This is a genomic window from Kitasatospora sp. NPDC056184 (assembly GCF_042268405.1).
GTDB lineage: Bacteria > Actinomycetota > Actinomycetes > Streptomycetales > Streptomycetaceae > Kitasatospora.
Genome location: NZ_JBHJUI010000015.1, coordinates 70080 through 183814, shown reverse-complemented (window position 1 = coordinate 183814; position 113735 = coordinate 70080). Strand labels below are relative to the sequence as shown.

The 113735-nt window shown below is 74.1% G+C and carries 97 protein-coding genes, 4 tRNA genes and 1 pseudogene (2 of these 102 cut by a window edge); 48 read left to right on the top strand and 54 right to left on the bottom strand.

The window, feature by feature from the left end; all coding sequences use genetic code 11:
- The 5 genes from ACFC0B_RS27615 to ACFC0B_RS27595 form a co-directional block, all read right to left on the bottom strand.
- Positions 1-330, bottom strand: partial view of an aldehyde dehydrogenase family protein gene (locus ACFC0B_RS27615; protein WP_376091269.1) — the 5' end (the start) only. Its footprint begins 1188 nt before the window's first position; only the first 330 of its 1518 coding nucleotides appear in the window; it begins with the start codon at positions 328-330; its stop codon lies off the left edge, out of view.
- A 122-nt stretch (positions 331-452) separates the two neighbouring features.
- Positions 453-1670, bottom strand: a complete 1218-nt coding sequence (locus ACFC0B_RS27610; protein ID WP_376091266.1) for a cytochrome P450 — start codon at positions 1668-1670, stop codon at positions 453-455.
- Positions 1670-3097 carry a hypothetical protein gene (locus ACFC0B_RS27605; RefSeq protein ID WP_376091263.1) on the bottom strand — a complete coding sequence of 476 codons (1428 nt, stop codon included), beginning with the start codon at positions 3095-3097 and terminating at the stop codon, positions 1670-1672. Before ACFC0B_RS27605 ends, ACFC0B_RS27610 begins: the two co-directional genes overlap by 1 nt.
- Complete coding sequence (locus ACFC0B_RS27600) at positions 3094-3447, bottom strand: hypothetical protein (RefSeq protein WP_376091260.1); 354 nt, start codon at positions 3445-3447, stop codon at positions 3094-3096. Before ACFC0B_RS27600 ends, ACFC0B_RS27605 begins: the two co-directional genes overlap by 4 nt.
- A 95-nt stretch (positions 3448-3542) precedes the next feature.
- Positions 3543-4883, bottom strand: a complete 1341-nt coding sequence (locus tag ACFC0B_RS27595) for an alkaline phosphatase family protein (RefSeq protein ID WP_376091257.1) — start codon at positions 4881-4883, stop codon at positions 3543-3545.
- 691 nt (positions 4884-5574) lie between these two features.
- On the opposite strand from ACFC0B_RS27595, the gene ACFC0B_RS27590 reads away from it, so the two are divergent.
- From ACFC0B_RS27590 to ACFC0B_RS27565, 6 genes are all read left to right on the top strand, one after another.
- Positions 5575-7215, top strand: coding sequence for a carbamoyltransferase (locus ACFC0B_RS27590; RefSeq protein ID WP_376091254.1), 1641 nt, complete (start codon positions 5575-5577; stop codon positions 7213-7215).
- A 106-nt stretch (positions 7216-7321) separates the two neighbouring features.
- Positions 7322-9115: an FAD-dependent monooxygenase gene (locus ACFC0B_RS27585; protein WP_376091251.1), complete on the top strand. Its 1794-nt coding sequence runs from the start codon at positions 7322-7324 to the stop codon at positions 9113-9115.
- Entirely contained in the window at positions 9112-9675 is a 564-nt protein-coding gene (gene cysC, locus ACFC0B_RS27580; protein ID WP_376091248.1) for an adenylyl-sulfate kinase, read from the top strand. The genes ACFC0B_RS27585 and cysC overlap by 4 nt, the downstream gene beginning before the upstream one ends.
- 71 nt (positions 9676-9746) lie before the next feature.
- On the top strand, positions 9747-10634 hold the full coding sequence (cysD, locus tag ACFC0B_RS27575) for a sulfate adenylyltransferase subunit CysD (RefSeq protein ID WP_376091302.1): 888 nt from the start codon (positions 9747-9749) through the stop codon (positions 10632-10634).
- Positions 10634-11947 (top strand): sulfate adenylyltransferase subunit 1, encoded by a 1314-nt coding sequence (locus ACFC0B_RS27570; protein WP_376091245.1) that lies wholly within the window; start codon positions 10634-10636, stop codon positions 11945-11947. Before cysD ends, ACFC0B_RS27570 begins: the two co-directional genes overlap by 1 nt.
- A gap of 103 nt (positions 11948-12050) precedes the next feature.
- Positions 12051-13076, top strand: a complete 1026-nt coding sequence (locus ACFC0B_RS27565; RefSeq protein ID WP_376091242.1) for a methyltransferase — start codon at positions 12051-12053, stop codon at positions 13074-13076.
- 260 nt (positions 13077-13336) lie between these two features.
- Here ACFC0B_RS27565 and ACFC0B_RS27560 read toward each other — a convergent pair.
- Positions 13337-13408 (bottom strand) — tRNA-Val (locus tag ACFC0B_RS27560).
- A 220-nt stretch (positions 13409-13628) separates the two neighbouring features.
- Between ACFC0B_RS27560 and ACFC0B_RS27555 the strand changes: the two genes are divergently transcribed.
- Both ACFC0B_RS27555 and ACFC0B_RS27550 read left to right on the top strand, forming a co-directional pair.
- Entirely contained in the window at positions 13629-14951 is a 1323-nt protein-coding gene (locus ACFC0B_RS27555) for a hypothetical protein (protein ID WP_376091239.1), read from the top strand.
- Positions 14952-15061: 110 nt separating this feature from the next.
- On the top strand, positions 15062-15289 hold the full coding sequence (locus ACFC0B_RS27550; RefSeq protein ID WP_376091236.1) for a zinc ribbon domain-containing protein: 228 nt from the start codon (positions 15062-15064) through the stop codon (positions 15287-15289).
- An 83-nt stretch (positions 15290-15372) separates the two neighbouring features.
- Here ACFC0B_RS27550 and ACFC0B_RS27545 read toward each other — a convergent pair whose 3' ends face one another.
- Genes ACFC0B_RS27545 through ACFC0B_RS27535 form a run of 3 tightly spaced genes read right to left on the bottom strand, consistent with a single transcriptional unit; the run spans position 15373 to position 20051 of the window.
- Positions 15373-16272, bottom strand: a complete 900-nt coding sequence (locus ACFC0B_RS27545) for an HAD family hydrolase (RefSeq protein ID WP_376091233.1) — start codon at positions 16270-16272, stop codon at positions 15373-15375.
- Complete coding sequence (locus ACFC0B_RS27540) at positions 16272-18779, bottom strand: phosphoribosyltransferase (protein WP_376091230.1); 2508 nt, start codon at positions 18777-18779, stop codon at positions 16272-16274. Before ACFC0B_RS27540 ends, ACFC0B_RS27545 begins: the two co-directional genes overlap by 1 nt.
- Positions 18780-18839: 60 nt before the next feature.
- On the bottom strand, positions 18840-20051 hold the full coding sequence (locus tag ACFC0B_RS27535; RefSeq protein WP_376091227.1) for an HpcH/HpaI aldolase/citrate lyase family protein: 1212 nt from the start codon (positions 20049-20051) through the stop codon (positions 18840-18842).
- Positions 20052-20373: 322 nt separating this feature from the next.
- On the opposite strand from ACFC0B_RS27535, the gene ACFC0B_RS27530 reads away from it, so the two are divergent.
- A complete protein-coding gene (locus tag ACFC0B_RS27530) occupies positions 20374-21447 on the top strand; it encodes a TerD family protein (protein WP_376091224.1) in 1074 nt (357 codons plus the stop codon).
- Between the two features lie 81 nt (positions 21448-21528).
- Here the strand turns inward: ACFC0B_RS27530 and ACFC0B_RS27525 are convergent, their stop codons facing one another.
- A complete protein-coding gene (locus ACFC0B_RS27525) occupies positions 21529-22257 on the bottom strand; it encodes a Tellurium resistance (RefSeq protein WP_376091221.1) in 729 nt (242 codons plus the stop codon).
- A gap of 345 nt (positions 22258-22602) precedes the next feature.
- Between ACFC0B_RS27525 and ACFC0B_RS27520 the strand changes: the two genes are divergently transcribed.
- Positions 22603-23724, top strand: coding sequence for a DUF2637 domain-containing protein (locus tag ACFC0B_RS27520; RefSeq protein WP_376091218.1), 1122 nt, complete (start codon positions 22603-22605; stop codon positions 23722-23724).
- Positions 23725-23843: 119 nt separating this feature from the next.
- Here ACFC0B_RS27520 and ACFC0B_RS27515 read toward each other — a convergent pair whose 3' ends face one another.
- The 5 genes from ACFC0B_RS27515 to ACFC0B_RS27495 all read right to left on the bottom strand — a co-directional run bounded on the left by ACFC0B_RS27515 (position 23844) and on the right by ACFC0B_RS27495 (position 27679).
- On the bottom strand, positions 23844-24950 hold the full coding sequence (locus ACFC0B_RS27515) for a DUF475 domain-containing protein (RefSeq protein WP_376091215.1): 1107 nt from the start codon (positions 24948-24950) through the stop codon (positions 23844-23846).
- A gap of 54 nt (positions 24951-25004) precedes the next feature.
- A complete protein-coding gene (locus tag ACFC0B_RS27510; protein ID WP_376091212.1) occupies positions 25005-25580 on the bottom strand; it encodes a TerD family protein in 576 nt (191 codons plus the stop codon).
- 217 nt (positions 25581-25797) lie between these two features.
- Positions 25798-26373: a TerD family protein gene (locus ACFC0B_RS27505; RefSeq protein WP_376091209.1), complete on the bottom strand. Its 576-nt coding sequence runs from the start codon at positions 26371-26373 to the stop codon at positions 25798-25800.
- 171 nt (positions 26374-26544) lie between these two features.
- The gene (locus ACFC0B_RS27500) at positions 26545-27003 is read right to left on the bottom strand and encodes a peroxiredoxin (RefSeq protein WP_376091206.1); all 459 of its coding nucleotides are present in this window, start codon (positions 27001-27003) and stop codon (positions 26545-26547) included.
- A 238-nt stretch (positions 27004-27241) separates the two neighbouring features.
- The gene (locus ACFC0B_RS27495; protein WP_344343487.1) at positions 27242-27679 is read right to left on the bottom strand and encodes a DUF3052 domain-containing protein; all 438 of its coding nucleotides are present in this window, start codon (positions 27677-27679) and stop codon (positions 27242-27244) included.
- Positions 27680-28195: 516 nt separating this feature from the next.
- Between ACFC0B_RS27495 and aceE the strand changes: the two genes are divergently transcribed.
- Positions 28196-30946: a pyruvate dehydrogenase (acetyl-transferring), homodimeric type gene (gene aceE, locus ACFC0B_RS27490; RefSeq protein WP_376091202.1), complete on the top strand. Its 2751-nt coding sequence runs from the start codon at positions 28196-28198 to the stop codon at positions 30944-30946.
- A 301-nt stretch (positions 30947-31247) separates the two neighbouring features.
- Positions 31248-31874, top strand: a complete 627-nt coding sequence (locus tag ACFC0B_RS27485) for a hypothetical protein (RefSeq protein ID WP_376091199.1) — start codon at positions 31248-31250, stop codon at positions 31872-31874.
- A gap of 102 nt (positions 31875-31976) precedes the next feature.
- Here ACFC0B_RS27485 and ACFC0B_RS27480 read toward each other — a convergent pair whose 3' ends face one another.
- Positions 31977-33581, bottom strand: a complete 1605-nt coding sequence (locus ACFC0B_RS27480; protein ID WP_376091196.1) for an MFS transporter — start codon at positions 33579-33581, stop codon at positions 31977-31979.
- Positions 33582-33795: 214 nt separating this feature from the next.
- Here ACFC0B_RS27480 and ACFC0B_RS27475 point away from each other — a divergent pair, with 214 nt between their 5' ends.
- The 8 genes from ACFC0B_RS27475 (at position 33796) to ACFC0B_RS27440 (ending at position 45273) form a co-directional block, all read left to right on the top strand.
- Positions 33796-34461 (top strand): TetR family transcriptional regulator, encoded by a 666-nt coding sequence (locus ACFC0B_RS27475; RefSeq protein ID WP_376091193.1) that lies wholly within the window; start codon positions 33796-33798, stop codon positions 34459-34461.
- A gap of 78 nt (positions 34462-34539) precedes the next feature.
- On the top strand, positions 34540-35904 hold the full coding sequence (locus ACFC0B_RS27470; protein ID WP_376091190.1) for a sensor histidine kinase: 1365 nt from the start codon (positions 34540-34542) through the stop codon (positions 35902-35904).
- Between the two features lie 22 nt (positions 35905-35926).
- Positions 35927-36601, top strand: a complete 675-nt coding sequence (locus tag ACFC0B_RS27465; protein WP_376091187.1) for a response regulator — start codon at positions 35927-35929, stop codon at positions 36599-36601.
- Between the two features lie 158 nt (positions 36602-36759).
- Positions 36760-37896, top strand: a complete 1137-nt coding sequence (locus ACFC0B_RS27460; protein WP_376091184.1) for an alpha/beta hydrolase — start codon at positions 36760-36762, stop codon at positions 37894-37896.
- A gap of 75 nt (positions 37897-37971) precedes the next feature.
- The gene (locus ACFC0B_RS27455) at positions 37972-39210 is read left to right on the top strand and encodes an acyltransferase (RefSeq protein WP_376091181.1); all 1239 of its coding nucleotides are present in this window, start codon (positions 37972-37974) and stop codon (positions 39208-39210) included.
- 278 nt (positions 39211-39488) lie between these two features.
- Entirely contained in the window at positions 39489-41420 is a 1932-nt protein-coding gene (locus ACFC0B_RS27450; RefSeq protein WP_376091178.1) for a galactose oxidase-like domain-containing protein, read from the top strand.
- Between the two features lie 28 nt (positions 41421-41448).
- Positions 41449-43818, top strand: a complete 2370-nt coding sequence (locus ACFC0B_RS27445; RefSeq protein ID WP_376091175.1) for a Dyp-type peroxidase — start codon at positions 41449-41451, stop codon at positions 43816-43818.
- Positions 43819-44061: 243 nt separating this feature from the next.
- A complete protein-coding gene (locus ACFC0B_RS27440; protein ID WP_376091172.1) occupies positions 44062-45273 on the top strand; it encodes an alpha/beta hydrolase in 1212 nt (403 codons plus the stop codon).
- Between the two features lie 10 nt (positions 45274-45283).
- Here ACFC0B_RS27440 and ACFC0B_RS27435 read toward each other — a convergent pair whose 3' ends face one another.
- Positions 45284-46261, bottom strand: coding sequence for a helix-turn-helix transcriptional regulator (locus ACFC0B_RS27435; protein ID WP_376091169.1), 978 nt, complete (start codon positions 46259-46261; stop codon positions 45284-45286).
- 101 nt (positions 46262-46362) lie between these two features.
- Between ACFC0B_RS27435 and ACFC0B_RS27430 the strand changes: the two genes are divergently transcribed.
- Positions 46363-46941 carry a TIGR03086 family metal-binding protein gene (locus tag ACFC0B_RS27430; RefSeq protein ID WP_376091166.1) on the top strand — a complete coding sequence of 193 codons (579 nt, stop codon included), beginning with the start codon at positions 46363-46365 and terminating at the stop codon, positions 46939-46941.
- Positions 46942-46945: 4 nt separating this feature from the next.
- Here the strand turns inward: ACFC0B_RS27430 and ACFC0B_RS27425 are convergent, their stop codons facing one another.
- A complete protein-coding gene (locus tag ACFC0B_RS27425; RefSeq protein ID WP_376091163.1) occupies positions 46946-47407 on the bottom strand; it encodes a MerR family transcriptional regulator in 462 nt (153 codons plus the stop codon).
- A 121-nt stretch (positions 47408-47528) separates the two neighbouring features.
- Between ACFC0B_RS27425 and ACFC0B_RS27420 the strand changes: the two genes are divergently transcribed.
- Positions 47529-48356 (top strand): serine hydrolase domain-containing protein, encoded by an 828-nt coding sequence (locus ACFC0B_RS27420; protein WP_376091160.1) that lies wholly within the window; start codon positions 47529-47531, stop codon positions 48354-48356.
- A 20-nt stretch (positions 48357-48376) separates the two neighbouring features.
- Here the strand turns inward: ACFC0B_RS27420 and ACFC0B_RS27415 are convergent, their stop codons facing one another.
- Entirely contained in the window at positions 48377-49153 is a 777-nt protein-coding gene (locus tag ACFC0B_RS27415; protein WP_376091157.1) for a pirin family protein, read from the bottom strand.
- A gap of 218 nt (positions 49154-49371) precedes the next feature.
- On the opposite strand from ACFC0B_RS27415, the gene ACFC0B_RS27410 reads away from it, so the two are divergent.
- From ACFC0B_RS27410 to fabF, 5 genes are all read left to right on the top strand, one after another.
- On the top strand, positions 49372-50568 hold the full coding sequence (locus ACFC0B_RS27410; protein ID WP_376091299.1) for a PucR family transcriptional regulator: 1197 nt from the start codon (positions 49372-49374) through the stop codon (positions 50566-50568).
- A gap of 90 nt (positions 50569-50658) precedes the next feature.
- Positions 50659-51609 carry an ACP S-malonyltransferase gene (locus tag ACFC0B_RS27405; RefSeq protein WP_376091154.1) on the top strand — a complete coding sequence of 317 codons (951 nt, stop codon included), beginning with the start codon at positions 50659-50661 and terminating at the stop codon, positions 51607-51609.
- Complete coding sequence (locus tag ACFC0B_RS27400) at positions 51606-52640, top strand: beta-ketoacyl-ACP synthase III (RefSeq protein WP_376091151.1); 1035 nt, start codon at positions 51606-51608, stop codon at positions 52638-52640. Before ACFC0B_RS27405 ends, ACFC0B_RS27400 begins: the two co-directional genes overlap by 4 nt.
- 79 nt (positions 52641-52719) lie before the next feature.
- Complete coding sequence (locus ACFC0B_RS27395; RefSeq protein ID WP_344325330.1) at positions 52720-52962, top strand: acyl carrier protein; 243 nt, start codon at positions 52720-52722, stop codon at positions 52960-52962.
- Between the two features lie 144 nt (positions 52963-53106).
- Positions 53107-54372 (top strand): beta-ketoacyl-ACP synthase II, encoded by a 1266-nt coding sequence (fabF, locus tag ACFC0B_RS27390; RefSeq protein ID WP_376091146.1) that lies wholly within the window; start codon positions 53107-53109, stop codon positions 54370-54372.
- Positions 54373-54447: 75 nt separating this feature from the next.
- Here fabF and ACFC0B_RS27385 read toward each other — a convergent pair whose 3' ends face one another.
- Positions 54448-54942 carry a DUF3145 domain-containing protein gene (locus ACFC0B_RS27385; RefSeq protein WP_376091143.1) on the bottom strand — a complete coding sequence of 165 codons (495 nt, stop codon included), beginning with the start codon at positions 54940-54942 and terminating at the stop codon, positions 54448-54450.
- Positions 54943-55297: 355 nt separating this feature from the next.
- The gene (locus ACFC0B_RS27380) at positions 55298-56335 is read right to left on the bottom strand and encodes an NADP-dependent oxidoreductase (protein WP_376091140.1); all 1038 of its coding nucleotides are present in this window, start codon (positions 56333-56335) and stop codon (positions 55298-55300) included.
- 89 nt (positions 56336-56424) lie between these two features.
- On the opposite strand from ACFC0B_RS27380, the gene ACFC0B_RS27375 reads away from it, so the two are divergent.
- Both ACFC0B_RS27375 and ACFC0B_RS27370 read left to right on the top strand, forming a co-directional pair.
- A complete protein-coding gene (locus tag ACFC0B_RS27375) occupies positions 56425-56889 on the top strand; it encodes a MarR family winged helix-turn-helix transcriptional regulator (RefSeq protein WP_376091137.1) in 465 nt (154 codons plus the stop codon).
- 149 nt (positions 56890-57038) lie between these two features.
- Positions 57039-58577, top strand: coding sequence for an LCP family protein (locus ACFC0B_RS27370; protein WP_376091134.1), 1539 nt, complete (start codon positions 57039-57041; stop codon positions 58575-58577).
- 23 nt (positions 58578-58600) lie between these two features.
- Here the strand turns inward: ACFC0B_RS27370 and ACFC0B_RS27365 are convergent, their stop codons facing one another.
- Positions 58601-59536, bottom strand: a complete 936-nt coding sequence (locus tag ACFC0B_RS27365; RefSeq protein ID WP_376091131.1) for a 1-aminocyclopropane-1-carboxylate deaminase/D-cysteine desulfhydrase — start codon at positions 59534-59536, stop codon at positions 58601-58603.
- A 378-nt stretch (positions 59537-59914) separates the two neighbouring features.
- Here ACFC0B_RS27365 and ACFC0B_RS27360 point away from each other — a divergent pair, with 378 nt between their 5' ends.
- Positions 59915-61867: a hypothetical protein gene (locus ACFC0B_RS27360; protein WP_376091128.1), complete on the top strand. Its 1953-nt coding sequence runs from the start codon at positions 59915-59917 to the stop codon at positions 61865-61867.
- 256 nt (positions 61868-62123) lie between these two features.
- On the opposite strand, the gene ACFC0B_RS27355 is transcribed toward ACFC0B_RS27360, so the two are convergent.
- Positions 62124-62197, bottom strand: a tRNA-Ile gene (locus ACFC0B_RS27355).
- A 190-nt stretch (positions 62198-62387) separates the two neighbouring features.
- Here ACFC0B_RS27355 and ACFC0B_RS27350 point away from each other — a divergent pair.
- Positions 62388-63179 carry a trypsin-like serine peptidase gene (locus ACFC0B_RS27350; RefSeq protein WP_376091125.1) on the top strand — a complete coding sequence of 264 codons (792 nt, stop codon included), beginning with the start codon at positions 62388-62390 and terminating at the stop codon, positions 63177-63179.
- Between the two features lie 112 nt (positions 63180-63291).
- Here ACFC0B_RS27350 and ACFC0B_RS27345 read toward each other — a convergent pair.
- Together ACFC0B_RS27345 and ACFC0B_RS27340 are read right to left on the bottom strand one after the other, a co-directional pair.
- Positions 63292-63364: transfer RNA gene (locus ACFC0B_RS27345), tRNA-Asn, on the bottom strand.
- A gap of 59 nt (positions 63365-63423) precedes the next feature.
- Positions 63424-63496, bottom strand: a tRNA-Asn gene (locus ACFC0B_RS27340).
- Between the two features lie 247 nt (positions 63497-63743).
- Between ACFC0B_RS27340 and ACFC0B_RS27335 the strand changes: the two genes are divergently transcribed.
- The 4 genes from ACFC0B_RS27335 to ACFC0B_RS27320 all read left to right on the top strand — a co-directional run bounded on the left by ACFC0B_RS27335 (position 63744) and on the right by ACFC0B_RS27320 (position 68788).
- Complete coding sequence (locus tag ACFC0B_RS27335; protein WP_376091122.1) at positions 63744-64037, top strand: hypothetical protein; 294 nt, start codon at positions 63744-63746, stop codon at positions 64035-64037.
- Between the two features lie 167 nt (positions 64038-64204).
- On the top strand, positions 64205-65638 hold the full coding sequence (locus ACFC0B_RS27330) for an FGGY family carbohydrate kinase (protein ID WP_376091119.1): 1434 nt from the start codon (positions 64205-64207) through the stop codon (positions 65636-65638).
- A gap of 164 nt (positions 65639-65802) precedes the next feature.
- Positions 65803-67209, top strand: coding sequence for a glutamate decarboxylase (locus ACFC0B_RS27325; RefSeq protein ID WP_376091116.1), 1407 nt, complete (start codon positions 65803-65805; stop codon positions 67207-67209).
- Positions 67210-67651: 442 nt separating this feature from the next.
- Positions 67652-68788 carry a DUF2690 domain-containing protein gene (locus ACFC0B_RS27320; RefSeq protein ID WP_376091113.1) on the top strand — a complete coding sequence of 379 codons (1137 nt, stop codon included), beginning with the start codon at positions 67652-67654 and terminating at the stop codon, positions 68786-68788.
- Here the strand turns inward: ACFC0B_RS27320 and ACFC0B_RS27315 are convergent.
- From ACFC0B_RS27315 to ACFC0B_RS27295, 5 genes are all read right to left on the bottom strand, one after another.
- Positions 68785-69948 carry a sigma-70 family RNA polymerase sigma factor gene (locus ACFC0B_RS27315; protein ID WP_376091110.1) on the bottom strand — a complete coding sequence of 388 codons (1164 nt, stop codon included), beginning with the start codon at positions 69946-69948 and terminating at the stop codon, positions 68785-68787. The two genes, ACFC0B_RS27320 and ACFC0B_RS27315, sit on opposite strands and share 4 nt — an antisense overlap.
- A 119-nt stretch (positions 69949-70067) precedes the next feature.
- A complete protein-coding gene (gene dnaG / locus ACFC0B_RS27310) occupies positions 70068-71975 on the bottom strand; it encodes a DNA primase (RefSeq protein WP_376091107.1) in 1908 nt (635 codons plus the stop codon).
- A 77-nt stretch (positions 71976-72052) separates the two neighbouring features.
- Positions 72053-73369, bottom strand: a complete 1317-nt coding sequence (locus ACFC0B_RS27305; protein ID WP_376091104.1) for a deoxyguanosinetriphosphate triphosphohydrolase — start codon at positions 73367-73369, stop codon at positions 72053-72055.
- A 130-nt stretch (positions 73370-73499) separates the two neighbouring features.
- Complete coding sequence (locus tag ACFC0B_RS27300; RefSeq protein ID WP_376091101.1) at positions 73500-74507, bottom strand: SGNH/GDSL hydrolase family protein; 1008 nt, start codon at positions 74505-74507, stop codon at positions 73500-73502.
- Between the two features lie 156 nt (positions 74508-74663).
- Positions 74664-75608, bottom strand: coding sequence for a PAC2 family protein (locus ACFC0B_RS27295; protein WP_376091098.1), 945 nt, complete (start codon positions 75606-75608; stop codon positions 74664-74666).
- Between the two features lie 702 nt (positions 75609-76310).
- Here ACFC0B_RS27295 and ACFC0B_RS27290 point away from each other — a divergent pair.
- Entirely contained in the window at positions 76311-77036 is a 726-nt protein-coding gene (locus tag ACFC0B_RS27290) for a GNAT family N-acetyltransferase (protein ID WP_376091095.1), read from the top strand.
- 3 nt (positions 77037-77039) lie between these two features.
- On the opposite strand, the pseudogene ACFC0B_RS27285 reads toward ACFC0B_RS27290, so the two are convergent.
- Positions 77040-78152: pseudogene (locus ACFC0B_RS27285) on the bottom strand (ADP-ribosylglycohydrolase family protein); the annotation flags it as partial.
- Positions 78153-78560: 408 nt separating this feature from the next.
- On the opposite strand from ACFC0B_RS27285, the gene ACFC0B_RS27280 reads away from it, so the two are divergent.
- The gene (locus ACFC0B_RS27280) at positions 78561-79562 is read left to right on the top strand and encodes a hypothetical protein (RefSeq protein ID WP_376091092.1); all 1002 of its coding nucleotides are present in this window, start codon (positions 78561-78563) and stop codon (positions 79560-79562) included.
- A 237-nt stretch (positions 79563-79799) separates the two neighbouring features.
- Here ACFC0B_RS27280 and ACFC0B_RS27275 read toward each other — a convergent pair whose 3' ends face one another.
- The 7 genes from ACFC0B_RS27275 to ACFC0B_RS27245 form a co-directional block, all read right to left on the bottom strand.
- The gene (locus tag ACFC0B_RS27275) at positions 79800-80726 is read right to left on the bottom strand and encodes a hypothetical protein (RefSeq protein ID WP_376091089.1); all 927 of its coding nucleotides are present in this window, start codon (positions 80724-80726) and stop codon (positions 79800-79802) included.
- Positions 80727-80880: 154 nt separating this feature from the next.
- Positions 80881-81423, bottom strand: coding sequence for a ribonuclease domain-containing protein (locus ACFC0B_RS27270; RefSeq protein ID WP_376091086.1), 543 nt, complete (start codon positions 81421-81423; stop codon positions 80881-80883).
- 294 nt (positions 81424-81717) lie between these two features.
- Positions 81718-84426 carry a pyruvate, phosphate dikinase gene (gene ppdK / locus ACFC0B_RS27265; RefSeq protein ID WP_376091083.1) on the bottom strand — a complete coding sequence of 903 codons (2709 nt, stop codon included), beginning with the start codon at positions 84424-84426 and terminating at the stop codon, positions 81718-81720.
- Between the two features lie 564 nt (positions 84427-84990).
- Complete coding sequence (dusB, locus tag ACFC0B_RS27260) at positions 84991-86235, bottom strand: tRNA dihydrouridine synthase DusB (RefSeq protein ID WP_376091080.1); 1245 nt, start codon at positions 86233-86235, stop codon at positions 84991-84993.
- Positions 86236-86379: 144 nt separating this feature from the next.
- A complete protein-coding gene (locus tag ACFC0B_RS27255) occupies positions 86380-87288 on the bottom strand; it encodes a hypothetical protein (protein WP_376091077.1) in 909 nt (302 codons plus the stop codon).
- A complete protein-coding gene (locus tag ACFC0B_RS27250; RefSeq protein ID WP_376091074.1) occupies positions 87285-87929 on the bottom strand; it encodes a response regulator in 645 nt (214 codons plus the stop codon). Before ACFC0B_RS27250 ends, ACFC0B_RS27255 begins: the two co-directional genes overlap by 4 nt.
- Positions 87917-89146 carry a histidine kinase gene (locus ACFC0B_RS27245; RefSeq protein ID WP_376091071.1) on the bottom strand — a complete coding sequence of 410 codons (1230 nt, stop codon included), beginning with the start codon at positions 89144-89146 and terminating at the stop codon, positions 87917-87919. Before ACFC0B_RS27245 ends, ACFC0B_RS27250 begins: the two co-directional genes overlap by 13 nt.
- Positions 89147-89280: 134 nt before the next feature.
- Between ACFC0B_RS27245 and ACFC0B_RS27240 the strand changes: the two genes are divergently transcribed.
- Positions 89281-89928, top strand: a complete 648-nt coding sequence (locus tag ACFC0B_RS27240; RefSeq protein WP_376091068.1) for a hypothetical protein — start codon at positions 89281-89283, stop codon at positions 89926-89928.
- A 380-nt stretch (positions 89929-90308) separates the two neighbouring features.
- On the opposite strand, the gene ACFC0B_RS27235 is transcribed toward ACFC0B_RS27240, so the two are convergent.
- Positions 90309-91277 (bottom strand): helix-turn-helix transcriptional regulator, encoded by a 969-nt coding sequence (locus ACFC0B_RS27235; protein WP_376091065.1) that lies wholly within the window; start codon positions 91275-91277, stop codon positions 90309-90311.
- Positions 91278-91377: 100 nt separating this feature from the next.
- On the opposite strand from ACFC0B_RS27235, the gene ACFC0B_RS27230 reads away from it, so the two are divergent.
- Entirely contained in the window at positions 91378-92850 is a 1473-nt protein-coding gene (locus ACFC0B_RS27230) for an MFS transporter (RefSeq protein WP_376091062.1), read from the top strand.
- 62 nt (positions 92851-92912) lie between these two features.
- On the opposite strand, the gene ACFC0B_RS27225 is transcribed toward ACFC0B_RS27230, so the two are convergent.
- From ACFC0B_RS27225 to ACFC0B_RS27210, 4 genes are all read right to left on the bottom strand, one after another.
- Positions 92913-93179 carry a hypothetical protein gene (locus ACFC0B_RS27225; RefSeq protein WP_376091059.1) on the bottom strand — a complete coding sequence of 89 codons (267 nt, stop codon included), beginning with the start codon at positions 93177-93179 and terminating at the stop codon, positions 92913-92915.
- Positions 93179-93718 (bottom strand): RNA polymerase sigma factor, encoded by a 540-nt coding sequence (locus ACFC0B_RS27220; RefSeq protein WP_376091057.1) that lies wholly within the window; start codon positions 93716-93718, stop codon positions 93179-93181. Before ACFC0B_RS27220 ends, ACFC0B_RS27225 begins: the two co-directional genes overlap by 1 nt.
- 502 nt (positions 93719-94220) lie before the next feature.
- Entirely contained in the window at positions 94221-94607 is a 387-nt protein-coding gene (locus ACFC0B_RS27215) for a VOC family protein (protein ID WP_376091296.1), read from the bottom strand.
- A 162-nt stretch (positions 94608-94769) separates the two neighbouring features.
- Positions 94770-97094: a hypothetical protein gene (locus ACFC0B_RS27210; RefSeq protein WP_376091054.1), complete on the bottom strand. Its 2325-nt coding sequence runs from the start codon at positions 97092-97094 to the stop codon at positions 94770-94772.
- A gap of 197 nt (positions 97095-97291) precedes the next feature.
- Between ACFC0B_RS27210 and ACFC0B_RS27205 the strand changes: the two genes are divergently transcribed.
- The 3 genes from ACFC0B_RS27205 to ACFC0B_RS27195 all read left to right on the top strand — a co-directional run bounded on the left by ACFC0B_RS27205 (position 97292) and on the right by ACFC0B_RS27195 (position 99419).
- Positions 97292-97906: an NADAR family protein gene (locus ACFC0B_RS27205; RefSeq protein WP_376091051.1), complete on the top strand. Its 615-nt coding sequence runs from the start codon at positions 97292-97294 to the stop codon at positions 97904-97906.
- Positions 97903-98082, top strand: a complete 180-nt coding sequence (locus tag ACFC0B_RS27200) for a hypothetical protein (RefSeq protein WP_376091048.1) — start codon at positions 97903-97905, stop codon at positions 98080-98082. The genes ACFC0B_RS27205 and ACFC0B_RS27200 overlap by 4 nt, the downstream gene beginning before the upstream one ends.
- 68 nt (positions 98083-98150) lie before the next feature.
- Positions 98151-99419, top strand: a complete 1269-nt coding sequence (locus ACFC0B_RS27195) for a hypothetical protein (protein ID WP_376091045.1) — start codon at positions 98151-98153, stop codon at positions 99417-99419.
- Positions 99420-99495: 76 nt separating this feature from the next.
- On the opposite strand, the gene ACFC0B_RS27190 is transcribed toward ACFC0B_RS27195, so the two are convergent.
- Positions 99496-100878: a glycine--tRNA ligase gene (locus ACFC0B_RS27190; protein WP_376091042.1), complete on the bottom strand. Its 1383-nt coding sequence runs from the start codon at positions 100876-100878 to the stop codon at positions 99496-99498.
- Positions 100879-101069: 191 nt separating this feature from the next.
- On the opposite strand from ACFC0B_RS27190, the gene ACFC0B_RS27185 reads away from it, so the two are divergent.
- The 4 genes from ACFC0B_RS27185 to ACFC0B_RS27170 are packed head-to-tail and all read left to right on the top strand — an operon-like array spanning position 101070 to position 104233.
- A complete protein-coding gene (locus ACFC0B_RS27185; RefSeq protein ID WP_376091039.1) occupies positions 101070-102053 on the top strand; it encodes a metal ABC transporter substrate-binding protein in 984 nt (327 codons plus the stop codon).
- A 13-nt stretch (positions 102054-102066) separates the two neighbouring features.
- The gene (locus ACFC0B_RS27180) at positions 102067-102846 is read left to right on the top strand and encodes a metal ABC transporter ATP-binding protein (protein WP_376091036.1); all 780 of its coding nucleotides are present in this window, start codon (positions 102067-102069) and stop codon (positions 102844-102846) included.
- Entirely contained in the window at positions 102843-103787 is a 945-nt protein-coding gene (locus ACFC0B_RS27175) for a metal ABC transporter permease (RefSeq protein WP_376091033.1), read from the top strand. Before ACFC0B_RS27180 ends, ACFC0B_RS27175 begins: the two co-directional genes overlap by 4 nt.
- A 35-nt stretch (positions 103788-103822) precedes the next feature.
- Positions 103823-104233 carry a Fur family transcriptional regulator gene (locus ACFC0B_RS27170; protein ID WP_376091030.1) on the top strand — a complete coding sequence of 137 codons (411 nt, stop codon included), beginning with the start codon at positions 103823-103825 and terminating at the stop codon, positions 104231-104233.
- Between the two features lie 82 nt (positions 104234-104315).
- On the opposite strand, the gene ACFC0B_RS27165 is transcribed toward ACFC0B_RS27170, so the two are convergent.
- From ACFC0B_RS27165 to leuA, 4 genes are all read right to left on the bottom strand, one after another.
- Positions 104316-105161, bottom strand: coding sequence for an isoprenyl transferase (locus ACFC0B_RS27165; protein WP_376091027.1), 846 nt, complete (start codon positions 105159-105161; stop codon positions 104316-104318).
- Between the two features lie 4 nt (positions 105162-105165).
- Complete coding sequence (gene recO / locus ACFC0B_RS27160; protein WP_376091024.1) at positions 105166-105912, bottom strand: DNA repair protein RecO; 747 nt, start codon at positions 105910-105912, stop codon at positions 105166-105168.
- Between the two features lie 193 nt (positions 105913-106105).
- On the bottom strand, positions 106106-106759 hold the full coding sequence (locus ACFC0B_RS27155; protein WP_376091293.1) for a TerB family tellurite resistance protein: 654 nt from the start codon (positions 106757-106759) through the stop codon (positions 106106-106108).
- 280 nt (positions 106760-107039) lie between these two features.
- A complete protein-coding gene (leuA, locus tag ACFC0B_RS27150; RefSeq protein WP_376091021.1) occupies positions 107040-108836 on the bottom strand; it encodes a 2-isopropylmalate synthase in 1797 nt (598 codons plus the stop codon).
- A gap of 359 nt (positions 108837-109195) precedes the next feature.
- Between leuA and ACFC0B_RS27145 the strand changes: the two genes are divergently transcribed.
- Together ACFC0B_RS27145 and ACFC0B_RS27140 are read left to right on the top strand one after the other, a co-directional pair.
- A complete protein-coding gene (locus ACFC0B_RS27145; protein WP_376091018.1) occupies positions 109196-110224 on the top strand; it encodes a M4 family metallopeptidase in 1029 nt (342 codons plus the stop codon).
- A gap of 67 nt (positions 110225-110291) precedes the next feature.
- Positions 110292-110558 (top strand): protealysin inhibitor emfourin, encoded by a 267-nt coding sequence (locus tag ACFC0B_RS27140; protein ID WP_344337572.1) that lies wholly within the window; start codon positions 110292-110294, stop codon positions 110556-110558.
- 4 nt (positions 110559-110562) lie between these two features.
- Here ACFC0B_RS27140 and ACFC0B_RS27135 read toward each other — a convergent pair whose 3' ends face one another.
- The 6 genes from ACFC0B_RS27135 to ACFC0B_RS27110 form a co-directional block, all read right to left on the bottom strand.
- Positions 110563-111276, bottom strand: coding sequence for an alpha/beta fold hydrolase (locus ACFC0B_RS27135; protein ID WP_376091015.1), 714 nt, complete (start codon positions 111274-111276; stop codon positions 110563-110565).
- 22 nt (positions 111277-111298) lie between these two features.
- The gene (era, locus tag ACFC0B_RS27130; RefSeq protein ID WP_376091012.1) at positions 111299-112228 is read right to left on the bottom strand and encodes a GTPase Era; all 930 of its coding nucleotides are present in this window, start codon (positions 112226-112228) and stop codon (positions 111299-111301) included.
- 55 nt (positions 112229-112283) lie between these two features.
- Positions 112284-112445 (bottom strand): hypothetical protein, encoded by a 162-nt coding sequence (locus ACFC0B_RS27125; RefSeq protein WP_376091009.1) that lies wholly within the window; start codon positions 112443-112445, stop codon positions 112284-112286.
- A 124-nt stretch (positions 112446-112569) separates the two neighbouring features.
- Positions 112570-112935 (bottom strand): cytidine deaminase, encoded by a 366-nt coding sequence (locus tag ACFC0B_RS27120; protein ID WP_376091006.1) that lies wholly within the window; start codon positions 112933-112935, stop codon positions 112570-112572.
- A gap of 30 nt (positions 112936-112965) precedes the next feature.
- A complete protein-coding gene (locus ACFC0B_RS27115) occupies positions 112966-113511 on the bottom strand; it encodes a DUF4383 domain-containing protein (RefSeq protein WP_376091003.1) in 546 nt (181 codons plus the stop codon).
- Between the two features lie 30 nt (positions 113512-113541).
- Positions 113542-113735: the 3' portion of a hypothetical protein gene (locus ACFC0B_RS27110; RefSeq protein ID WP_376091000.1), read on the bottom strand. 43 nt of this gene lie beyond the right edge of the window; 194 of the gene's 237 nt are visible here — the last part of the coding sequence; its start codon lies off the right edge, out of view; the stop codon is at positions 113542-113544.

Genomic DNA, 113735 nt, shown 5'->3' with positions numbered 1-113735 from the left:
GGCCGCGCCCGGCAGGTCCCCGCCGAGCGCCTTGCGCAGCGTGGTGCCGTTGTCCCGGACCTCCAGCTCGGCGAGCCGCTCCGCCTCGGCGGTCAGCCGGTCGGCCATCCGGTGCAGCACGGCGGCCCGCTCGGCGGGCGCGATGCGCGGCCACGGCCCGCGGTCGAAGGCCCGGCGGGCGGCCGCCACGGCCTCGGTGACGTCCTCGGCGCCGCAGCGCGGGATGTCGGCCAGGTGCCGCCGGGTGGCCGGTTCGAAGGACCGGAAGGTCGCCCCGTCCAGGGCCGGCGCGGACCGGCCGTCCACGTACCGCGGGTAGTGCTCGCCCATCGCCGTCCTCCCGGTCTCCGTGGGCCGTTCTCGGTCGCGCTTGCCGGTACGTCACCGGCCGTTCCCGGTCGCGCCTGCCGGGACGTCGCCGGGCGGGCGGGGCGCGCGGCCCGCCCGCCCGGTCAGGCCCCGGCGCCCAGCCGGACCGGCAGGGCCGCGACGCCCAGCGGCAGCAGGTCGGCGGTGTGCCGCACCTCCCCGGCCGGCACGGCCAGCGTCACGTCCGGGTGGTGGGCGAGCAGCCGGCCGAGCCCGGTGGTCAGTTGGACGACCGCGAGGTCCAGGGCCGGGCAGTGGTGCGGGCCCGCGCCGAAGCCCGGGTTCGGCACCGGGTCGCGGTCGAGGTCCAGGATGTCCGGCCGGTCGACGGTCCGCGGGTCGCGGCAGGCCGCCGAGACCAGCGGCAGCACCGCCGCGCCGGCCGGCACCAGGACCCCGGACAGCTCGACGTCCCTCGTCGCGAGCCGCAGCAGCCCGTCGTTGCTCGACGGGTAGTACCGCAGCAGCTCGGCGACCGCGCGCGGGACCAGCTCGGGCTCGGCCGCCAGCCGCTCCCGGTGCTTGGGCTCGGCCAGCACCGCGAAGAGGTGCCGGGCCAGCAGGTCGCGGACCCCGATGAAGCCGGAGATCACCAGGCCGTGCAGCAGGGTGGTGCGCTGCTCGTCCGTCAGGTGCTGCCCGCCCGAGGCGGGTTCGTCCAGCCCGAGCAGGACGGTGGCGACGTCGTCGGCGGGCCGCTCCCGGCGGGCGGCGAGCAGTTCGGCGAAGGCCTCCCCCAGCCGCGCCCGGCAGGCCTCGGTGCGCTCGTCCTCGGCGCCGCCGGCCAGCAGCAGGGCCTCGATGTCGCCGGTGATCCGCGGCCACGACGCGCCGTCGAAGCCGAGGAGTTCGCAGATCACCCGGCCGGCGAAGGGAGCCGTGTAGTCGGCCACCAGGTCGACCGGCCCGGTGGCGCCGGCCAGGCCGGCGAGCAGCTCGTCGGCGATCGCGGTGATCCGCGGGCTCCACCGGGCCACCCGCTCGGGGGCGAAGCCCGCCGCGATCGGCGCGCGCAGCGCGGTGTGCCGGGGCGGGTCGAGGTCGACGATGCCGGCGCCCTGGCCGCGGCCGAAGCCGCGGCCGGGGAGCACGGCCGCCTGGTAGCGGCTGAACGCCGGGTCGGTCAGCACGGTCCGCACGTCGGCGTCCCGGGTGACCAGCCAGATGTGCTCGCCGTCGGCGAGCCGCACCCGGGAGACCGGGTCCTCGACCAGCAGCCGGGCGTACTGCGGCGGGACGGTGCCGCCGGGCCCGGCCGGGTACGGGAAGGCCTCGCCGGCCGGCACCTCGGCGGCGCTCATCAGCCGGTCGCCTTCGGGTAGCGGACGGTCCGGAACACCGTCGGCACGACCGCCTCCCAGCGGAAGTCCTGGGCGAGCAGCTGGTTGTCCAGCTGGTGCTCCACCACGATGGTGCCGGCCCCGTAGTCCTCGGCGATCTGCTCGACGTCCTCGGCGGTGACCAGTGCGCGCGGGTCGCCGAGCCGCGCGGCGACGCCCCGCGCGGGGGCCAGGAGCTCCAGCGCGAAGCCCCGGGCGATGTGCTGGCGGTGGGTGTGCGCGGCGGCGATCAGGAACTCCGGCCCGTGCTCGAACAGGAAGTGGCACAGCGCGCGGGCCTCCAGGAAGCGCCGCGGCCGCTCGGTGAACGTCCGGTTGGAGACCAGCACCGGACCGCCCGCCCCGGTGCGGGTCCCGTAGGCGACCAGACCGCGGTCGACGTACGGCACCGGCTCGACGTGGTGGGTGAGCAGGGTGTCGGTCTCGAACCGCTCGGTGGCCTCCACCCCCGCCCAGGCCCGGACCCTGCGGGCCAGCTCGTAGCCCAGGTGCCAGGCGTTGTCGAGCCGGTCCGGCGCCTGGAAGGTGGCCCGGATGTCCGCGCTCAGCTCGCGCAGCTCGGTGATCGCGGGGTGGGCCTGGCCGCCCTGGCCTGCGACCTCGCGGGCCCGTTCGACCCACCGCAGCCGGTCGGCCAGCCGCTGCGGGGCGACCCCGTTGAGGAAGTCCGTGGCCATCGGCTCGGGCAGTTCCCGGACGGTCCGGACGATGTCCGCCGCGTACGGCCCCGCCTCGGTGTACGGGTCGAGCCCGAGCCGCGCGGCGGCCCGGCAGAACGCCGCCTCCGCCGGGTCGGTGGCGGCGAGTTCGGCCCACTCCCGCTGCAGCGGGGTGCCGGTGATGCCCCAGTCGGCGAGCCGGGCGACGACCGCCTCGACGACGCCGCGCAGCGCCGCGGTGAGGGCGGCGGCGCCGACCACCGTGTTGCCGCGGGCGGTGTGCCGCGGGCCGGGGCGCCGGGCCGGGACGTTGTCCGGCATCCAGACGATCCGGGTCTGCCGGCCCTCGGGCACGATCATCGCGTCCGGCCAGCGGAAGCCGCCGCCGGCCGCCCGCAGGGTGTGCCGGCGCGAGCGGACCCACCAGGATCCGCGCTGGTCGCCGACGCCGTTGCGGTAGGCGAAGCGCAGCTGGGAGATCTGGGTGCCGGGCCGGGCGTCGGCCTGCAGCGACCACCAGTGGAAGGCGATCCACTCGGCGAGCGGGTAGAGCGAGCCGGTGGTGTACGGGCGGACGGTGCCGGCGACCGGGTCCTCGACGGTGGTCAGGGGGGTCTCCGAGCCGACGGTGATCTCCAGATCGGCCCAGGTGGCGGTGAGTTCGTCGGCCGGGACGGTCGAGGGCTCGTGCCACTTCCAGGTGAACGCGACGTCGGGGAGCGTGCTCATCCGAGGCCCTCCGGCCACTCGCTGGGGTGCAGGGGGTAGCCGGTGTACTGACCGGTCAGCCGGCCGGTGAGCCGGAACTCGTGGACGTCGTCGCCGTCCCGGTGCCACACGTAGGCGGGGAAGCCGCTGTCCCAGGGGCCGCCGACCGGGCCGTCGGCGAGGGCCTCGCGCAGCAGCTCGACCGGGGCGCGGTCCCCGGCGCCGGTCCAGTGCAGGACGTCCGGCGAGGGCGGGTCCCACGGGGTGAACGAGGCTTTCGGGGCGAGCACCGTGCGGTCGGCGCTGCCGGGCGGCTCGGACACCGTACGGCGCTGCGGGCGCCCGCGCTCGGGCGCGCGAATGTCGGACATGGCTGGGACCTCCGCTGCGGTTCGTGGGCAGGAAGCGGGAGTTGGGGGCCGTGCGGGCGTGCGGGGGTTTCGGGGCGTGCGGGGCGTGCGGCGGATCAGTCGGCGGTGCCGAGCGGCCGGCCGGGCCAGCCCTCGGGAACCGGCAGGCCGTGCAGCCGGGCCAGGGTGGCCGGGACGTCGACCGGGGCGGCCGGCCGGTCGTCGGTGTGCCGGGACGCGAAGCCGGGGCCGAGCCCGGCCCAGAACGACTCCCGGCGGTGCCAGCCGCTCTGCCAGGTGCGGTGGACGTGCGCGGCCCACTGGGGGTCGCCCAGCGGCAGGTAGCGCCAGTCGGCGGGTTCCATGACCAGGTCGGGCGCGCCGGCCGTCGCGGCGCCCGGGTAGACCTCCTCGCGGTCCAGCACGCCGGTGAGGAACGGCCGCCCGGTCCGCGGGTTGACGGTCTCCAGCAGCGCGGCCCGCACCTCGTCGCGGACCCGCCGGTAGTCGTGCTCGGCGATCCGTCCGGCCTTGTAGCGGTCCCGCAGGTTGATGTTGATGCCGTGGGTGCCCTGGACCGCCTCGAAGGCGGTGGTGTTCGCCCAGTCGACCCGGCCGTCGGACGTCTTCGCGAGCAGCCCCGCGCGCTCCAGGTCGTCGTTGACCGAGCAGTAGTTCCGCAGCGGCCCGAAGCCGATCTCGGAGAACGCCAGCACGTCGGTCCGGTCGTCCGCCGCCGCCAGGGCGTCCTGGATGACCTGGTCGCAGGTGCGGTACGCGGCGAACACCGCGCTCTCCTGCTCGCGGTCGGCGCCGTGCTCCAGCTCCTGCCAGTAGATGTGCGAAGTCCGGTCGATACTGGTGAGGTTGACGATCACCACGTCGTGCTCGGGCAGCAGCGCGAGGGCGGCCCGGCCGCGCTGGCGGTCGGCCTCCAGCAGCCGGGGCAGCAGTTCGTCGCGGGGCTGGCCCGTCCAGAAGATCGAGACGTCGTGCACCGGCCGGATCCCCTGCTTGGCGAGCCGGCGCTGGAGGTCGCGCGGATGGCTGGCGTGCAGGGTGGCGTACATCGGGTAGCCGATCACCGAGCCGTCCATCGGCTCGATCGGGTGGGTGCCGAAGAGCCCGATCGAGGCGAAGCGCAGCCCGGCGAAGGTCTCGTGCTGCCAGAGCAGCGGGTGCCTGCGGTCGCCGGAGCCCAGCACCTGGGGCGAGTACTCCGGGTCGTGGCAGGTCCAGTAGGAGAAGTAGCCGTGGTCGGCGGCCCGCTGGCCGGTGAGCACGCTCACCAGGCCGGGCGGTTCGTAGGGCGTGCCCTCCGCGACCAGTTGGCCGTGAGCGCCCTCGGACCGCAGCCGGGCGTACCCGGGCAGCAGTCCCTGCTCGCACCAGCGGTCGAGCAGGGCGGGGGCGGCTCCCTCGGTGATGATGACGATGGTTCGGTTCCGCTCAGTCACCCATTACTCCCTCGGCCGGCCGTACAGGGGATCGGGTTGCCGGATGGTGGACACCGGCGGGTATTCGAGCTCGGGTCGCACGGGCGCCGCGGACGGGCGCGCACCGGGAACGGGGGTGAGCGCGGGCGTCGGGGCACGACGGTGGACGGGCCGCCCGGGCCGGACGCGGGCAACCGCCACCGGGCCGACGGCCTGCGCATCACGGTAACGGTTCCACCAGTTGTCGTGTCCTGCTCGGAATGACGTTGGCCGAAAAGCCGCTCGCCGCAAGGCCGTTCGAGCCCGGCGGCGTATCCGGAACGCCTCTTCCCGTTCCGCTTGGGCTTCGTGTCCGCGCCGCTCCCGCTCCGTGCCCGAAGATCCCTTGTGTCCGTTGGCCCCGCCGGGGACGCACCGTCGGGCGAGGCCATTCAAGCCAACTCCGGCCACGGACCGGCACCCCTTCTTGACAGTCCGTGACGCGACTTGACTAGAGTGCCGCTGTCGCCCCGGTTCTCGGGTGCCCTGCTCCGCCGACACCAGGGACGGCTTCCGGCCGTCCCTCCGGTGCGCGTTCCTCCAGCCCTTCTCCGGTGTGCATTCCCCCAAGCCCCCTCCGGTGTGCGCTTCCTCCTCCGCCCGGCCGCCCGCGGCCCGGGGCGGTGAGCCCTGTCGGCGCCGACCGGTGTTCTCGCGAAGGAAAGGACCTGCTATGACGGTGTTGGGCCTCGGCGGTTCCGGGCACGACTGGTCGTCGTGCGCCACCGACGGCAGCCGCCTCGTCGCCGTCGACGAGGAGCGCCTGGTGCGCAGCAAGTACGGGCTGGGCACCGACCTGCTGGCGGGCGCCAGCCGGCAGGCCGTCCTGGCGCAGCTCGGCAGCAGCGCCGCCGAGGTCGAGCACGTCGTCGCCTGCGAACTGGTGCCCCGCCCCTTCTACCACTCCTTCCGCAACCGGGTGCAGGTGATCAACCACCACCTGGCACACGCCTACAGCGCGTTCGCGGCCTCCGGGATGAGCCGCGCCGCCGTCCTCGTCTGCGACAACTCCGGCAGCCTGGTGGCCGGCGACCGGACCGGCCCCGACGCCCGCGAGGCGGAGACGATCAGCTCCTTCGTCGCCGACCGGGACGGCATCCGGCTGCTGGACCGGGTCAGCGGCGCGCACGTGGTGGACGCCGCCTCCGAGAGCGCCTACTACCAGCCCGGCGAGACCGACAACTCGCTGGGCCACTTCTACCGCGCCGCCAGCATCGCGATCGGACTGGCCTACACCGGGCCCAAGACCCGCTTCCCGGTCAGCGAGGACGGCAAGACCATGGGCCTGGCCCCGTACGGCGACGAGCGGTTCGTCGACGAGCTGGCCGAGCTGGTCGACCTGCGGCCCGGGGGCGGGATCGGCATCTCCGCGAGCAAGGTCTCGCACGTCCTCGAACGCCTCGCCCGGGACGCCGACTTCGACACCCGGGCGGCGATCGCCCGGGCCGCCCAGGAGGTGCTGGAGCGCGCCCTGGTGCACTGCGCCCGCGCCCTGCACGCGCGCACCGGGCTGACCGACCTGTGCGTCGCCGGCGGCGTCGGCCTGAACAGCGTCGCCAACGGCCGGATCCTCCAGGAGACCGGCTTCGAGCGGATCTTCGTGGTGCCCGCCGCCGGCGACAACGGCATCAGCCTCGGCTGCGCCTACTACGGGCTGCACCAGCTGGAGGGCGTGCCGTTGGACGAGCTGCCGCCGTTCACCGACGCCTACCTCGGCCCGGAGTACCCGCAGCAGCGCGTCGACGCGGCGGTGGCCGCCTCCGGCCTGCCCGCCCGGCGGCCCGACGACCTGCCCGGTGAGGTCGCCGCGCTGCTCGCCGAGGGGCGGCTGATCGGCTGGTGGGACGGCCGCAGCGAGTTCGGCCCGCGGGCACTGGGCCACCGCAGCATCTTCGCCGCGCCGTACCCGGCCTCGGTGCGCGACCACCTCAACGAGCAGGTCAAGTTCCGCGAGTGGTTCCGCCCGTACGCGCCGATCGTCCGCGCCGAGCGCAGCGACGACTTCTTCGACCTCGGGCAGCCCTCGCCGTACATGCTGATCGTCACCCGGGTGACCCGGCCGGACGTCATCCCGGCCGCCTCCCACGTGGACGGCACGGCCCGGCACCAGACCCTGTTCGAGCACCAGAACCCCACCGTGCACGCGCTGCTGGGCGAGTTCGAGCGGCTCACCGGCTGCCCGGTGCTGCTCAACACCTCCTTCAACACGGCCGGGGAGCCCATCGTCGAGACCCCGGAGGAGGCGGTCGTGGCCTTCGCCTCGATGAACCTCGACCACCTCGTCGTCGGCGGGCACCTGCTCAGCAAGCCCTGAGCGGAGCGGGGGCGCGGCGGCACCGGACGGACCGACGGACGCACGACGGACGCACGACGGGCGGAGGACGCGTGGCGAAGCCGGAGAAGCGGGAGAACCAGGGCTCATGACGGTACTGGTGGTCGGAGGAGGGCCGACGGGCCTGGCGGCGGCGCTGTTCCTGGCCCGCGCCGGCATCACCGTCCGGCTGCTGGAGCGCCGGAGCACCACCTCGCCGCTGCCCCGCGCGACCCATGTCACCCGGCGGACCATGGAGCTGCTGCGCGAGGCCGGTCTGGAGGCGGAGGTCGCGGCGGTCGGCTTCGAGGTGGTGCCCGGCGACGACCCGCGGGTCCACGCCGAGCCGGACAAGGTCCTGCCGCGGACCGTGGTCGGCGTCAGCTCGCTCGCCCGGCTGGACGCCGCCGAGGTCCTGGAGACCGGCGAGGAGGAGCTCGCCGTCCCCGGCCCGTGCCCGCCGTTCTGGTGCGGCCAGGACCGGATGGAGCCGCTGCTGCGCGAGGCCGCCGTCCGGGCCGGGGCGGACGTCCGGTTCGGCCACGAGCTGGTCGGGCTGGACGCCCGGGCGGACGGCGTGCTCGTCCGGGTGCGCCGGCCGGACGGGCGCGAGGACCGGTTCGCCGCCGCCTACCTGGTCGCCGCGGACGGCGCGCACGGCTGGATCCCGGAGCACGTCGGCATCGTCCGCACCGGCCTGGGCACGGTGTCCCGGCGCACCAGCATCCTGTTCCGGGCCGACCTGGCCGGGCTGATCGGCGACCGCCGCTTCTTCATGAGCATGATCGAGAACCCCGGATTCTCCGGCGCCATCATGCAGCTCAACGACCCGAACGGCTGGGCGGCGGCCGTCGAGACCTCGGCCGTGCGGACCGGTCCGGAACCGCAGGGCCCGGACGCCCCGCCGGACCCCGACCGCTGCCTGGAACTGCTCCGCGCCGCGATCGGCGTGCCCGGCCTCCCGCTCGACCTGTCCGCCACCTTCCACTGGCAGGCCCGGCACCGGATGGCCGACCGCTACCGCAGCGGCCGGGTGCTGCTCGTCGGGGACGCCGCCCACCTGCACCCGCCGGCCGGCGGCTACGGCTCCAACATGGGCATCCAGGACGCGCACAACCTGGCCTGGAAGCTCGCCGCCGTCCTGCGCGGCTGGGCTGACCCCGCCCTGCTCGACAGCTACGACGCCGAGCGGCGCCCGGTCGGCGTGGCCACCGCGGAGCAGACCCTGCTGCTCGACGGCGTGCCCGCCGAACGCCTCGGCGGCACGGCCGTCGCCGACCCGCGCACCATCATCATGGGCTACCGCTACCGCTACCGCCCGGACGCCGCCGACTCCGACGGCTCCTCCGACGGCTCCTCCGACGATTTCGACGATTTCGACGACTTCGACGACGCCGGCGCCTCCGCAGACGCCCCGGCCTCCCCGGCCTCCCCGTTCGCCGCGCTCCCCGCCGGGTTCGCCCTCACCGGCGCCCCCGGCAGCCGCCTGCCGCACGTCCCGGTCCGGCTGCGCCGCGGCGGCCGCCCGGTCACCGCCTCCACCCTCGACCTCTGCGCGCCCGGCCCGACCGGCCCCGGGCTCACCCTGCTCACCACCGACGAACGCTGGCGCGCCACCGCCGCCGAGGTCGCCCGCGAGCTCGCCGTCCCGCTGCGCGCGCACGTCCTGCCGGCCGACGGGGACCGCCCCGGCACGCCGTCCTTCGCCCGGTCCTGCGGCACCGGACGGGCCGGCGCCCTGCTGGTCCGCCCGGACGGCTTCGTCGCCTGGCGCTGCGCGACGCACACCGCCCCGTCCGACGAGCGGCGCCGCCGCCGGCTGACCGCGGCCGTCCGCGGCCTGCTGGCCCTGCCCGCGGACCTTGCCGGCACCCACCCCCTCAGGCTCCGGAGTGGCCGATGACCCCCCACCGCCCGTACTGCACCTGCTGGCCCGGCGCGACCGTCTGGCTCACCGGGCTGCCGAGCGCCGGAAAGTCGACCATCGCCACCGAGACGGCCCGCCGCCTCGAACCCGACTTCCGGCGGGTCGAGATCCTCGACGGCGACCACAGCCGCGCCCTGCTCACCGCCGGCCTCGGCTTCAGCCGGGAGGACCGCTTCGTCAACGTCCAGCGGATCGGACTGGTCGCCGAGGTGCTCGCGCGCAACGGCGTCCTGGTGCTCGCCCCGGTGATCGCCCCGTACGCGGACGCCCGCGAGGCCGTCCGCAAGCGCCACGAGCAGTCCGCCACCACCTATCTGGAGGTGCACGTCGCCACCCCGGTCGAGGAGTGCGCCCGGCGGGACGTCAAGGGCCTGTACGCCCGGCAGGCGACCGGCGGCCTGACCGGGCTCACCGGCGTCGACGACCCGTACGAGCCGCCCACCCGGCCCGACCTCGTCCTGCCCGCCCACCGGCAGAGCCTCGACGAGTCGGTCGACGCGCTGCTGCGCCTGCTCGCCGATCGGGGGCTCGCGTGAACCGCCCGCCCGCAACGCCCGGCCCGCCCACGACACCCGGCCCGTTCGGCCCGCCCGGACCGCCGCCCGACCTGCCGCACCTGGCCGAACTCGAGTCCGAGGCCGTGCACATCGTCCGCGAGGCGGTCGGCGAGTCGGAGCGCCCGGTGCTGCTGTTCTCCGGCGGCAAGGACTCCGCGGTGGCGCTCCACCTGGCCCGCAAGGCCTTCGCGCCCGCCCCGCTGCCCTTCCCGCTGCTGCACGTCGACACCGGCCACAACTTCCCCGAGGTGCTCGCCTACCGCGACCGCACGGTCGCCGCCCACGGCCTGCGGCTGCACGTCGCCTCGGTCCAGGAGGCCATCGACCGGGGCGAATTGGCCGAGCGCCCGGACGGCAGCCGCAACCCGCTGCAGACCCACGCGCTGCGCCGCGCCCTCGAACGGCACCGCTTCGACGCGGTGTTCGGCGGCGCCCGCCGCGACGAGGAGAAGGCCCGCGCCAAGGAACGGGTGTTCAGCCTGCGCGACGAGTTCGGCGGCTGGGACCCGCGGCGCCAGCGCCCCGAGCTCTGGCAGCTCTACAACGGCCGGCACGGCCCCGGCGAGCACGTCCGGGTCTTCCCGCTCTCCAACTGGACCGAACTGGACGTCTGGCAGTACGTCGAGCGCGAGCGGATCGACCTGCCCGACATCTACTTCGCCCACCGGCGCGAGGTCTTCCACCGCGACGGCATGTGGCTGACCGCCGGCGACTGGGGCGGCCCCCGGCCCGACGAGCGCCCCGAGAAGCGCCAGGTCCGCTACCGCACGGTCGGCGACATGGCGTGCACCGGCGCCGTCGAGTCGGGCGCCACCACGGTGGCCGCGGTGATCGCCGAGATCAGCGCCTCCCGGCTCACCGAACGCGGCGCCACCCGCGCCGACGACCGGCTCTCCGAGGCCGCCATGGAGGACCGCAAGCGGGAGGGGTACTTCTGATGGCCACCGCACCGGACACCCCCGCCACCGCCCCGGACGCCCCCGCCGCCTCGCTGCTGCGATTCGCCACCGCGGGCTCCGTCGACGACGGCAAGTCCACCCTCGCCGGGCGCCTGCTGCACGACTCCAAGTCGGTGCTCGCCGACCAGCTGGCCGCCGTCGAGCACGCCTCGCGCGCCCGCGGCCTCGCCGAACCGGACCTCGCCCTGCTCACCGACGGGCTGCGCGCCGAACGCGAACAGGGCATCACCATCGACGTCGCCTACCGCTACTTCGCCACCCCCAGGCGGCGGTTCGTCCTCGCCGACACCCCCGGACACGTCCAGTACACGCGCAACATGGTGACCGGCGCCTCGACCGCCGAGCTCATGGTGATCCTCACCGACGTCCGGCACGGCGTCGTCGAACAGACCCGGCGGCACGCCGCCGTCGCCGCCCTGCTGCGGGTGCCCCGTCTCCTGCTCGCCGTCAACAAGATGGACCTGGTCGACTGCGCGGAACCGGCGTTCGCGGCCGTCGCCGACCGGTTCGCCGCCCTCGCGCACTCCCTGGGCATCGGCTCGGTCACCGCGATCCCGATCTCGGCCCGCGACGGCGACAACGTCGTCACCCCCTCCCGGCGGATGGCCTGGTACGGCGGGCCGACCCTGCTGGAGCACCTGGAGACCGTCCCCGCCGCCGGCGAGCCCGAGGACGCCCCGGCCCGCTTCCCGGTCCAGTACGTGATCCGCCACGGCGGGCGCGGCTACGCCGGTCGGATCTCGGCCGGAACCCTGCGCGTCGGCGACCGGGTCGTCGTCCTGCCGTCCGGCCTGACCAGCACCGTCACCGCCATCGACGCGCTCGGCACCCCGGTGGCGGCCGCCCGCGCCCCGCAGTCCGTCACCGTCCGGCTGGCCGACGACCTCGACGTGGCCCGGGGCGACCTCCTCGCCCCCGTCGACTCCGCGCCCCGCCCGGTCCGCACCGTCGAGGCCACCGCCTGCCACCTGCACGACCGCCCGCTGCGCACCGGCGACCGGGTCCTCGTCAAACACGGCACCCGGACCGTCCCGGCGCTGGTCACCGCGATCCCGGCCCGCCTCGACCCGGACGGCCTGCGCCCGCTCCCGGCGCACGACCGGCTCGACGCCAACGACCTCGGCCGCCTCACGCTGCGCGCCGCCGAACCGCTCCCGGTCGACCCGTACGCCCGATCGCGCCGGAACGGCTCGTTCCTGCTCATCGACCCGGCCGACGGCAGTACGCTCACGGCCGGCATGGCGGGCCCGCCGCCGACGGCCGCACGGGGGGCCGACGCGCAGGAACCGTAGACCCGTTCGCCCCGACGGCCCGCCACCCCCGGACGCCCGTCCGGCCGCACCGCCCGTCTGGGCCCCCTCCCCGCCACCCCCGGCGCAACCCCCGGAGACCCACATGCCCCAGCAGCCCGAGCCCCTCGACCCCCACAAGGACATGGTTGCCCTGCTCCAGGGAGCGTGGCGGGCCCGCGCCGTCCATGTCGCCGCCGAACTCGGCATACCCGACCTGCTGGTCCCCGGCCCGCGCGGCGTCGCCGAACTCGCCGAACTCACCGGCACCCACGCCCCCACCCTGGGCCGCCTGCTGCGCGCCCTCGCCACCTTCGGCGTCTTCCACCGCCTGCCGGACGGGCAGACCTACGAGCAGAGCCCGCTCTCCGCCGTCCTGGTCAGCGAGCCCGCCAACCCCGAGTCCACCGACGCCCGCTTCATGGCGGCCAACTGGCACTGGGCCGCCTGGGGCGACCTCCTGCACTCGGTGCGCACCGGCGAGTCCTCCTTCGAGGTGGCCAACAACGGCGTCTCCTTCTGGGAGCTGACCAAGACCGACCCCGACGCCAAGCGGCGCTTCAACGCCGCCATGAGCGCCGTCTCCGTCGCCGAGAGCACCGCCACCGCCCGCGCCTACGACTTCTCCGCCGCCCACCACGTGGTCGACGTCGCCGGCGGCCTCGGCAGCCTCCTCGCCGCCGTCCTCACCGAGAACCCCGCCCTGCGCGGCACCATCCTGGAACGCCCCGAGACCGTCCCGCTCGCCGAGGACCTCCTCGCCGCCTCCGGCGTCGACGGCCGCTACGAGGTGGTGGCCGGCGACTTCTTCGAATCCGTCCCGCCCGGCGCCGACGTCTACACCATCAAGCGCGCCCTGCACGACTGGGACGACGACACCATCGTCCGCATCCTCGAACGCATCCGCGAGGCCATGCGCCCCGACTCCACCCTCCTCGTCATCGAGGGCATGGTCGACGACGGCTCCGACCAGGAGGCCCTCTTCCGCGGCCTCCTCCTCACCGTCCTCGTCGGCGGCCAGGACCGCCCCGAGTCCGACTACCGCACCCTCGCCACCCGCGCCGGCCTCCACCCCACCCGCACCATCCCCGTCTCCGACACCCTCCGCATCCTCGAAACCCGCCTCCCCTGACCCCACCACCCCGAAGGGCCGGCCCGGACGCTCCCAGCCTCCGAACCGGCCCTTCTCACCTGCCGCACCAACCGCGTCCGCCCCTCCCTGACCTGGGGCAACGCCACGATCGTTTGGGAGGAATTTAGGAGCCGACTCCCCCGAGCGAGGCATCAGACAGACTCAGATGCCCTACAGGCAGCCTGCACACGCGACTGCGGCCCAGGCCGGGACACATGTCCTGACCTGGGCCGCAGCCTCGGTTTCGCCTGTTCGGAGAGTGGGCGCGGACGGTTTCGAACCGCCGACATCTGCTTTGTAAGAGCAGCGCTCTACCGCTGAGCTACGCGCCCCCGGTCGTGCGGGACCCGGTTCGGGCGCACGACGAATGCTTAGGGTACCTGGTCCGGCGGGGTGGTGGGGCGGGGGTGGTCGGGGGGTGGGGCGGGTGGGGTGCCGGTGCGGCGGGCGGATCGGGAAGAATGGGCGGTGGATCAACGGTCGGGAACCAGGGAGCGCGCAGTGAGGGTGGCCGGCGGAGGCGGGCAGGGGCGGCGGTGGCCGGGGAACGGAGTGGCCGAGGCGCTGGTGCTGCCGCTGGTCTTCGCGGGTGCGCTGGGGGCCGCGGGGGCGGCGTCGTTCGGGACCGGCGGGGGCTGGTGGGGGCGGCGCGGCGGGGAGGGCATGCGGGCGGACGCCCGGGCGGCCCGGGACGCGGCGCAGCAGGCGTTCTACGACGTGGACTCCACGCAGCGCGAGGCGCGGCTGGCGGTGGAGACGGTGCGCTCCGCCGGGGACGGTGCGACGGCGCGGCGCGCGGTGGCGGACTTCGAGGCGATCTCCGGCCGGGTCGACCAGGTGACCGTGAACTACCTGGCCGCCCTCGACGCGCACGACCTGGACGCGGAGGACCTGGAGTCCGGGACGGCCGCCCGCGCCAAGCACCAGCTGGACGACGTGAAGGGGCAGCTCGGCTCGGCGCTCGCGGAGCTGAACGACTTCCTGCGCAAGCTGCGGCCGACGCTGGACCGGGCCGAGCAGCAGCTGATGCGGGTGACCCCGGCGATCGAGCAGGCCAGGCGGGCGCTGCTGGACGCCAGCAACGCGCTGGACGCCGCGCGCGGCGCCGGGCTGCGGGCGGACGAGCTGGCGGCGCGGCTGGCGGAGCTGGCGCCGGAGCTGGGGCGGCTGAACGAGGGCGTGGCGCAGCACGGGGTGCCGGGCACCCTGGAGCGCGCCGAGCGGGTGCGGGAGCGTGCGGAGGCGATCGCGGCGGAGGCCGGGCATCTGCCGGAGCGGGCCCGGGAGATCGACCGGCGGGTGGCGAGCCTGCGGACCAGGATCCAGGCGCTGGAGACCAAGGCCGGGACGGTCGTGCCGGCGCTGAGCGAGCTGCGCCGGCGGTTCTCCGCCGCGTGCTGGCAGGACCTCCAGCGGGTGCCGGACCAGGTCGCGGAGACCGGGCGGGCCGCCGAGGTCAAGCTCGCCGAGGCCGCCCGGGCCCGGGACGAGCAGCGCTGGGCGGACGCCACCGGTGCGCTGGGCACGGTGCGCGCGCTGCTGGACGCGGCGGACGGGTCGGTGGTCGCGGTGAACGACCGGCTGCGGCAGCTGAACGAGGTGCAGATCGACCCGCACAAGGAGGTCGAGCGGGCCCGGTTCGCTCTGCGGGACGCCCAGCGCCTGGCGATGGCCGGGCGGCACGCGCCGGACCCGCGGCACGCGGGGCCGCTGGACGCGGCGGTGGCCCGGGTGGACCGCGCGGTGGCGGAGCTGGAGTCGGCCGGGAGGCACCCGGACTACTGGCGGTTCCTGACCGAGCTGGCCGCGGTGCGGGAGACGGCGGCCGACGTGGTGGAGCTGATCCGCGGCGAGCTGGGCGGCGGCGTCAGGTAGCCGGGCCAGGTAGCCGGGCCAGGTGGACGGGTCGGGCAGCCGGGCCAGGTAGCCGGGTCGGGTAGCCGCAGGGCCCCCACGGCGGGCGCGGCGCGGATACGCTGGCGGACATGCCTCGTTACGACTTCCGCTGCCGCGCCTGTGGCGCCACCTTCGAGCTCCGCCGCCCGATGGCGCAGGCGGGCGACCCCGCCGTCTGCCCGCAGGGCCACCCGGACACCGTGAAACTGCTGTCGACCGTCGCCGTGACCGGCGCGGCCTCCGCCGGCGGCGCGCCGCAGCAGGCCCCGTCGGCCGGTGGCGGCGGGGGCTGCTGCGGCGGCGGCTGCTGCGGCTAGGACGCCCCGACCGCCGGGACACCCCCCGGCCGCGAAGGCACCCCGCCCGCCAGAACGCCCCGACCGCCAGAACGCCCCGCCCGCTACGACACCCCGACCGCCGCGGCGTCGGCCTCGACGGCCTCGCCGCGCACCCGGGCCAGGAAGCGCCGGACGATCTCCTCGCCCGCCGCCACGCCCACCTCGTCCAGGACGGTGACACCGGGCGCCGTCCACCCGGTGTCGGCCAGTTCGCCGTGGCCGGGGCGCCAGGCGGCGTCGGCGGCGCGCAGCAGGTCGGCGTCGAGCAGGGAGTCCCCGGCGGAGAGCACGGTGGCCCCGCCCACCCGCCGGACGACCTCGGCCAGCGCCGCGCTCTTGCTGAGCGGCGCCGGCACGGCGTACACCTTGCGCCCCTGGAGCGAGACGGTCCAGCCGCGCTCGGCGCACCAGCCGGTGAGCTCCGCGAGCCAGCCCGCCGGCAGCTCGGCGCGCTCGACGACCAGGTAGGCGAACAGCTCGTCGGCGACCCGCCGCTTGTGCGTCCACTCGGGGTCGGCGCAGAGCGCCAGGTGCTCGACCACCTCGACCAGCGGCGCCGCCCCGGCGGCCAGCCGGGCGGCCATCTCGTCCTGCCAGTCGGTGTCCGGCACGCCGTCGACGAGCAGCCGCCCGCCGTTGGCGCAGATGGCGTACGGCGGGACCCAGCCGGGCGTGGGTCCGGGCAGGTTGACCCGCTCGTACTGGGCCCGGGTGCGGGTGGTGGCGGGGACGAGCACCGCCTCCCGGGAGAGTTCGACGAGCAGCTCGGCGGCCTGCTCGGTCATGAACGAGAGCGCCTTGCCGTCGTGCACCTCGACCGAGAGCAGCCGCGGCGCGAGCCGGTCCGGCACGTCGAGGGCCAGGGCCCGGTTGGAGTAGATCAGGGTGCGGTCGAGGTCGCTCGCCACGACGTAGCGGCCCGCGGCGCCGCCGTTCATGCCACCGCTCAGGTAGCCGGTCATCAGGACTCCTTCACCAGGACGGCCGTGCCGGAGGCGCCGGTCGCCCCACGGGTGTAGCGGGGGTGGATGAGGCCGACGCAGGAGTACGGCAGGTCGTCCACCTCCTCGACCGGGACCCCCCGCTGGGCGGCGAGCAGCCGGACGTGGTCGAGGTCGGCGCCCGCGCCGCGCCGGGCCAGCACCCGCCAGGGGACGCGGCGCAGCATGACCCGGGTGGTCTCGCCGACGCCGGGCTTGACCAGGTTGACGTCGTCGATGCCGAACTCCGCGCTGATCCGCTCGACGGCGGCCCAGCCGGCCCAGTCGGGGGTGCGCTCGGCCGCGTGCTCGGCGGAGCGGAACCGCGCGGCCTCCGCGACGGCCTCGGCCCGGACGTCCGCGAAGTGGTCGGCGACGGTGTCCAGGAAGGCGCCGGAGACGTCGGCGCCGGCCAGCTCGGTGTAGTGCTTGGCGCCGTGGAAGTCGTCCGGGCCGATCAGGTCGGCGCGCAGCACGGTGCGCGAGACCAGGCCGGAGACGGTCGAGTTGAGGCAGGCGGAGGGGATCAGGAAGTCGTCCCGGGTGCCGAAGGTGGACACGCAGCGGCCGGGGTCGGCGAGGACGGCGAGGCCGGGGTCGAAGCCGGTCCCGGTGAGTGCCTCGCCGAGTTCGCGGGTGATCGCGCCCTTGCCGGTCCAGCCGTCGACGAACACCACGTCGGCCGCCCGGTGGTGGGCGTCCAGGTAGCGCAGGGCGACCGGGTCGATGCCGCGGCCGCGGACGATGGAGACGGCGTAGTGCGGGGCGTCGACGCCGTGCCCGGCGGCGAGCCAGCGGCGGATCAGGACGCCGACGGGCGTGCCGGCCCGCGCCAGCGAGGCGAGCACCAGGCCGGGGCCGCGCTCGTGCAGCAGGGTCTCGGCGACGGTGCCGACGGCGAGCGCGATCCGCCGGGCGGAGGCGCGCAGGGCCTGGTGGAACAGCTCCTGGTACTCGGGGCTCGGCTGGTACTCGACCGGCAGCGACTCGGCGTAGTGGGCGCCGCCGCTCTGCACGGCCTCCTCGCGCTCCTCGGTGGGCGCCTCCAGGGCGACGTCGGAGAGGTCCTTGAGCAGCCAGGCCACCTCGTCGGCCCGGTAGGAGGAGAACGCCGGGCCGTACAGCGGCCGCGGGAGCGCGGTGGGCCGGTGGGACGGCAGTACGGCGAGCACCACCCGGTCGGTGACCCGCCGCAGCTGGCCGAGCAGGGCGCGCTCGCCCTCGTGCAGGGCCGGGGTGTCGGCGACGTCGTCGACCACCAGGACCACGGTGTCGAAGCGGCGGGCCGGATCGGCGCCGGGGGCGACGTTGTAGACGTAGCGCTCGCGCGAGGAGTCGTCGGCCGGGTCGTCGTGGGCGGGGAAGGCCAGCCGGGTGCGGATGGCGTAGCCGGGGTCGTCGACCGCGAGGACGGGCGAGCGGGTGGTGGTCGAGCTGTGGACGCGGTCGGCGCCGCCGGGGAGCCGCTCGGCGAGGGCGCCGGCGAGGCGCAGCGGCGCGTACATCAGCTCCTCGAAGCCGAGCACCAGCACCCGCCCGCCGCCTGCCGAGTCCGCGCCCGGGCCCGAGCCGACCGCCGCCGCCAGCTGCTCGGCCAGCGCCGGCAGCGCCTCCTCCAGCCGCGCCCGGTGCTCCGGGGTGAACCCGTGCCGCCCGCCGTCGGGCAGCCCGTCCGGCCAGGCCAGCTCGACCCGCACCAGCGGCGCGGCCGGGGCGGCCGGCGGCTCGGGGGCGGGTCCGGCCTCGGCGATCAGCCGCTCGGCCCGGTCCAGGATGTCCGCGGGCAGCTCGACGCCGCCGCCGGCCAGCGCCACCAGGTCGAGCCGGACGCCGAGTTCGGCGGCGGTGTCGGCGAGCCGCCGCCGGTCGTCGGCGCCGCGCAGGTCGACCAGGGCGACCACCACGTAGTGCTCGCGCGGGTGGCGGGCGTGCAGGGCGCGGATGGTGTTGAGCACGGTGGTGCCGGTGGAGAACTCGTCGTCCACCAGGACGAGCGGGCCGTCGCCGGCGAGCAGTCCGGGGTCGGCGGGCAGCAGCAGGTGGGAGGTGGCGTGCGAGTGCTCCTCCTCGAACCCGCCGAGCGGGTCGAGCCCGGGCACCGGGCGCCGGGTGGAGTGCAGGTAGGGGGCGTCCAGCCCGTCGGCGACGCTGTGGCCGAGGCCGGTGGCGGTCTCGGCGTAGCCGAGCACGACGGCGCCCGCGAGGGCCTGCCCGCCCAGCGGGCCGAGCAGCTCGCGGACCCGCCGGCCGAGTTCGAGGCCGGCGCCGTGCACCACGGCGGGGCGCTGCGGGACGTGCTTGCCGAGCACCGTGGAGACCAGCAGGTGGGCGCGCTTGCGGTTCTCCCGCAGGGCCAGGCCGACCAGTTCGGGGAGGCGCTCGGAGCCGGTCAGCGCGACGCCGGCCCGCTCGGCCACCCACCGGCCGGTCCACTCCCGCGGTCCGGCCGACGGCTCGGTGCCGGTCCGCTGCTGCTCTGCTGCTGTCACGAAGGGGTCCTGCTTTCGGTGGTGCGGTGCGGTGGGCAAGGTCGGGAAGGGGCCGGGCGGCTAGCGGCAGAGGCAGGCCGCCAGCAGCTCCGCGAAGCTGACGTCCTCGCGGGCCACCCCGAACACCTCGGCGCGCAGCATCACCCGCTCCGCCCAGGCCCGGTGCGGCTTGGCCTCGTTCATCTTGTTGGTGTACGCCGAGCGCAGCACCCCGCCCCCGCCGCGCTCCTGCTGGAGGATGTCCCGGGCGTCGCTGTACTCCTCGTGCGTGACGACGGAGAGCGCGTGCACCGCGGGCACATGGCTGGGGTGGATGCAGGTCTTGCCCAACAGACCGTTGGCACGGTCGAGTTCGATCTCGCGGATCAGCCCGTCCAGGTCGTGCTCGATGATCCTCCGGCGGACCGCCTCCCGGGAGGGCTCGGCCTCGGCGAACGGGGTACGGCGCAGCTGCGGCTTGAACATCCGCTCCTGGACGGGGAAGTACTCCCAGACCGGGCCGGTGACGGTGAACCCGGTGCCGTCGGCGCGGCCGAGCACGTTGACCACGTCGCCGATCACGGAGGCGACCAGGGCCACGTCGTACGCGGTCAGGTCGGGCGAGCGGCGCAGGCCGTAGGCGGAGCAGAGGTCGGTCACGCCGAGGCGGACGGCGAGGACGCGCTCGCGGTGCTTCTCCAGCAGCCGGGCTATGCCGAACAGCTGGTCGCGGCGGGTCTCCAGGTGGGCGAGCTCGGGGGACTCCAGCACGGGCATCGCGAACAGCCGGCGGCCGGTGGCGGACCCGGCCGCGGCGAGCGCCTCCAGGAATTCCCCGCCGGTCTCCTCGGTGAACTTGGGCAGCACGAATCCGGTGAGCGCGCCGATCGCCGGTCCGAGCCGCTCGGCGAGGTCGGTGAGCTGGGCGGCGGTCCGCACTCTGATGAAGAGGAGGGGAAGATCCTGTGCGCAACCCGTGGAGGTTCCGGCCGCCCCGCCACCCTCCGTGACCTCCGCCCACAGCGCGCCGAGCTGGGCCACCAGGTTGGCCTCGGCGTCCGGCACCTCGTGGTCGGCGATGGCGTCCTCCAGGCAGAGGACCATCGAGACGACCCCCTGCGCGGCCTGCTTGCGGATGTCCGCGCGCAGGGTGGGCCGGGTGGCCGGGCTGTAGAGCGTGGCGCCCAGCGCGGTGGCCAGCACGGCCGGGTCGCCGTCCGGGGTGAACTCCCGGGGCTCCGCGAGAAAGAGCCGGTCGCGGACGCCGTCCGCCAGGTGGCCGAAGTGGCGCAAGGTGCTCTCCTCAGGAGTTCGGCCGCCGGTCCGGCGGAGGCGGGGAGGGGCGGTGACGAGCCCCGGTGCGACACCCGGTTCAACCGGCTCGACGGCCGTCGTGGTTCCCGGACGGTTCCGGCCGGTCACCGTCGACCGACCCCCGAACGACTCCCGCCCGCCCATCGTACGGACGGCTCCGGGCATGCACCGGTTCCGCAATGGCGAATTCTCGGAAGGTTACCCTCCACTTCACAAACCGCAAGCGTTGGCAAAGTCCCACCACGACGCCTCCCCCGGTCACGTTGTCCGAAGGGGTGGCGAACAGGCAGGATGGTCGGCTATGACGCACGTGATGGCCAAGGGCGCCAACATCGCACTGCCGGTGGCGGCGGTCCGCGCCGTGCTGCGCTGGAGCGCCACGCCCGGTGCGCCGGACGTGGACGCCTCCGCACTGCTGCTCGGCCCGGGCGGCAAGGTCGGTTCGGATGCCGACTTCGTCTTCTACAACCAGCCGCGCCACCCGTCCGGCCTGGTGCGCCACCTGCCCAAGCAGCAGAGCGCCGACGGCACCGGGATCACCGACACCGTCGAGGTCGAACTCGGCAAGCTGGCGGCCCACGTCGACCGGGTGGTGCTGGCCGGCTCCTCCGAGGGCGGCTCGTTCCGCGCGGTGGGCGGACTGCGCCTGCAGCTGTTCGACGCGGCGGCCGGCGAGGGCGCGCCGCCGCTGGCCGAGTTCGCGATGGCCGACGGGGACGAGGTCACCGCGCTGGTCGCGGGCGAGCTGTACCGCCGGGCGGGCGTCTGGAAGTTCCGGGCCGTCGGCCAGGGCTACGCGTCCGGGCTGATCGGCCTGGCCACCGACTTCGGCATCACCGTCGAGGACGAGGGCGACCCCGGCGCCGGCCGGTCCTCCCAGTCCCAGCCCCCGGCCGGACCGCCCGCCGCCCAGGCCGCGGACCCGCGGACCGCGCTGCCCGACCCCCGGCCGGCCGGCCGCCCCGAGCCGGGCACCTTCACCCTGGCCCCGGCCGTCCCGCAGCCGCAGGCCGCCGCCCAGGCCGCCCTGGCACCGACCGGCGTCCCGGCCAACACGCCCCCGCCGCCGCCCAACCCGCCCACGGTGCCGCCGAACGTCCCGCCGGCCCCGACCGCGCCGCCCGCCCGGCAGCCCGGCTACGGTTACCCGCAGCAGGTGCCGCAGCAGGCCCCGCAGCAGCAGGGCGGCTACGGCTACCCCCAGCAGCCCGCGGCGCCCGCCCCGGGCTACGGCCACCCCCAGCAGCAGGCGCCGCAGCAGGGCGGCTACGGCTACCCGCCGCCGAACACCGCACCCCCGGTGCAGCAGCAGCCGGCACCCGCCGCCGAGGAGTTCGCCCTGCCCCCGCAGGGCCCCCAGTTCCAGCCCCGCTGAGCCGCCGCCCGCCCCCGCCCCGCCCCCTGCCGGCGAGCCCCCACCCGCCCCGCTCCCGCCCGGTGGCCCCCGGACCGGGGCTCACTCCGGCTTGTACCCGCGCTGCCACTGCATCCCGAAGCCGTACAGCCGGTCGATGTCCGCCTGGAAGCCGTTGACGTAGCGGACCTCGCGCCGCACCGTGAGCGTGTTGTCCCCGCTGTTCTCGATCAGCACCACCGCACAGGACCGCGCCGCCGGGGCCCGCTCCTCCAGCTTGACCTCGATCCGCGGCCCGGACTGCGGCACGATCGTCACCACCGCGTTGGTCTGCTCGAAGGCGGGCGTGCCGTCGTAGATGTACACGAACACCAGCAGCCGCTTGAACTGGTCCTTCTTCTCCAGGTTGATGTACATCGTCTCGCCGGACGGCGCGCCGTACTGGTCGTCGCCGCTGAGCTTGACGTACGGCGGGTGCTGGAGGTCCCCGAGGAGCCCGCCCAGCGGCTGCACCACCCCCCGCTTGCCGTCCGCGAGCTCGTACATGCAGGCCAGGTCGAGGTCCACGTTGACCTGCGCGTTCTGGCTGGAGTCCGGCTCCATCGGGCTGAAGATGCGCGGGCTGAAGAACCGCCGCACGGTGTCCCCGGCGGACGCCCGCGCCGCCCCCGCCCGGGTGGTCCAGTGCAGGTTGACGTAGAGGTAGCCGGTGGTCGCCGCCGCGCCGGTGATCGCGTGCTGCGGTGACGACTTGGTCAGGGTGACCTTGAACTGGCCGCCGGTGTCGGAGCTGTTCCGCTCCCCGCGCAGGTACTCCCAAATCGAGGCCATGCCGTCCTCCCCCAGCCCCGTCAGTCGCTCTGACGGTCCGCCGCTCCATGATCGGGCATCAACCCGCCCGCCGGGTACCCGAACTCCCCTACCCACGGCCGCTCCGGGGACACCGTCCGGGCACCGGCGGGTCGATTGGCGGGGCGAAGGCCGACTCCCGTACCATGCCGCCACTTCGGACGCGATATCGTCTAGCCGCACAGGTGTCCCGTGCGCCCCCTGTCCGGGCGTGCCGGGCCACCCGTCCGACCACGACGCATCGTCAGGCCCGGTCCCGGGGACGAGCCCTGACCACCGTGTCGCACTGTGACCTGTCCCCTGCGGAAACCCGAGGCCCGACCCGCAATGAACCTGACCTCCATACAGCTGGTCTGGACCGTCATCGGCGGCGCAGCCCTGCTGTTCACCGCCATCCTGGTGGCGACGCTGCGCTTCAAGAACAACAGCCGGAAGCAGGAGTCCGGCGACTCCTGGGAGCGCAGTGAGGAGCGCCGCCGGCGCAAGGAGATGATCTACGGGATCTCCTCCTACGTCCTGCTGTTCTGCTGCGCCGGCGTCGCGGCCGCGCTCTCCTTCCACGGCCTGGTCGGCTTCGGCAAGGAGAACCTCGGCCTGTCGAACGGCTGGGAGTACCTGGTGCCGTTCGGCCTGGACGGCGCCGCGATGTTCTGCTCGGTGCTCGCCGTCCGCGAGGCCAGCCACGGTGACGCGGCGCTCGGCTCGCGTCTGCTGGTCTGGGTGTTCGCCATCGCCTCGGCCTGGTTCAACTGGGTGCACGCCCCGCGCGGCATGGCCCACGACGGCGCCCCCGAGTTCTTCTCCGGCATGTCGATCTCGGCCGCGATCCTCTTCGACCGCGCGCTGAAGCAGACCCGCAAGGCCGCCCTGCGCGAGCAGGGCCTGGTGCCGCGCCCGCTGCCGCAGATCCGCATCGTCCGCTGGCTGCGCGCCCCCCGCGAGACCTACGCCGCCTGGTCGCTGATGCTGCTGGAGAACGTCCGCAGCCTGGACGAGGCGGTCGAGGAGGTGCGCGAGGAGCGCCAGGCCAAGCTGGACGCCAAGGTGCGGGCCCGCAGCGCCGACCGCCGCGAGCGCGCCGAGCTGAAGGCCATCTCCCGCCAGTCGGGCGGCATGCTCTCCCGCAACCGCAGCGGCCGTCAGGTGCCCGCCCTCGCCTCCGCCGGAGACGGCCCGAGCGCTACGGAGCCTGCCCTAGCCGCCGAGGCGGACGCTTCCTCCTCCCTCGCCGGCGCCTCCGCGCTGGAGCCGGCCGCGCTGAGCTCCCTGGAGACCGGCCGCCGCCCGCGCACCACCGTCGGCAGCAGCAGCACCGCCTCCTCCTCGGCCTCCTCGTCCTACCGCAGCAGCTCGACCATCGACCTGACGCCGGACGACGACACCCTGTCGATGCCCAAGCTGGACTCGCTGGAGCGCAAGCTGCGCGCCATCGAGCAGCAGCTCGGCTGAGCATCCACCGCGCACGACGCCGAACGGCCGTTCCCCACTCGGGAGGAACGGCCGTTCGGCGTTGTGCTGTCGTGCTGTCGTGCTGTCGCGTCGCCGTGCTGCGGCGCCGGCGGCGCGGGCTACTGGGCGCTGCCCACCAGCTCCCGCTCCCCGTCGCCCCCGCCGCCGGCGCCGTCGCGCCGGTTGCGGAGGATCGACGAGCCGAGGGCGAGGCCGATGAAGGCGACGCCGATCAGGCCGGTGACGATCTCCGGGATGTGGTACTCGATGCCGACCAGCAGGATGACCGCGAGCGCGCCGATCGCGTAGTGCGCGCCGTGCTCCAGGTAGACGTAGTCGTCCAGGGTGCCCTTGCGGACCAGGAAGACGGTCAGCGAGCGGATGTACATCGCGCCGATGCCGAGGCCCAGGGTGATCTGGAAGATGTCGCTGGAGATCGCGAACGCGCCGACCACGCCGTCGAAGGAGAACGAGGCGTCCAGCACCTCCAGGTACATGAACAGGAAGAACGCGGCCTTGCCGCCGACCTGGACGATCGACTTGCCGGACTTCTCGGCCGCCTCCTCCTTCTCGGCCTCCTCCTCAAGGCCCGACTCGAAGACCGAGGCGAGGCCGTTGACGCTGAGGTAGGTGACGAGGCCGAGCACACCGGCGAGGAGCACCGTCTCGGCGTGCTCACCGGCGAAGAAGTTGGACGCCAGCAGCAGGGTGACCAGGGCGACGACGGTGGAGAACGCCTCCAGCTTGCCGACCTTCTCCAGCGGGCGCTCGATCCAGGCCAGCCAGTTGTAGTCCTTCTCCTCGAAGATGAAGTCGAGGAAGATCATCAGCAGGAAGACGCCGCCGAAGGCGGCGATCGCCGGGTTGGCCTGCTCCAGGTACTGACCGTAGGTGAGGCCCTCGTACGTCTTGTCGCTGTGGATCGCGAGGTCGATGACCGTCGCCGGGTTGAGGTGCGCGGTGAGGCCCACGACCAGCAGCGGGAAGATCAGCCGCATGCCGAACACGGCGATCAGCACGCCGACGGTGAGGAAGATCTTCTGCCAGTACGGGTTCATCCGCTTCAACACCGTGGCGTTGACCACCGCGTTGTCGAACGAGAGGGAGATCTCCAGGATGGAGAGTATCAGCACGATGCCGAATCCCTCGGCTCCCCAGAGCAGGCCTGCGGCGATCAGTCCGAGAACGGTGATCGCGAATGACCAGCCGAATGTGCGGAGGAACACGGGACTTGGTTACCTTTCGGGTTCATGGCGGGGCGATCATGACGATCGCGGCCTTTACTGTACGTTTACGCCGAAATCGAGAGCAATGCCCCGCAGGCCCGAGGCGTAGCCCTGGCCCACCGCGCGGAACTTCCACTCGCCCGCGTACCGGTACAGCTCGCCGAAGATCATCGCGGTCTCGCTGGACGCGTCCTCGGTGAGGTCGTAGCGGGCGATCTCCTGGCCGTCCACCGAGTTGACCACCCGGATGTACGCGTTGCGGACCTGGCCGAAGTTCTGCGACCGGTTGTCGGCGTCGTAGATGGACACCGGGAAGACGACCTTGTCGACCTGCGCCGGCACGAGGTCCAGGTTGACCAGGACGACCTCGTCGTCGCCGTCGCCGTCACCGGTCAGGTTGTCACCGGTGTGCTCGACCGAGCCCTCGGGGCTCTTGAGGTTGTTGTAGAAGACGAAGTACTCGTCACCCAGCACCCGGCCGCCCGAGCAGAGCAGCGCGCTCGCGTCGAGGTCGAAGGGCGCGCCGGTCGTGGACCGGGCGTCCCAGCCGAGGCCGATCTGCACCTGGGTCAGATTCGGCGCGGCCTTCGTGAGCGAGACATTGCCACCCTTGGCGAGCGTGACACTCATGGGTTGTCCTTCCTCCCTTGCCTCCCGGGGCGCATCTCAGGTCTATTCCCCCGCGACCCCGGCCGGCCCCTTCCGGCCGGCTGAACTTTCCTGAACTCCCATCCTTCCAGTGCGCCGGGAACGACGGAACGGCCGGGGCGGCCGCCGACGCCTTCGCGTCCGCGGCCGCCCCGGCCGTTCGCACACCCTGCCACGGGCCGTCAGCGGCCCGCCCGACTCAGACGTTGACGCCGAAGTCCTGGGCGATGCCGCGCAGGCCGGAGGCGTAGCCCTGGCCGATCGCGCGGAACTTCCACTCGGCGCCGTTGCGGTACAGCTCGCCGAAGACCATCGCCGTCTCGGTGGAGGCGTCCTCGGTGAGGTCGTACCGGGCCAGCTCCTTGTTGTCCGACTGGTTCACCACGCGGATGAACGCGTTGCGGACCTGGCCGAAGTTCTGCGACCGGTTCTCGGCGTCGTAGATGGACACCGGGAAGACGATCTTCTGAACGTCGGCCGGCACGGTCGCCAGGTTGACCTTGATCGCCTCGTCGTCGCCCTCGCCCTCACCGGTGAGGTTGTCACCGGTGTGCTCGACCGAGCCGTCGGGGCTCTTCAGGTTGTTGAAGAAGACGAAGTTGCCGTCCGCGCCGACCTTGCCCTGGTCGTTGCAGAGCAGTGCGCTGGCGTCCAGGTCGAAATCCGTGCCCGTGGTGGTGCGGACGTCCCAGCCGAGGCCGACCACCACGGCGGTCAGGCCGGGGGCCTCCTTGGTGAGCGAGACATTGCCGCCCTTGCTCAGGCTGACACCCACTTGTCCTCCAAGATTCGGGAGGCACTCCTCGTGCCCCCGTGGTGCGGTCGGAGGCTCCGGCGGCGGAACCGTCCCGGGCCTCTGACCAGCCAACGAGCCGATCGTAGTGCGGGGTTCCCGTCCGCGCCGGGGAACCGGCCGGACGGGGGCGGGGCGAAGCCCGCGGGCGGCTCAGAGCGCGCCGACGGCCGCCAGGTACTCCTGCTCGTCACGGGCGTCCGGCAGGCCGTTCACGACGCTCCAGCGGACCACGCCGGCCTTGTCGATCACGAAGGTGCCGCGGACGGCGCAGCCCTTCTCCTCGTCGAAGACGCCGTAGGCGCGGGAGACCTCGCCGTGCGGCCAGAAGTCGGAGAGCAGCGGGAACTCCAGGCCCTCCTGGTCGGCGAAGACCCGCTGGCTGAAGGGCGAGTCGTTGGACACGCCGAGCACCTGCACCTCGTCGTTCTGCAGGCGCGGCAGCTCCTTCTGGATCGCGCAGACCTCGCCGGTGCAGACACCGGTGAACGCGAACGGGTAGAAGACCACGACGACGTTCTTCTCGCCCCGGAAGTCGGAGAGCCGGACCAGCTCGCCGTGCTGGTTCTTGAGCTCGAAGTCCGGAGCCTCGGTGCCGATCTCGATGGCCATGCGGGGACCTTTCCCACTCGACGCGACTGGGCCGCGCGGGTGGCGCGACGAGCGCCATCCTCGCATCCGCCGGCAGCGATTGAGCCGGACGGGTGAGCCCTGCGCCGTCCGGGGCCACCGCTTTCGCCCTGGGCGAACGGTTCGGCCGTCCGGACGCGGGCGCGCCGGCCGCCGGAATACGACCGGGCCCCGCCGGAGGATCCTCCGGCGGGGCCCGGTGCGGCCCGTCAGGCGGCGCTCAGCGCTTGCCCGGCTTGGCGGTCGACTTGGTCGCCAGACGGGTCGCGGCCCAGTCCTTGGCGATCGCGATCGAGCTCGTCTGGGAGAGACCGGAGGTCTTCGCGGCGTCGGCGATGTCCGAGGCCTCGATGTGGCCGTCCCGGCCGGTCTTGGGCGTCAGCAGCCAGATCAGGCCGCCCTCGGCCAGGTATTCCAGGGCGTCGACGAGGGCGTCGGTGAGGTCCCCGTCGTCGTCGCGGTGCCACAGCAGGACGGCGTCGGCGACGTCGTCGTAGTCCTCGTCGACGAGATCCGTCCCGGTGATCTCCTCGATGCCTTCGCGGAGATCCTGGTCAGTGTCTTCGTCGTACCCCAGCTCCTGGATGATCTGGCCTTCTTCGAAGCCGAGACGAGCTGCCGGGTTGGACTTGTCCGCGGGGTCCGCGGTCGCGCTCACGGGAATAACCTCCAGTATTCGGCCCGGCGTCCATGCCGAGGCTGTGGCCGTAGTCCACACGGGCGCGGCGGTTCGCGCAAGTACCCGACCCCCGATCCCCTCCAAAGGTTGACGTGTCGCACCGGGACACGCCGGGCGACGTGTCGGGAATCACACCGATTTGCCCTTCTCTGCATAGGACAAGGATGCTTCGGGAGGTCCTGGTCCACAGGCCGTACGCACGCCCGAGATGCGAACGGCATTCGGGTCCGCGCGTGCGCGGGCGTAGAGTCTCCTGTTGGCCCTCACCCCGGCCGTCCGCCATCGGACGGAAGGGAAACCAGGTCGGACCACCTCTGTTCGTAACACCCGGGGGTGCGCGGCCCGGACGATGCTGTCCGAACCGCACATCACCAGACCGCTCCTTCTGTCAGGGAGAGCGGTTACCGATCGGTAGAGATGACGGATCTCCGAGCGCGGTAGCACGATGGAGGCGGCGCGACACACCTCAGTTTCGACCGACAGTGAAGGAACAGCGTGGCTTCCGGATCCGATCGCAACCCGATCATCATTGGCGGCCTTCCGAGTCAGGTCCCGGACTTCGATCCCGAGGAGACCGCGGAATGGCTGGAGTCGCTCGATGCGGCCATCGACGAGCGGGGGCGTGAGCGTGCCCGCTACCTGATGCTGCGGCTGATCGAGCGCGCCCGCGAGAAGCGTGTCGCCGTGCCCGAGATGCGCAGCACGGACTACGTCAACACCATCGCCACCAAGGACGAGCCGTTCTTCCCCGGCAACGAGGAGATCGAGCGCAAGATCCTCAACGCGACCCGCTGGAACGCCGCGGTGATGGTCTCCCGGGCGCAGCGCCCGGGCATCGGCGTGGGTGGCCACATCGCCACCTTCGCCTCCTCCGCGTCGCTCTACGACGTCGGCTTCAACTACTTCTTCCGCGGCAAGGACGCCGAGGGCGAGTCCGGCGACCAGATCTTCTTCCAGGGTCACGCCTCCCCCGGCATCTACGCCCGCGCCTTCCTGCTGGACCGGCTCAGCGAGCAGCAGCTCGACGCCTTCCGCCAGGAGAAGTCGAAGGCCCCCTACGGCCTCTCCAGCTACCCGCACCCGCGGCTGATGCCGGACTTCTGGGAGTTCCCGACCGTCTCGATGGGCCTCGGCCCGCTCGGCGCGATCTACCAGGCCCGGATGAACCGCTACCTGGAGCACCGCGGCATCAAGGACACCTCCGACTCGCACGTCTACGCCTTCCTCGGCGACGGCGAGATGGACGAGCCCGAGTCGCTCGGCCAGCTGTCCCTGGCCGCCCGCGAGGGCCTGGACAACCTCACCTTCGTGGTCAACTGCAACCTGCAGCGCCTCGACGGCCCGGTCCGCGGCAACGGCAAGATCATCCAGGAGCTGGAGTCGCAGTTCCGCGGCGCCGGCTGGAACGTGATCAAGCTGGTCTGGGACCGCAGCTGGGACCCCCTGCTCGCGCAGGACCGCGACGGCGTCCTGGTGAACAAGCTGAACACCACGGTGGACGGCCAGTTCCAGACCTACGCCACCGAGTCCGGCGCGTACATCCGCGACAACTTCTTCGGCGGCGACCTGCGGCTGCGCAAGATGGTCGAGTCGATGACCGACCAGCAGATCCAGCACCTGGGCCGCGGCGGCCACGACCACCGCAAGATCTACGCGGCGTTCAAGGCGGCCCGCGAGCACAAGGGCCAGCCGACCGTCATCCTGGCGCAGACCGTCAAGGGCTGGACGCTGGGCCCCAACTTCGAGGGCCGCAACGCCACCCACCAGATGAAGAAGCTGACGGTCGAGGACCTGAAGCGCTTCCGCGACCGGCTGCACCTGCCGATCACCGACAAGCAGCTCGAAGAGGGCTACCCGCCCTACTACCACCCGGGCCGCAACTCGGAAGAGATCCAGTACATGCACGACCGCCGCCAGGAGCTGGGCGGCTACGTGCCGACCCGCAAGGTGCGGCCGCGCAAGCTGGAGCTGCCGGGCGACGACGCGTACAAGGCGGTCAAGAAGGGCTCGGGCAACCAGACCATCGCCACCACCATGGCGTTCGTCCGGCTGCTCAAGGACCTCATGCGGGACAAGGGCATCGGCAACCGCTTCGTGCCGATCGCGCCCGACGAGTACCGCACCTTCGGCATGGACTCGCTGTTCCCGTCGGCGAAGATCTACAACCCGCTCGGCCAGACCTACGAGTCGGTCGACCGCGAGCTGCTTCTGGCGTACAAGGAGTCGCCCACCGGTCAGATGCTGCACGACGGCATCTCCGAGGCCGGCTGCACCGCCTCGCTGATCGCCGCCGGCTCGGCCTACGCCACCCACGGCGAGCCGCTGATCCCGGTGTACGTCTTCTACTCGATGTTCGGGTTCCAGCGCACCGGCGACCAGTTCTGGCAGATGGCCGACCAGCTGGCCCGCGGCTTCGTGCTCGGTGCCACCGCCGGCCGCACCACGCTGACCGGCGAGGGCCTGCAGCACGCCGACGGCCACTCGCACCTGCTGGCCTCGACCAACCCGGGCGTCGTCGCGTACGACCCCGCGTACGGCTTCGAGATCGCCCACATCGTCCAGGACGGCCTGCGGCGGATGTACGGCTCCAGCGAGGAGCACCCGACCGGTGAGGACGTGTTCTACTACCTCACCGTCTACAACGAGCCGATCAAGATGCCGGCCGAGCCCGAGAACGTGGACGTCGACGGCATCCTGAAGGGCCTCCACAAGTACGCCGCCGGCACCGCCGGCCAGATCCCGGCGCAGATCCTCGCCTCCGGCGTGGCCGTGCCGTGGGCCCTGGAGGCCCAGCGGATCCTGGCCGAGGAGTGGAACGTCAAGGCCGACGTCTGGTCCGCGACCTCCTGGAACGAGCTGCGCCGCGAGGCGGTGGAGGCCGAGGAGTTCAACCTGCTGCACCCCGAGGAGCAGCAGCGCGTCCCGTACGTGACCAGCAAGCTCCACGGCGCCGAGGGCCCGTTCGTCGCGGTGTCCGACTGGATGCGCGCGGTGCCGGACCAGATCGCCCGCTGGGTGCCGGGCGCGTGGCAGTCGCTGGGCGCCGACGGCTTCGGCTTCGCCGACACCCGCGGTGCGGCCCGTCGCTACTTCCACATCGACGCGCAGTCCGTCGTGCTGGCCGTGCTCACCGAGCTGGCCAAGCAGGGCAAGATCGAGCGCAGCGCACTGAAGGACGCGATCGACCGCTACCAGCTGCTCGACGTGGCGGCGGCCGACCCGGGCGCCGCGGGCGGCGAGGCCTGAGCGCACCGCTGATCCCCTGAGGGGCCGGTCCCCCCCGCCGTGTGCGGGAGGGCCGGCCCCTCTGCCGTGCGGGCCCGGCGGATCGCGGCGGAGCCGCCGGGCGCGGAGTTCCGCGCCCGAACCATCCGGATCGTCCCGTTGCCGGAGCCTCGTCCGGCGGCCCGGACCGGGACGGGTGCCGGTTCCCTCTTAACCTTCCCGAGAGTCACGCTTAAGGTGTCTTTCCAGGGGGCGAGGGGAGGGGGCCGGTATCGTGCGCGCACCGAGGACGGGGGCCTTCCCCCTGGCATTGCTGGTCGGCGTGACCACCGGCGCCCTGCTGTCCCAGCTGCTGCCCGCTCCGGAGGAGCTCGGCGGGCCCTCGGTGTCCCTGCCGGCCGCCCCTGACCGGGGCCTGCTCGACGTGCTGCCGGTGCCGGGGCCGGTGACCCCCGCGCCCGCACCGGGCGAACCGCCCGCGGCCGACGACCCCGGCACCGTCGCCGTCGCGCCGACGGCGCCCGCGGACGCCGGGGCCGGGCCGTCCGCACCCCCGGCCGCCCCGCCGACGGCGCCCGCCGCGCCCCGCGACCGGACCCGGCCGGACGGCGGGCCGGCCCTCGGGCTCGTCTCCGCCGAGGTGCCGCCGTCCGACCCGGCCACCGGCCCCGCCGCACCGCCCGCGCCGCCCGCGCGCCCCACCGCCGGGCCGGCGGGCGGGACCCCGGCGGCCACCGGGACCCCGGCCGCCCCGGCACCCGGCCCCACCTCGACGGCTCCCGCGCCCCCGCCCGGCCCGCCGCCCGGCGGCAACCACTTCGGCCCCACCCAGGTGCTCCCCTCCCCCAGCCCCTCGGAGTCCCTCTCCGAGGAGGAGTACTGGCAGCAGGCCGAGCAGTGCTGGGCCGCCGCCGAGACCGACCCGACCCTGGACTGCCCCACCTCCTGACCCCGACGGCGCCGGAACGGAACGCCGGCCCGTCCGCGGACGGCCGCCGGCCCCGGACTCGGTCGAGTCCGGGGCCGGCGGCGCGAGGTGCCCGGGCGCGTGTCAGATGTGGACGGCGGGCCCGGCGTCGGTGGTACCGCGCCGGGTCAGCAGGCCGAGCAGGGCGGCGGCGAAGGCGACCACCGAGGCGACCGCGAAGGCCAGCGACATGCCGCTGACGAAGGAGTCGTGGACGGCCCCGGCCATCGCGTCGACGACCTGCTGCGGGGTGCCGGCCGGGGCGGGCGGGGCGATGCCGAGCTGGGCGGCCTGGTTGAGACCCTCGGCCTGCGCCGGGTCCACCGGCGGCAGGCCCGCGTCGGCCCACGTGCCGGGCAGCGTGTCGGTGACCCGGGCGGCCATCAGCGCGCCCAGCACGGCGGTGCCGAGGCTGCCGCCGACCTGCATCGCGGACTGCTGGAGGCCGCCGGCGACGCCGGAGAGCTCCAGCGGCGCGTTGCCGACGATCACCTCGGTGGCGCCGACCATGACCGGGCTGATGCCCAGGCCCATCAGCACGAACCAGAGCGCCATCACGCCGTTGCCGGAGCCGGCGTCCAGGGTGGACATCCCGAACATCGCGGCGGTGGTGATCAGCATGCCGGCCACGATCGGGATCCGCGGGCCCAGCTTGCCGATCGCGATCCCCGCCACCGGCGATCCGATGATCATCATGCCGGTCATCGGCAGCAGGTGGACGCCCGCCTGGACCGGCGTCATACCGTGGACATTTTGCAAGTAGAAGGTGACGAAGAAGATCGCGCCGAAGAACGAGAAGGCCATCAGCACCATCAGCAGGGTGCCGGCCGACAGCGGCAGCGAACGGAACAGGCTGAGCGGGATCAGCGGCTCCCTGGCCACCCGCTGCCAGAACGCGAAGGCGGTCATCAGGACGACCGCGCCGCCCAGGAAGACCAGCGTCGAGACGTCGCCCCAGCCCCACTCGGGGGCCTTGATGATGCCGAAGACCAGGGCGAACATCGCCACCGAGAGCAGCACGATGCCGGGGATGTCGAAGGACTTCGCCGCGTTCTCCGCCCGCACGTCCCGCAGGATCCACAGGCCGAGGGCCAGCGCGATCAGACCGACCGGGATGTTGATGAAGAACACCGACTCCCAGTTGACGTGCTCGACCAGCAGGCCGCCGACGATCGGGCCGGCCGCGGTGGAGGCGCCGATGACACCGCCCCAGATGCCGATCGCCATGTTGAGCTTCTCGGCCGGGAAGGCCCCGCGCAGCAGGCCGAGCGCGGCCGGCTGGAGCAGCGCGCCGAACAGGCCCTGCAGGACGCGGAAGGCGATCACCGTCTGGATGTTCCCGGCGAAACCGATCGCCGCCGAGGTGACGGCGAAGCCGACCGCGCCGACCAGGAAGGTGTTCTTGTGGCCGAACCGGTCGCCGATCTTGCCGGCGGTGATCAGGAAGACCGCGAGGGCCAGCAGGTAGCCGCTGGTCACCCACTGGATCTCGGAGGGCGCGGCGTTGAGGTCGGCCTGGATGACCGGGTTGGCGATCGCGACGATCGTGCCGTCCAGGGCGACCATCATCACGCCGACGGCGACGGTGAGCAGGGTCAGCCAGGGGTGGCCCTGGAGGCCCTTCCCACCCGGTGACGTGCCCGGCGGCGGTGCGTCCGCCGTGGCGCTCTTGGTGAGGGACTGACTCATCTGGGCCCTCCGAGGGGCTGGCTGCGGGCGGACGTGGAAGTGGCGCCCCGGCCCACCCGTCCCCACGAGTGCCCGGCCCTGGGGCGCCACCCAGGCACATTATGACAGTCACTGACATTCGGCAAACGCTGACTTCTGCGCCTTTCTGTCATTTGTCAGATCGCTACAGTAGCCTCCACAGCACCAGCCCGATCACCCTCCGGAGGGCCCCGCCATGGCCGCTCAGCCCGCTTCCCCCGCCCCCGCCCAGGAGCCCGGACTGCGCGCCCGGAAGAAGCAGCGCACCCGGGACGCCCTCATCGAGGCGGCCCACCGGCTCTTCCTCGGCCAGGGCTTCGCCCGCACCACCGTCGACGAGATCGCCGGCGCCGTCGACGTCTCGCAGCGCACCTTCTTCCGCTACTTCGCCAACAAGGACGAGGTCGCCCTCGCCGTCCTCGCCGAGGCCGAGGACCACTTCATCGCGCAGCTGCGGGCCCGCCCCGCCGAGGAGAACCCGCTCCGGGCGCTGCGCGCGGCGATCGTCGCCTCCTGGCGCGAGCGCGGCGCCGTCGCGGACACCGGGCCCTGCTCGGTGACCGCCGGGCTGGAGCTGCTCCGGATGATCGAGACCACCCCCACCCTGCTCGCCGCCCACCTGCGCCGGGTCACCGAGCAGGAGCGGGTGGTGACCCTCGTCATCGCCGAGCGCGAGGGCCTCGACCCGGCCGAGGACCTGCGCCCCGCGGTGCTCGCGGCGGCCTTCGGCGGCGTGCTGCGCGCCGCCCACCTGTCCTGGAGCGCCGACCAGGAGGACGCCGGCCCCGAGGGCATGATCGCGCTGATCAACCGCCACCTGGACCTGCTCGGCCCGGCCCTGGTCGGCGACTGGAGAGCGTGACCCTCATACCCGGGTATGACGCGGAGGTCCGCACCCCGGTAGGACGCCGGCCGCCCCGCGCCGCCCTAGGCTGACCGGATGCCCAAGCCACTGGGCGGTCCGGTGCGCGCACTGCTCGCCCCGCTCACCCGCCCGTCCGCCGACCACACCCCGCTGCTCGCCCAGGCCTCCCGCCGCTGGGTCCGCCTCCTGCCGTACGTCCTCGCCACCGCCGCCGCCGTCGCGCTGCTGCCCACCGGCATCAACGTGCTGGTCAACGACTACGGGGTGGACGCCGGCCTGGCCGCCGCCCTCACGGTCACCCAGACGGTGCCGCTGGTGCTCGCCGTCACCCGGCCGCTGCCCGCCTGGTGGATGATCGGCGGCGGCGCCCTGCTGACCTCGCTGCTGGTCCTCTCCACCGGCGAGGGCGCCACCGCCCAGGGCGTCGAGGGCCCCTGGCCGTGGCCGCCGCCCGCCCTGGTCGGCTACCTGCTGCTGATGCTGACGCTCGCCCTGCGCGAGGCCCGCCGCACCCTGGTCGCGGTCTGGCTGGTCACCGCCGCGGTGAGCCTGACGCTCTCCGTGATCGGCCTCGCCGGCGGGTTCGGCGGGGACAACAGCCTGCTCGCCACCGCCCTGGCCGGCGCCGTCCTGGTGCTCGGCGGGGCGCTGCGCGAGCGCGCCGAGGCCCGCCGGCTGCTCGCCGAGCAGGAGCACATCAGCGAGGCCGAACGCGAACGGCGCACCCTGCTGGAGGAGCGCGCCCGGATCGCCCGCGAGCTGCACGACGTGGTCGCCCACCACATGTCGGTGATCGCCGTCCAGGCGGCCAGCGCGCCGTACCGGATCACCGGCGTCCCGGCCGAGGCCGCCGAGGAGTTCGCCGCGATCGCCGGCACCGCGCGCGAGTCGCTGGCCGAGATGCGGCGGCTGCTCGGGGTGCTGCGCAGCGAGGAGTCGGGCGGTGAGACGGCGCCGCAGCCGGGCACCGGCCAGCTCGCCCAGCTGGTCGAGACGGTCCGCCGGGCGGGCGTGTCCGCCGAGCTGACGCTCGCCCCGGAGCTGGCCGGCGACCCGCTGCCGCCGGCCGTCGGGCTCTCGGTCTACCGGATCGTCCAGGAGGCGCTGGCCAATGTGGTCCGGCACGCCCCCGGCGCCGCGGCCTGGGTCTCGCTGGCGGTCGCCGACGGATCCCTGCTGGTCACCGTGGTCAACGCGGCCCCGCCGGTGCGGGCCGAGTCGCTGGAGGCCTCGGTCGAGGGCACCGGCCAGGGGCTGGTCGGCATGCGCGAGCGGGTCCGGCTGCTGGACGGGCGGCTGGACACCGGGCCGCTGCCGGACGGCGGGTTCAAGGTGGCCGCCGTCCTGCCCGTCCCCGCCCTGGCGGATACTCGGTCGGAGGACACCCGGCCCGGTGGCCCCGCACCGGAGGACCCGGACGGGCCGCCGGCCGAACCGTAGACCGCCCCGGGGAGAGCACCGTATGACCATCCGCGTGATCATCGTCGACGACCAGGCGATGGTGCGGGCCGGATTCGCCGCCCTGCTGAACGCGCAGAGCGACATCGACGTGGTGGGGGACGCCGCGGACGGCGCGCAGGGACTGGAGGTGAGCGGCCGCACCCATCCGGACGTCGTGCTGATGGACGTCCGGATGCCCGTCATGGACGGCCTGGAGGCGGCCCGCCGGCTGCTGGACCCGTCCGTGCCCGGCGCGCACCGCCCCAAGGTGCTGATGCTCACCACCTTCGACGTCGACGACTACGTCTACGACGCGCTGCGGGCCGGCGCCAGCGGCTTCCTGCTCAAGGACGCGCCCCCGGACGACCTCATCGCCGCCGTCCGGGTGGTCGCGGCCGGCGAGGCGCTGCTCGCCCCCTCGGTGACCCGGCGGCTGATCGAGGACTTCGCCCGGACCAGGCCGGCCAGGCGGCGCGACCCCAAGCTGCGGCTCAACGGGCTGACCCCGCGCGAGACCGAGGTCTTGGAGCTGATCGCCCGCGGCCTGTCCAACCAGGAGATCGCCGCCCGGCTGGTGCTCGCCGAGCAGACCGTGAAGACCCACATCGGCCGGATCCTGGCCAAGCTCGACCTGCGCGACCGCGCCCAGGCCGTGGTGCTCGCCTACGAGTCCGGCCTGGTGACCCCGGGTCAATGAGGCCCTCCCCCGGACCCCGGTGAGGTTCTCCCCCGGGGGAGAACCCCCTGATACCCGGGTAGCACCCGGGAGTTGGCCCCGCGGTGTGACGTCCGCGGGGCCGCCTCGTTCCTACCTTCCTTCCCGTCGGACCGGACGGGAAGCGGAGGCAGAAGGACATGACGAGGAATCGGATCGGGCGCGCGACGGCGGCCGCCGCGCTGGCGCTGGCCGCGGTGCTGGGAGTGGGCGGCTGGGCCTCCGGCGGCGAGCGCGCGGTGACCGGCCCGCCGCCCGGGGCCGCCGCCTGGACCGCCGACACCGCCCTCGGCCGGCCGCTGCCCGACCCGGCCGCCGCCACCCCCGCCGAGGTGGCCGCCTTCTTCGCCGGGCTGGGCCCCGCCGCCCGGGAGGAGCTGACCGTCCGCCACCCGCTGGTGGTCGGCAACCTGGACGGCGCGCCCGTCGAGCTGCGCTACCGGGCCAACGCCCGGGCCGTGGCCGAGGAGCGCGAGCACGCCCTGGCCCGGGCCGCCGACCCGGCGCTCACCCCGCAGGACCGCGCCGCCGCCCGGGAGCGCGCCGAGCGCTACCGCGGCCTGCTCGACGGATCGGCGCCCGGCGGGCCGCGCCGCCTGCTCGCCTTCGACCCGCGCGGCCGCGGCCAGGTCGCCGAGGTGTTCGGCGACCTCGCCGCCGCCCGCCGCACCGCGGTCGTCGTCCCCGGCTCCGACATCGACCTGCGCACCTTCGACCGCGCCGGCGACCCGTACGGCACCCCCGTCGGCATGGCCCGGGCGCTGTACGACGCGACCGGCGGGCACACCGCCGTGATCGCCTGGGCGGGCTACACCACCCCGCTCGGGCTGGGCCCGGACGCCGCCACCGAGACCCTGGCCGAGGCCGGCGCCGGGCGGCTGGCCCGACTGCTCGACGGACTCGCCGTCAGCACCCGCCCCGACGCCCCGGCCACGGTGTTCTGCCACAGCTACGGCTCGGTGGTCTGCGGGCTGGCCCGGCCGGGTCCGCGGCAGGCCTCCGGCGTGGTGGTGCTCGGCTCGCCGGGCCTGGGCGTCGGCTCGGCCGCCGAGCTCGACCCGCGCGTCCCGCTCTGGGCCACCGCCCGCAACGGCTCCGACTGGATCGGCAACGTGCCGCACCTGCGGCTGTTCGGCCTCGGCCACGGCGCCGACCCGACCGACCCGGCGTTCGGCGCCCGTCCGCTGCCGTCCACCGGCTCGCACGGCCACACCGGCTACTTCGCCCCGGGCACCGCCTCGCTGGCCGCCTTCGCCGACCTCGCCCTCGGCCGCTGACCCGCGCTCCCCCACCGAGCCCCCTCCCCGAGCCCCCTCCCCGAGCCCTCGCGCCCCGCGAACGGAGACCCCGTCATGCCCAGCCCCCTGCTCGCCCCCCTGCACCGGGCCGCCCGCCAGGTGGACGCCCGCACCCCCGGGACCCGCGACCGCGCCCTGGACGGTCTGCGCGCCCTCGCCCTGCTCGCCGTCCCGGTCGGCCACTGGCTGCTCGGCGGCTTCACCCGCTCCGCCGACGGCGCCCTGCACAACGCCAGCCCGCTCTCCTCCCCCGACCTCGGCTTCTTCGCCCCTGCCAGCTGGGGGCTCCAGCTGCTGGGCGTGTTCTTCCTGGTCGGCGGCCACTCGGCGGTCCGCTCGCTGGAACGGGCCCGGGCCCGGGGGGTCGGGTACGGGGGGTGGCTGCGCGGCCGGGTGGTGCGGCTGCTCCGGCCGGTGCTCGGCGTGGCCGCCGTCTGGGCGCCGCTGATCCCGCTGCTGCCGCGCCTCGGCGTCCCCGCCGACACCGTGCGGACCGGCTCGACGCTGGTGGTGCAGCCGCTCTGGTACATCGCCGTCTACCTGGGCCTGACCGCGCTCACCCCGGTCTGCGCGGCCCTCGCCCGCCGTGCGGGCGGCTGGTCGGCGGGCCTGCTGCTCGCCGCGGTCGCCGTCGTCGACCTGCTGCGGTACGGGCCGTGGGCCCAGGCGGTGCCGTCCTGGGTCGGCCTGCTGAACATCCTGCCGGGCTGGCTGTTCGGCTACCAGCTGGGCGTGCTCTGGGCCACGGGCCGGCTGGGCCGTCCGGCGGCGCGGCTGCTGCTGGCCGGCGGCGGGGCGCTGTTCGCCGTGCTGCTGCTGGTCTTCCACTACCCCGCCTCGATGGTCGGCGTGCCGGGCGCCGGGCGCACCAACTCGCACCCGCCGTCCCTGCTGGTCCTGGCGCTGGCGGCGGTGCAGTGCGGCGCGGCGGTGCTGCTGCGCGAGCGGCTCGGCCGGCTGCTGACCCGCCGTCCGCTGCTCTGGCTGCCGGTGGTGGCGGTCAACCTCTCCGCGATGACGATCTTCTGCTGGCACCAGAGCGCGATGCTCGCGGTCGCGGTGCCGGGCGCGGCCGCCTTCGGCGCGGTGCCGGGGCTGACGGTGGCGCCGGACTCGCTCGGCTGGGTCGCGTTCCGACTGGCGCTGCTGCCGCTGTTCGGCGCCGCGCTGATCGCGATCGGGTGGTTCACCCGCCGCTTCGACGGCCCGTGGACGGGGCTCCCCCGGCCGGCCAGGGCGGCGGCCGGAGCGGGGGCGGCGTTCTTCGCCGCGTACGCGCTGGGTGTCGTCTGACGCCCGGTGGGAGGACGGGGCGGCGGGGCGGGACGACGGGCGGGCGGGGCGACGGCGGGCGCGGACCGGCGGGTCCGCGCCCGCTTCCGCGTTCCCGCGCGCCCGCTCACCCGCTTGCGGCGCACGCCCCCGCCGAACGCAGTGACTCCGCATGCGAACCGCGACCCACCGTGATGGCCTGTGGCTGTCGGCGACCGGGCGCTGCCCGTCGGCCGTTCCCCCCTTTCCCCGCCCGGAGTTCCGAGCCGGACGACCTCTGCCGCTGTTCGAGGAGTTCCATGTCCCTGCCCCCGCCACGGCCCGGCCGGCGCCTCGCGACCGTGCTCGCCACCGCCGTGGTCTTCACGCTGACCGCCGGCACCGCCCTGACCGCCGTCGTCCCCGCCGCCGCCCACGGTTCCGGCGGCCATGACGCCCCCGACGGCGCGACCGCCGTCGCCCCCAAGGTCACCGACCCCCGGGTGCTCGCCGAGGTGCGCGACGACGAGGTCGCCGCGCTCGGCCAGGAGCACGCCGAGGAGCACGCCCGGATGCGCGCGGCCGTCCGCGGCATCGGCGACTACCCGCAGACCACCCGCACCAACCGGCTGAACGCGCTGACGGAGTCCCAGACCACCCACAACCAGGGCTTCGCCGCCGGCACCTTCGGGGCGTTCAACCAGTACTTCCCCTCGCCCGACTTCGGCGACCACGTCGCGCTGCTGCCCACCGGCAAGGTGCTGCTGTTCTCCTTCGAGCGGATCGAGACCAACCCGGAGAAGGAGCCCGCCCCCACCCAGACCACCGGTCGGGAGAACGCCGGCCGGGCGTTCCTCTGGGATCCGGCGGCCGGCTACGGCAAGGACGCGTTCAAGCAGGTCACCCCGCCCGTGGTCGACATGCCCGACGGCCTGAACCAGCCCCGCCCGGCGCCGTTCTTCTGTGCCGGCCACTCCTTCCTGCCCAACGGCATGCTCGGCGTCTTCGGCGGCAACCTCGGCGGCAACGGTGGCACCGGCGCCAAGCTCTCGCTGATCTTCGACCCGTGGACCGAGACCTGGACCCGCAACGCCGACATGTCCGTCGGCCGCTGGTACCCGACGGTGGTGACCGGCGCGGACGGCCGGCAGCTGATCATGTCCGGCCAGTCCGAACTCGGCTGGGGCACCCCCACCCCGGTGGTCGAGCGCTTCCCGGCCAAGAACTACCCGGTGCCCTCGCTCAAGAGCGACACCCCGAGGAACGTCCCCGTCGACCGGTTCAAAGCCGACGCCCCGTTCACCCTGGACTACCCGCACCTGTTCTCGCTCAACGACGGCAACATCTACGGCTTCGGCCGGCAGGCCGCCGAGCAGTGGAAGTTCGACCCGGTCGCGGAGACCCGCAGCGACCTCACCGCCCGCCCCGACGGCCGCAAGCGCAACTACGGCTCGGCGGTCCTGCTGCCCGGCGGAGCCAACGGCCCGGACTCCGCGCTGATCCTCGGCGGCGACCGGGACAACCCCAGCACCCTGCGCTTCTCCAACGGCAGCTGGACGGCCGAGAAGTCCCGCGCCTTCGGCCGCACCCAGGACGACACCCTGCTGCTGCCCAACGGCCGGCTGATGACCGTCAACGGCGCCTACGACATCCGCGACTACGGCAACGGTCCGTACAACCCGAACGCCGACCTCAAGTACCGCCAGGTCGAACTCCGCGACGACCAGGGCAACTGGCAGCTCGGGCCGGTCCAGCGGCTGCCGCGCGGCTACCACTCCAACGCCGTGGTACTGCCCGACGGGCGCGTGATGGTCACCGGCGACGAGCTCCAGCAGCTCGCCAACAACCCGGACATCGACGGCACGGTGGCCGACGTCCCCGGCACCACCGGCCCGGTCACCATGAACGGGACCATCGAGATCTACGAGCCGGCCTACCTCCACCAGGGCGACCGCCCGGTCCTCGACCGGACGCCGACCGCACCCGTCGGCTACGACAAGACCTTCCAGGTCACCACCACCACCCCGGAACTGGTCTCCAAGGCGGTGCTGCTCGCCCCCACCACCTCCACCCACTCGATCAACACCAGCCAGCGCCACCTCGACCTGCGGCTCAGCAGCCGGGCCGGCAACCGGCTGGAGTTCCAGGCCCCGCCGGACGCCAAGGCCGCGCCGCCCGGCTGGTACATGCTCTACCTGCTCAACGACCGGGGCGTGCCCTCCGTCGCCAAGTGGATCCAGCTCACCGCCTGACCCGCGCTCCCGAAAGGAACCCCACCCCATGGCAACGGATCTTCCCCTCCGCGACAGCGAGGAGATCCAGGGCGACATCCTGGCCGGCTTCAGGAAGGACAACGTCAGCGTCCTGTTCCTCAAGTTCGAGGACGCGACCCGGGCCCGCGACTGGCTCCGGCAGCTCACCCCGCAGATCGCCACCACCCGCGAGGTCGCCGCCTTCAACGACGCGTTCAGCGAGGCCCGCCGGACCTCCGGCGGCGACGACCCGAAGACCCTCAAGGCGACCTGGCTGGGCGTCAGCTTCACCTACGAGGGCCTGCGGATCCTCTCCACCACCGAGCCGTTCCCGCAGCAGCCGCGGCCCGGCACCGGGCTGGAGGCGTTCAAGGAGGGCTCGGCCAAGCGGGCCGGCGCGCTCGGCGACACCGGCGAGAACTCCCCGGCGAACTGGCTGTTCGGCAACGGGAAGGACCAGCCGGTGCACGCCGTGCTGAAGCTCTCCGCGGACAGCGAGAACGACCTCCGGACGGCGGTCGAGGCCCAGCGGATCGCCGCCGCCGAGTTCCGGGTGCTGATGGTCTACCAGCAGAACGCGCAGACCCTGCTCGGCAGCCGCCGCGGCAAGGAGCACTTCGGCTTCAAGGACGGCATCAGCGAGCCGGGCATCCGGGGCTTCGACCGGCCCGACCCGAACCGGCCCGAGGACGTCGAGGGCCACCCGGGCACCCGGATCGTCCCGGCCGGCGAGTTCGTCTGCGGCGAGGAGCCGGCCCCGGGCAGCTTCCGGGACTTCCCCGACTGGGCGCGCGGCGGCTCCTTCCAGGTGGTCCGCCGGCTCGCCCAGGACGTCCCCGGCTGGTGGTCGCAGGTCGCGGTCAAGCTGAAGGAGCTCCGGCTCGCCAAGGCCGTCCCGGACGCCGCCACCACCGAGTGGCTGGCGGCCCGGATGGTCGGCCGCTGGCGCTCCGGCGCCCCGGTCTGCCACTTCAAGGACCACGACGTCCCCAACAACCCCGGCGCCGCCTCGGACAACGACTTCGACTTCCGGGACGACCTGGAGGGCCTGGTCACCCCGCTCTGGTCGCACCTGCGCAAGACCAGCCCGCGGGCCGGCCTCCAGGCACCCGGCCCCAGCAGCCCGCCGCTGGACGCCGGGGCGCTCGACGGCCGCCGGATCATGCGCCGCGGCACCCCGTACGGGGCGCCGTTCGACCCGGCCTCGGAGGGCCCCGGCGGGCCCGACGACCCGCGCGGCCTGCTGTTCGTCTGCTACCAGGCCGACATCGCGCGGCAGTTCGAGTTCATCCAGGCCGACTGGATGGACCAGCCGGACTTCCCGCCCGGCCGCCACCCGGAGCCCGGCAAGGACCCGGTCACCCAGCAGGCCGACGACGTCGACTTCGAGAGCCGGGAGCCGGACGGCACGGTCAGGCACACCCCGCTGAGCTTCGCCCAGTTCGTGCAGACCACCGGCTCGGTCTACGCCTTCATGCCCTCCCTCAGCACCCTGCGGGGGCTCGCGGACGGACGGCTGGTCGGCCCGACGGCCACCACGGGCGGACAGGGCGGACAGGGCGGACAGGGCCAGACCCAGCAGGGCGGCCAGGGCGGCGGGCAGAGCCAGACCCAGACCCAGCAGGGCGGCCAGACCACCGCCCCGGGCGGCCCCGCGTACCCGGTCGACGACGTCCTCCCCGTCCCGGACCAGTGGCGGCGGACCGGCCAGAGCCACTTCTGGGTCGGCCACGGCGACAGCTACCGCAAGATCGCGGTCGCCGACGGCCCCGCCCACACCGACCAGGTGGTCAAGGGCGACACCCCGCTGAGCGCCCACCCCTGCTTCCAGGGCATCGGCCGGATCGACTGCGTCCTGCCCATGGCCGACCTGCAGAACCCCGGCGGCAAGAGCTGGTACTGGGTCTTCCACAGCACAGGCGGCCGCCAGCAGTACCGGGCGATCTCGATCACCGGCGGCAACCGGCACACCGGCACGCTGGAGCGCACCGACCGCGACCTCGGCCCCTGGGCCTCGCTGGGCGGCGTCGACCGGGTGGACTGCTTCCTCGCCGTCCCGGACCAGCAGCGGGCCGGCGGCAAGAGCTGGTACTGGGCCTTCCACACCACCGGCGGCCGCCAGCGGTACCGGCTGATCTCGGTGGCCGACGGCACCGGGCACCCCGACACGCTGGAGCGCGGCGACCGCGAACTCTCCCAGTGGGGCTCGCTCAGCGGCGTCGACCGGGTGGACTGCTTCCTGCCCGTCCCCGACCAGCAGCGGGTCGGCGGCAAGAGCGAGTACTGGGTGTTCCACGGTGACAGCTACCGCCGGATCTCGGTCGCCGACGGCAGCGGCCACCCGGACCGCCTGGTGAGCGGCTCGCGCTCGGTCTCGGCCTGGAACTCGCTGCTCTGAGACCGCGGGCCCCGCGCCCACCGCCTCCGCCCCCGCGACCGCCCGGCCGCGGGGGCGGAGCGCTCTTCGCGCGAACGACCAGGACGCATCCGGGACACCCGCGGTTCATGTGATCCATCCCACAGTTTGAGCCGGACTCAGCGCGCCTCCTGGCCCCTAGGCTTGCGCTGGGAAGTTGGCAGTCGTACCACCCTCCGGGCTCCCGTCCGGGATCGGTGACGGGACTCTCAGGGAGTTGAGGCGATGCGCCGTCGGCGGTGGAAGCACGTCCTGATCGGCGCCTTCGCGGGTGCCGCCGTCCTCGCCGACGCCGGCGCGGCGGCCGCCCAGGCCGCGGCCGCCACCGAGCAGTTGGCCATCTCCACCCCGCCGGCCGGCAGCGCCGCCTGGGTCCAGGACCACTCCTACGGGCACGACCTGCCCGACCCGGCCACCACCGCCCCGGCCGCCGTCGCCGAATTCTTCGCGCAGCTCACCCCCGCCGAACTGAACCGGCTGGTCGAGGCCTACCCGCTGGTGGTCGGCAACTTCGACGGCGCCCCGCTCGCCGTGCGCTACCGGGCCAACCGGATCGCGCTGGCCGCCGAGCGCGACCACGCCCGGACCCGCGCCGCCGACCGGACCCTCCCCCCGGAGCAGCGCGCGCTCGCCGTCTCCCGGGCCAACGACGTGCAGAGCCTGCTCGCGGACGGCCGGCAGATCCTCGCCTTCGACCCGCGCGGCCGCGGCCTGCTCACCGAGGTCTGGGGCGACCTCGGCGGCGCCGACCGGGTCGCGGTGCTCGTCCCCGGCTCCGACGCCGACCTCGGCCACTTCGACCAGGCCGTCGAGCCGCTGCGCTCACCGGCCGGGATGGCCCGGGCGCTGTACCAGGAGGAGCGCCGGCAGTCCCCGGGCACCCGCACCGCGGTGGTCGCCTGGACCGGCTACGTCACCCCCTCCGGCCTCGGCCCCGACGCGGTGACCTCCCGGCTCGCCGACGCCGGCGCACCCCGGCTGCGCCGGCTGCTCGCCGGCCTCAAGGAGACCACCCGGCCGCAGGCGCCGCCCGCGCTGTTCTGCCACTCCTACGGCTCGGTGGTCTGCGGCACCGCCGCACCCGACATCCCCCGGGCGGCCGCCTCGCCGGCCGACACCACCGGGATCACCGACCTCGTGGTGTTCGGCTCCCCCGGCATGGGCGTGGAGAGCACCTCGGAGCTGGGCGACGGCGTGCACGTCTGGGCCACCCGCAACGAGACCGACTGGATCGGCAACGTGCCGTACCTGGAGGTCGGCGGGCTCGGCCACGGCGCCGACCCGACCTCGCTGGACTTCGGCTCCGAGCGGATCTCCTCGGCCCGCTCCTCCGGCCACAACGGCTACTTCGCCGCCGGCACCGACAGCCTGCACAACTTCGCGGCCGTCGCCCTCGGCGCCTACCAGGACGTGCTCCGCCCCGCCCCCGAGGCCTGACGCCTGACGCCTATCTGGCCTCCGGGTAGAGCCGGACGGCCTCGGCGGCGGCGCGGCCCATCTCCCGGCGCGCGGCCGGCGGGGAGAGCACCTCGGCGTCCGCGCCGAACGCCAGCAGTGCCCGGACGGCCGGCAACGACTGGAAGCCGAGCGAGAGTTCGACCCAGTCGTCGGGCGCCCCGCCCCCGCTCTCCGGCGGCGGGGCGGCGAGCCGGGTGCCGTGGATCCGGACGAACATGTCCAGCCGCCCGCGCCGCACCCGCACCCTCACCGCCAACTCCCGGGGCAGCCGCTCCACCTGCTCGCGCAGCACCGCCCAGACCTCGCCCAGCCCCACCCCCGGGCGGCGGCGCACCGGCTCGTCCGAGGTCTCGGCGGACAGCACCCGGTCGGCCCGGAACAGCCGCGGCTCGCCGCGCAGGTCGGCGACCAGGTACCAGACCGACGCCTTGCTCACCAGGCCGTACGGATCCACCGCGTACTCCACCGGCGCGGGCGCGCCGCTGTGCCGGTAGCGCAGCCGCAGCCGGCGGTCGGCGAACACCGCGTACTGCAGCTCGCCCAGGTCCGGCCCCGGCGGCGCACCGGCCTGCAGCCAGCGCGCCGGGTCGACCAGGACGCGCTCGCTGATCCGCTCGGCGCCGGGCCGGTGCGGGGCGGGCAGCGCGGCCATCACCTTGCGCAGCGCCGAGCCCAGCGCGCCGTCCAGCCCGAGGTCGCTGTGCGCGCCCTGGGCGGAGAGCACGAACAGGGCGCGCGCCTCGTCGGCGGTCAGGCCGCTGACGTCGGTGCGGTAGCCGGGCAGCAGGCTGATGCCGCCGTGCCGGCCGCGTTCGGTGTAGACGGGCACGCCGGCCGCCGAGAGCGCCTCGACGTCGCGGTAGATGGTGCGGACCGACACCTCCAGCCGTTCGGCCAGTTCGGTGGCGGGCACCCGGCCGCGGGTCTGGAGCAGCAGCAGGATCGAGAGCAGGCGGTCGGCCTTCATGGCACGAGGATCCCAGAAATCATGACGGCGGTTGTCAGGTTTTACCGGGAGATTGCCTCCCGACAGGAAAACCTTTCGCACCACCGGAGTTGAAGCACCCCATGGACACCACCCAGGACCCGCGCCCGCTGTACCGGCTCGCCCTCGACCAGCTGGAGAAGCTGATCGCCGAGGCCGGTCCGGAGACCCTGGACCGGCCCACCCCGTGCACCGAGTACGACCTGCGGGCCCTGCTCGGCCACGTGGTCGGCGGCATCCACCGGCTCGCCTTCACGGGCGAGGGCGGCCACTGCCAGGACGTCGCGGCCGCGACCGGCGAGCTGCCCGACGACGGCTGGCCGGCCGCCCTCGGCCGGGCCCGCGCCCGGGTGACCGCCGCCTGGGCGGAGGACGCCAAGCTGGACCGCCCGACCTCCGCGCCCTGGGGCGAGGTGCCCGGCCGCAACGCGGTGGGCGGCTACGTCCTGGAGACCGTCACGCACTCCTGGGACATCGCCCGCGCGCTCGGCACCGCCCTCCCGCTGGACGAGCGGCTGGCCGAGGCGGCGCTGGCGATCGCCCTGGTCGCGCTGCCGGCCGAACCGCGCGGCGGCTCCGTCCCGTTCGGCCCGGTCCTGCCCGCCCCGGCCGGCGCCGACCCGTACACCCGCCTCGCCGCGTACCTCGGCCGCGCGGCCTGACGGCTCAGTGGCTCGGCGCGCACCGCGCCAGCCGCCCGTTGTACACGTCGATCTTGTGGTCGAGCACGGCCAGCGTCGCGTGCAGGTCCGCGATCTGCTGCCGCACCGCCTCCCGGTGGGCGAGCAGCAGGTCGCGGCGGTCCACCGAGGTCCGCTCGCCCTCCCGGGCCAGCTCCACGTACCGCAGCATGTCGGCCACCGGCATCCCGGTCAGCCGCAGCCGCCCCAGGAAGGCCAGCCGGTGCAGGTCGGCGTCGCTGTACCGGCGCTGGCCCGAGGCCGAGCGGTCCACCGGGTCGAGCAGGCCGATCCGCTCGTACCAGCGCAGGGTGTGCGCGGTCAGCCCGCTGGCCGCCGACACCTCGCCGATGGTGTGCCGCGGCGTCCCGTCGGCCGCGCCGACCGGGTCCCTGAACACCTCGTCGCAGGTGCGCAGCTCGGTCTCGATGGATGCGAGTACGGTCATGGCCGGCCCCCCGTGATGAGCGTGACGACGACGCTAGCGCCTTGGAGTGCACTCGAAGCAAGTGCGTCCGGCCCAGCCTGCCATCCCGCCGGGCCCGCCGCCCCGGTTAGAGTCGGGCCCCATGGAGAGCTTGCGGAAGATCGAGACCTGGCCGGTGCCGCACGCGGCGGCCGCCGTCGTACGGGGCGCGGACGGCGCGGTGCTGGGCACGTACGGGCCGCAGGACCACCTGTTCCCGCTGGCCTCGGTGACCAAGCTGCTCACCTCCTACGCCGTGCTGGTCGCGGTCGAGGAGGGCGTCTTCGAGCTGGACGACCCGGCCGGGCCGGAGGGCTCGACCGTCCGGCACCTGCTGGCCCACACCTCGGGCCTGGCCTTCGACGAGCACAAGGTGATGGCCGCGCCCGGCAACCGCCGGCTCTACTCCAACGCCGGCTTCGACGTGCTGGCGCAGGCCCTGGAGCGGGCCGCCGGCATCGAGTTCGGCCGGTACGCCGCCGAGGCCGTGTTCCAACCGCTCGGCATGCACGCCACCCTGATCAACACCGCGCACCGCTCCCCCGCCGGGGCCGGCGGCCTGTCCACGCTCGCCGACCTCACCCGGTTCGCCGCCGAGCTCCAGGCCCCCAAGCTGCTCGACCCGGGCACGCTGCACGCCGCCACCCGCGAGGTCGCCTTCCCGGGCACCAGCGGGGTGCTGCCCGGCTTCGGCCACCGCCGGCCGAACGACTGGGGCCTCGGCTTCGAGATCCGCGACGGCAAGGCGCCGCACTGGACCGGCACCGCCAACTCCCCGGCCACCTTCGGCCACTTCGGCCAGTCCGGCACCTTCCTCTGGGTCGACCCGCAGGCCGGCGCGGCCTGCGTCGCGCTCACCGACCGGGACTTCGGCCCGTGGGCCGCCGAGGTCTGGCCGGTGCTGAGCGACGCCGTGCTCGCCGAGCTGTAGGGCCCGTCCTCGAACCCCCGTCAGCCGTACGAGACCGGTGAGTGCATCTCCCACAGGAGCAGCTCCGCGCCGTCCTCGCCGGCCGTCGGCGCCGCGAAGGCGTCCCCGGTGATCCGCACGCTGTCGCCGGGCACCATCGAGCGGCCCCCGCCCTGCGGTCCGGGCACCGTCCGGTAGCCGAGCGAGCCGGCCGTCAGGTGCGCGTAGCGGTAGGCGGCGGCCGGCAGGGCGGGCAGCGGCTGCCACGGCCCGGCGGTCACCAGCCACAGCGCGGCGTCGCCGCGCCGCAGCCGCAGCGCCTCGGTGCCGGCGTCCCGCGGCAGCCCGGAGGCGAGCAGCGTCAACCCGTCGGCGGCGCGCTCCACCCCGCGCAGCCCGTACGCGGGGGGCGCGTCGAAGACGTCGGGCTGGAGCCACATCTGGACGAAGCGGACCGGCCCCTCGGCGCCGCCGACGTTGCGCTCGGTGTGGGTGACGCCGGAGCCGGCGCTCAGGTGCTGGACCATGCCGGGCCGCACCACCCCGCCGTGCCCGCAGGAGTCCCGGTGGGCGAGCGCGCCCTCCAGCACCCAGGTGAGGATCTCGGTGTCCCGGTGCTTGTGCTCGTCGAACCCGGCGCCGGGGGCGAGGAGTTCCTCGTTGCACGCGAGCAGCGCGCCGAAGTGCGTGTTCTTCGGGTCGTAGTGTCCGGAGAAGGAGAACGCGTGCCTGGTCTCGACACCCTCGGCGGGCGTCGAGCGGTAGCGCTCGGCGGTGCGGCGCAGGTCGGCGCGGGGGCGGGCGGGGGCATCGGTCACGGACCCACCGTAGTGGCACCCCCGACCGGTGTGACCGTCACCACCCCGCCCGTCCACCGGGGGCTGTGCACGAGCAGTCACTCCGGTGAGGCAGTCTTGTCCCTGTGCCAGCCGCTGCCGCGAACTCCAAGAGCGATCCGACCGCCAATCCCGACAAGAACGGGAAGAGCCCGACACCCGGCGCCGGGAGAGACCGGCCCGGACGGGCGGCGCCGCGCCTGACCGCGCAGGAGCGCCGGCTCGCCGCCGAGCGCGCCGAGCGCCGGGCCGCGACCCTCAAGCGGCTGGAGAAGTCCTCCGGCAAGCTCGCCTCGGCGGCGATCGCCCGGATGGACGACCAGCTCGGCTGGTACCGGCGGATGCCGCCGGAGCACCGCTCCTGGATCGGCCTGGTCGCCCAGGCGGGTATCGCCGCCTTCACCGAGTGGTACCGCAAGCCGGACGCCCCGCAGGCGATCTCCACCGATGTCTTCGGCACCGCGCCGCGCGAGCTGACCCGGGCGATCACCCTGCGCCAGACCGTCGAGCTGATCCGCACCACCATCGAGGTGATGGAGGAGGCCATCGAGGAGGTGGCCGCCCCCGGTGACGAGGCCGACATGCGCGAGTCGGTGCTGGTCTACGCCCGGGAGATCGCCTTCGCCACCGCCCAGGTGTACGCCCAGGCCGCCGAGGCCCGGGGCGCCTGGGACGCCCGGCTGGAGGCGCTGGTGGTCAACTCGCTGCTCTCCGGCGACGCCGACGAGGGCGTGCTGTCCCGGGCCGCCGCGCTCGGCTGGGGCCAGCCGAGCCAGGTCCGGGTGGTGATGGGCTCGGCCCCGGACGGTGATAGCGAACTGGTGGTCGAGGCGATCCGCCGGGCCGCCCGGTACGCCAAGCTGCACGTGCTGACCGGGGTGCTGGGCAAGCGCCTGGTGGTCGTGGTGGGCGGCGAGAAGGAGCCGGTGCACGCGGCCCGGGCGCTGATCGGCCAGTTCGCGCCGGGCCCGGTGGTGGTCGGCCCGACCGTGTCGGACCTGCTCTCGGCGACCCGCTCGGCGCACGCCGCCGCGGCCGGCCTGCGGGCCTGCGCGGCCTGGCCGGACGCCCCGCGCCCGGTGCTCGCCGACGACCTGCTGCCGGAGCGCGCGCTGGCCGGGGACCAGGCGGCCCGGCGCCAGCTGGTGGAGGAGATCTACACACCGCTGGACGAGGCGGGCTCGGCACTCCTGGAGACCTTGAGTGTCTACCTGGAGCAGGCCTCTTCACTGGAGGGAGCCGCCCGGATGCTCTTCGTCCACCCCAACACGGTGCGCTACCGGCTCCGACGTGTGACCGACGTCACGGGCTACGCTCCCTCCGACGTACGTTCGGCGTTCACCCTGCGTATCGCACTGGCGCTGGGGCGGCTCACGGCCGCCGGGGAGTCGAGCTGACCGCTCTGTAGGGACCTTACAATCCCGGATGCTTTTCTTCGTTACCGTCGCCTACCCGCCCCCGGGCGCCTGGCGAGAGAGGGTTGAACCGTGCTCGTAATCGTCGCCCCTGGACAGGGTGCCCAGACCCCCGGTTTCCTCAGCCCCTGGCTGGAGCTCGACGGTGTCGCCGACCGCCTGCAGGGCTGGTCGGAGGTCGCCGGGCTCGACCTCGTGCGCGCCGGAACCGAGGCGGACGCCGAGGAGATCAAGGACACCGCCGTCGCCCAGCCGCTGCTGGTGGCGGCCGGTCTCGTGACCGCGCGTGCGCTGTTCCCGGACGAGGACGCCGCCCGTGCGCTGGTCGGCGCGGTCGCCGGCCACAGCGTCGGCGAGATCACCGCCGCGGCCGGCGCCGGCGTGCTGAGCGCCCGCGACGCGCTGACCTTCGTGCGCGAGCGCAGCCTCGCCATGGCGGAGGCCGCCGCGGCCACCGAGACCGGCATGCTCGCCGTGCTCGGCGGCGACCCGGAGGCCGTCGCGGCGAAGCTCGCCGAGCACGGCCTGACCGCGGCCAACAACAACGGCGGCGGCCAGATCGTCGCGGCCGGCACCCTGCCGCAGCTGGACGCGCTGCGCGAGGACCCGCCGGCCGGTGCCCGGCTGGTCGCGCTGAAGGTCGCGGGCGCGTTCCACACGACCCACATGGCCCCCGGTGTCGAGCGGCTGGCCAAGCTGGCCCCGACCCTGCCGGTCGCCGACCCGAAGGTGGCGTACGTCTCCAACCAGGACGGCGGAGTCGTCGCCTCCGGCGCCGAGGTGCTGAGCCGCCTGGTGTCGCAGGTCTCCAACCCGGTCCGCTGGGACCTCTGCATGGAGACCCTGCGGGAGCTGGGCGCGACCGCCGTCATTGAGCTCGCCCCGGCGGGCACCCTCACCGGACTGGTCAAGCGCAACCTCAAGGGCGTGGCGACGCTTGCCCTCAAGACCCCCGCCGACCTCGACAAGGCCCGCGAGCTCGTCGCGGAGCACGGCGGTCAGGAGCAGGAGCAGCAGGCATGAGCAACACCCCCCAGATCCGCCCGGTCACCGGTGCGCGGTACTCGCGTATCCACGGTGTGGGCGGCTACCGCCCGGTCCGGGTGATCCCGAACGCCGAGGTGCTGACCTGGATCGACTCCTCGGACGAGTGGATCCGCACCCGCAGCGGGATCGCCGAGCGCCGCTGGGCCGGCCCCGAGGAGTCGGTCGCCGAGATGTCGGTGCAGGCCGCCGGCAAGGCGATCGCCCAGGCCGGGATCGACCCGGCGCGGATCGGCGGCGTCATCGTCGCCACCGTCTCGCACCTCAAGCAGACCCCGGCCATCGCCACCGAGATCGCCGAGCGGCTCGGCTGCGGCACCGCCCCGGCCTTCGACATCTCGGCCGCCTGCGCCGGCTTCGGCTACGGCCTCGGCCTGGCCGACGGCCTGGTCCGCGGCGGCAACGCCGAGTACGTGCTGGTGATCGGCGTGGAGCGGCTGAGCGACCTGACCGACACCTCGGACCGCTCGACCGCGTTCATCTTCGGCGACGGCGCCGGCGCCGCGATCGTCGGCCCGTCCGACACCCCCGGCATCGGCAAGGTCGTCTGGGGCTCGGACGGCTCGCACAAGGACGTCATCTCGCAGACCCAGGCCTGGGACACCGCGTTCGCCAAGGAGGACGCCGTCAACGGCGCCGGCGAGCAGGTCAAGTGGCCCGCGCTGCGGATGGAGGGCCAGACGGTCTTCCGCTGGGCGGTCTGGGAGATGGCCAAGGTCGCCCAGCAGGCGCTCGACGCCGCCGGGATCACCGCCGACCAGCTCGGCGCGTTCATCCCGCACCAGGCCAACATGCGGATCACCGACGCCATGATCAAGGCCCTCAAGCTGCCCGCCTCGGTGCCGGTCGCCCGCGACATCACGGAGACCGGGAACACCTCGGCGGCGTCCATCCCGCTGGCGATGGAACGCATGCTGGAGAGCGGCGAGGCCCGCAGCGGTGACCTCGCACTGATCATCGGGTTCGGGGCGGGTCTCGTGTACGCCGCGGCAGTCGTTACGCTCCCCTAGGCGTTTTCGCCCGATCCACCCGCACACCTGCGTCCGTCCGCCGGGCGGCCGCATCCACCACCGAAGAGGAGCAGCCAGTATGGCTACCAAGGACGAGGTTCTGGAAGGTCTCGCCGAGATCGTCAACGAGATCGCCGGCATCCCGACCGAGGACGTCGAGCTCGACAAGTCCTTCACCGACGACCTGGACGTCGACTCGCTGTCCATGGTCGAGGTCGTCGTGGCCGCCGAGGAGCGCTTCGACGTCAAGATCCCGGACGACGAGGTCAAGAACCTGAAGACCGTCGGCGACGCCGTGGACTACATCCTCAGCCACGCCTGAGCGGTCGACACGTTCGACGCCTGACATCGGCCGGCTCCTCCGAGTCGGCCGACCCGCCGGCCGGGACGCCCCAACCGGGCGCCCGGCCGGGCTCACCTTCGGCCGCCGCCGACCGCCCGCACAAACGTGAGAGAAGAAGATCCAGTGACTGTTGAGAACCGTACCGTGGTCGTCACGGGTATCGGCGCCTTCACGCCGCTGGGCGGCGACGCCGCCACCACCTGGGAGAACCTGGTCGCCGGGCGCTCCGGGGTGGCTGCCCTGACCGAGGAGTGGGCCGCCGAGCTGCCCGTGCGGATCGCCGCGCGCACCGCCGTCGAGCCGGGCGAGATCCTGCCCCGCCCGCTGGCCCGCAAGCTGGACCGCTCGGCCCAGTTCGCGCTGATCGCCGCCCGCGAGGCCTGGGCCGACGCGGGCTACGAGACCCCGGCCACCGACGAGTCGTCCAAGCTCGCCCCGGAGCGCCTGGGCGCGGTGATCGCCTCCGGCATCGGCGGCGTGACCACCCTGCTCGACCAGTACGACGTACTGAAGGAGAAGGGCGCCCGCAAGGTCTCCCCGCACACCGTCCCGATGCTGATGCCCAACTCCCCGGCGGCCAACGTCGGCCTGGAGGTCGGCGCCCGCGCGGGTGTGCACACCCCCGTCTCCGCCTGCGCCTCCGGCGCCGAGGCGATCGGCTACGCGATCGAGATGATCCGCAGCGGCCGCGCCGACGTCGTGATCGCGGGCGGCACCGAGGCGGCGGTCCACCCGCTGCCGATCGCCGCCTTCGCCAACATGATGGCGATGTCCAAGAACAACGACGAGCCCCAGCGCGCCTCCCGCCCGTACGACAAGGGCCGCGACGGCTTCGTGCTCGGCGAGGGCGCCGGCGTGGTCGTGCTGGAGTCGGTGGAGCACGCCGAGGCCCGCGGCGCCCGGATCTACTGCGAGGCGGTGGGCCAGGGCCTGTCCTCGGACGCCCACCACATCGCCCAGCCCGAGCCGACCGGCGCCGGCGTGGCCCGCGCGCTGGCCGACCTGTTCGACCGCAACCAGCTGGACAAGGCCGAGATCGTGCACGTCAACGCGCACGCCACCTCGACCCCGCAGGGTGACACCGCCGAGCTGAAGGCGCTCCGCACGGAGCTGGGCGAGGACCTCGACCACATCGCCATCTCGGCCACCAAGTCGATGACCGGTCACCTGCTGGGCGGCGCCGGCGGCATCGAGACGGTCGCCACCGTCCAGGCGCTGTACCACCGCGTCGCCCCGCCGACCATCAACGTCGACGAGCTGGACGACGACGTCGACGCGGACATCGTCCGCGGCGAGGCCCGCAAGCTGCCCGAGGGCCGGATCGCCGCGCTGAACAACTCGTTCGGCTTCGGCGGCCACAACGTGGTGCTGGCCTTCCGCACCCGCTGACCCCGGGTCCCGCACGACGGCGGAGGGGCCGGCGCTCATCGCGAGCGCCGGCCCCTCCGCCGTCTCCCGGTCCGGTCAGACCACCTGGTGCAGCCAGCGCACCGGCGCGCCCTCCCCGGCGTAGCGGAAGGGCTCCAGCTCGTCGTCCCAGGGCTTGCCGAGCAGCACGGCGATCTCCGCCGCCAGGTCCGCCCCCTCGTTGCGGGCGCGCAGCAGCACGGCGCGCAGCCGGTCCTCGGGGATCAGGATGTCCCCGTGGATGCCGGTGACGGCGTGGAAGATGCCGAGCCCGGGCGTGCTGCTGTACCGCTCGCCCTCGGCCGCGGCGCAGGGCTCGCTGGTGACCTCGTAGCGCATCAGCTGCCAGCCGCGCAGCGCGGAGGCGAGCTTCGAGGCCGTACCGGGCTCGCCCTGCCAGGAGAGCTCGGCACGCCAGTGCCCGGGCGCGGCCGGCTGGCGGATCCAGTCCAGGCTCACCCGCACACCGAGCACCCCCGCGACGGCCCACTCGACGTGCGGGCACAGCGCGCGGGGCGCGGAGTGGATGTACAGGACTCCACGTGTCGTCACCGGGACCTCCAGGCTGTGGACGAGGGTCGCCTTCCCCAGCTGCCTCGTGTTCGAGCCCGTAGTTGATCCACAGTTACCCACGTTAGCCGACATTAAGCCACTAAATTGAGCAAAACGGACAGGCTTTCGCTCAATGCTAGTCGAAACCGCAACGAGGTCCACCCCTCGGTCGGATCTCTCCCCCGAACGGCCCCATCGGCGGGCGGGACCACCGTACCGCGCCGCCCCGCACCGCGGATGACGCACTTTCGGATCGGGCCGGAATGCGGTAGTGCGGCCGGATCCCCTCCGCCGGGTACGCAAACCGCCCCGCACCGGCCGGGCCGGTGCGGGGCGCAGGAGCGGCGACGCGGCGTCAGCCGTCCAGGCGGACCACCATCTTGCCGGTGTTGGCGCCGCGCAGCAGACCGAGGAAGGCGTCCACCGCGCTGTCGATGCCCCGGGTCTCCGTCTCGCGGTACTTGAGTTCACCCGAGCGCACCCACGCCGAGACCTCCTCGACGAACGCCGGCTGGAGGTCGTAGTGGTCGCCGACGAGCAGCCCCTCCACGCGGAAGCGCTTGGCGATGATCTGCGCGAGGTTGCGCGGGGCCGGGGTGGGCTCGGTGGCGTTGTACTGCGAGATCATCCCGCACACCACGATGCGGCCGTGCAGGTTGATCACCTCGATGGCGGCTTCCAGGTGCTCGCCGCCCACGTTGTCGAAGTACACGTCGATGCCGTCGGGCGCCGCGGCCCGGAGCTGCTCGACGACCGGGCCGTCCTTGTAGTTGAACGCGGCGTCGAATCCGTACTCCTCCACGAGGAGCTCGACCTTCTCGTCCGAGCCGGCGGAACCGATCACCCGCGCCGCGCCCTTCAGCTTGGCGATCTGGCCGGCGATGCCGCCCACGGCGCCCGCCGCGCCGGACACGAACACGACGTCGCCGGCCTTGATCTCCGCGATCCGCGTCAGCCCCGCGTACGCGGTCAGGCCCGGCATCCCCAGCACGCCCAGGTAGGTCGAGAGCGGCGCGGCGTCCGGGTCCACCTTGACGGCCGCCCGGGCGTCGAACGTCGCGTACTCGCGCCAGCCGAAGAAGTGCAGGACGTGGTCGCCCTCGGCGAAGCCCTCCGCCTCCGAGGCCACCACCCGACCGACCGCCCCGCCCAGCATCGGCTTGTCCAGTTCGTACGGCTCCGCGTAGGACTTGCGCGCCGACATGCGCCCGCGCATGTAGGGGTCGACCGACAGGTCGATGTTGCGGACCAGGATCTCGCCGGGGCCAAGGGCGCGCACCGGCGCCTCGACGAGGGCGAAGTCGGACGGGACCGGCCAGCCCTGGGGGCGGGCGGCGAGGTGCCACTCACGGGCGGTGGCGGGCACTTCCGGCGCGGTCGGCTCGGCTGCCATGGTGATTTCCCTACGTGAAAGGTTGAGACGGTGAAGTAACAATGGGCATGAAAGGTTCACGTTGTCAAATATTCAGGTAGACTGCTGCCATGAACGCCCAGCCGATCCGGGACACCGCACAGCCGGCCGACGAGATCACCCGTGAGGTCGTCGACCTCATGGCCAACCTGGTCGCGCTCTTCCACCGCGAGTACGAGGAGGCCGCCGCCGCCCGCTCGCTCACCGGAGCGCAGGCCAAGGTGCTCGCCCTGCTGCGACGCGGCCCCCTGCCCATGCGCCAGATCGCCCAGACGCTCAGCTGCGAGCCCTCCAACATCACCGGCATCGTCGACCGGCTGGAGACCCGCGGCTTCGTCACCCGCCAGCCCGACCGGCAGGACCGCCGGGTCAAGCTGGTCGCCACCACCGACACCGGCAGCACCGCCTCCGAGGAACTGCGCGAGTCGCTGAACTTCGCCCGCGAGCCGCTGGCCGCGCTCGACCCCGACGAGCGGACCCAGCTGCGCGACCTGCTGCAGCGGATGCTCGCCGGCGCCGCCGGGCCCGGCGCGTGAGGAGCATCACAGCTCCGGCCGCCGAATTGTCGGCCGATCGGAGGTAACCGAACACTCCCCCGAAACGTCTAACGTTCGAAAGCCGGCACCCGTCCGCGACCAGGCGGTACGGGTGGGGAAAGAGAACGGAAGACGGGGGGACGGGAAGGATGAGCAGCAGCTCGCGCCGTCGGCGTGTCATACGGACCGTCATAGGACTCGCCGCCGTTCTGGTGCTGTCCGTGGCCGGGGCGGGGGCCTGGTTCTACCACCGGCTCGACACCAACATCACCACCTTCGACGCCGGCGGCGTCGCCACCGAACGCCCGCCCGCGCCCGTGCCGGCCGCGCCGGGCGCGTCGGTTCCGGTCAACGTCCTGCTGCTCGGCTCGGACACCCGCAACGACGGCAACGCCGACCTCGGCGGCGGCGACGAGGGCGTCGGCCACTCCGACACCGCGATCCTGCTGCACGTCTACGCCGACCGCAAGCACGCCGTCGGGGTCTCCATCCCCCGCGACGCCCTGGTCACCATCCCGTCCTGCCGACTGCCCAGCGGCGACTGGACCAGGCCGCGGACCGGCCAGATGTTCAACGAGGCCTTCACCATCGGCGAGTCCGCCCAGGGCAACCCGGCCTGCACCCAGAACACCGTCGAGGCCCTCACCGGTCTGCGCATGGACCACACCATCGTGGTCGACTTCAAGGGCGTCGCCGCGATGACCGAGGCCATCAACGGCGTGGACGTCTGCGTCCCCAACGACGTCAACTCGCACAACATCAAGCTCAAGAAGGGCCCGCAGAAGATATCCGGCCCGCCGGCCGTCGACTACCTGCGCGCCCGCTACGGCTTCGGCGACAACTCCGACATCGGCCGGATGAAGCGTCAGCAGGCCTTCCTCTCCTCGATGATCCGCAAGATCCAGTCCCAGGGATTCTCGCTCCCCACCCTGCTCCCGCTGGCCGACGCCGCGACCCGCTCGCTCACCGTCGACGAGGGCCTGGGCACCGCGATGAAGCTGGTCGACTTCGCCCAGTCGATGCAGCAGATCAAGCTCTCCGACATCACCTTCGTCACCGCCCCCTGGCGGTTCTCCACCGTGCAGTCCGGCCGGATCGACCTCGTCCACCCCGACGTGGACACCCTGTGGCGGCTGCTGCGCGAGGACCGCACCCTGGACGGCCAGACCACCGGCGAGCTCACCGACCCCGCGAGCCCGAGCACCGAGCCCACCGCGTCCGCGCCCTCCCCGACCGCCGTCCCGCCGGCCGCCGTCCCGCTGGCCGCCGACCAGCTCGCCGCCCCGGTCACCGTGGTCAACGGCGTCGGCACCGACGGACTCGCCGGCCGCGGAGCCGCGGCGATCCGCGCCCAGGGCTTCCAGAACGTCTCGCTCGGCCAGACCACCGGCGGCCGGCTGCGCACCGAGATCGCCTACGACCCGCTGTTCAAGGCCGCCGCCGAGCAGCTCGCCCCGCTCTTCCCGGGCTCCCGGACGGTCGAGGAGCCGGGCTCCGAGGGCGTCGCCGTCACCCTCGGCCGCGACTACCGCCCCGCCGACGCCGTCCCCTCCCCGGGCGCTCCCGGCATCCCGGGCGCCCCGTTCGCCGCCCCCACCGGACCGCTGCCCACCGACATCCCCAGCGCGATCGCCCAGAACAGCCGCAACGCCGACACCGACCCCTGCGCCAACCTCACCTTCGGCTGAGCCGGCCGCCCGGCCCGGCGGGCTCACACCGGGTCGGGCAGCCCCGTCACGACGGCGGTCAGCCGGGTGCCGGGCGGGAAGGCGCCGGCCGCCGTGAGGTCGTACAGGGCGGCCAGCGCCTTGGCCACGTAGCGCCGCTCCAGGGCGATGCCGTGCCGCCGCTCGAAGCCGGCCGCGAACTCCTCCAGCGCGGCCGGCACCCGCCCGTACCCGCCGCCGTGGTGCCCGTGGTCGATCCGCCAGCCGCCGAACTTCCGCCCGTACGCCTCCCGGTGCAGCCGCGTCACCTCGCCCTCCAGGTAGCCCTCCCCGCCGCGCAGCACCGCCACGCCCAGCGCCCGCGCCCCCGGCGGCAGTCCGGCCGCGATCCCGGCCAGCGTGCCGCCGGTGCCGACCGGGCAGCAGACCACGTCCCCCTCCCCGAGCCCCTCCGACTCCGCCAGCTCCGCCACGACCGCCCGCGCGCCGTGCGCCGCGAGCGCGTTGGACCCGCCCTCGGGCAGCACCAGGCACGGCCCCCAGCGCCGCCGCAGCTCCGCCTCCCCGGCGCCCTCCCCGACGCCGCCCCCGGCCGCCCGCCCGGCCGCTTCCCGGTACGCGGCGCGGGACAGGAAGACCAGCTCCATCCCGGCCTCCTCGGCGGCCTCCAGCGACCAGTTCCGCGGTGCCCCCGCCAGCTCCTCGCCCCGCACCAGCCCCACGCTCGACAGCCCCAGCGCCCCGGCCGCCAGCGCCACCGCCCGCAGGTGCGTCGAGTACGCCCCGCCGAAGGTGACCAGCCGCCGGTGCCCCTCGCGCACCGCGAACTCCAGGTTGGGCGCCAGCTTGCGCCACTTGTTCCCCGGGACCAGCGGATGCACCAGGTCGTCCCGCTTCAGCCGCAGCCTCACCCCGGAGCGCTCGAACACCTCGTCGGCGCAGTCGATGACGGGGGTCGGCAGCAGGGCGTCGGCAAACATCCGAAAAGGATACGAACCCCCCTGCCAACCCTGTCGGCCGGTAAAGCTTTGCTAAAATGCAACAACCCTATGCCCCTATGGAGCGTCACGCCAGATGGCGGGCAGATCGTAGGTCCGCGCCGTCGGATACCGTCTCGTCAGCAGGCGAATCACCGTCGTACCGGCCGCCGAGGTTCCGGAAAGGTCCTGGAGCCTCCCGGGGTTCTTCATCATGTGGGGGAAATCGTGTCAATCGCGCCACCGCTCGTCTCGGAGTCGGCGGAGGCCCCGCCCGCGCCCGGGGCGCCGGGCCGGACCGGCGGACCCGCCGACGGCGGGCGACCGTCCCGATTCGGCCGGAGGCGGCCCGGCACCGGATTGCCGTGGTTCGCGGCAGCGGTGCTCGGACTCCCCCCGGTGTTCCACCTGGCGGGCGTCGACCTGCTCGGCTTCCTGCTGCTCTGGGGCGCCGCGGCCACCCTGATCCGCTCCAGGACCACCGCCTTCGACCGGCTGATGATCTCCGGCGTCACGCTGGTCGGCTGGACCTGCGCGCTCGCCCTGATCGTCGGCCAGTGGCGCCACGGCGTCCACCCGCTGACGCTGGCCGAGTCGACCGCCCTCGTGCTGGTCGTGGTCCGCGCCCTCGCCGGGCCCGCCCCGGCCCGGCCGGGGCTCCCGCTGGGCGCCCGGGTCCGCGCCCTGGTCCCGACCCGCGACCACCCGCTGCTGCTGACGTCCGGTCTGGCCGTCGCCTTCGTCATGTACCCGGTGCTCCACCGGAACGCCGCCGAGCGCCTGGCGCTGATCACCTCGGCGGAGGACCTCGCCCGCCACAGCGCGCTCTACGACACCATCCTGCGGGTCGGCGGCCTCGTCTCCCTCAACCAGGCCGAAGCGGCCACCACCGTCGAGGAGAACCTGGAGACCTACCCGCAGGGCAGCCATCTGATCCTGGCCGTCATCACCAGCTTCCTGCGCAACGGACGCTCCCACGAGATGCAGCTCTCGCTGTTCGTGCTGCTCTACACGGTGACCGCGGCGGCGCTGGCCGTGGCGGTGCTCTGGGCGGTCCACCGGGCCGCCGGACCGGCGCTGCGCGGCTGGCGGAGCCTGGCCCTGGTGCTGCCCGCCGGTGCCTTCCTGGTCGTCGCCGAACTGCCCAAGCTGTACTTCAACGGCTTCATCAGCGAGCTCTTCGCGCTCGGGCTGCTGGCGGTCCTGGTCGCCCTGTCGATACGCCCGCTCGACCGGATCCACGAACAGCTCGTCGTCATGGCCGCCCTGGTCGCCGGCATCTCCTTCGGCCACTACCTGCTGCTGCCGGCCGCCGGCGCGACCGTGCTCAGCTGGGCCGTCTGCCACTGGCCCAGCTGGAAGCGCCACCGGGTGACCGCGCTGGCGGCCTCCGTCGTCGCCGGCGGGCTCGCGTTCTTCCCCATCGCCGTGAACCTCTCCACGGCCGGCTCCGCCGAGGTGCTGACCGTTCCCGGCGGCATCACCCCGGTCGGCCGGCACGTGCTGTTCCCGCTGGTCGCCGCGACCCTCGCGGTGCTGCTGACGCGGTCCGCGCGCGCCGACCGGGCCCGCCGCACGGCGCTGGGGGCCTGCGGCTCGATCGTGCTGTTCTCCTTCGCGATCCGCCAGTACCAGCTGCAGAAGACCGGTGACACCTCGTACTTCTACGAGAAGGTGCTCCACCAGCTGCTGGTGATCGGCATGGTCACCGCGGCCGCCGCGGTGCTCCCGCTGTTCGGCCGCCGGATCCTCGCCGGCGAGCGGCACGCGGCCGGCTCCCGGTCCCGCCGCGGCCTGCGCTCGGCCGTCGCCGTCCTGACCGCGACCGGCTGCCTGCTGTACGGCGTGGTGTTCAACAGCCAGCCGGACGTCAGCAGGGCCGCCGGGTGGGAGGGCAGCCCCGGCCGGAACATGCTCCGCGGCGGGCAGGCCCGCTGGGACGTCGCCGAGCGGGTCACCGCGATCCACGCGTCCCGGCCGGCCGGCGACAAGCGGGTGGCGGTGTCCCTCGGCGGGCACCGGGTGTGGGACGAGGTGAAGCCCGACTGGGGCTCCTCCGAGGACAACCTCTGGCTCGGCGTGCTCAACAGCGACCAGGGCCGCTCCTGGCGCTCCTGGATGTGGGGGCTGGGCCGGCACGGCGCCGGGGACATCCTGTACTACGCGAGCATCGCGCCCGAGCCGCTGCGGGTCTACCTCGACAACGCCGAACTGGCCGCCGAGGTCAGGGCGCTGGCGCGCGGCAAGGGCAAGGAGGCCCCCGACCTGGAGGTCAGCCTGCTCCGGCGGGACGCCTCGGGCCGGCTGGTGGTGGAGCCCTTCCCGCTGCACTGAGCGGGGTCCGACGACGCGGCCGGGTACCGACCCGGCCGCGTTCGCCGTCTCCGGGCACGGTGGCGGGATCCGGGCGCGGTGGCGGGATCCGGAGCCGGCCGTACGGAAGCCGCCGGCAGGGTCAACGCGGCTGTGGGACGGACCTGTTCGGGTGATTCCCGGCCTGTCGGCGCGGTCCGCGGTGCCGCCGGGCACTAGAGTGCGGGCAGGCTGACCGCACCTGGTCAAGTCCGGTCGTCCGGACGACTGCGCGGGGTGGGGCGGGTGGGACTCGAACCCACGACCAAGGGATTATGAGTCCCCTGCTCTAACCGGCTGAGCTACCGCCCCGGTTCGCAGCACACGACGGCAGGCCGGTCGCGGCAGCAGCAGACGGCCCCGAAAGGCCGTCCCGGGCAGCATAGCCGGTCGATCACCCGTGGTGCGCGCCGGGGGCGCACACGGGTGCGCACCCGGGCGCGGGCGGCGGTGGCGCGGGGCGGGCCGGGCTGGTAGATCTTGGTCCCGAACGGCGGAACACGTGAACGACCGCGCCCGCCCCGAGGACGACACGGAGCCCTGGATGCCCTCCCGCCCGGCCCCGACCGCGCGCGCCACCAGGACGGTCGCGGTGGCGGCCCTGCTGCTGGCCGCCGCGATCGCCTGCGGCGGGGGGCCGGGTGACGGGCGGACGGCCGCGGTGGCCCCGCAGAGCCCGGCCTGGGACCGGATCGGCACGCTCTCGGTGCACACCCCCCAGGGGCCCCGGGCGTGCACGGCGAGCGTGGTGCAGAGCCCTCGGCGCAATCTGCTGGTCACCGCCGCGCACTGCGTGCAGAACCACCGGATCGGCCTGCTGGACGGCCTGGTGTTCACCCCCGGCTACCGCAACGGCTTCTCACCGTACGGGAGTTGGCCGGTGAAGTCGGTCACCGTCGATCCGCGCTGGTCCGCCGACGCCGACCCCGAGTACGACGTGGCGTTCGTCACCGTGGGCCCGAGGGGCGGACTGCAGGTCGAGGACGCCGTCGGCGGCAACCCGCTCGGCACCGACCAGGGCTTCGGCCTGGCGGTCTCGGTCACCGGCTACCCCAACGAGGGCGACGAGCCGATCACCTGCTCGGGCGTGACCGCCTCGCAGAGCCCGACCCAGGAGCGGTTCGACTGCGCCGGCTACACCGACGGCACCAGCGGCAGCCCCTGGCTCACCACGAACGGCCGGGTGATCGGGGTGATCGGCGGCTACCAGGAGGGCGGCGAGACGCCGGCCACCTCGTACAGCATCACCTTCGACGAGCGGGTCACCGAGCTCTTCCGGCAGGCCGTGACGTGAGACGGATCACGCCGGCGGAGCGGCCCGGGGGAGCGGCCCGGGGCAACACGAAGGCCCCCCGGTCTACCGAGGGGCCTTCGCTCTGAGCAGTCACCGGGCGGACCCGGCGCAGCTCCCGCATTTGGACTCGAACCAAAAACCTGCCGGTTAACAGCCGGCTGCTCTGCCAATTGAGCTATGCGGGATCGCGGTACACAACTGCCGTACCACGGACGGACGTTCGACCCGAGGGCCGCCATCCGGGCTCCCCCAATTGGACTCGAACCAATAACCTGCCGATTAACAGTCGGCTGCTCTGCCAATTGAGCTATGGGGGATCGAGCTTCCCGCTCCGGCCCCCGGTCTCCCGGGCTCCTCGGCGCTCGCTGCGGGACATACATTAGCGCACTCGGGGGGGTGGTCCGCCAATCGCTTTCCCCGGCCGCCACCGGGCGCCCCCGCCCGGCGCGCTCCCCGCGCGCCCGGGGCGCCGCCCGTGGATGCTGGGGTCGCCGACGGTTCACCGTCCCGGCAGACGGGTAGGGCAATGCGGCAATGGCCGCCAGGAGAGGGTGGAATCCGACCATGTGGAAGCTGTCGTTCGGTGTCGGACTCGCGACGGGCTATGTCCTGGGCACGCGGGCGGGGCGCCAGCGGTACGAGCAGATCGCCAAGGTGACCCGGCAGGTCACCCAGAACCCCGCGGTGCAGGGCGCGGCCGCCCAGGCGCGGCAGCAGGCCGGCGCGGTCGCCGGGAAGGCCGCCGGAGCCGTCGCCGGCAAGGTCGGCGACCGGCTGCCGAACTCCGTCACCGACCGGGTCCCGTACTTCAACCGGGCCAGGACCGAGGACGACAGCTGGGGCACCTACCGGCCCTGACCACCGTCCGAACCCCGGCCGCCGGCAGTCCCCGACTCCCGTCCGTGACGTGCGGACGAGCGGGCGGTGACGGCCGGCCGGACGGCGGCTCCCGGACGCGGTACCGAACGGGCAACACTTGCCCGGGCGGGCCGCGTCCGGAAGCCCGCTGAGGCATGATCTCGACTATGGCCATCGTCGCGGGTATAGACAGCTCGACCGGTCGCACCAGGATCGTCGCGTGCGACGCCGACACCGGCGCCGTCCTGCGCTCCGGCAAGGCCCCCCACCCCGCGCCCGAGGACCCCGACGCCCGGCCCGGCGAGACCGACCCGCAGCTCTGGCTGCACTCACTGGGGGACGCGGCGGCCGGCGGCCTGCTGGAGGGCGTGCGGGCGATCGGCGTCAGCGCCCAGCAGCACGGCATGATCGGCCTGGACGCCGGCGGTGTGCAGGTCCGGCCCGCGATCCTGTGGAACGACCCCCGCTCCAGCGGCGCCGCCGCGGCCCTGCTGGACGAGCTGGGCGGCCCGGCGGCCTGGACGGCCGCGATCGGCGCCGTCCCCAGCCCGGCGTACACCGTCGCCAAGCTGCGCTGGCTCGCCGAGTTCGAACCGGCCAACGCCCGCCGGATCGCCGAGGTGCTGCTGCCGCACGACTGGCTGGTCTGGCAGCTGCTCGGCCACCCCAAGCGCCGCACCACCGACCGGGGCGACGCCTCCGGCACCGGCTACTGGTCCCCGATCACCGGCGAGTACCGGCAGGACCTGGTCGAGCTGGCGCTCGGCCACCAGCTGAAGCTGCCGGACGTGCTCGGCCCCGCCGAACCCGCCGGCCACACCCCCGAGGGCCTGCTCATCTCGGCCGGCACCGGCGACAACATGGCCGCCGCGCTCGGCCTCGGCCTCGGTCCCGGCGACGCGGTGGTCTCGCTCGGCAGCTCCGGGACGATCTTCGCGGTGCACGAGCAGGCCGTGGTGGACGCCACCGGCCTGGTCTCCTCCTTCGCCGACGCCACCGGCCGCCACCTGCCGATGGTCGCCACCCTGAACGCCGCCCAGGTGCTGCGCTCCACCGCCGCCCTGCTCGGCCGCGACCTGGAGGGACTCAGCGACCTCGCCCTGCAGTCCTCCCCCGGCGCGTACGGGCTGGTGCTGCTCCCCTACCTGGACGGCGAGCGGACGCCCGCGCTGCCGCACGCCGCCGGCACCCTGACCGGGCTCCGGGCGGAGTCGATGGCCCCTCAGCACCTGGCCCGGGCTGCCGTCGAGGGCATGCTCTGCAACAGCGCGGACGCCCTGGACGTGCTGCGCGCCTGCGGCGTCGAGGTGAAGCGGGTCTTCCTGCTCGGCGCCGCCGGGCGGCTGGAGGCCGTGCGGCACGTCGCGCCGCAGCTGTTCGGCGTCCCGGTGGTCGTCCCGCCGCCCGGCGCGCACGCGGCGCGCGGTGCGGCCCGGCAGGCGGCCTGGGCGCTGGCCGGGACGCCCGAGCCGCCGCGCTGGAACCTGCCGGAGGCCGTCACCGTGGCCCCGGACGCCGAGCACGACCTGCCGGTCGGGTCCGCGGTCCGCCAGCAGTACCGGGCCGCCCGCGAGCAGATCCACCCGGAGACGGCCGGCTGAGACGGCCCCGCTACGGGCCCTCGGACGGCCCGTAGCGGCCCGTGGCGGCCCGTGGCGGCCCGTGGCAGCCCCGGAGCGGGCGCTCCGGCGGAGATGCGTCACCCGGCGCCCGGTGGCAGCGTGGGAGGCGACGCGGCCACCGGACGGAAGGCGGCAGGATCCCCATGGCACTGCACAAAGGAGCCGGCGACGACCGCCGGCTGACCGTCGGCCCGTTCCTCGGCACCGCCGCCGACCCGCTCGGGGCGATGGAGCTGGCGCCCCCGCTGCACCGGCTCGCGGACGGCCCCGTCCCGGCCGACACGGCGTACCAGCTGATCCACGACGAACTGCTGCTGGACGGCAACGCCCGGCTCAACCTGGCGACCTTCGTCAGCACCTCGATGGAGGTGCAGGCCACCCGGCTGATGACCGAGTGCCTCGACAAGAACATGATCGACAAGGACGAGTACCCGCAGACCGCCGAACTGGAGCGGCGCTGCGTGGCCATCCTGGCCCACCTGTGGCACGCCCCCGACCCGGACACCGCCGTCGGCTGCTCCACCACCGGCTCCAGCGAGGCCTGCATGCTGGCCGGCCTCGCGCTCAAGCGGCGCTGGATGCGCCGCAACGCCCACCGCTACGAGGCCGGGGCCCGGCCCAACCTGGTGATGGGCGTCAACGTGCAGGTCTGCTGGGAGAAGTTCTGCACCTTCTGGGAGGTCGAGGCCCGCACCGCGCCGATGGACGGCGAGCGCTTCCACCTCGGCCCCGAGCAGGCGGTGGGGCTCTGCGACGAGAACACCATCGGCGTGGTCGGGGTGCTCGGTTCGACCTTCGACGGCTCCTACGAGCCGGTCGCGGAGATCTGCGCCGCGCTCGACGACCTCCACCGGCGCACCGGCCTGGACGTCCCGGTGCACGTCGACGGCGCCTCCGGCGGCATGATCGCGCCGTTCCTGGACGAGGACCTGGTCTGGGACTTCCGGCTGCCCCGGGTCGCCTCCATCAACACCTCCGGCCACAAGTACGGGCTGGTCTACCCGGGCGTCGGCTGGGCGCTGTGGCGGGACCCGGAGGCGCTGCCCGAGGAGCTGGTGTTCAGGGTCAACTACCTGGGCGGCGAGATGCCGACCTTCGCGCTGAACTTCTCCCGTCCCGGCGCCGAGGTGATCGCCCAGTACTACGTCTTCCTGCGGCTCGGCCGGGCCGGCTTCCGGGCCGTCCAGGGCGCCTGCCGGGAGGTGGCCGGGTACCTGGCCGACGGGATCGAGGGGCTGGGCGGCTTCCGGCTGCTGACCCGGGGCGATGAGCTGCCGGTGTTCGCGCTCACCACGACGGACGACGTGCCGTTCGACGTCTTCGACGTGTCGCGGCGGCTGCGCGAGCGCGGCTGGCAGGTGCCCGCGTACACCTTCCCGGCGAACCGGGAGGACCTCGCGGTGCTGCGGGTGGTCTGCCGCAACGGTTTCTCCCGCGACCTCGCGGACCTGCTGCTGGGCGACCTCGGACGGCTGCTGCCGGAGCTGCGCCGCCAGCCGTTCCCGCTCAAGGAGCTCGGGGTGCCGGCCCGGACGGGCTTCCACCACTGACGGTCCGACAGGCGCCCGGCCGCGAGCGGCGGGCGACGGGCGTCCGACGTGGTCACGGCGGGGGCGGGCGCAGCGATGCGCCCGCCCCCGCCGTGCGTCCCTGCGGCCCGGGGCAGCCTCCCCCCGTGGAGGCTGCCTCGTTCCGGTGGGGGCCAGGGCACGGCAGGTGCCGGGCCGTCGGGAAACGGTCCCCGGACGAAGGACCGGGCGGTGAACCGCTCCGGCCGGAAGAACAATGCCCGACGGCCATATGAATGTTCGAGCCTCTCCCGGTGTTGTGAGACACTTCCGTCCGTCTCAGCGCCAGGACCTGGGCTTTGGGACGCCGGGCCGCCGATTTCTGAGACGCGAAGGCGCCCGCCCGGGTCCGGAGCGGTGCCCCGCGGGGTGCCGCCCGTTCCAGCTCCGCCGCCCGCCCGCCCGCATGTTTGGAAGAGACCGCATGGGTTCCGCCTGGAAGCAGCTGCCGGACGACCTCTCCGACCCCGCCAGACGTCTGACGGAGGAACTGCGCGCCGTCAAGGACGCGACCGGGCTCTCGCTCTCCGAGCTGGCCGCCCGGACCCACTACAGCCGGGCCTCCTGGGAGCGCTGGCTGAACGGCAAGCGGATCATCACCGAGCAGGCGCTCGACGCGCTGATCGGGGCCGTGGAGTGCGACGGTCCGGCGCTGCGGGCGCTGTGGCGCCGGAGCGCGGCCGCGGGGGCGGTGCCCGGCACGGCGGAGCCGGCCGACGAAGCGGTGGCGGACAGCGGCACGGGGGCGGACGGTGCCGAGGGCGCCGAGCCGGCTCCGGAGGCCGCGACGGCTCCCGAGGCCGCGACGGCTCCGGAAGCCGACGCCGGGACGGACACCGAGGCCGCCCCGCGAGGACCGGAGGAGCCGCGCCGGACCGGGCGCCGTCCGGCGGCCCTGATCGGCGCCTCGGTGCTGGCGCTGCTGCTGGCGCTGCTCGGCGTGCGACTCCTCTCCTCCTCCGACGAGGGGGACGCCACGCCGACCGCCGCCACCGTGGCGCCGTCCACCCCGGCGGGCGGCTCCTCCCCGGCCGCCACCGCACCCGCGGTGCCCGCCAACCCCGCCCCGCCGGTCCCGGCCTGCCAGGCGCTCGGCTGCGTCCACAAGGACCCCAAGGCGACCGGCTGCGGCGGCGACGCCCGGACCCTGCTGACCACCAACGTCGGCAAGGTCGTCGTCTACCTCCGGTACAGCCAGAAGTGCCAGGCGGCCTGGGCGGCGATCACCGAGGGCCAGCCCGGCGACCGGGCGACCATCACCACCAGCGCCGGCGAGTCCGAGACCGCGCTGATCCACTGGGGGTACGACAACTACTCGTGGATGGTGAACGCGGCGGACCCGGCGGTCACCATCCAGGTCTGCGGACAGCGCAAGGACCCGGAGGGCGCCGCCTGCTCGCCCTCGACCTCCGACCTGGCCCGGACGGTCGCCTCGACCCCGATCCCACCCGGCCCGGCCACCCCGCCGGCCACCGCCACCGCCACCACCGACCCGGCCCAGCCCGCGGCCCCGGCTCCGGCGCCGTCGGGTCAGCCGGGCCAGTCGAGCCGGCCGAGCTAGTCGAGGTAGCCCCGGAGCTGGGCGGCGAAGGCGTGGTCGCGGAGCTTGACCAGGGTCTTGGACTCGATCTGGCGGATCCGCTCCCGGGTCACCCCGAAGAGCACCCCGATCTCCTCCAGCGTGCGCGCCCGCCCGTCGTCCAGCCCGTAGCGGAGCTGCACCACCTGCCGCTCGCGCTCGCCGAGGGTGCCCAGCACCGCCTCCAGGTGCTGACGCAGCAGCAGGAAGGCGGCCGACTCGGCGGGTGAGGCCGCGTCGGCGTCCTCGATGAGGTCGCCGAGCGCGACGTCGTCCTCCTCGCCGACCGGCGTGTGCAGCGAGATCGGCTCCTGGGCCAGCCGGAGCAGCTCGCGCACCCGCTCCTCGGTGAGCTCCAGCACGGCCGCGATGTCGGCCGGGCCCGGCTCGGTGCCGCGCTCCTGGAGCAGCGAGCGCTGCACCCGCACCACCCGGTTGATCAGCTCGACCACGTGCACCGGCACCCGGATCGTACGGGCCTGGTCGGCCAGCGCGCGGCTCATCGCCTGGCGGATCCACCAGGTCGCGTAGGTGGAGAACTTGTAGCCGCGTGTGTAGTCGAACTTCTCCACGGCCCGGATCAGCCCGAGGTTGCCCTCCTGGATCAGGTCGAGCAGGGTCAGCCCGCGGCCGACGTAGCGCTTGGCGACCGAGACCACCAGGCGCAGGTTGGCCTCGATCAGCCGGCGCTTGGCGAGCCGGCCGACGGCCACCAGGGCCTCCAGTTCGCGGGCCAGCCGGTCGGCGGGCGACGGGCCGCGGTCCAGCCGCTCCTCGGCGAACAGCCCGGCCTCGATCGCGCGGGCCAGTTCGACCTCCTCGGCGGCGGTCAGCAGCCGGATCCGGCCGATCTCGCGGAGGTACTGGCGGAGCAGGTCGGCAGCCGGTCCGCCGGGCTCCGCGCCGGGCGGCGCCGGGGCCTCCTCGTCCTCCTCGGCGTCGTCCCCGGCCTCCCTGGCGTCGGGGTGCCCGGGCGGCAGGCCCTGGGCGGGCACCCGGGCGCCGTCCGGGAGCGGGACCCCGGCCCGGCCGTGGTCCTCGGCCGGGGCGTCCCCGGCACGGGCGCCGTCCGGGTGCACGGGCGGGGCGGGCGGGTCGGTGGCGGGCTGGGCGGTCGTGGCAGTGCCTCGGTCCACGGGCATCCCCTCGGGGCGGGCGCGACTCTGGCGGACCCGCGCTGAACGGAGGTGGGACGCCCTCCAGTGTGGGGCACGCCACACTCCGTGGCCGAGACTCGTGCGCGGACTTTCTGAACGCGCTCCTACAGGGCGGCGGCGCCCCGGCTGCGCAGCGACTGCCCGTACTGCTGGAGCTGCCACAGCTCGGTCTGCACCGCGTGCAGCTCCTCGGGGGCGGCCCGGGTGCCGAGCCGCTGGAGGTGGGCGCGGACCTCGTCGACCCGCCGGTCCACGGCCAGCATCCGCAGCTTGACCAGGAACTCGCCCGCGTAGACGGCGTCCGCCTTGCGGCGCGAGCGCACCGGTTCCACGGTCAGCTCGGTGACCAGCGAGCGCACCCGGTCGTCCGGGCAGACCTCGCGCACCACGGCGGTGAAGTCGGCCAGCGCGGCCCCGTACGCGGCCCCGCCGGCCTGGCCGATCGCGCGCCGCACGGCGGTGTACGGCGGGGTCGGGAACTCGTCCTCGCCGTAGTTGTCGAAGGTCGGCGCCACCAGGTCCGGGTGCTGCAGGGCCAGCTTGAGCAGCTCGCGCTCGACGAACTGCGCCGGGTCGCGCGGGTTGAGCACGAAGGCGGGCCTGGCCGGGCCGGTGGGCTGCGCCGGCTCGGGGCGGCGCAGCTGGCCGTTGGCGCGCGGGTTCTGCTGGCGCTCGCGGTCCCAGCGGGCCAGCTGGGAGACCCGGCGGACCACGAACGGCTCGTCCAGGATGCCGAGCATGCCGGCCAGCCGGACGGCGTACTCGTGCTGGATCGAGCGGTCCTTGATCTTGGCGACGATCGGCGCCGCCTCCTCCAGCGCCGCCGAGCGGCCCTCGGGGGTGTCCACCCGGTGCTTGGCGACCGCGGAGTTCAGCGCGAACTCGAAGAGCGGGACGGGGTTGTCGATCAGCTCGCGGACCGCCTGGTCGCCCATGGCCAGGCGCAGCTCGCACGGGTCCATGCCGCCGGGGCTGACCGCGATGGAGGTCTTGGCGGCGAACTTCTGGTCGTCCTCGAAGGCGCGCAGCGCGGCCTTCTGCCCGGCGGCGTCGCCGTCGAAGGTGAAGACGGTCTCGCCGCGGTACTGGGAGGTGTCCATCAGCAGCCGGCGAATGATCTTGATGTGGTCCTCGGCGAAGGCGGTGCCGCAGGTGGCCACCGCGGTGGTGACCCCGGCCAGGTGGCAGGCCATCACGTCGGTGTAGCCCTCGACCACCACCGCCCGGCCCGACTTGGCGATCTCCTTCTTCGCCAGGTCGATGCCGTAGAGCACGTGCGACTTCTTGTAGATCGGCGTCTCGGGGGTGTTCAGGTACTTCGGCCCGTTGTCGTCCTCGCGCAGCCGCCGGGCGCCGAAGCCGACCACCTCGCCGGCGATGTCGCGGATCGGCCAGACCAGCCGGCCCCGGAACCGGTCGATCAGACCGCCGCGCTGGCCCTGCGAGGCCAGGCCGCCGAGCAGGATCTCCTTGTCGCTGAACCCCTTGCCGCGCAGGTAGCGGACCAGGTGCTCCCAGCCGGCCGGGGCGTAGCCGACGCCGAAGGTCGCCGCGGCCTCCTCGTCGAAGCCGCGCTCGGCCAGGAAGCGGCGGCCGATCTCGGCCTCGGGCGAGGCGAGCTGCTCCCGGTACCAGGCGGCGGCCACCTTGTGCGCCTCGACCAGCCGGGTGCGCTCGCCCTGCTGGTGGCGGGGGCTGTAGCCGCCCTCCTCGTAGCGCAGGGTGATGCCGGCCTGGGCGGCCATCCGCTCGACGGCCTCGGCGAAGGTGAAGTGCTCGATCTTCATCAGGAAGGCGATGGTGTCGCCGTTCTCCTGGCAGCCGAAGCAGTGGAAGACGCCCTTGGCGGGGTTCACGTAGAAGGAGGCGGACTTCTCGTCGTGGAAGGGGCAGACGCCCTTGTACTCGCCACCGCCACCGTTGGTCAGCTGTACGTAGTCGCCGACCACCGCGTCGATCGGCAGTGCGCTCCGCACCGCCTGTACGTCTTCGTCCCTGATCCGCCCGGCCACCCCGGAAGTCTACTGGGGCGGCCGGGCCGAACGGCGGGGCGACCGTCCGGGATCGGGCCGGGTGCGGTCGGGCCGGGTCAGCCCCGGTCCGCGCCGGTCAGCCGGGCGTGCAGGGCCAGCGCGGAGGCGTCGGTGAGGGTGGCGATCTGGTCGATCACCGTGCGCAGGGCGGCCCGGTCGTCCTCCGCCTCCCGGTACATCGCGGCGAAGACCGGGTCCAGCGACTCGGGGGCGCGCCGGCCGAGGACCTCGGCCAGCTCGGCGATCACGATCCGCTGCCGGGCCCGCAGCTGGGCCTGCTCGTCGCGCTGCATCACGTACCGGACGGCGACCGCCTTGAGCACCGCGCACTCCAGCCGCACCTCGCGCGGGACCACCAGCTCGGCCGCGTAGCGGGTGAGCCGGCCGGGGCCGTAGCGGGCCCGGGTGGCCTGCTCGGCGGCCAGGCAGAACCGGCCGATCAGCTGGCTGGTGAGGTCCTTCAGGCCGGAGCGGGCGCGGGCGGTGCCGTCGTAGGACTCGGGCCACCACTCCTGGGCGAGCAGCCGGTCCAGGGCGGCGGCCAGCTCCTCGGGCTCGGCGTCCCGGGCGTAGCGCTCGGCGACCTTGAACAGCTCGGCGCGCTCGCCCGGGGCGCGCAGCGCGGCCGGGTCGATGTGGCCGGCCTGGAGGCCGTCCTCGACGTCGTGGGTCGAGTAGGCGACATCGTCGGACCAGTCCATGACGGTGGCCTCGAAGCACTTGCGCCCGGGCGGGGAGCCGGCCCGCAGCCAGCGGAAGACCGGCAGGTCGTCGCCGTAGACGCCGTACTTGGGCGAGGCCGGATCGGTGGGGTGGGCGCCGTGCGTCCACGGGTACTTGGTGGCCGCGTCCAGGGCGGCGCGGGTCAGGTTGAGGCCCACGCTGCGGCCCGGCCAGGGGGCCAGCCGGGCGGGCGCCTCGTCCTGCGGGGCGAAGCGCTTGGGCTCCAGACGGGTCAGGATGCGCAGCGACTGCGCGTTGCCCTCGAAGCCGCCGCAGGCCTCGGCGGCCTGGTCGAGCGCCTCCTCGCCGGTGTGGCCGAACGGCGGGTGGCCGATGTCGTGGGCCAGGCAGGCGGTCTCGACGAGGTCCGGGTCGCAGCCGAGCGCGGCGCCCAGCTCGCGGCCGACCTGGGCGCACTCCAGCGAGTGGGTCAGCCGGGTGCGCGGGAAGTCGCTGCGCATCGGGGCGACCACCTGGGTGGTGCCGGCCAGCCGGCGCAGGGCGGCGGAGTGGAGCACGCGGGCGCGGTCGCGCTGGAACCCCGTGCGGCCGGGTCGCTTGTCGGGTTCGGGCACCCAGCGGGCCTCGGCGGCGCGATCGTACGGGGTCGGGGTCGGGGCGGCGGTGAGGCGGTGCGCGGTGTCGTCCATATGCCCCTCACGGTACGCCGCGGCGGTGACACCGGAGGTGTGCCGCGCACGACGGCGCGCGGGCCGGGGCGTGAACCCCGGGGTTCGAGGACAGACCCCGGCCCTCGCGCCGGGGTGACCGGCTCCGCGGTCAGCCGCGGACCGCCTTGAGGACGGCCTCGGCGGCGCCCTCCTGCCCCTTGGCGTTCGGGTGGATCGCCGCCAGGCCGTGCGCCGGGAACGGCGGCTCCACCCAGCGGGCGCCCTCCCCGGCGCACATGTCGTGGCCGGCCGAGGGCGCCGCGAGGTCCACGAAGACCGCTCCGGCCGCCTCGGCCCGCCGTTTGAGCATGGCGTTGAGCTGCTGCTCCTTCTCCACCAGGAAGCCCAGGTCCCCGCCGGCCACCGCGGCTCCCAGCACCGGGACGCAGCTCGCCGGGTCGGCGGGCAGCAGGGCCGGGTAGCCGACCACGTAGACCCGGGCCTGCGGGGAGCGCCGCTTGATCTCCTTCAGCTGCTGGCCGAGCCGCTCGCCCGCGGCGTCCACCTTGCGCTGCACCTGGTCGCCGCCGTCCGCGGCCGCGTAGGAGTCGCGGCACGGCGCGGCGGCGCGGTCCGAGCCGACCAGGCCCTTGAGCGCGTCCACCAGGTTCTCCTTGGCGCACTGGCCGACGACCTCCATGAACCCGGCGTCGTTGCCGCCGATCCCGACGGTCACCAGGCGGGTGGCCGGGGTGAGCGCGTCCAGCTGCGGCGGGTTGCTGCCGCCGTCGGTGCTCTGGGCCCCGGTGAGGTCGCCGGTGCGGGCCCCGCTGCAGCTGACGTCGTGGAACCGCTCCCCGGACAGGCCGAGCGCCTTGGCCACCAGGGACGGGTAGTTGACCGCCGACCGGGAGCAGCCCTTCGGCTCCCCCACCTGCGGGCCGATCTTCAGGCCCGCCGTGTAGGAATCGCCGAGCGCCACGTAGGGACCAGTGGGCGCGGACTTCGGGCTCGGCGTCACGGCGGCGGCGGCCCGCGGCGGCGCGGAGCCGTCCGGGGCGCCGCCGGCGGCGGTCCCGGAACCGGTGGAACCGGAGCAGCCGGCGACCAGCACGGCGGCGAGGCCCGCGCTCACCGCGCCGGTGAGCGCGGCGGTCGGGCGTACGGACAGCGGCACGGGATCCCCCCGGGTAGGAGCCGATGGCGTTCTTCCTACGACGGCCCGTCCCCCGGGCACCGCAACGCCCAACGGACGGACGCCCCGGATCGCTCCCGCCCCGGTGGTGAATTTCCGGCGACGGCGCGCCCCTCGGGGAGCGCCGCCGCCGGCGCGCTACTCCGGGCCGCGCTCGTGCTCGGCCAGGAACTGCTCGAAGCGCCGGCCCAGCTCGTCCGCCGACGGCAGGTCCACCGGCTCGGCCAGCAGGCTCTCCCGGCCCTCGGCGCCGGCCACCGCGTCGTACTGGCCCTCCATGCCGCGGATCGCCGACCGCAGGTCGCCGTCGCCCTGCGCCAGCTGCTCCTCGATGTCGGCGTAGACTACGTCGACCTGCTCGCGCAGCGGGGTGCCGGGCAGCACCAGACCGGTCGCGGACTGCACGGCCTCCAGAATCTGCACCGCGGCCGCCGGGTACGCCGAGCGCGCCACGTAGTGCGGCACGTGCGCGGCGAAGCCCAGCACGTCGTGCCCGGCCTCGGCGAGCCGGTACTCCAGCAGGGCCTGGGCGCTGCCCGGCACCTGGGCCTGCTCGAACCACTGCGGGTAGCCGGCCGCGAGGTCCAGCCGGTTGCCGTGCGGCGTCAGGCCGACCGGGCGGGTGTGCGGCACGCCCATCGGGATGCCGTGGAAGTCGAGGCTCAGCCGGACGTCGAAGCGCTCGACCAGCTCGCGGACGGCGGCGGCGAAGCGCTCCCACTCGACGTCCGGCTCGGGCCCGGTGAGCAGCAGGAACGGCGAGCCGGCGGTGTCGTGGACCAGCTGGAGCAGGATCTCCGGCGGCTCGTAGGACGACCAGTGCTCACGGTCGAAGACCATCGCGGGGCGGCGGGCCCGGTAGTCCACCAGGCGGTCGTGGTCGAAGCGGGCCACCACCTGCGGGGCCCCCGTCTCCAGCAGGTGGGCGACGACCTGGGCGCCCGCCTCGCCGGCGTCCATGAAGCCCTCGAAGTGGTGGAGCAGCACCAGGCCGGCACCGGTGTCCGCCAGCGCGGCCCTCGCCGCGGCCACGGCGGCCACGCCCTGCTGGTCCAGCTCGTACAGCGCCTGGGGATCACGCACCGCTCACCCACACCCCGTTTCTTTCCTCGTCGCGGTTCACCGCGCCCGCTCCCCCGCGCGTCGGCCCGCGCGGGCCCGGGCCCGGTTCTTCTCGTCCAGCGTGCGGGGCGCCGCCGGAATTCCCGGCGGGCCGGTCCCGTTTGCCCGGACCGCCCGCGGCGGGCGCCCGGCGGGCCGGCCGGACCATGATCGCACCCGTCGGAGAAGTGCCTGGTCAGGGGGACGCGGACGGCCTCCACCACCCGTCCGGACGCTGCCGCGGGGGCCATTCGTGTGCCGCGAAGTGACGCACCGACTTCTTACGGGTATCGTCCTCTCGCTGCCTCGCATCGTCGCGTCGTCGTCACGTCGTCCGTAACGCCGTCGATCACGTCCCGGACCGGTGCTCGGCCAGCCACCCACGACGCATCTTGCCTTCACCTGGCCGCCTGCTTCCCTTCGCGCTCTCGTTTCCTCTTCGGCCATCTCGCGGACGCACACTGTCCCCTCGCTCATCCCGCCGGACCGGTCCGTGGACCCGTGTCCGTTCCGGCACCGCGCTGCCCGTCTCCGGGCCGTCGCTCCCCGCCCCGCCCGACCGGACTCCGGCGTGCGCGGGCACCGGTGGGCGCACTCCGGGACGGGGCGAACCAGTCATCGCTCGCCCGCGCCGCACCCCGGCACGGGCCAGCGCCCTCCGACCGATGAAGGACCGAAGGTTCCGTGCCCGTACCTGTCATCCTCACCGGCCGCACCGTGCGGCTGGAGCCCCTCGCCGCGCACCACGCCGAGGCCATCGCCAAGGCCGGCGCCGAGGACCGTACGACCTACGCCTTCACGCCCGTCCCGCACGGCCTGGAAGCGGCCCACGAGTACATCGCGCGCGCCCTGGCCGACCAGGCCGCGGGCCGGTCGCTGCCGTTCGCCACGGTGAACCAGGCCGACGGCCGGGTGGTGGGCTCCACCCGGTTCCTGGAACTCGACTACTGGCAGGGGCCAATGGTCTGGCCGCCGGTGCCGGGCGTGCCGTTCGGCGACCCGGCCACCGCCGTCCCGGACGCCGCCGAGATCGGCAACACCTGGCTGTCGCCGCGCGCCCAGGGCACCGGCATCAACACCGAGGCCAAGCTGCTGATGCTCCGGCACGCCTTCGAGGCGTGGGGCGTGCAGCGGATCTCGCTGCGCGCCGACGCCCGCAACCTGCGCTCGCGCACCGCCATCGAGCGGCTCGGCGCGACCTCGGAGGGCGTCCGCCGGGCGCACTCGCGCGGGCTGGACGGGGTGGTCCGGTCGACGGCGTTCTACTCGATCCTGGACAGCGAGTGGCCGGCCGTCCGGGACATCATCGAGCTGCGGATCGCCGCCGCCACCTCGCCGAGCGCCCCGGATCCGGCGATCAACCAGGAGTGCCTTAGACACGGCGGCGGCGGGCACCTGATCACGGCCTGACCGTCAGGGCCGGGCCGCCCCTCCCCCGGGAGCGGCGGCCCCCAGCAGGCGCGCCAGCAGGCCGGCGTCCTCGCCGTCCCGCAGCCCGGGCGCGCGGTGCGGACAGGTCTCGACGACGGCCGACACCGGGCGCCACCCCGCCCGGCCCGGGGCGACGGCCAGCTCCCAGACGGGATGGCCGTCCGCTCGGCAGAGCCGCAGGACGCCCTCCCCGGTGCGGGCCCGCCAGCGGCGGTCCGGCAGCACGCCGGTCCGCAGCGCCTGCCACTGCGCGTCCGTCCACACCACGTCCGGCACCGGGTGCGACCGCGGCACCAGCAGGTCCGCGCCGCCCCGGCCGTCGGGGACGCCGCCCGGCTCCGGGAACGCCCAGCCGGGCAGCGGCTCGCGGGCCGCCAACCAGGCTGCGGGGATGCCGGCCGTCCCCGTGTGCGCGGCGACCACGCCGCCGGTGATCGCGGCGACGGTGTCCATGTCGCCGCCGGCGGCCACGGCCTCCCGGACCGCCGCGGGGTAGTCGGTGAGCCGCCGGGCCGCGCACCACAGCGCGTACGGGACGGTGTCGGCGGCGCTGGTCCGGCTGCCGTTGCCGAGCACCCCGGCGGCGCGTTCGTGGCCCGGCTCGGCGAGCAGGGCGATCGCCTCGCCGAGGCCCTCGCGGACGGCCCCGCGCGGGGTGAGGTGGCGGACCTTCCCCAGGAAGCTCTCCGGCGTCATCCGCGTGGTGCGGGCCTGCACCGCGAAGGCCGCGGCCACCGCGACGGCGACCGCGCCGTCCACCGCCTGCGGGTGGGTGTGGGTGATCAGCGCCGTCTCGACGGCCGGGCGCACCGCCTGCACCGGGTCGGCCGCGTACGCCGCCCCGAGCGGGGCGACCCGCATCGCGGCTCCGTTGCCGTACGAGCCCCGGCCGTCGAACAGCCCGGCGGCCAGCGCCCGGGCGTCGCCGCCCTCCCGGATCAGCCGCAGCAGGCGGTTGGCGGACGGGCCGTAGCCGCGGTCGAAGTCGTGCCGGCGGGCGAAGGCGTGCGTGAGGTCGAACACGTCGATCCCGCCGCGCTCGGTGTGCGCGGCGTACACCGAGCACGCCATCTCGGTGTCGTCGGTCCACGGCCAGGGCGTGTCTTGTGGATCGGCTCGGACAAGGCCGCGGCGTCAGGGTGCGTGCATCGCAAGGCGGAGGAGGGAGTCCATGCGGAGCATCGGCGACCGACGACAACGCGGCGAGGTGCGTGCCCTGGCGTCGCGGCCCCGGGCCGGTCCATAAGACACGCCCCCGGGTCCGGGCGGGGCGGTACGGGTCGCGAAGTGGGTCCGGGCGGTGGCGGGGACGAAGAACTGGGCGCCGAGGGCGTCGCCCACGGAGAGGCCCTGGAGGGCGTCGAACGCCGGGCCGGTGTGAGGAGTCGTCATCGGGACCAAGCCCACCCGCCGCGCCACCCGCGCGTCAACCCCGTTTGACCGGGCAGTCCCCCGGCGGGCGATGTTCCGCATACCTCCGATCCGCGTGGGAACCACCCGGGCATGACCAGTGCCGGCTCCCTCCTCGACCCGCTGCTGCTGCTCGGCGCCGACCAGCAGCACATCGCCACCCGCGCCCAGCTGCGCGGGCTCGGCGTGCCGTCCGGCACCATCGCGCACCGGCTGCGGCCCGGCGGGCCGTGGCAGCGGGTGCTGCCCCGGGTGATCTGCCTGCAGACCGGGCGGCTGACGGCGCACCAGCGCCTGCGGGCCGCCGTCGCCTACGCGGGGCCCAAGGGGCTCACCGCTCCGCCCGCCGGGGAGGTGCTGCTCACGGGGGTGGCGGTGCTCGCCGACGCCGGGCTCCCCTCGGCCGGGCACCCGGCGGACCTCACAGAGGTGGACGTGCTGATCCCCGCCCGGCGCAAGGTCGGCGACCGGGGGTTCGTACGGATCCACCGGGCGAGCGGGCCGATGCCCGGCGGCTTCGAGCGCGACGACGGACTCTGGAGCACCTCGGTCGCCCGGGCGCTGGCCGACCTCGCGCCCCGGGAGAGCGGACGGCAGCGGTTCCGCGCGCTGTGCGCCGAGGCCGTCCAGCGCCGGCACTGCGAACTCGGCGAGCTGCTGGACCAGTTGCTGGCCCGGCCGGACGCGCGCGAGCTGCCCCGGCTGGCCGGGGTGGTGGAGGAGCTGACGGCCGGGGTGCGCTCGGTGGTGGAGGGCGAGGCGCGGGACGCGGTGCGCGGGGCCGGGCTGCCCGAGCCGCTCTGGAACCCGGTGCTCTTCCTGGACGGGCGGTTCCTGGCCGTGCCGGACGCCTACTGGCCGCAAGCCTGCGTCGCGCTGGAGATCGACTCCCGGGCCTGGCACCTGCGCCCGGCCGACCACGAGCGGAGCCTGACCCGGGCCAACCGGCTGACCGCCGCCGGCCTGCCGGTCGTCCGCACCACGCCCGTCCAACTGCGCCGCGACCCGGGCCCGGTGCTGCAGGAGCTGGCCGTGCTGCTCGCGGCCGGCCCGCACGGCCCGCACGCCCGGATCAGCTGGCGCCGGGCCCGCTGATCAGCACTCGCCGGGGACCTGGGGCGCAGTCCACCAGCCTCGCCGGCCGGTCATCGACCGCGCTCTCCCGGACGTCGTGGCCGACCGCCCCTCGGCATTCATCCCGGCCTGGCGAGCTCACCGAGGTCGGCCTGCCGAGTCCGCAGTTGTTCGCCCGCCGCGTGCGCCGGCCGGACGGAGACCGTCACCCGACTCGTTGGAGGCCGGCCGGGCGTTCCAGTAGGCGGTGTACCGGGCTCACCCCTGACCGAGCAGTTTCCGGGCTGCCGAGACGCGCTGCGCCGACACCTCCTTGACCGTCTGCAGGTCGACCTCGTTCCGGCCGATGAACTGCTTCTGGTAGGCGGTCTGGACGGTGTACCAGGTGCCGAGCAGCTTCACCTGGGTCTTGCAGGTCATGTCCGCCACCGCAGTGGCCTTCTCCCGGTCCGAGACCGGGTCCGGCCACGCCGCCGAACTCGCCTGCACCGGGGTGGAGTAGTGGTAACCGAGCCCCGCCATGCAGGACTGCCAGGCGGCGATCGCGTCCTTCACCCGGCTGTCGGTGGCGGTGCGGTCGTAGGCCTTCCCCCGGAGGCTGCCGATCAGGTCGCCGGAGTTGCTCTTGACCCCTGCGGCCTGGAACCGGCGCTCGATCTCGCCCGCGCACCCGCGATCGGTCTTGGCGTCCGCGACGCCGGCCGCCGCCCGTCCCGCGCCGGTCAGCGCCTGCCGATAGGCGTCGCTCTGCTCGACCGCGCCGGCCGCCGCGGAGCCGGTGGCGCTCTGCCCGGAACCGGCCGGCCGGGGCGGCTTGTGGTAGCCGGTCTGCTGGGCGGCGGCGGCCGAGAGCAGCCCGAGGTTACCCGGATCGAAGGGGCTCGGCGGCGGGGCCACCGGGACCTCGCCCGGGTCGTAGTCGAATCCCTTGGACTTCATGCACGTCCGGGTGGCCTGACCCATCGCCCGGAAGATGACGGCGGACTCCTCGGTGCCGACCGAGTAGCCGTCCAACGGCAGCGCGACCGGGGCGCCGTCGAGCGGCTCCGCCATGATCTGCCCGATCTCCGGCTCGGGCCCGGTGTCCTCGGCGGACCCGCCCCCCTCGGCACCGGAGCCGCACCCCGCCAGCAAGCCCGTGAGGACGACCGCCGTGGCCACTCCGCAGACGCTGCGCACCCTCATACCCCGCCCCTCTCGCCATCCGCCCGCGCCCGCGCGCGAGACCCCCGCCCGGGGCACCACCGCTCGTGGCGGAGCCCCGGACGCCGCGCTTCAGGCTACTGGCGGCCGGTGACGATCGTTCAGGAACGGCTCATTCGCATACCAGTGAAATATCTCAGCAGCGGGCGTCGATCTCCTGGAAGGTGCCGTAGTGGTCGGCGGTCCAGTACTGCTCGCCGGAGTCGCCGGTGACCACGCGGCGGGCGCCGCGGTCGCCGGAGCCGGGGGTGACGACGGTGAACTCGTGGTAGTAGCCGGAGGTCTTGCGCGGGAGGCGGCTCTCGCGGTTCTCGAAGACGATGCCGTCCGAGCGGTAGGGGTAGGGGCCGCCCTTGGCGATCAGGCCCAGGGTGTCGAGGGCCTGGCCCGGCAGCGTGGTGCGGCAGACGTCGGCCATCGCCGGGTCGGTCGGCACCCAGCCGACGGCGGCGCCCGCCGGGGGCGTGGTGGCCGGGGCGGAGGGCTTGGGCGCGCTGGGCTTGGGCGCGCTCGGCTTCGGGGCCGAGGGGGTGCTCGACGCGGCGGCCGGGCCGGTGGAGGTCGCGGCGGCCTTGGGCGTGCCGTCGCCGGTGCCGTCGGACGCGACGTAGCCGACTGCGGCGGCGATCGCGCAGAGCAGCACGGCGAGGACGGTCCACAGGCGGTTCTTGCTGGTCATGGGCTCCAGCTTGGCAGTCGGCGGGCCCGCGCGCGGCCAGCCACACACGTGGCCGCGGCCACATCCGGGCGTCCCGCCGGGGGGCGGTGCCCGGGGCCGGCCGCGTCCGGCTGCGTCCGGCTGCGGAAAAACGCGCACAGCCGGGGCGGGTACGGACGCCGTTGTCCGTTCCCGCCCCGGCCGCTTCACGTACGCCGGTTCTCCTGCGCCGAGCTCCGGTGTACGCCCCTCCCCGAGGGAGGGGACGCGGTCAGCGGTCGCGCCCGGCCGGGGGGCTCAGCGCCCCCCGGCGTCTCAGCGCGAGTCGCTGCCCGCAGACTCGATGGCGGCGCGGCCGGCCTCCAGGCGCGCCACCGGGATCCGGAAGGGGGAGCAGGAGACGTAGTCCAGCCCCACCTCGTGGAAGAAGTGGACCGAGTCCGGGTCGCCGCCGTGCTCGCCGCAGACGCCGAGCTTGAGGTCGGGGCGGGTGGCCCGGCCGGCCTGGACGGCGTGCTTGACGAGCGAGCCGACGCCGTCGCGGTCGATGGTCTCGAACGGCGAGACCCCGAAGATGCCCTTCTCCAGGTAGGCGGTGAAGAAGGAGGCCTCGACGTCGTCGCGGGAGAAGCCCCAGACCGTCTGGGTGAGGTCGTTGGTGCCGAAGGAGAAGAACTCGGCGGCCTCGGCGATCTGGCCGGCCGTCACGGCGGCGCGCGGCAGCTCGATCATGGTGCCCAGCTTGATCTCCAGCTGGACGCCGGTGGACTGGGCGACCTCGGCGAGCACGCGCTCGCACTCGTCGCGGACCAGCTCCAGCTCCTGGACGGTGCCGACCAGCGGGATCATGACCTCGGGGCGCGGGTCCCCGCCGGCCAGCTTGCGCTCGGCGGCGGCCTCCGCGATGGCGCGGACCTGCATGCCGAACAGGCCGGGGATGACCAGGCCGAGGCGCACGCCGCGCAGGCCGAGCATCGGGTTCTGCTCGTGCAGCTTGTGCACCGCCTGGAGCAGGCGCAGGTCGTTCTCGTTCGGGTCCTTGCGGGCCTCGGCGAGGGCGACGCGCACCGACAGCTCGGTGATGTCCGGCAGGAACTCGTGCAGCGGCGGGTCGAGCAGGCGGACGGTGACGGGCAGGCCGTCCAGCGCCTGGAAGAGCTCGACGAAGTCGCCCTTCTGCATCGGCAGCAGGGTGGAGAGCGCCAGCTCGCGGTCCTTGTCGTTGTCCGCGAGGATCAGGTGCTCGACCTCCTTGCGGCGCTCCTCGCCGAGGAACATGTGCTCGGTGCGGCACAGGCCGATGCCCTGGGCGCCGTAGCGGCGGGCGCGCGAGCCGTCCTCGGCGTTGTCGGCGTTGGCGCGCACGGCGAGCCGGCGGCGGACGTCGGCGTGCGACATCAGCCGGTGCACGGCCTGGACCAGGCCGCCCTGGACGTCGGCGCCGGCGTGCAGGGTGCCCTCGAAGTACTCCACCACCGCGGAGGGCAGCACGGGGACCTCGCCGAGGTAGACCTTGCCGGTCGCGCCGTCGATGGAGACGACGTCGCCCTCCTCCAGCACCAGGCCGTCGGCGGTGGTCATCCGGCGGCGCTTGGTGTCGACCTCCAGCTCCTCCGCGCCGCAGACACAGGTCTTGCCCATGCCGCGGGCGACGACGGCGGCGTGCGAGGTCTTGCCGCCGCGCGAGGTGAGGATGCCCTCGGCGGCGATCATGCCGTCCAGGTCGTCCGGGTTGGTCTCGCGGCGGACCAGGATGACCTTCTCGCCGGAGCGCGACCACTTCACGGCGGTGTAGGAGTCGAAGACGATCTTGCCGATCGCGGCGCCGGGCGAGGCGGCGAGGCCCCGGGCGATCTGCTTGGACTCGGCGTCGGGGGCGAAGCGCGGGAACATCAGCTGGGAGAGCTGGCCGCCGGTGACCCGCATGAGGGCCTCGTCCAGGTCGATCAGGCCCTGGTCGACCAGCTGGACGGCGATCCGGAAGGCGGCCGCGGCGGTGCGCTTGCCGACCCGGGTCTGGAGCATCCAGAGCTTGCCGCGCTCGATGGTGAACTCGATGTCGCAGAGGTCGCGGTAGTGGTTCTCGAGCGTCTGCATGATCGCCATCAGCTCGTCGTACGACTTCTTGTCGAGCTTCTCCAGCTCGGACAGCTGCAGCGTGTTGCGGATGCCGGCGACGACGTCCTCGCCCTGGGCGTTGGACAGGTAGTCGCCGTAGACGCCCTGGGTGCCGGTGGAGGGGTCGCGGGTGAAGGCGACACCGGTGCCGGAGTCCTCGCCGAGGTTGCCGAAGACCATGGTGCAGACGTTGACCGCGGTGCCCAGGTCGTTCGGGATGCGCTCCTGGCGGCGGTAGAGCCGGGCCCGGTCGCCGTTCCAGGAGTGGAAGACGGCGTGGATGGCGAGGTCCATCTGCTCGCGCGGCTCCTGCGGGAAGGCCCGGCCGGTCTCGCGCTCGACGATGCCCTTGAACACCTCGACCAGCTGCTTCAGGTCGGCGGCGTCCAGGTCGAGGTCGTTGGCGGTGCCCTTGGCGTGCTTGGCCTCGTCCAGGGCCTCCTCGAACAGCTCGCCGTCGACGCCCAGCACGGTCTTGCCGAACATCTGGACCAGGCGGCGGTAGGAGTCCCAGGCGAAGCGCTCGTTGCCGGACTGCGCGACCAGGCCCGCCACCGAGGCGTCGGAGAGGCCGATGTTCAGGACGGTGTCCATCATGCCGGGCATGGAGAACTTGGCGCCCGAACGCACCGAGACGAGCAGCGGGTTGTCGGCCTGGCCGAGCTTCTTGCCCATCTCCTGCTCAAGGGCGTCCAGGTGGGCGCTGATCTCCTCGTGCAGCGAGGTGGGCTCGCTACCGGTCTCCAGGAAGACCTTGCAGGCCTCGGTGGTGATGGTGAACCCCGGAGGGACCGGCAGGCCCAGGTTCGTCATCTCGGCCAGGTTCGCGCCCTTACCGCCGAGAAGGTCCTTGAGGTCCTTGTTTCCTTCAGTGAAGGAGTAAACAAACTTCTGCTGGGACGCCACGGGTCGGTCTCCTCGCACACGGTTGCCCTGACGCCGGAGAACATACCCATTTCGAAGGCTCTTCCGCGCCGCCAATAGGGCGTACGTCGTCAGGATCGGCAGATAACCCGCTAGATCGAATGCACTGAATGGCGTTCACCTCTGGTGGTGAAATCGTCCGGCTGACGCTAGCGAGCGTTCAAGTCTTGAAGTCATCGAAACCGGAAGATCGCGTCACCGAAACGCACCGTAGCCACGGACGCTCCGGCCTGACGGATCGGCTTGATTTCCTGCACCCTCAGTGCCCGATCCGCCGCCGCTCCCCTTCGGGAAGCGATCCACCCCCGACTTGTTCATTTCGTCCTGTCGGCCACCTCCGACCGCCAGGGTATGTGGCCAGCGTCACGGGCGCATCTCAGCGTTCGGGCGTAGGCCGACTCCGCCCTTCGTCGCACTGCGTCCAGAAACGTGTCCGCTCCGTGATGTCAGGCTGCCAAAAAGGAGCCCTCTTGGCCAGATCGGCAAAGAGGGCTGGGCCGCAGTGGCAATCGACCCCGAGGGATCGTTTTTGCCACTTCGGCGAGGTCATCCGCCGGAGGTGTCCGATTCGGCGTCCTGGCCCGGTCGGGCGCAGTCATACGGATCGTCCAACCAGCCGTCCGGCAGAACGACCCGGTTGTTGCCGCTGGTCCGCCCGCGCGGGCCGTCCGCGCCGGCCGGCCAGGCCTGGGACTGCTCCACCAGGGCGAGGGTTTCGGCCAGTTCGGCCAGCGAGGAGGAGTTGGCCAGCTTCACCCGCAGCTCCGAGCCCACCGAGAAGCCCTTGGTGTACCAGGCGACGTGCTTGCGGAAGTCGATCACGCCGCGGGCCTCGTCGCCCAGCCACTCGCCGAGCAGCTGCGCGTGCCGGACCATCGCCCGCGCCACGTCGGCGAAGGTCGGGCGGGCGTGGTCGACCTCGCCCTCGAAGATCGCCACCAGGTCCTTGAACAGCCACGGCCGGCCCAGGCAGCCGCGGCCGACCACCACGCCGTCGCAGCCGGTCTCGCGCATCATCCGCACCGCGTCGTCCGCCGACCAGATGTCCCCGTTGCCGAGCACCGGGATCTCCGCCGGGACGGACTCGCGCAGCCGGGCGATCGCCGACCAGTCGGCGGTGCCCCCGTAGTGCTGGGCGGCGGTGCGACCGTGCAGGGCGATCGCGGAGACGCCCTCCTCGGCGCCGATCCGGCCGGCGTCCAGGTAGGTGAGGTGGCCGTCGTCGATGCCCTTGCGCATCTTCATGGTGACCGGCAGGTCGCCGGCGTTGGCGACCGCCTCGCGCAGGATCTCGCGCAGCAGGTTGCGCTTGTACGGCAGCGCCGAGCCACCGCCCTTGCGGGTCACCTTGGGGACGGGGCAGCCGAAGTTGAGGTCGATGTGGTCGGCGAGGCCCTCGTCGGCGATCATCCGGGCCGCCTTGCCGACCGTCACCGGGTCGACCCCGTACAGCTGGATCGACCGCGGCTTCTCGCTCGGGTCGAAGGTGATCAGCTGCATGGTCTTGGCGTTGCGCTCGACCAGGGCCCGGGTGGTGATCATCTCGGACACGTAGAGGCCCTTGCCGCCGCTCTGCTCGCGGCACAGGGTGCGGAACGGCGCGTTGGTGATGCCGGCCATCGGTGCCAGCACGACGGGCGGCCAGACCTCCAGCGGGCCGATGGACAGCGGCGCGAACTCGGCGGAGAGGGCCGGAGCGGCGGTGGCGGTCGCCGGGGTGTCGCCGTCGGCGGGGCCGGTCGCGGTGGCGGTCGCGGTGCTCGGCTCGATGGGTGCGGGCGGGACTGTCATGCGCGGCTGACCTCGGGGACGGCGGGTGGGGGACTCTTCATTGTCCCCCACCCGGCCGAGCCGCCCGGGGCCGCTGCTCGCCGGGCCCCGTTCCCGCCGCCGCTCCCGGGGCCGCCGCTGCCAGGGGCGCCGCTGCCGGGAGCGTCAGTCCCGGCCCTCCGGGGGCGGGTCCGCGCCCTCCGGGACCAGCCGTCGGATCTGGTCCTCGGGTGAGGCGTCCTTCGCGAAGACCGACACCGAGCCGGAGCTGACCGAGATCCTGATCTTGTTCGGGCTGGAGCGGTCCGCCAGCGTCGGGTCGATGCCGCCGCGCGCCAGCGGGGACGCCCCGCCGTCGAAGTCGTAGCGGGACCCCCGGGGCAGGCCCAGCACCACCGACCCGGAGGTCACCCCGATGTCCACGCCCAACGGGGCCGCGGCGAAGCCCAGCTCCATCGAACCCGAGGTCGCGGCGGCGTTGACGCTCGGGGAGGTGAGGCGGCTGCCCCGGACGGAACCCGAGGTGGTGCGCACGGTCACCGGGCCGGACACGTCGGCCAGCAGCACCTCGCCCGCGGTGGAGAGCAGGTTGATCTCCCCCGCCACCCCGGCGATGTCGATGCTCCCGGAGGACATCTTGCCGGTCACCGCGATCCCCGGCGGCACGTCCAGCTCGATCACCGCGCCGCAGCCGAAGTCGCTGACCGGCAGCACCTGGTTGCAGTGCATCCGGACGTCGAGCTGGTCCTGCTCGAAGAGCGCCGAGACCACCGGCATCCGGACCATCCAGTTCAGGTACTGGCGGACCACGACCCGGCCCTCCTGACCCGGCCGGATCCGGACCGTGGCGGTGCCGGTGTCCAGCCGCACCTTGGTCACCGCGACCGGGTAGGTCAGCTCCGAGCGCGTGCGCTGCTGCACCGCCACCGCCCAGGTCTGCACGGCGCCGACGACCAGCACCACGGCCACCGTCAGCGTGCCGAGCACCCGCCACCCCCGGCGGCCGCGGCGGGCGGCCCCCGCCGCCCGCTCCCCCGCGGTGGCCCCCGGCCCCCTCCCCGTCGTCATCGTCATCCCAGTTCCAGGAAGCGCAGCACCGCGAGCACCCGCCGGTGGCTCTCGTCGGCGGGCGGCAGGTCGAGCTTGGCGAAGATCGAGTTGATGTGCTTGGCCACCGCGCTGTCGCTGACCACCAGGGCGGCGGCGATCGCCGCGTTGGACCGGCCCTCCGCCATCAGGGCGAGCACGTCCCGCTCGCGCGGGGTCAGCCGCTCCAGCGGATCGCGGTGGCGGCGCACCAGCAGCTGGGCGACCACCTCCGGGTCCAGCGCGGTACCGCCCTCGGCGACCCGCTGCAGCGCGTCCACGAAGTCGTCGACATTGGCCACCCGCTGCTTGAGCAGGTAGCCGACCCCGCTGGTGTTGGTGGTCAGCAGGTCCGCGGCGTACCGCTCCTCCACGAACTGCGAGAGCAGCAGCACCGCCACCTCCGGCCACTGCCGGCGGATCACCAGCGCGGCCCGCACCCCCTCGTCCGTGAAGCCCGGCGGCATCCGGACGTCCGCGACCACCACCTGCGGGCGGTGCTCCTGCACCGCGGCGAGCAGTTCCTCGGCGTCCCCGACGGCGGCGGCCACCTCGTAGCCCACCGCCTCCAGGACCTTGACCAGACCGACCCTGAGCAGGACCGAATCCTCGGCGATCACAGCACGCACGGCAACTCCACGGTGATGGTGGTCGGGCCCCCGACCGGGCTGATGACGGACAGGCTGCCGTCGACCGAGGCGGTGCGCTGGCGCAGGCCGGTCAGGCCGGTGCCGCGCGCGGCGTCCGCCCCGCCCACGCCGTCGTCGCTGACGACCAGGCGCAGCCGGCCGCCGGCCGTGCGCACCGAGATGTCCGCCCGGGAGGCCCGGGCGTGCTTGGCGACGTTGGTCAGCGCCTCGGAGACGGTGAAGTAGGCGACCGCCTCGACGGTCGGCGCTATCCGCTCGGCCACGTCGACGTCCAGCCGGACCGGCAGCGGGGCGCGGGCCGCGATGCCGGAGAGCGCCGCGTCCAGACCGCGGTCCTCCAGGACCGCCGGGTGCAGGCCGCGGACCAGGTCGCGCAGCTCGTCGATGGCCGCCTGGGCCTCCTCGTGCGCCTCGACGATCACCTGCATCGCCTCGGGCGGGACGTCCTTGAGGGTGCGGCGGGCCAGGCCGAGGTTCATGGCGAGCGAGGTGAGCCGCTGCTGGGTGCCGTCGTGCAGGTCGCGCTCGATCCGGCGGCGCTCGGCGTCGACCGCGTCGACCAGGCCGGCCCGGCTCTCGACCACCTCCTCGATCCGGTGCTCCAGCTCGGCGGTGCGGCCCGGACCGAGCATCCGCACCGCGAGCGCCTCGTCCAGCCGGGCCAGCAGGCCGGCCGCCGCGGGCAGCACCACGAGCAGCAGCAGACCGCCGACGGTGAGCGGGACGTTCAGCTTGGCCCACTGGTACTGGACGGGCGAGGAGGCCGGCAGCAGCCAGCACCAGCCGAAGACCGTCGAGGCCGCCAGGGCGGCGCCCCACCCGTACACGACGACCACCGCGCCGCCCGCGACGAGCGGGCCGACCACCAGGTGGTAGCCGACCTGCCGCCAGCTGACGCCGGTGCGCAGCGCGGTGAACAGGCCGGCGGGCGTCCCGGTGGACCGCAGCAGCGGCGGGATCTCCACGCCGCGCAGCGCGCGCAGCCGGCCGCGCTGGGCGGCGGTGAGCGGGCGGACGGCGAGCAGGACCGCGCCCAGCAGGACCAGCGTCACCTTCGGGGCGAGGACGATCAGCCAGGCGGGCAGGGAGAGCGGGATCCCGGCGGCCAGGAACCGGGTGTCCCGCCAGGCCGCCGCCGACCACGGGGGCCGGGCGACGCTCCTGGCGGGCGCGCTGCGCGGCGTCGTGGAGGACATGGCGGACAGCCTAGAGCCCGGTGATCAAGCGTCACCATGAAGGGCACTGCCGAGAAATGGTGAAGCTAGGTACACCCCCGATTCGGATCGGTGCACTACCGACAACACGGCCCGTGACGACGAGTCTTGACGGTATGACGAGCACCGCATCGCACTCCGCCACTCCGCCGCCGCACGGACGTCCGGCCCGCGGCACCGCCCGTGCGGACCGCACCGCTTCCGCCGCCGCGGCCCCGGCCGCCGTGGACGAGGGCCGGCTGCCGGTCGGGCCGGCCGGCGTGTTCGACGGGCTCCGCGGCTCCGACGGTCCCTGCGGCCCGGTCGGGCCGTGGTCGGTGCGCAGCGTGCCGGCCGGTCGCGGCCGGCGCGCGGCGCTGGAGGTGTACGAGCACGGCGAGCTGGTGGACGTGCTGGTCGCCTCCCGGCTCGGCCGCGGGCTGCTGCGCGGGGCCCGCGCCTGGTCCGGGGCCGCGGCCGCTGCCGGTGCCGGTGCGGGCGGACGCCGACGCGCCCGGCACGGACTCGCCTGGGGCCGGCTGCCGGACGGCGGCGCCGCCCCGGCCGTCGGCTTCACCGGCGGCCGGCTGCTCCGGCTGCCGGGCCGGCCCTCGCCGGTGGTCGCGGCGGGCGAGGTGGTCACCGTCGCCGGGGAGTTCTGGCTCGCCTGGGCCGAGGGCGCCCTCGACGGCGTGCTCGTCGAGGCGCCCGGTGGAACCGGGACCGAGCGCTCCCCGCTGACCCGGGTCCGGACCGCCCCCGCGGAGCCGGGGGACGTCCGATGAGCGCCGCCGTCCTGACGCCCGGCCGCCCCGTCCTCCCCCCGCTCGCCCCGTTCGCCGCGCGGGTGCCCGTCTTCGCGGCCTTCGCGCTGCTGCCCTGGGTGGCGGTGCTCGCGGCGGCCGGCGAGACCGCGTGGGTCGTCCTCGACCTGTGCCAGTTCGCCGCCCTGCTCCGGCTGGACGCCGTGCTGCGCCACCGCCGGCCGGGCGCCGTCGTGCCCGCCGCCGTGGTCGCCCTGCTGCTCGCGGGCGACGCCCTGGTCGACATCGCCACCGCGGCCCCGGGCGTCGAGGCGCTCGCCGCGCTGGTGATGGCGGGCTGCGTCGAACTCCCGCTCGCCGCGCTCTGCCTGACCCTCGGGCTGGCCCGCGCCGGGCGGCCGTCAGCGGGTCCGCACCGCCGGGGCCGGCGCCGTGGGACCGGCCGACGGCAGCCGGGCGGGCAGCCGGCCCACCAGCGCGGCGGTCTCCTCGTCCTTCGGGGTGTAGACCACCATCCGCGAGCCCTGGGACGGGCCCAGCCAGAAGCTCGTGTAGTCGAAGCGCAGCATCCCCACCTCCGGCAGGAGGAAGCGCTTCAGCCCGTTCCCCGGCCGCAGCACGTCGTGCCGCTGCCAGGCCTCGTCGAAGACCGGGGAGGCCTGGCGCAGCCGGCAGAGCAGCGCCCGCCAGGCGGGCTCGCCCCCGTGGTCGCCCATCCCCGAACGGAACCGGGCCACCATGACCTCGCGCTCGTCCTCGTGGTCCACCAGCACGTCGCGGAAGCGCGAGGGGGTGAACGCCAGCCACATCAGATTGCGGTCCTCCGGGGGCATCGCCTCCAGGTCGCCGACGATCCCGGTGTACTGGGCGTTGCAGGCCAGCACGTCGTAGCGGGAGTTGATCACCGCGGCCGGGTAGGGCGCCATCCGGTCCAGCGTCAGCCGGATGCCCGGCGTGACGGTCAGGCACTCCCGCACCGGCGCCGGGTCCTCCGCCCCGGCCAGCGTGAACAGATGGGCCCGCTCGCTCGGATCGAGCAGCAGGGCCCGCGCCACCGCGTCCAGCACCTGGACGGACACCTGGATCTCGCGGCCCTGCTCCAGCCACGTGTACCAGGTGACCCCGACGGCGGCGAGCTGCGCCACCTCCTCGCGGCGCAGCCCCGGCGTGCGCCGCCGGCCGGTCATCGGCAGCCCCACCTGCTCGGGGGTGATCCGCTCCCGGCGGCTGCGCAGGAACGCCGCCAGCTGCTGCCGCCGCGGATCGGCGGACGCTCTCCCGGTGCCGACCGTAGTGGTACCGGTCGTCGCGGTTCCGGCCGTAGCGGTGCCGGCCGTGACAGTGCCGGCCGTGGCGGTGGTCAGACTCATTCCACCAGGATGCGCCACTCGCCATCCTGTTTCCAGGTACTTCTTATACCCGGACAAGCACACTCTGGTACCAGGGTGCGGCGCGGCGGATCGTAGGACCGTGACCCAGCAGCTGACCGCCACCGAGCCCCTCGCCCCCGCTTCCTCCGCCGCCCTCTCCGCCCCTTCGGCCCCCTCCTCCCCGCCCCCCGGCCCCTCCCTCGGCACCGCCGGGCTGGTCACCGTCCTGCTCGGGGCGTTCCTCCCGATGCTCGACTTCTTCATCGTCAACGTCGCCCTGCCGACCATCGACCACGACCTCGCCGCCGGCCCCGCCGTGCTGGAACTGGTCGCCGCCGGGTACGGCATCGCCTTCGCCGTCCTGCTGGTCCTCGGCGGCCGGCTGGGCGACATCTTCGGCCGCCGCCGCGTCTTCGTCGCCGGGGCCGCCGCCTTCGCCGTGACCTCGCTCGCCTGCGGGCTCGCCCCCGGCGCCTGGTCGCTGGTCGCCGCCCGGGCCGCCCAGGGCGCGTCCGCCGCGCTGCTGATCCCGCAGGTCCTCGGCACCATCACCGCCGCCACCCACGGCGCCCGGCGCGGTCGCGCGCTCTCGGTCTACGGCGCGGTCGGCGGCATCTCGGTGGTCATCGGCCAGGTGCTCGGCGGCATGCTGGTCGCCGCCGACCTCTTCGGCAGCGGCTGGCGCTCGGTCTTCCTGCTGAACGTCCCCTTCGCCCTGCTGGCCCTCGTCCTCGCCCTGCGCTTCGTCCCGGAGAGCCGCGCCGAGCAGGCCGCCAGGATCGACATCGCCGGCACCGTCCTGCTCACCGGGACCCTGCTGTCCCTCCTGGTCCCGCTGATGGAGGGCCGCGCCGCCGGCTGGCCGCTCTGGTCCTGGGTGCTGCTCGCGCTGTTCCCCGTGCTCGCCACCGCCTTCGCCCTGGTCGAGCGCCGGGCCGAGCGCCGCGGCGACACCCCGCTGGTGCCGCCCACCCTGCTGCGCATCCCCGAGATGCGGCGCGGCCTCGGCATCGCCCTCCCCTACTTCGGCGGCTTCGGCGGCTTCATGTTCGTCATCGCGGTCGCCCTCCAGCAGGGCCTGCACCTCGGCCCGGTCGCGGCCGGCTGGGCGCTGGTCCCGATGGCCGTCGGCTACTTCACCGCCTCGCTCTCCGGCCCGCGCCTGATCGGCCGGTTCGGCAGCCGCGTCCTCACCGCCGGCGCCGCCGTCCAGGCCGTCGGCCTCTCCACCCTGGCCGTCACCGTGCTCGCCGACCCGGAGGGCTTCTCCCCGCTGCGGATGGTCCCGGGCGTCGCCCTCGCCGGCATCGGGCAGGGCCTGATCGGCACCCCGCTGTTCCGCGTCGTCCTCTCCAAGGTCCCCGCCGACCGGGCGGGCGTGGGCAGCGGCGTGCTCGCCACCAGCCAGCAGTCCAGCCTGGCCCTGGGCGTCGCCACCCTGGGCTCGCTCTACCTGGCCCTCTCGCCCGGCCTCGGCATGGACCGCGCGCTCGCCCTCTGCCTGGGCATCCAGCTCCTGGGCTCGTTCACCGTCTTCTACCTGACGACCCGCCTCCCCCGTTCCATCGGCTGACGGCCGGTCCTGGGTCCCCGGCCCCGTCGCGGCCACCCCTCCCCGGGGTGGCCGCGACCCGCCTACGCCGCCCCGCCCTTGCGCAACTCGCACCGGCCGTCGACGCACTCCCGCTGCAGCCGCCCCCGCGACACCGTCTCCACCAGCCCGATCACCCAGCACGTCGGACAGCCGCGGAAGGCGAGCAGCCCGACCGGCAGCAGGAGCAGCGCCACCGGGCCGGCGAACGGCAGCAGCGCGAACGCCCCCAGCAACGCCGCGAATCCCACCCCGCCGCGCGCCAGGTGCCTGGCCAGCGTCCGGCTGCCGTACCCCGAGTCCCCGGCCATCACCGCTCCCCTGCGACGGTGATCGCCCGGACCGAGGCCCGCGCCCGGTGCAGCCGCGACTTCATGGCCGCCGTGCTGAGCCCCAGCACATCGGCGACCATCCGCCCGCTGAGCCCCTGGACGTCCCGCATGATCAGCACCCGCCGCTGGTCCTCCGGCAGCGCGGCGATCGCCTCCGCGACCCGCCCGGCCTCCAGCCGCCCGAGCACCTCCTCCTCGGCCGACCGGTACGGCGCCCCACCGGGCGCCGTACGCTCCCACAGCACCGAACGGGTCCGCCGCAGACACTCGTTCCGCACGATCCGGAACATCCACGAGGCGAGCGCCCCGGTCGCCCGCAGCATCCCGATCTTGCGGTACAGGATGATCAGCGCCTCCTGCGCCGCGTCCTCGGCGTCCTCCGGCGTCGCGCACAGCGAGCGGGCGAACCGCTGCACGTGCGGGTGCGCCCCCGACACCAGGGCGGCGATCGCCTCCACGTCCCCGTCCCGGGCCGCGGCCACCACCGAACTCCCCGGCCACTCCCGCACCTCAGCCACGCCGCCGCCCCCACTTCCGCAGCACCGTCACACTGCACATCACGACCAGCGCCGCGCCGACCGCCACGCCCACCCAGACCATCATCACAGCCTCCTCGTCCGCCCCGGCGCCCGCCGGAACCGCCTATAAGAGGCGGCGACCCCCCAGAAGGATTCACCCCGGCTCCCTCGGGGCCCCACCGCTCCGCACGGAGCCGGAGCCGGCACGCCGCGTGGGAGGGACGGGGCGGCGCCGTCGATCTCGACGCGCAGCAGACCGTCCGCCCGGCGCACGGTGACGGTGCAGGGCCCGCGGGTGTGCTCGGCGACGTTGGCGAGCAACTCGCCGGCGCACAGCCCCACCTCGCCCGGGGCCTCGGCCGAGAGCGGGAGGCCCCACGAGATCCCGGCCGTCCGCCGGCTCCGGCAGCGCGCCCGCGACGTGGCCCGGCAGAAGGCCGCCCGATCAGGTCGCCCGGGAAGGAGGGCCGGGACGGAGGGCCGGGACGGAGGGCCGAGGAGGTCACTCCTCGGCAGCGGGCTCGCCGAGTTCGGTGAAGAGCGTGAGCTGGAGGGCGGCCGGGGCCTCCAGGCGGGAGTTGAGCGAGTTCCAGGGGGTGCGGACCGGCTCGGCGATCACCTCGGCCCCGGCGGCGGCGAGCCGGGCGGTGGTGGCGGCGGAGTCGTCGACCTGGAAGGCGACCCGGAGGTGGCCCGCGACGCGGCGGCCGACCTCCACCTCGTCGATGAAGTCGGCGTGGCCCGGGTCGGCGATCTCCAGGGTGGCGCGACCGGCTTCGAGGATGGTGACCCGGCCGTCGGGGGAGGCGAAGGCGCCGCGTTCGGGCAGGCCGAGGACGTCGCGGTAGAAGTGCAGCGCCTGCTCGTAGTCGGCGGCCGTGACCACCAGGCGGAGCTCACGAACGGCGGGATCAGGAGCGGGGGCGGGGGCGGGAGCGGGGGCGGGGGCGGGGGAAGCGTCGGATGGCTGGGACACGTCGGCTCCGGGGTGAAGGGGAAGGCGGCCCCACCGACAACCGCGGTGGGGCCGCCTTCATTTCACGGACGGACGTCAGTGCCGGTGGCGCCGACGGCGGGAGACGAGGACGAGGGCCGCGCCGCCGAGGGCGACGGCGGCACCGATGCCGCCGATCAGCGCGACCTGGCTGCCCGTCTCGGCGAGGCCGCCGCCCGGGTGGTGCGGCTTGCCGGTGGGCGCCGGGTGCGGGCTGTGGCTGCCGGTCGCGGTCGGCGAGGCCGTCGGCGAGCCGGTCGGCTCAGCGGTGGGCGAGGCGGTCGGGGAGGACGTCGGCGAGGCCGTCGGGGACGGCGAGGACGTGGTCACCGTCACCGTGGCCGTGCACTCCCCCGCCGTCGAACCGGGCGGGCAGTTGCCGCCGGGCCGGTCGGCCACCACGGTGTTGCGCAGCGTGTGGTCCCCGGCGGCCGGGTCCTTCACCTTCACCGTGTACGTCACCCGGGCGCTGCCGCCGACCGCCAGGTCGCCGGTCCAGCTGAGCACCGGCTGCGCGTAGGACACCTGTCCGGCGGTCGCGGTGGCGTCCCCGTTGTACGTGGCGTCGTCGAGGACGGCGCTCAGGTCGTCGGTGACGGTCAGTCCGGTGAGCGCCGCGTTGCCGGTGTTGGTGATGTCCACGTGGTACGTGACGGTGTCGCCCGGGAGGGCCTGGCTCTTGTCCGCGCTCTTGGCGAGGCGGTAGCCGGCGTGCTCGGTGACGGTGTTGCGCACGGTGTTGCTGGTGCGCTGCTGGTCGCGGCCGGTCTGGGCACCGCGGTAGGAGAGGGACGCGGTGTCGTCGAGCTTGGTGCCCGGCGCGAGCCCGGCGGCGACCTTGGCCCGGAAGGAGATGGTGGCCTCGGCGCCCGGCGCGAGGTCGGCGGCGGTGCAGGTGACGGTCTGCCCGGAGGCGGTGCAGCCGGTGCCGGAGCCCTCGACGTAGGTGGTGCCGGCCGGCAGCACGTCGGTCAGGGTGACGCCGGTCGCGGTGTCGAGGTCGCCGCTGCTCCCGTCCGGGTGCCGGTTGGCGAGGGTGAAGGTGTAGGTGATCTCGGCGCCGGGGTCGACCAGGCCGGGCGGGTTGTCGTCGGGCTTGCCCGCGGGGGTGTTGGCCTTGGTGATCTGGAGGTCCGGCTCCAGCGCGTCGACGGCGAGCCAGACCGCCTGCGGGTGCAGCGCGTCGCCCGCGCCGTTGATCTGGAGCACGGCCTGGTTGCTGCTCGCGGGGATCTTGCCGGTGACGTCGATCATCCGGGCGTCGTAGCCGTAGTTGTTGACCGGCGCCGGGTCGCGGGTCGTGATGTTGGTGCCGGTCCCGTCCGTCGCGACGTGGTCGATCCGGCTGGTGAAGGCGTTGTCGGTGGTGACGCCACCGGCCGGGTTGGGCATCTCCAGCAGCGTCAGGTTGCTGGTCGAGGAGCCGACCAGCAGCTGGTCGCCGGCGATCGGCACGTCGCCGTCGCCGACGGTGACGCCCATGGTGGCCGGCGGGGCCGTCGCGGGCGTGCGGATGCCGGAGAGGGTGAGCGTCGCCAGGTTGTCGGGGCTGCGCAGCAGCTGGAAGCCGTCCCAGATGTTGAGGTAGCGCAGCGGCTCCGCCTGGTTCTCGTAGGCGACGACCAGCGACCAGCCGCCCCAGCAGCCGACGTTGTTGCCGCCGAAGTTCTGGGCGGAGGACCGCCCGGCGCACGCCTGGATGTCCGCGACGGTGTAGCTGCCCGGGCCGGCGGCCTTCACCTGGGCGGTGACGTCCTTGACGCCCGCCCCGGCCAGCAGCGGCTCCGGCGGGTTGCCGCCGACCTGCTGGTCGAACCAGTCGTAGGTGTCGGCGGTCAGCTGCTCGTAGGAGGCGCTGCCCGGGACCTTCCAGGACACCAGGTTGCCGGTGTTGATGTCCCCGGAGGTGCCGCCCGCGGTGCTGGTGTTGGTCGGGTTGAACTGCCAGTACAGGCGGGCCGACAGCACCTGGGCCCCGGCCGGGATCACCAGCTGCGCGGAGGACGCGTTGTTGCCGGGCGCGTTCGGGTCGATCTTCACGTACTTGGTGCGGTTGTTGTTGGTGCCCTCGGTGTCGTTGCAGACCGAGCCGTCGCTGTCGTCACAGGTCAGCACCGAGTTCGACGCCATCGTGAGGTTGCCGTGCGCCAGCAGGTCGACCACCGGGTCCGGGCCGATCGGCCGCTGGGTCCCGAGGCCGCGGACCGCCTTGGCGGCCGGACCGGTCGACGGCGCCGACGGCCCGGCGAGCGGGGCGGAGGGGGCGAGCGCCAGCATCGAGGCGGCGAGGGCGCCGAGGACCGCCCGGCCGGGCAGGCGCCGGCGCCGGTGGTCGGGTGCCGGGTGTTCCCGACCCGTGTCGGGTGGCGTGCGGTCTCTCACGAGGACTCCAAGATGTGCGGTGATACGGGAGGGTGAGGGGCCCTCCGGGCCGAATCATGACGATACGTCCGAATTCGACCAGCCGAATAATATGTCACACACCTTCACCGGTCGATCACCGACGTCCGCCACGCCGCCAAAACGGGGCCGGGAAAACCCGTTGGCCGCACCGCACCCCTTCATGTCACTATGACGATATGAGCGACGAACGCACGATCGACCCCGTCGAGACCCGCGACCGCGCCGCCCTGCTCACCGCCGTGGCGGCCGGGGCGGAGCCCAAGTGGCTGATGTTCTGGGGCCACCAGGAGCAGCGGGACGGATCACTCGGCCCCGGAGTGCTGAGCCAGTGGTGGCCCGGCCACCCGTTCACCGTCGACGGCGTCGCGTACGCGACCGCCGAGCACTGGATGATGGCGGGCAAGGCCCGGATGTTCGGGGACGAGCGGACGCTCGCCCGGATCCTCACGGCACCGGGCCCCGGCGAGGCGAAGAAGCTGGGCCGCCAGGTCCGGAACTTCGACGACACGACGTGGACGGCCGGGCGGTTCGAGCTGGTCGTCGAGGGCAACGTGGCCAAGTTCGGCGGCCACGAGGAACTCCGCGGCTATCTGCTGTCGACGCGTCAGCGCGTCCTGGTGGAGGCCAGCCCGCTCGACCGGATCTGGGGCATCGGCCTCGGCGCCGACCACGAGAGCGCCCGGCGCCCCGCCGAGTGGCGCGGCCAGAACTTGCTCGGCTTCGCCCTCATGGAGGCCCGCGCCCGACTGGCGTCGGCCGCCGGGACGACCACCGGCACCGCCGCCGGGTGACCACCGCCGCCCTCGGCGCCGTCGCGGCCCGGGCGGCCCGGGCGGCCGTCCGATGGGCCGCCGACGCCTCCTACGAGGCGGCGCTCCTGCGGAGCGCGTGCGCCGGGTCGCTCACCACTCCCGCGCTCCGTGCGCTCCTGGACACCACTCGCAAGCCACTGGACGCACTGCCGTAACGCCAGCGCCGCATTTCGACGAGAGGATGTCTTGCCGTCAGGGCCGAGTTGGACAGGTTGCGGTGATCATGCGTACACGGCACACGGAACAGCCCCTCACCCCCGATCCGGGCGGCAGCGAGGGCGAGCGAACGGCTCTCGAACTCAGGGCGCAGCTCGATGAGTTACTGCGTGCCCGACAGTACGCGGGGCAGCGCGAGCGGCGGCTCTCCGAGGCGCTGCAGGCGCTGCCCGAACGGCAGCACCCGGACGGGGAGCTGCTGCGGCAGCTGGCCCAGGCGCGGAACCTGCGCGAGGGGCTGGGCGCGCGCTGCCTGGAGCTGAGCGACCAGCTGAAGACGCTGGAGGAGCGGCTGCGGCAGCCGGCGCCGCGCCGGTGGATCCCGCGCCAGCCCACCGCCGCGCCCACCACCGCACCCACCGACATGTCCGTCGACATGTCCACCGACATGTCCGTCGACATGCCCACCGACATGCTCGTCGGCCCGAGCGCGGGGCAAGAGCCCGGGAGCGGGAACAGGAGCACCGGCGCGCACGACGCCCGCCCGGCCGACGCCGAGCAGCAGGCGCCCCCCGCCCCGCCCCGGCGCCGCTCCCCCGCCGAGCTGTCCGCCCTGGCCGAGCGCATCACCGCCCTGTACCGCCGGGCCACCCCGGAGGAGGCCGCCGGCATCCTGGACCAGGGCGCCGAGCACCTCACCCCGCACGACACCGCCCAGCTGGCCGCCCTGCTCGCCCGGCGCGGACCGGCCGGCGCCTCCGTCCACCTGGTCCGCAGCGCCGTCCACGCCGGGCCCCAGCACGCCGCCACCACCCTCGCCGAGCTGCGCCAGGCGGGGCTGGCCGAAGAGGCGGGCGACCTGTTCCACGCGTTCCGCTCCTGCCCGGCCGGCGCCCTGCCCGCGCTGCTGGACGCGCTGGAGCGGGCCGGGCAGCACGCCGACGGCGCCACCCTGCTCTGGGAGTGGGGCTCCGCGCCGACCCCCGAGCTGGCCGCGCTGGCCACCGGGCTCTACCGGTCGGACCGCGCCGCCGACGCCCGGACCCTGCTGCGCCAGGCGGCAGGCCGGCCCACCGGGGACCTCGCCGCGCTCGCCGTCACCATGGCCCCGCCGCTGCCGACCCTGCTGCTGGGCGAGCTGCCGGCGCTCCGCCCGCCGGCCGAACTGGTCCGGCTGGCGGCCGCGCTGGCGGGCCGTCCGGACCTGTACGAGGCCCTGCTCACGCCGCTGCTCGACGATCCCGTCCGCCACCGCACCACGCTGGCCGCCCTGCGCACGGCCGGCCTGCCGACCGCCCCGGCCGCCCGCCCGCGCTCCCGCTGGGGCCGCAGGTAGCACACGGCCGGGAACAGCACGGAGCCCCCGCCGCCCGGGAAAGGGCGGCGGGGGCTCCGTGCGAGCGGGGGGGGCGTCAGCAGCCGATGAGGCGCGCCGCCAGGTAGGACTTCACCTGGTCGAGCGAGACGCGCTCCTGCGTCATGGTGTCGCGCTCGCGCACGGTCACCGCGTTGTCCTCCAGGGTGTCGAAGTCGACCGTCACGCAGAACGGCGTGCCGATCTCGTCCTGGCGGCGGTAGCGCTTGCCGATGGCGCCGGCGTCGTCGAACTCGACGTTCCAGGCGGTGCGCAGGTCGGCGGCCAGGCCGCGGGCCTTCGGCGAGAGGTCGGCGTTGCGCGACAGCGGCAGCACCGCGACCTTGACCGGGGCCAGCCGCGGGTCGAGCCGCATGCCGACGCGCTTCTCCATGACGCCCTTGGCGTTCGGCGCCTCGTCCTCGAAGTAGGCGTCGATCAGGAAGGCCAGCATGGCGCGGTTGAGGCCGGCCGCCGGCTCGATGACGAACGGGAAGTACCGCTCGCCGGACTCCTGGTCGAAGTACTTGAGGTCCTGGCCGGAGGCCTCGCTGTGCACCGTCAGGTCGTAGTCGGTGCGGTTGGCGATGCCCTCCAGCTCGGAGAACTCGGTGCCGCCGAAGTTGAAGCGGTACTCGATGTCCACCGTGCGCTTGGCGTAGTGGGAGAGCTTCTCCTTCGGGTGCTCGAACAGGCGCATGTTCTCGGTGCGCAGGCCGAGGCCGACGTACCAGTCCCAGCGCTGCTGCAGCCAGTACTCGTGCCACTGCTCGTCCTCGCCCGGCTTGACGAAGAACTCCATCTCCATCTGCTCGAACTCGCGGGTCCGGAAGATGAAGTTGCCGGGCGTGATCTCGTTGCGGAAGCTCTTGCCGACCTGGGCGATGCCGAACGGCGGCTTCTTGCGCGAGGTGGTCTGGACGGCCTTGAAGTTGGTGAAGATGCCCTGGGCGGTCTCCGGGCGCAGGTACGCCAGGCCGCTCGCCTCCTCGGTGACGCCGAGGTGGGTCTTCAGCATGCCCGAGAAGTCCTTGGGCTCGGTGAACTGGCCCTTGGTGCCGCAGTCGGGGCAGTTGATGTCCTGCAGGCCGTTCGGCGGCGGGAAGCCGTGCTTGGCCTCGTACTTCTCCTCCAGGTGGTCGGCCCGGTGGCGCTTGTGGCAGGAGAGGCACTCGGTCAGCGGGTCGTTGAAGGTCTGGACGTGGCCGGACGCCTCCCAGACCTCGCGGGCCAGGATCACCGACGAGTCGAGTCCGACGACGTCCTCGCGGGCCTGGACCATCGCGCGCCACCACTGGCGCTTGATGTTCTCCTTGAGCTCGACGCCCAGCGGACCGTAGTCCCAGGCGGCACGCGTGCCGCCGTAGATCTCGCTGCAGGGGTAGACGAAGCCACGGCGCTTGCTCAGGCTGACGATCGTCTCGATCTTGTCGGCTGCCACAGTGCTCTCTTCAGTACGTACGGCACGGTCAGGGCACGGCTGGTTGCGCGTACCCGAATACCTCAGGTTACCGGCCATATGGGTACAGGGTTCAAATCGGTATCGCCGGTACCGGCCCACTCACCGTCACCATACGTTCACCCGTCCGAGTGATTTGACAATCATTTCCATCTAATCTGAGAATGGTTGTCATGATGATCCGACGACGTGCTCGCAGCACCCTGGCCCTGACCGCCACCGCCCTCGCCGCCGCCCTCGCCCTGACGGCCTGCGGCAGCGGCGCGCAGGGCGCGGACGGCAAGCTGGACGTCGTCGCGTCCTTCTACCCGATGGAGTACCTCGCCTCGACGATCGGCGGCGAGCACGTGAAGGTCACCGGCCTGACCGCCGCCGGCGTCGAGCCGCACGACCTCGAACTCACCGCCAAGCAGGTGGGACGCGTCCAGAAGGCCGACGCGGTCGTCTACCTCAAGGGCCTGCAGCCCACCGTCGACAAGGCGGTCGCCGGCTCCGAGGCCCGGTACAAGATCGACGCCACCGCCGCCGCCCCGCTGGAGGACCACCACCTCCCGGAGGACCACGCCGAGGGCGACGGCCACGACCACCACGACGAGGCCGCCGGCGACCCGCACATCTGGCTCGACCCGACCCGCTACGCCGCCGTGGCCCGGAGCGTCGGCGACGGGTTCGCCCAGGCCGACCCGGCGCACGCCGACGACTACCGGCGCAACACCGACGAGCTGGTCGGCCGGCTCACCGCCCTGGACCAGGAGTTCAAGGACGGGCTGAAGGACGCCAAGACCCGCACCTTCGTCACCAGCCACGCCGCCTTCGGCTACCTCGCCGAGGCCTACGGCCTCACCCAGGTCGCCATCAACGGCGTCGACCCCGACTCCGAGCCCACCCCGGCCCGGCTCGCCGACGTCCAGAAGGCCGCCAAGGAGAACAGCGCCACCACGATCTTCTTCGAGACCCTGGTCAGCCCCAAGCTCGCCGAGACCGTCGCCAAGGACCTCGGCCTCAGGACCGCCGTCCTCGACCCGCTGGAGGGCGTCAAGGACCCGGGCAAGGAGAACTACCTCACGGTCATGCGGCAGAACCTGGCCAACCTGCAGACCGCCCTGGGCGCGGGCGCCACCGCCGGCCCGGGCGCCACCGCCACCCCCACCAGCTGACGGGACCACCGGCATGACTCCCCCGACACCCCCGGCCGTCCGCTTGCACGACGCCGTCGCCTCGCGCGGCGGGCGGCCGGTGCTGCGCGGCGTCGACCTCACCGTCCGCCCCGGCGAGGTGGTCGCCCTGCTCGGCGCCAACGGCTCCGGCAAGTCCACCACCGTCAAGGCCGTCACCGGCGCCGTCCCGCTGGAGCGCGGCGGCCTGGAACTGTTCGGCACCCCGCTCGCCCGGTTCCGCGCCTGGCACCGGATCGGCTACGTCCCGCAGCGCACCACCGCCGCCTCCGGCGTCCCCGCCACCGTGCGCGAGGTCGTCTCCACCGGCCGGCTGCCGCTGCACCGGCTGCTGCCGTTCCGCCGCGCCGACCGCACCGCCGTGGACCGCGCGCTGGCCGCCGTCGGCATGCTCGACCGGGCCGGCGACGGCGTCGCCGACCTCTCCGGCGGCCAGCAGCAGCGGGTGCTGATCGCCCGCGCGCTGGCCGGCGCCCCCGACCTGCTGATCATGGACGAGCCGATGGCCGGCGTGGACGCCGCCAGCCAGCAGGTGCTCGCCGACACCCTGCGCGCCGAGGTCGCGCGCGGCGCCGCCGTGCTGCTGGTGCTGCACGAACTCGGCCCGCTGGAACCGCTGATCGACCGCGCCGTGGTGCTCCGCGACGGCTGCGTCGCGCACGACGGCCCGCCCGTCCCCAACACCGGCCTGCACGCCCTGCCCGGCCACGACCACGTCCACCCGCACGCCGACCACGGCCACGACCACGAACGGATCCGGGGACTGCTGTCATGACCGAGATGCTCAGCTACGACTTCATGCAGCGGGCGCTGATCGCCGCCGTCCTGGTCGGCATCACCGCCCCCGCCGTCGGCATCTACCTGGTGCAGCGCCGCCAGGCCCTGATGGGCGACGGCATGGGCCACGTCGCGATGACCGGCGTCGGCCTCGGCTTCATCTTCCAGACCAGCCCGGTCTGGATGGCCGTCCTGGTCTGCGTGCTCGGCGCCGTCACCATGGAGCTGGTCCGCTCCCGCGGCAACCAGCGCGGCGACATCGCCCTCGCGATGCTCTTCTACGGCGGCATGGCCTGCGGCAAGCTGCTGGTCTCCAAGTCCGCCCAGGCGGGCGCCGGTTCGCTGGAGAGCTACCTCTGGGGCTCCATCCTGACCGTCTCCCCCGCCGACCTCGCCACCATCGCCGCGCTCGGCGCCGTCGTCGTCGGCGTCACCCTCGGCCTGCGCCGCCAGCTCTTCGCGATCTGCCAGGACGAGGACTTCGCCAAGGTCACCGGCGTCCCGGTGCGGCTGCTCAACCTGCTGCTCGCGGTGATGGCCGCGGTCACCGTGACCGTCGCCATGCGGGTGGTCGGCCTGCTGCTGGTCAGCGCCCTGATGGTGGTCCCGGTGGCGGCCGCCCAGCAGCTCACCCGCTCCTTCGCCGCGACCCAGGCCGGCGCCATCGCGGTCGGCGTGATCGTCGCACTGGCCGGCGTCACCGGCTCCTACCAGCTCGACGTGCCGTCCGGACCGGCCATCGTGCTGCTCGCCATCGCGGTGTTCGCGGTGTTCAGCGCGATCGCCGCACCGCTCGCCCGGCGCCGGCACCGCGGCGTCCCCGACGCCGGACCGCAGGTCTGCGACGTCCGGCTGCCCGACCCGCAGCGGGCCGGGACGGGCGCCCCGGGGCGGGCCGACGCGATCACTCCGGGGCCCGGTGCGGGGCTGGCACAATGAGGTGCCACACGCCCACACCACCAGGAGGACCCACGGTGACCACCGCAGGCCCGTCGCCGCGAGCCCGATCGACCCGGCAGCGCGCCGCCGTCTCGGCGGTCCTGGACGAGATCGAGGACTTCCGCAGCGCGCAGGAGCTCCACGACATGCTGAAGCACCGGGGCGACTCGGTCGGCCTCACCACCGTCTACCGGACGCTCCAGTCGCTCGCCGACGCCGGTGAGGTGGACGTCCTGCGCACCGCCGACGGCGAGGCCGTCTACCGCCGGTGCAGCAGCGGGCACCACCACCACCTGGTCTGCCGGCAGTGCGGCGCCACCGTCGAGGTCGAGGGCCCGGCCGTCGAGCGCTGGGCCAACTCGGTCGCCGCCGAGCACGGGTTCAGCGACATCGCGCACACCCTGGAGATCTTCGGCACCTGCGCGGAGTGCGCCAAGCGGGACTGATCCCGCACCGGAACGGCGCGAAGGGCCCGCGGGAGACGACTCCCGCGGGCCCTTCCGCGTGCTTCCCGGGTGCCGCCCGCGCTCAGCGCTGCGCCGGTACCTCGGCGGCCAGCTCGGCCGGCACCTCGTTGGGGATCGCCCCGCCGAACCGGCGGTCGCGCATCGCGAACTGCTCGCAGGCCCGCCACAGGTCGCGGCGGTCGAAGTCCGGCCAGAGCACGTCCTGGAACACGAACTCCGCGTACGCCGACTGCCAGAGCAGGAAGTTGGACGTCCGCTGCTCGCCGCTGGGGCGCAGGAAGAGGTCCACGTCCGGCATGTCCGGGTGGTACAGGTACTTGGCGAGGGTCTTCTCGTTGACCTTCTTCGGGTCCAGCCGGCCCGCCGCCACATCGGCCGCGACCGCCGCCGCGGCGTCCGCGATCTCGGCCCGGCCCCCGTAGTTGACGCACATGTACAACGTGACGGCGTCGTTGTCCCTGGTCTGCTCCTCGGCGACCTGGAGCTCCTGGACGACGCTCTTCCACAGCTTGGGCATCCGGCCCGCCCAGCGCACCCGCACGCCCATCGCGTCCATCTCGTCGCGGCGGCGGTGGATGACGTCCCGGTTGAAGTTCATCAGGAACTTCACCTCGTCGGGTGAGCGCTTCCAGTTCTCGGTGGAGAAGGCGTACAGCGAGATGTTCTTCACGCCCAGCTCGATCGCGCCCTTCAGCACGTCCAGCACGACGCCCTCGCCGACCTTGTGGCCCTCGGTGCGCGGCAGCCCGCGCTCCTTCGCCCAGCGGCCGTTGCCGTCCATGACGATCGCGACGTGGTTGGGGACCAGCTCGCCGGGGATCTTCGGGGGCCGGGCACCGCTGGGGTGCGGGGTCGGGGGGAGGTACTCCCTCTGCTTGCCGCCGCCGAAGAGCCGTCGCGCTGCCATGTGCTCACTTCTCCACGTATCTCATCGAGCGGATGCCCCGCTCCAGGTGCCACTGCAGATAGGCCGCGACCAGGCCGCTGCCCTCCCGCCAGTACCTCGGCTCGGCGGCGTCGGCCGTCCGCCAGTCCCCTGACAGCAGCGCCCCGAGCAGTACCAGTGTCTCAGGGGAGGGTACGGCACAACCGGGCACGCGGCAGTCCGGGCAGAGCACGCCGCCCGCCTGGAGCGAGAAGAACCGGTTGGGGCCCTCCATGCCGCACTTGGCGCAGTCGTCGAAGCTCGCGCCGTACCCGTTGACGGCGAGCGACCGCAGCAGGAAGGCGTCCAGCACCAGGTGCGACTCGTGCAGCCCGTCCGCCAGCGTGCGCAGGCCCCCCACCAGCAGCAGGTACTGCTGGACGGCCGGCTGGCCCTCGTTCTCGGCGAACCGCTCCGCCGTCTCCAGCATGGCCGTGCCGGCGGTGTAGCGGCCGTAGTCGGCGACGATCGGGCCGCCGTACGGGGCGATCGTCTCCACCTGGGTGCACAGCGGCAACCCGCGCCCGATCAGCTCACTCCCCCGGCTGAAGAACTGCACGTCCACGTGCGAGAACGGTTCCAGGCGCGCGCCGAACTTCGACTTCGTCTTGCGCACCCCGCGCGCCACCGCGCGCACCTTGCCGTGGTTGCGGGTGAGTAGGGTGATGATCCGGTCGGCCTCGCCGAGCTTCTGCGCCCGGAGCACCACGCCGTCGTCCCGGAACAGGCTCATGCGCCCGCCTCGCCGCAGCGGACCCGGCGGGCCTCGAACAGTGTGGACATCCCACCATTGTCCCCCAGCCGCCCGGCCGCGACCGACAGCCGTGTGCCCGCACCGGGCCGTGGGGGGTCGCCGAGCGGTGCGGGTCACGGCGGGCCCGAGGGGGGCAGGGCCCGGTTTGTGGGGGTCCGGAAGGAAGGATGGTCTAGTACGGCGCCCGGGTCGCCGCCTCCAGCAGCGCCCCCACCCGCGCCTGCGGCAGGTCCAGGCAGCGCCCGACGGCGTCCAGCGCGTCCCGCTCCTGCGGCCGGTACCGGCCGTCGGCCAGGGCGATCGCCGCGCCCTGCAGCAGCAGCCGCTCCCGGCCCGGCTGGGCGAGGTGCGGGGCGAGCGGTTCGAGCACCGCGTGCAGTTCCACGGCCAGCCCGCCGGCCATGCCGTGCGCGTCGTACAGTTCGCCGCCGAGCCCGGACAGCGCCGCCAGCGCGGCCAGCACCTGGGCCTCGCCGCAGTCCTCGAACCCGGCGTCCCGGACCGCCGCGCAGGCGGCCTCGCGGGCCGCGCGGTGCGCGGTGCCGCCGGCGGCCAGCAGCGCCAGCGCGACGGTGTACTGCGCGTCGCGCAGCATCCCGCCCAGGCGTACGCAGGTGGGCTGCTCCAGGCTCTCCACCCCGAACCGGCCGTGGCAGCTGGTGCACTGCACGCTGCCGATCACCGGTCCGAGCGGAAGCACCGGGGTCCCCAGCAGCCGCAGCCACCGCCGGCCGTGCTGCCGGCGGTAGTTGCGGTCCCCGCCGCAGCCTGGACAGAAGAAGTCACCGAGAACGTCCGTCCGCCACCGCGGGCGAACACCCCACATCCCTGTCACGGCGCCACTCCCCAGACATGGCAGGCGGCCTGCACAACAATGGGCAGGTCACGCGACCGGCCGCCGGGCCGTCCCACCGGCCCGGCCTTCCGGTGGGACGATGTTGCCACGGTTGCCGACAGGTGTCAGTACTTCGAACGGCCCGAACCCGGAAAAAATGTGGCGCAGGACACAGCGCGCGCGCCCCGGGCCCCGCGCCCGCCCCGCCCGCGCCGGGAACGCCGCCGGGCCGCCCCGAACGGGACGGCCCGGCCACCACCACTCGTACGAACTACCCGCGCCGCGCCCGGTTGACGGCGCTGATCATCGCCTTCAGCGAGGCCAGCACGGTGTTGCCGTCGATCCCGACGCCCCACAGCACCCGGCCGTCCACCGCGCACTCGACGTACGCGGCGGCCTGGGCGTCGCCGCCCTCGCTCAGCGCGTGCTCGGCGTAGTCCAGCACCCGGACGTCCACGCCGATCTGCGCCAGCGCGTCGGCGAACGCCGAGACCGGGCCGTTGCCGGTACCGGCCAGGGTGACCGGCGCGCCGTCCACCACGGCCTCGGCGGTCAGCGCGTCCCGGCCGTCCTCGGTGGTCAGGGTGCGCGAGCCGCTCAGCGAGATCCGGCCCCACGGGTTCGCCGTGGTCGGCAGGTACTCGTCCTCGAAGACCCGCCAGATCTCGGCCGGGGTGACCTCGCCGCCCTCGGCGTCGGTCATCGTCTGGATGATCCGGGAGAACTCGATCTGCATCCGGCGCGGCAGGTCCAGCTTGTGGTCGTTCTTCAGCACGTACGCCACGCCGCCCTTGCCGGACTGGCTGTTGACCCGGATGACCGCCTCGTAGGTGCGGCCGACGTCCTTCGGGTCGATCGGCAGGTACGGCACGCCCCAGGTGTGCTCCTCGATCGGCACGCCCGCCGCGGCCGCGTCCGCCGCCAGGACGTCGAAGCCCTTCTTGATGGCGTCCTGGTGCGAGCCGGAGAAGGAGGTGTACACCAGGTCGCCGGCGTACGGGTGGCGCGGGTGCACCTCCATCTGGTTGCAGTACTCGGCGGTGCGGCGGACCTCGTCGATGTCGGAGAAGTCGATCTGCGGGTCGATGCCCTGCGAGAACAGGTTCATGCCCAGGGTCACCAGGTCGACGTTGCCGGTCCGCTCGCCCTGCCCGAACAGGCAGCCCTCGATCCGGTCGGCGCCGGCCATGTAGGCCAGCTCGGCGGAGGCGACGGCGGTGCCCCGGTCGTTGTGCGGGTGCACCGACAGGCAGACGAACTCGCGGCGCGACAGGTGGCGCGACATCCACTCGAACTGGTCGGCCTGGACGTTCGGGGTGGCCCGCTCGACGGTGGCCGGCAGGTTCAGGATGATCTCGCGGCCCTCGCCCGGCTGCCAGACGTCCATGACCGCCTCGCAGACCTCCAGCGCGAAGTCCAGCTCGGTGTCGACGAAGATCTCCGGCGAGTACTGGTAGCCGAAGACGGTGTCCCCGCCCAGCAGCTTCTCGGCGTACTCCATCACCAGCCGGGTGCCGTCGGTGGCGATCGCCTTGGTGGCCGCCCGGTCGTTGCGGAACACCACCCGGCGGAACAGCGGCGCGGTCGCGTTGTACAGGTGCACGGTCGCGCGCGGCGCGCCGATCAGCGACTCGATCGTCTTCTCGATCAGCTCCTCGCGCGCCTGGGTCAGCACCGAGATGGTGACGTCCTCCGGGATCGCCCCCTCCTCGATCAGCGAGCGCACGAAGGCGTGGTCGGTGGCCCCGGAGGAGGGGAAGCCGACCTCGATCTCCTTGTAGCCCATCGCGACCAGCAGGTCGAACATCTTGCGCTTGCGGGCCGGGGACATCGGGTCGATCAGCGCCTGGTTGCCGTCCCGCAGGTCGGTGGAGAGCCAGCGCGGCGCCTTGGTGATCACCTTCGACGGCCAGGTGCGGTCCGGCAGGTCGACGGTGCCGAAGGGCAGGTAGCGGCCGTGCCGCATGCCGGACGGCCGCTGGCGTACCGAGCCGGCGGTGATCGGGGTGGGACGGTCGACGAACGCGCGGGCGGCGGGAACGGGCGCGGCGGAGCTCTGCTCGGTCATGGAGGTGAGTCTCGGCTTCCTGTGATGCGTGGTGCGGGCTGGTCGGGGCGGTGTCCTCACCCGACTCGGCCGGCCTGCTGCCGCTCGCGACCCGCAGGCGGGTCACCCGAATTCAGCGCGCAGCACAGTCCCCGCGGCGAGGGAGCCGGCCCTTGGTGGACTACAGGCCCTCGACGCGGCAGCTAAGAAGAAGCAGCCCGTTGCGCATGATGCGGCTCAGCCTAACCCAGCGCCGCGCGACCCCGAAGCGGGCCGCCCGCTCTTCCCACCCCTTGAGACGGCGCGCGGGCGCGACCGGGCGGCGCGCAATCCCGTCCGCGCCGGTGACAACACGTCATCGATGCCTCACGCTGGGCCACATGACAGCCGAACCGACGCTCTGCGCGATCGTTCCGCCGTACGTCCTGGACCGCCTCGCCGAGGACGGTCACGAGCCCGCCGCCCGCTCCCTCGCCCTCGACGCCGCGCACCGGGCCGCACGGCTCACCGCCACGCTCCCCGCCTTCCCCGCCCGGGCCGCCGACCGCCTGGAGCGGGTGATCTCCGACGCCGCGCACCGCGAGCGCCTGCCCGGCCGCACCGTCCGCCGGGAGGGCGAGAGCCCACTGCCCGACCAGTCCGCCAACCGCGCCTACGACGGCCTGGGCGACACCTGGACCCTGTTCTCCGCCGTCTTCGGGCGGCACTCCATCGACGACCAGGGCCTGCGGCTGGACGCCACCGTCCACTACGGCCGGAACTACGACAACGCCTTCTGGGACGGCCAACGGATGGTCTTCGGCGACGGCGACGGCGAGGTGTTCGGCGACTTCACCGCCTGCGTCGACGTGATCGGCCACGAACTCACCCACGGCGTCACCCAGTTCACCGCCGGCCTGGAGTACCGCGACCAGCCCGGAGCGCTCAACGAGTCGGTCTCCGACGTCTTCGGCTCCCTGGTCAAGCAGTACGCGCTGGGGCAGGACGCCGCCGCGGCGGACTGGCTGATCGGTGCCGGGCTGCTCGCCCCCGGCGTGCAGGGGGTCGCGCTGCGCTCGATGAAGGCGCCCGGCACCGCGTACGACGACCCGCGGCTCGGCAAGGACCCGCAGCCCGCCCACCTGCGCGACTACGTGCGCACCTCCCAGGACAACGGCGGGGTGCACATCAACTCGGGCATCCCCAACCACGCCTTCTACCTGCTCGCCACCGCGCTCGGCGGCCCGGCCTGGGAGCGCGCCGGCCGGATCTGGTACGACGCGCTGACCGGCCGGCGGCTGCCCGGGGACGCCGACTTCACCGCCTTCGCCCGGGCCACCGTGGCCGCCGCGAAGGCCCGCTACCCCGAACCGGAGGTGGCCGACACGGTGACCGCGTCCTGGGCGAAGGTCGGCATCAGCCCGACTTGAGCCGCACTTAAGTCACGGTCCGGGAAAACCCCGGCAAACGCCATCGCTGGGTAGCACCATGGACACCATGCGTATCCAGGTGACCCGGACCGGCGGCCTCGCGGGACACGTCCGCCGCGCTGAGCTCGACACCACCGAGCGGGTGGACGCCCCGCACGTGCACGCGCTCGCCCGCGAGGCCGTCGCGGGCGGGCTGCGCACGCCCTCCTACGGGGTGCCGGACGGCTTCCACTACGAGATCACCGTCGACGGCCGGACGGTGCACTGCGCGGACCCGAAGCTCACCGAGTCCCAGCGCGAACTGGTCTCCCTGGTCCTGCGCGAAGGGGCGTAGGGCCTCAGAGCCAGCCGTCGAGGGAGGCCAGGAAGCCCGGGAGGTCCTCCCGGTGGATGGTGTGGCCGGCCCCGGGCACCGTGCGGACCTCGTAGCCGAGGCCGCGCAGGGCGGCGGCGTCCTCGGGCCCGATCAGCCGGCTGTTGTCGGCGAGCTGCACCAGCGAGGGCACGGCCGGGGCGCCGGGCAGCCCGGCCCGGCCGTGCAGCGCGGAGAGCGCGAGCGCGGTGTCCGGGTCCCACAGCGCCAGGGTGGCCAGCTCGACGTCCACGTCGGCGGGGTCCCAGCGCGGGCTGACCGCGCCGATCTGCTCCCGGGTGGCCTGCTTGAACTGGGCGAAGACCGCCGGGTCGAAGAGGCCCGGCCGGGCGAACCGCCAGGCCGGGTCGGAGTAGACCGCCCGGGCCGGCCGCAGCCGCTCGACGGCGTGCAGCAGGGTCAGCGCGCCCAGCGAGTGGCCGATGGCCAGGTCGGCGCCCCGCGGCAGGGTGTCGACCAGGTCCTCGGCGTACCGCTCGGGGCCGTAGCGGTCCACCGGGGTGGCGCCCTCGCCGCGCGGGCTGGCGCCGTGGCCGCGCAGGTCGACGGCGATCACCCGGTAGCCGCGCCCGGCGAGCGCCGGGCCGACCGACCGCCAGCTGCGGTGGTCGGACATGATCCCGTGGACCAGCAGCGCGACCCGGTCGCCGGTGCCCCACTCGCGCGTGTGCAGCCTCATGCCGCGCCCCCTCCCCGGTGGTTCAGAACCCGAGCTTGCGCAGCTGCTTCGGGTCCCGCTGCCAGTCCTTGGCGACCTTGACGTGCAGGTCCAGGAAGACCGGGGTGCCGAGCAGCGCCTCGATGTGCTTGCGGGCGGTGGTGCCGACGTGCTTGAGCCGGGCGCCCTTGGCCCCGATCACGATCGCCTTCTGGCTCTGCCGCTCGATGTAGACGTTGGCGTGGATGTCGAGCAGCGGCCGGTCGGCCGGGCGGCCCTCGCGCGGCAGCATCTCCTCGACCACGACGGCCAGCGAGTGCGGCAGCTCGTCGCGCACGCCCTCCAGCGCGGCCTCGCGGATCAGCTCGGCCACCATGATCTGCTCGGGCTCGTCGGTGAGGTCGCCGTCCGGGTAGAGCGGCACGCCCTCCGGGAGCAGCTTGCTGATCAGCTCGCCGACCAGCTCCACCTGCTTGTCGCCCACCGCGGAGACCGGGATGATCTCGGCCCACTCGATGCCCAGCTCGGCGCCGAGCTGGTGGACGGCGATCAGCTGCTCGGCGAGCCGCTTGGAGTCGACCAGGTCGGTCTTGGTGACGATGGCGACCTTGGGGGTCTTCTTGATCTCGGCGAGCTCCTTGGCGATGAACTTGTCGCCGGGGCCGAGCTTCTGGTCGGCGGGCAGGCAGAAGCCGATCACGTCGACCTCGGCCCAGGTGCTGCGGACCAGGTCGTTGAGGCGCTCGCCGAGCAGGGTGCGCGGCTTGTGCAGGCCGGGGGTGTCCACCAGCACCAGCTGGGCGTCCGGGCGGTGCACGATGCCGCGAACGGTGTGCCGGGTGGTCTGCGGGCGGTCGGAGGTGATCGCGACCTTCGTCCCCACCAGAGCGTTGGTCAGGGTCGACTTGCCCGCGTTGGGCCGGCCGACGAAGCACGCGAAGCCGGAGCGGTACGAGGAGGAAGGGGCATTCATGGGCTCCATTGTCCCTGATCACCCCCGCCGGGGCGGACACCGGCCGCCCGGTCCCTCACTTCCGCCCCTTGAAGGCCGCGCCCAGGCCCCAGCCGAGGACGATCAGCAGGAAGGCGACCGAGCCCCAGAGCCAGAACGGCGACCCGGTCTCCTGCCACTTGCCCATGCCCATCACGCCCGCCAGCAGCCCCGCGAAGAACGCGAACGTCCCCAGCATCGCCCAGCCCCCTCACCGTGCCGGTTCCCCGCCCATCCCCGGTGAGATTATCCGCCGAATCCAGTGGCTCCGGAACGCGCCGGCGCCCGGGGCGCGAACCCCGGGCGCCCTGCGGTCCGCGCTCTCAGCGGGCCGCGACCGAGGCGCGCAGCAGCCCGTCCGGCCCGGCCAGCAGCAGCGGGGTGCCCGCGCCGCCGAGGTCCCGCACCGCGGCCAGGTCGGCCTCCGCGGGCTGCTCCGCCTCGGTCACCACGGCCGCCGCCTCCAGCGACTTCGCGCCGCTGGCCACCGCCATCGCCACCGCCGTCCGCACCGCGCTCAGCCGCAGCGACTCCAGCGCGACCGTCCCGGCCACGTACGTGCGGCCGGTCTCGTCACGCACCGCGGCCCCCTCCGCCACGCCGTTGCGGGCGCGGACGGAGCGGGCCAGGGTGATGATCTTCTTGTCTTCGGGGTCCAGCTCGACGATGTCACTCATGCCCAGGAGCATAGGCCCCGGCCGCGGGGGCCCGGCGGGTGCTCAGTGCCCGATCGGATTGGGCGGCCCGGGCCGCATCACCTTCACGAAGGTCTTGGGACCGGCCGGCAGCGCCTGCCCCTCCTCCTCCCCCACCCGCTTGCGCCAGTACGGATTGTCGTGCGGCAGGTGGCTGCTGACCCTCCCGTACATCCCGAACGCGGTGATCACCACGCCGAAGGCGAAGGCGAAGATCACGTTGTGGATGCCGAAGTTCAGGATGTTGGCGTCCGGCCGTTCGAGCACCGTCAGCCCGTAGAACCCGGAGAGGATGAACAGCGCCCCGGCCGCCATGTTCAGATTGGCGGCGAAGTTCCCGCCGACGACCGCGCCGAGCACCAGGATCCCGCCCACCACGATGGACAGGACGCTCAGTGCGCCGTTGGTGGACATCCCCGCGATCTCGTTGCCCTCGGTGGACAGGAAGCCCGGGTGGTCGGCCAGCCCCAGGCAGCCGAACACGATCAGGAAGATCCCGCCGAGCCCCGCCCCGATCCGCCAGACCAGCACCAGTTTGTGGTCGACGGGCAGTTCGTCTTGCAGCTTCATGGCGACCTCCGAAGTGGCCGTAGCGCCTGGCTAGCTGTAGGGGTGGGCCCCCTGCATGTGCGGCACCTCGTGCATGTACAGCGAGCCGCACTGCTGGCATCCCCGGAGCCCGGTCCCCCACTCCTGCTCCGGCCGGGTCTCCGCCTCGGCGGGAATGGTCCGGCCGCACAGGGCCACGGCCGGATCCTTCTCCCGCACGACGTGCCAGACCTTCACCCCGCCCG

Coding starts and splice junctions, on each gene's coding strand:
- ACFC0B_RS27610 (WP_376091266.1), bottom strand. CDS start 1,670: ATGAGCGCCGCCGAGGTGCCGGCCGGCGAGGCCTTCCCGTACCCGGCC.
- ACFC0B_RS27605 (WP_376091263.1), bottom strand. CDS start 3,097: ATGAGCACGCTCCCCGACGTCGCGTTCACCTGGAAGTGGCACGAGCCC.
- ACFC0B_RS27600 (WP_376091260.1), bottom strand. CDS start 3,447: ATGTCCGACATTCGCGCGCCCGAGCGCGGGCGCCCGCAGCGCCGTACG.
- ACFC0B_RS27590 (WP_376091254.1), top strand. CDS start 5,575: ATGACGGTGTTGGGCCTCGGCGGTTCCGGGCACGACTGGTCGTCGTGC.
- ACFC0B_RS27585 (WP_376091251.1), top strand. CDS start 7,322: ATGACGGTACTGGTGGTCGGAGGAGGGCCGACGGGCCTGGCGGCGGCG.
- cysC (WP_376091248.1), top strand. CDS start 9,112: ATGACCCCCCACCGCCCGTACTGCACCTGCTGGCCCGGCGCGACCGTC.
- ACFC0B_RS27570 (WP_376091245.1), top strand. CDS start 10,634: ATGGCCACCGCACCGGACACCCCCGCCACCGCCCCGGACGCCCCCGCC.
- ACFC0B_RS27565 (WP_376091242.1), top strand. CDS start 12,051: ATGCCCCAGCAGCCCGAGCCCCTCGACCCCCACAAGGACATGGTTGCC.
- ACFC0B_RS27550 (WP_376091236.1), top strand. CDS start 15,062: ATGCCTCGTTACGACTTCCGCTGCCGCGCCTGTGGCGCCACCTTCGAG.
- ACFC0B_RS27545 (WP_376091233.1), bottom strand. CDS start 16,272: ATGACCGGCTACCTGAGCGGTGGCATGAACGGCGGCGCCGCGGGCCGC.
- ACFC0B_RS27530 (WP_376091224.1), top strand. CDS start 20,374: ATGACGCACGTGATGGCCAAGGGCGCCAACATCGCACTGCCGGTGGCG.
- ACFC0B_RS27525 (WP_376091221.1), bottom strand. CDS start 22,257: ATGGCCTCGATTTGGGAGTACCTGCGCGGGGAGCGGAACAGCTCCGAC.
- ACFC0B_RS27520 (WP_376091218.1), top strand. CDS start 22,603: ATGAACCTGACCTCCATACAGCTGGTCTGGACCGTCATCGGCGGCGCA.
- ACFC0B_RS27510 (WP_376091212.1), bottom strand. CDS start 25,580: ATGAGTGTCACGCTCGCCAAGGGTGGCAATGTCTCGCTCACGAAGGCC.
- ACFC0B_RS27500 (WP_376091206.1), bottom strand. CDS start 27,003: ATGGCCATCGAGATCGGCACCGAGGCTCCGGACTTCGAGCTCAAGAAC.
- ACFC0B_RS27480 (WP_376091196.1), bottom strand. CDS start 33,581: ATGAGTCAGTCCCTCACCAAGAGCGCCACGGCGGACGCACCGCCGCCG.
- ACFC0B_RS27475 (WP_376091193.1), top strand. CDS start 33,796: ATGGCCGCTCAGCCCGCTTCCCCCGCCCCCGCCCAGGAGCCCGGACTG.
- ACFC0B_RS27470 (WP_376091190.1), top strand. CDS start 34,540: ATGCCCAAGCCACTGGGCGGTCCGGTGCGCGCACTGCTCGCCCCGCTC.
- ACFC0B_RS27465 (WP_376091187.1), top strand. CDS start 35,927: ATGACCATCCGCGTGATCATCGTCGACGACCAGGCGATGGTGCGGGCC.
- ACFC0B_RS27460 (WP_376091184.1), top strand. CDS start 36,760: ATGACGAGGAATCGGATCGGGCGCGCGACGGCGGCCGCCGCGCTGGCG.
- ACFC0B_RS27455 (WP_376091181.1), top strand. CDS start 37,972: ATGCCCAGCCCCCTGCTCGCCCCCCTGCACCGGGCCGCCCGCCAGGTG.
- ACFC0B_RS27450 (WP_376091178.1), top strand. CDS start 39,489: ATGTCCCTGCCCCCGCCACGGCCCGGCCGGCGCCTCGCGACCGTGCTC.
- ACFC0B_RS27445 (WP_376091175.1), top strand. CDS start 41,449: ATGGCAACGGATCTTCCCCTCCGCGACAGCGAGGAGATCCAGGGCGAC.
- ACFC0B_RS27440 (WP_376091172.1), top strand. CDS start 44,062: ATGCGCCGTCGGCGGTGGAAGCACGTCCTGATCGGCGCCTTCGCGGGT.
- ACFC0B_RS27435 (WP_376091169.1), bottom strand. CDS start 46,261: ATGAAGGCCGACCGCCTGCTCTCGATCCTGCTGCTGCTCCAGACCCGC.
- ACFC0B_RS27430 (WP_376091166.1), top strand. CDS start 46,363: ATGGACACCACCCAGGACCCGCGCCCGCTGTACCGGCTCGCCCTCGAC.
- ACFC0B_RS27425 (WP_376091163.1), bottom strand. CDS start 47,407: ATGACCGTACTCGCATCCATCGAGACCGAGCTGCGCACCTGCGACGAG.
- ACFC0B_RS27420 (WP_376091160.1), top strand. CDS start 47,529: ATGGAGAGCTTGCGGAAGATCGAGACCTGGCCGGTGCCGCACGCGGCG.
- ACFC0B_RS27400 (WP_376091151.1), top strand. CDS start 51,606: ATGAGCAACACCCCCCAGATCCGCCCGGTCACCGGTGCGCGGTACTCG.
- ACFC0B_RS27395 (WP_344325330.1), top strand. CDS start 52,720: ATGGCTACCAAGGACGAGGTTCTGGAAGGTCTCGCCGAGATCGTCAAC.
- ACFC0B_RS27380 (WP_376091140.1), bottom strand. CDS start 56,335: ATGGCAGCCGAGCCGACCGCGCCGGAAGTGCCCGCCACCGCCCGTGAG.
- ACFC0B_RS27375 (WP_376091137.1), top strand. CDS start 56,425: ATGAACGCCCAGCCGATCCGGGACACCGCACAGCCGGCCGACGAGATC.
- ACFC0B_RS27370 (WP_376091134.1), top strand. CDS start 57,039: ATGAGCAGCAGCTCGCGCCGTCGGCGTGTCATACGGACCGTCATAGGA.
- ACFC0B_RS27365 (WP_376091131.1), bottom strand. CDS start 59,536: ATGTTTGCCGACGCCCTGCTGCCGACCCCCGTCATCGACTGCGCCGAC.
- ACFC0B_RS27335 (WP_376091122.1), top strand. CDS start 63,744: ATGTGGAAGCTGTCGTTCGGTGTCGGACTCGCGACGGGCTATGTCCTG.
- ACFC0B_RS27330 (WP_376091119.1), top strand. CDS start 64,205: ATGGCCATCGTCGCGGGTATAGACAGCTCGACCGGTCGCACCAGGATC.
- ACFC0B_RS27325 (WP_376091116.1), top strand. CDS start 65,803: ATGGCACTGCACAAAGGAGCCGGCGACGACCGCCGGCTGACCGTCGGC.
- ACFC0B_RS27320 (WP_376091113.1), top strand. CDS start 67,652: ATGGGTTCCGCCTGGAAGCAGCTGCCGGACGACCTCTCCGACCCCGCC.
- ACFC0B_RS27315 (WP_376091110.1), bottom strand. CDS start 69,948: ATGCCCGTGGACCGAGGCACTGCCACGACCGCCCAGCCCGCCACCGAC.
- ACFC0B_RS27305 (WP_376091104.1), bottom strand. CDS start 73,369: ATGGACGACACCGCGCACCGCCTCACCGCCGCCCCGACCCCGACCCCG.
- ACFC0B_RS27280 (WP_376091092.1), top strand. CDS start 78,561: ATGACCAGTGCCGGCTCCCTCCTCGACCCGCTGCTGCTGCTCGGCGCC.
- ACFC0B_RS27275 (WP_376091089.1), bottom strand. CDS start 80,726: ATGAGGGTGCGCAGCGTCTGCGGAGTGGCCACGGCGGTCGTCCTCACG.
- ACFC0B_RS27270 (WP_376091086.1), bottom strand. CDS start 81,423: ATGACCAGCAAGAACCGCCTGTGGACCGTCCTCGCCGTGCTGCTCTGC.
- dusB (WP_376091080.1), bottom strand. CDS start 86,235: ATGACAGTCCCGCCCGCACCCATCGAGCCGAGCACCGCGACCGCCACC.
- ACFC0B_RS27255 (WP_376091077.1), bottom strand. CDS start 87,288: ATGACGATGACGACGGGGAGGGGGCCGGGGGCCACCGCGGGGGAGCGG.
- ACFC0B_RS27245 (WP_376091071.1), bottom strand. CDS start 89,146: ATGTCCTCCACGACGCCGCGCAGCGCGCCCGCCAGGAGCGTCGCCCGG.
- ACFC0B_RS27240 (WP_376091068.1), top strand. CDS start 89,281: ATGACGAGCACCGCATCGCACTCCGCCACTCCGCCGCCGCACGGACGT.
- ACFC0B_RS27235 (WP_376091065.1), bottom strand. CDS start 91,277: ATGAGTCTGACCACCGCCACGGCCGGCACTGTCACGGCCGGCACCGCT.
- ACFC0B_RS27225 (WP_376091059.1), bottom strand. CDS start 93,179: ATGGCCGGGGACTCGGGGTACGGCAGCCGGACGCTGGCCAGGCACCTG.
- ACFC0B_RS27205 (WP_376091051.1), top strand. CDS start 97,292: ATGAGCGACGAACGCACGATCGACCCCGTCGAGACCCGCGACCGCGCC.
- ACFC0B_RS27195 (WP_376091045.1), top strand. CDS start 98,151: ATGCGTACACGGCACACGGAACAGCCCCTCACCCCCGATCCGGGCGGC.
- ACFC0B_RS27185 (WP_376091039.1), top strand. CDS start 101,070: ATGATGATCCGACGACGTGCTCGCAGCACCCTGGCCCTGACCGCCACC.
- ACFC0B_RS27180 (WP_376091036.1), top strand. CDS start 102,067: ATGACTCCCCCGACACCCCCGGCCGTCCGCTTGCACGACGCCGTCGCC.
- ACFC0B_RS27175 (WP_376091033.1), top strand. CDS start 102,843: ATGACCGAGATGCTCAGCTACGACTTCATGCAGCGGGCGCTGATCGCC.
- ACFC0B_RS27165 (WP_376091027.1), bottom strand. CDS start 105,161: ATGGCAGCGCGACGGCTCTTCGGCGGCGGCAAGCAGAGGGAGTACCTC.
- recO (WP_376091024.1), bottom strand. CDS start 105,912: ATGAGCCTGTTCCGGGACGACGGCGTGGTGCTCCGGGCGCAGAAGCTC.
- ACFC0B_RS27155 (WP_376091293.1), bottom strand. CDS start 106,759: ATGTGGGGTGTTCGCCCGCGGTGGCGGACGGACGTTCTCGGTGACTTC.
- leuA (WP_376091021.1), bottom strand. CDS start 108,836: ATGACCGAGCAGAGCTCCGCCGCGCCCGTTCCCGCCGCCCGCGCGTTC.
- ACFC0B_RS27145 (WP_376091018.1), top strand. CDS start 109,196: ATGACAGCCGAACCGACGCTCTGCGCGATCGTTCCGCCGTACGTCCTG.
- ACFC0B_RS27140 (WP_344337572.1), top strand. CDS start 110,292: ATGCGTATCCAGGTGACCCGGACCGGCGGCCTCGCGGGACACGTCCGC.
- ACFC0B_RS27135 (WP_376091015.1), bottom strand. CDS start 111,276: ATGAGGCTGCACACGCGCGAGTGGGGCACCGGCGACCGGGTCGCGCTG.
- era (WP_376091012.1), bottom strand. CDS start 112,228: ATGAATGCCCCTTCCTCCTCGTACCGCTCCGGCTTCGCGTGCTTCGTC.
- ACFC0B_RS27125 (WP_376091009.1), bottom strand. CDS start 112,445: ATGCTGGGGACGTTCGCGTTCTTCGCGGGGCTGCTGGCGGGCGTGATG.
- ACFC0B_RS27120 (WP_376091006.1), bottom strand. CDS start 112,935: ATGCTCCTGGGCATGAGTGACATCGTCGAGCTGGACCCCGAAGACAAG.
- ACFC0B_RS27115 (WP_376091003.1), bottom strand. CDS start 113,511: ATGAAGCTGCAAGACGAACTGCCCGTCGACCACAAACTGGTGCTGGTC.